At 55.6% G+C, this 114,642-nt stretch carries 106 protein-coding genes and 1 tRNA gene (2 of these 107 running past the window's edge); 58 read left to right on the top strand and 49 right to left on the bottom strand.

Annotation, left to right across the window (positions count from 1 at the left end):
• A protein-coding gene (locus ACIQW9_RS09140) for a histone H1-like DNA-binding protein (protein ID WP_402335705.1) crosses the window boundary here: on the top strand, positions 1-620 show its 3' portion. The gene continues 61 nt to the left of window position 1, outside the view; 620 of the gene's 681 nt are visible here — the last part of the coding sequence; its start codon lies off the left edge, out of view; its stop codon occupies positions 618-620.
• Between the two features lie 92 nt (positions 621-712).
• Entirely contained in the window at positions 713-1,255 is a 543-nt protein-coding gene (locus tag ACIQW9_RS09135) for a YggT family protein (protein WP_402335703.1), read from the top strand.
• Positions 1,256-1,307: 52 nt separating this feature from the next.
• On the opposite strand, the gene ACIQW9_RS09130 is transcribed toward ACIQW9_RS09135, so the two are convergent.
• The 8 genes from ACIQW9_RS09130 to ACIQW9_RS09095 all read right to left on the bottom strand — a co-directional run bounded on the left by ACIQW9_RS09130 (position 1,308) and on the right by ACIQW9_RS09095 (position 8,370).
• Positions 1,308-2,240 (bottom strand): carbohydrate kinase family protein, encoded by a 933-nt coding sequence (locus ACIQW9_RS09130; RefSeq protein ID WP_402335700.1) that lies wholly within the window; start codon positions 2,238-2,240, stop codon positions 1,308-1,310.
• 137 nt (positions 2,241-2,377) lie between these two features.
• The gene (locus ACIQW9_RS09125; RefSeq protein ID WP_402335697.1) at positions 2,378-3,604 is read right to left on the bottom strand and encodes a DUF3426 domain-containing protein; all 1,227 of its coding nucleotides are present in this window, start codon (positions 3,602-3,604) and stop codon (positions 2,378-2,380) included.
• A 9-nt stretch (positions 3,605-3,613) separates the two neighbouring features.
• Positions 3,614-4,543: a 50S ribosomal protein L11 methyltransferase gene (prmA, locus tag ACIQW9_RS09120; protein ID WP_402335693.1), complete on the bottom strand. Its 930-nt coding sequence runs from the start codon at positions 4,541-4,543 to the stop codon at positions 3,614-3,616.
• Positions 4,544-4,710: 167 nt separating this feature from the next.
• Positions 4,711-6,081 (bottom strand): acetyl-CoA carboxylase biotin carboxylase subunit, encoded by a 1,371-nt coding sequence (accC, locus tag ACIQW9_RS09115; RefSeq protein WP_402335690.1) that lies wholly within the window; start codon positions 6,079-6,081, stop codon positions 4,711-4,713.
• Between the two features lie 88 nt (positions 6,082-6,169).
• Positions 6,170-6,631, bottom strand: a complete 462-nt coding sequence (gene accB, locus ACIQW9_RS09110) for an acetyl-CoA carboxylase biotin carboxyl carrier protein (protein WP_402335687.1) — start codon at positions 6,629-6,631, stop codon at positions 6,170-6,172.
• Between the two features lie 79 nt (positions 6,632-6,710).
• Positions 6,711-7,148 carry a type II 3-dehydroquinate dehydratase gene (gene aroQ, locus ACIQW9_RS09105; RefSeq protein WP_402335684.1) on the bottom strand — a complete coding sequence of 146 codons (438 nt, stop codon included), beginning with the start codon at positions 7,146-7,148 and terminating at the stop codon, positions 6,711-6,713.
• 83 nt (positions 7,149-7,231) lie between these two features.
• Positions 7,232-7,753, bottom strand: a complete 522-nt coding sequence (locus ACIQW9_RS09100) for a TlpA disulfide reductase family protein (protein ID WP_402335682.1) — start codon at positions 7,751-7,753, stop codon at positions 7,232-7,234.
• Complete coding sequence (locus ACIQW9_RS09095) at positions 7,750-8,370, bottom strand: hypothetical protein (RefSeq protein ID WP_402335679.1); 621 nt, start codon at positions 8,368-8,370, stop codon at positions 7,750-7,752. Before ACIQW9_RS09095 ends, ACIQW9_RS09100 begins: the two co-directional genes overlap by 4 nt.
• Before the next feature lie 74 nt (positions 8,371-8,444).
• Here ACIQW9_RS09095 and mpl point away from each other — a divergent pair, with 74 nt between their 5' ends.
• The 8 genes from mpl (at position 8,445) to corA (ending at position 16,979) form a co-directional block, all read left to right on the top strand.
• Positions 8,445-9,824, top strand: coding sequence for a UDP-N-acetylmuramate:L-alanyl-gamma-D-glutamyl-meso-diaminopimelate ligase (mpl, locus tag ACIQW9_RS09090; protein ID WP_402335676.1), 1,380 nt, complete (start codon positions 8,445-8,447; stop codon positions 9,822-9,824).
• A complete protein-coding gene (locus tag ACIQW9_RS09085; protein ID WP_402335673.1) occupies positions 9,821-10,405 on the top strand; it encodes a YqiA/YcfP family alpha/beta fold hydrolase in 585 nt (194 codons plus the stop codon). Before mpl ends, ACIQW9_RS09085 begins: the two co-directional genes overlap by 4 nt.
• A complete protein-coding gene (locus ACIQW9_RS09080; protein WP_402335671.1) occupies positions 10,402-10,983 on the top strand; it encodes a chorismate--pyruvate lyase family protein in 582 nt (193 codons plus the stop codon). Before ACIQW9_RS09085 ends, ACIQW9_RS09080 begins: the two co-directional genes overlap by 4 nt.
• Before the next feature lie 99 nt (positions 10,984-11,082).
• A complete protein-coding gene (locus ACIQW9_RS09075; protein ID WP_402335668.1) occupies positions 11,083-13,158 on the top strand; it encodes a ribonuclease catalytic domain-containing protein in 2,076 nt (691 codons plus the stop codon).
• An 80-nt stretch (positions 13,159-13,238) separates the two neighbouring features.
• The gene (locus ACIQW9_RS09070) at positions 13,239-14,129 is read left to right on the top strand and encodes a TonB C-terminal domain-containing protein (protein ID WP_402335666.1); all 891 of its coding nucleotides are present in this window, start codon (positions 13,239-13,241) and stop codon (positions 14,127-14,129) included.
• A gap of 9 nt (positions 14,130-14,138) precedes the next feature.
• Entirely contained in the window at positions 14,139-14,951 is an 813-nt protein-coding gene (gene aroE / locus ACIQW9_RS09065) for a shikimate dehydrogenase (RefSeq protein ID WP_402337963.1), read from the top strand.
• Positions 14,952-14,988: 37 nt separating this feature from the next.
• Positions 14,989-15,687 (top strand): monofunctional biosynthetic peptidoglycan transglycosylase, encoded by a 699-nt coding sequence (mtgA, locus tag ACIQW9_RS09060; protein ID WP_402335663.1) that lies wholly within the window; start codon positions 14,989-14,991, stop codon positions 15,685-15,687.
• Between the two features lie 323 nt (positions 15,688-16,010).
• Complete coding sequence (gene corA / locus ACIQW9_RS09055) at positions 16,011-16,979, top strand: magnesium/cobalt transporter CorA (RefSeq protein WP_402335661.1); 969 nt, start codon at positions 16,011-16,013, stop codon at positions 16,977-16,979.
• Positions 16,980-17,025: 46 nt separating this feature from the next.
• Here the strand turns inward: corA and hemL are convergent, their stop codons facing one another.
• Both hemL and ACIQW9_RS09045 read right to left on the bottom strand, forming a co-directional pair.
• On the bottom strand, positions 17,026-18,312 hold the full coding sequence (gene hemL / locus ACIQW9_RS09050) for a glutamate-1-semialdehyde 2,1-aminomutase (RefSeq protein ID WP_402335658.1): 1,287 nt from the start codon (positions 18,310-18,312) through the stop codon (positions 17,026-17,028).
• Between the two features lie 27 nt (positions 18,313-18,339).
• The gene (locus tag ACIQW9_RS09045; protein WP_402335655.1) at positions 18,340-19,185 is read right to left on the bottom strand and encodes a hydroxymethylpyrimidine/phosphomethylpyrimidine kinase; all 846 of its coding nucleotides are present in this window, start codon (positions 19,183-19,185) and stop codon (positions 18,340-18,342) included.
• 95 nt (positions 19,186-19,280) lie between these two features.
• Here ACIQW9_RS09045 and ACIQW9_RS09040 point away from each other — a divergent pair, with 95 nt between their 5' ends.
• From ACIQW9_RS09040 to ACIQW9_RS09015, 6 genes are all read left to right on the top strand, one after another.
• Positions 19,281-19,433 (top strand): rubredoxin, encoded by a 153-nt coding sequence (locus ACIQW9_RS09040; protein WP_402337960.1) that lies wholly within the window; start codon positions 19,281-19,283, stop codon positions 19,431-19,433.
• Positions 19,434-19,579: 146 nt separating this feature from the next.
• The gene (locus tag ACIQW9_RS09035) at positions 19,580-19,981 is read left to right on the top strand and encodes a PleD family two-component system response regulator (RefSeq protein ID WP_402335653.1); all 402 of its coding nucleotides are present in this window, start codon (positions 19,580-19,582) and stop codon (positions 19,979-19,981) included.
• A gap of 21 nt (positions 19,982-20,002) precedes the next feature.
• Entirely contained in the window at positions 20,003-20,368 is a 366-nt protein-coding gene (locus ACIQW9_RS09030) for a response regulator transcription factor (protein WP_011872120.1), read from the top strand.
• Between the two features lie 9 nt (positions 20,369-20,377).
• Positions 20,378-20,950 carry a chemotaxis protein CheW gene (locus ACIQW9_RS09025; protein WP_402335649.1) on the top strand — a complete coding sequence of 191 codons (573 nt, stop codon included), beginning with the start codon at positions 20,378-20,380 and terminating at the stop codon, positions 20,948-20,950.
• Positions 20,951-21,001: 51 nt separating this feature from the next.
• Complete coding sequence (locus ACIQW9_RS09020; RefSeq protein ID WP_402335646.1) at positions 21,002-23,275, top strand: methyl-accepting chemotaxis protein; 2,274 nt, start codon at positions 21,002-21,004, stop codon at positions 23,273-23,275.
• A gap of 143 nt (positions 23,276-23,418) precedes the next feature.
• Complete coding sequence (locus tag ACIQW9_RS09015) at positions 23,419-29,331, top strand: Hpt domain-containing protein (RefSeq protein ID WP_402335645.1); 5,913 nt, start codon at positions 23,419-23,421, stop codon at positions 29,329-29,331.
• Positions 29,332-29,392: 61 nt separating this feature from the next.
• Here ACIQW9_RS09015 and ACIQW9_RS09010 read toward each other — a convergent pair whose 3' ends face one another.
• Positions 29,393-30,874: a cryptochrome/photolyase family protein gene (locus ACIQW9_RS09010; protein ID WP_402335642.1), complete on the bottom strand. Its 1,482-nt coding sequence runs from the start codon at positions 30,872-30,874 to the stop codon at positions 29,393-29,395.
• Positions 30,875-30,980: 106 nt separating this feature from the next.
• Between ACIQW9_RS09010 and ACIQW9_RS09005 the strand changes: the two genes are divergently transcribed.
• From ACIQW9_RS09005 to ACIQW9_RS08980, 6 genes are read left to right on the top strand one after another with little or no spacing between them, the layout of a single operon-like run.
• Complete coding sequence (locus ACIQW9_RS09005; protein WP_402335639.1) at positions 30,981-31,658, top strand: YqgE/AlgH family protein; 678 nt, start codon at positions 30,981-30,983, stop codon at positions 31,656-31,658.
• Between the two features lie 21 nt (positions 31,659-31,679).
• On the top strand, positions 31,680-32,075 hold the full coding sequence (gene ruvX, locus ACIQW9_RS09000) for a Holliday junction resolvase RuvX (RefSeq protein ID WP_011872114.1): 396 nt from the start codon (positions 31,680-31,682) through the stop codon (positions 32,073-32,075).
• Positions 32,050-32,568: a bifunctional pyr operon transcriptional regulator/uracil phosphoribosyltransferase PyrR gene (gene pyrR / locus ACIQW9_RS08995; RefSeq protein ID WP_402335636.1), complete on the top strand. Its 519-nt coding sequence runs from the start codon at positions 32,050-32,052 to the stop codon at positions 32,566-32,568. Before ruvX ends, pyrR begins: the two co-directional genes overlap by 26 nt.
• A complete protein-coding gene (locus ACIQW9_RS08990; RefSeq protein WP_402335634.1) occupies positions 32,561-33,520 on the top strand; it encodes an aspartate carbamoyltransferase catalytic subunit in 960 nt (319 codons plus the stop codon). The genes pyrR and ACIQW9_RS08990 overlap by 8 nt, the downstream gene beginning before the upstream one ends.
• Positions 33,521-33,523: 3 nt before the next feature.
• On the top strand, positions 33,524-34,822 hold the full coding sequence (locus tag ACIQW9_RS08985) for a dihydroorotase (protein ID WP_402335632.1): 1,299 nt from the start codon (positions 33,524-33,526) through the stop codon (positions 34,820-34,822).
• A 51-nt stretch (positions 34,823-34,873) separates the two neighbouring features.
• Positions 34,874-35,620, top strand: a complete 747-nt coding sequence (locus ACIQW9_RS08980; RefSeq protein WP_402335630.1) for a lysophospholipid acyltransferase family protein — start codon at positions 34,874-34,876, stop codon at positions 35,618-35,620.
• On the opposite strand, the gene ACIQW9_RS08975 is transcribed toward ACIQW9_RS08980, so the two are convergent.
• The 3 genes from ACIQW9_RS08975 to ACIQW9_RS08965 form a co-directional block, all read right to left on the bottom strand.
• Positions 35,617-36,444: a symmetrical bis(5'-nucleosyl)-tetraphosphatase gene (locus ACIQW9_RS08975; protein ID WP_402335627.1), complete on the bottom strand. Its 828-nt coding sequence runs from the start codon at positions 36,442-36,444 to the stop codon at positions 35,617-35,619. The genes ACIQW9_RS08980 and ACIQW9_RS08975 overlap by 4 nt on opposite strands.
• Positions 36,445-36,605: 161 nt before the next feature.
• Entirely contained in the window at positions 36,606-39,605 is a 3,000-nt protein-coding gene (locus ACIQW9_RS08970) for an FAD-binding and (Fe-S)-binding domain-containing protein (RefSeq protein WP_402337958.1), read from the bottom strand.
• Positions 39,606-39,676: 71 nt separating this feature from the next.
• Positions 39,677-40,894, bottom strand: coding sequence for a pyridoxal-phosphate-dependent aminotransferase family protein (locus ACIQW9_RS08965; protein WP_402335625.1), 1,218 nt, complete (start codon positions 40,892-40,894; stop codon positions 39,677-39,679).
• Between the two features lie 279 nt (positions 40,895-41,173).
• On the opposite strand from ACIQW9_RS08965, the gene ACIQW9_RS08960 reads away from it, so the two are divergent.
• Positions 41,174-41,935 carry a GntR family transcriptional regulator gene (locus tag ACIQW9_RS08960; protein WP_402335622.1) on the top strand — a complete coding sequence of 254 codons (762 nt, stop codon included), beginning with the start codon at positions 41,174-41,176 and terminating at the stop codon, positions 41,933-41,935.
• Positions 41,936-42,007: 72 nt separating this feature from the next.
• On the opposite strand, the gene ACIQW9_RS08955 is transcribed toward ACIQW9_RS08960, so the two are convergent.
• The 3 genes from ACIQW9_RS08955 to ACIQW9_RS08945 all read right to left on the bottom strand — a co-directional run bounded on the left by ACIQW9_RS08955 (position 42,008) and on the right by ACIQW9_RS08945 (position 45,138).
• On the bottom strand, positions 42,008-43,528 hold the full coding sequence (locus ACIQW9_RS08955; protein ID WP_402335619.1) for a tripartite tricarboxylate transporter permease: 1,521 nt from the start codon (positions 43,526-43,528) through the stop codon (positions 42,008-42,010).
• Positions 43,529-43,536: 8 nt separating this feature from the next.
• Complete coding sequence (locus ACIQW9_RS08950) at positions 43,537-44,055, bottom strand: tripartite tricarboxylate transporter TctB family protein (RefSeq protein WP_402335617.1); 519 nt, start codon at positions 44,053-44,055, stop codon at positions 43,537-43,539.
• A gap of 81 nt (positions 44,056-44,136) precedes the next feature.
• Entirely contained in the window at positions 44,137-45,138 is a 1,002-nt protein-coding gene (locus ACIQW9_RS08945) for a Bug family tripartite tricarboxylate transporter substrate binding protein (protein ID WP_402335614.1), read from the bottom strand.
• 332 nt (positions 45,139-45,470) lie between these two features.
• On the opposite strand from ACIQW9_RS08945, the gene ACIQW9_RS08940 reads away from it, so the two are divergent.
• The 7 genes from ACIQW9_RS08940 (at position 45,471) to ACIQW9_RS08910 (ending at position 52,562) form a co-directional block, all read left to right on the top strand.
• Complete coding sequence (locus ACIQW9_RS08940) at positions 45,471-46,613, top strand: DSD1 family PLP-dependent enzyme (RefSeq protein WP_402335611.1); 1,143 nt, start codon at positions 45,471-45,473, stop codon at positions 46,611-46,613.
• An 81-nt stretch (positions 46,614-46,694) separates the two neighbouring features.
• The gene (locus ACIQW9_RS08935; protein ID WP_402335608.1) at positions 46,695-47,489 is read left to right on the top strand and encodes an enoyl-CoA hydratase/isomerase family protein; all 795 of its coding nucleotides are present in this window, start codon (positions 46,695-46,697) and stop codon (positions 47,487-47,489) included.
• Between the two features lie 57 nt (positions 47,490-47,546).
• A complete protein-coding gene (locus ACIQW9_RS08930) occupies positions 47,547-48,743 on the top strand; it encodes a CaiB/BaiF CoA transferase family protein (RefSeq protein ID WP_402335606.1) in 1,197 nt (398 codons plus the stop codon).
• Between the two features lie 214 nt (positions 48,744-48,957).
• The gene (locus ACIQW9_RS08925) at positions 48,958-50,334 is read left to right on the top strand and encodes a phosphomannomutase/phosphoglucomutase (protein WP_402335603.1); all 1,377 of its coding nucleotides are present in this window, start codon (positions 48,958-48,960) and stop codon (positions 50,332-50,334) included.
• 191 nt (positions 50,335-50,525) lie between these two features.
• A complete protein-coding gene (gene waaA, locus ACIQW9_RS08920; protein WP_402337955.1) occupies positions 50,526-51,794 on the top strand; it encodes a lipid IV(A) 3-deoxy-D-manno-octulosonic acid transferase in 1,269 nt (422 codons plus the stop codon).
• Between the two features lie 36 nt (positions 51,795-51,830).
• A complete protein-coding gene (locus tag ACIQW9_RS08915; RefSeq protein WP_402335601.1) occupies positions 51,831-52,025 on the top strand; it encodes a hypothetical protein in 195 nt (64 codons plus the stop codon).
• Positions 52,026-52,043: 18 nt separating this feature from the next.
• Positions 52,044-52,562: a GNAT family N-acetyltransferase gene (locus tag ACIQW9_RS08910; protein ID WP_402335598.1), complete on the top strand. Its 519-nt coding sequence runs from the start codon at positions 52,044-52,046 to the stop codon at positions 52,560-52,562.
• 10 nt (positions 52,563-52,572) lie between these two features.
• On the opposite strand, the gene ACIQW9_RS08905 is transcribed toward ACIQW9_RS08910, so the two are convergent.
• From ACIQW9_RS08905 to ACIQW9_RS08885, 5 genes are all read right to left on the bottom strand, one after another.
• Positions 52,573-52,881, bottom strand: a complete 309-nt coding sequence (locus ACIQW9_RS08905) for a hypothetical protein (protein WP_402335595.1) — start codon at positions 52,879-52,881, stop codon at positions 52,573-52,575.
• 129 nt (positions 52,882-53,010) lie between these two features.
• Complete coding sequence (locus ACIQW9_RS08900) at positions 53,011-53,616, bottom strand: DUF3617 domain-containing protein (RefSeq protein ID WP_402335592.1); 606 nt, start codon at positions 53,614-53,616, stop codon at positions 53,011-53,013.
• Between the two features lie 71 nt (positions 53,617-53,687).
• The gene (locus ACIQW9_RS08895; protein ID WP_402335590.1) at positions 53,688-55,112 is read right to left on the bottom strand and encodes an efflux transporter outer membrane subunit; all 1,425 of its coding nucleotides are present in this window, start codon (positions 55,110-55,112) and stop codon (positions 53,688-53,690) included.
• On the bottom strand, positions 55,109-58,258 hold the full coding sequence (locus ACIQW9_RS08890) for an efflux RND transporter permease subunit (protein WP_402335587.1): 3,150 nt from the start codon (positions 58,256-58,258) through the stop codon (positions 55,109-55,111). Before ACIQW9_RS08890 ends, ACIQW9_RS08895 begins: the two co-directional genes overlap by 4 nt.
• Before the next feature lie 12 nt (positions 58,259-58,270).
• Complete coding sequence (locus ACIQW9_RS08885; RefSeq protein ID WP_402335584.1) at positions 58,271-59,494, bottom strand: efflux RND transporter periplasmic adaptor subunit; 1,224 nt, start codon at positions 59,492-59,494, stop codon at positions 58,271-58,273.
• Between the two features lie 243 nt (positions 59,495-59,737).
• On the opposite strand from ACIQW9_RS08885, the gene ACIQW9_RS08880 reads away from it, so the two are divergent.
• Positions 59,738-60,376: a TetR family transcriptional regulator gene (locus tag ACIQW9_RS08880; RefSeq protein WP_402335581.1), complete on the top strand. Its 639-nt coding sequence runs from the start codon at positions 59,738-59,740 to the stop codon at positions 60,374-60,376.
• Between the two features lie 21 nt (positions 60,377-60,397).
• Here ACIQW9_RS08880 and ACIQW9_RS08875 read toward each other — a convergent pair whose 3' ends face one another.
• From ACIQW9_RS08875 to ACIQW9_RS08865, 3 genes are read right to left on the bottom strand one after another with little or no spacing between them, the layout of a single operon-like run.
• Complete coding sequence (locus ACIQW9_RS08875) at positions 60,398-61,702, bottom strand: TolC family outer membrane protein (RefSeq protein WP_402335578.1); 1,305 nt, start codon at positions 61,700-61,702, stop codon at positions 60,398-60,400.
• A 51-nt stretch (positions 61,703-61,753) separates the two neighbouring features.
• Positions 61,754-62,077 (bottom strand): rhodanese-like domain-containing protein, encoded by a 324-nt coding sequence (locus ACIQW9_RS08870; protein ID WP_402335576.1) that lies wholly within the window; start codon positions 62,075-62,077, stop codon positions 61,754-61,756.
• An 8-nt stretch (positions 62,078-62,085) separates the two neighbouring features.
• Positions 62,086-62,742, bottom strand: a complete 657-nt coding sequence (locus ACIQW9_RS08865; protein WP_402335573.1) for a protein-L-isoaspartate O-methyltransferase — start codon at positions 62,740-62,742, stop codon at positions 62,086-62,088.
• 294 nt (positions 62,743-63,036) lie between these two features.
• Between ACIQW9_RS08865 and ACIQW9_RS08860 the strand changes: the two genes are divergently transcribed.
• From ACIQW9_RS08860 to recQ, 3 genes are all read left to right on the top strand, one after another.
• Complete coding sequence (locus ACIQW9_RS08860; protein WP_402335570.1) at positions 63,037-63,300, top strand: YkgJ family cysteine cluster protein; 264 nt, start codon at positions 63,037-63,039, stop codon at positions 63,298-63,300.
• Between the two features lie 246 nt (positions 63,301-63,546).
• Positions 63,547-64,380, top strand: coding sequence for an undecaprenyl-diphosphate phosphatase (locus ACIQW9_RS08855; protein WP_402335568.1), 834 nt, complete (start codon positions 63,547-63,549; stop codon positions 64,378-64,380).
• Between the two features lie 9 nt (positions 64,381-64,389).
• Entirely contained in the window at positions 64,390-66,216 is a 1,827-nt protein-coding gene (recQ, locus tag ACIQW9_RS08850) for a DNA helicase RecQ (protein ID WP_402335565.1), read from the top strand.
• Between the two features lie 97 nt (positions 66,217-66,313).
• On the opposite strand, the gene ACIQW9_RS08845 is transcribed toward recQ, so the two are convergent.
• Positions 66,314-67,663 carry an MFS transporter gene (locus ACIQW9_RS08845; protein WP_402335562.1) on the bottom strand — a complete coding sequence of 450 codons (1,350 nt, stop codon included), beginning with the start codon at positions 67,661-67,663 and terminating at the stop codon, positions 66,314-66,316.
• A gap of 152 nt (positions 67,664-67,815) precedes the next feature.
• On the opposite strand from ACIQW9_RS08845, the gene cyoA reads away from it, so the two are divergent.
• From cyoA to ACIQW9_RS08810, 7 genes are read left to right on the top strand one after another with little or no spacing between them, the layout of a single operon-like run.
• Entirely contained in the window at positions 67,816-68,883 is a 1,068-nt protein-coding gene (gene cyoA / locus ACIQW9_RS08840) for a ubiquinol oxidase subunit II (protein ID WP_402335559.1), read from the top strand.
• A 3-nt stretch (positions 68,884-68,886) separates the two neighbouring features.
• A complete protein-coding gene (cyoB, locus tag ACIQW9_RS08835) occupies positions 68,887-70,890 on the top strand; it encodes a cytochrome o ubiquinol oxidase subunit I (protein WP_402335556.1) in 2,004 nt (667 codons plus the stop codon).
• Positions 70,883-71,527 carry a cytochrome o ubiquinol oxidase subunit III gene (gene cyoC / locus ACIQW9_RS08830; protein WP_402335553.1) on the top strand — a complete coding sequence of 215 codons (645 nt, stop codon included), beginning with the start codon at positions 70,883-70,885 and terminating at the stop codon, positions 71,525-71,527. The genes cyoB and cyoC overlap by 8 nt, the downstream gene beginning before the upstream one ends.
• Positions 71,524-71,934: a cytochrome o ubiquinol oxidase subunit IV gene (gene cyoD / locus ACIQW9_RS08825; RefSeq protein ID WP_402335550.1), complete on the top strand. Its 411-nt coding sequence runs from the start codon at positions 71,524-71,526 to the stop codon at positions 71,932-71,934. Before cyoC ends, cyoD begins: the two co-directional genes overlap by 4 nt.
• An 8-nt stretch (positions 71,935-71,942) precedes the next feature.
• A complete protein-coding gene (locus ACIQW9_RS08820; protein WP_402335547.1) occupies positions 71,943-72,740 on the top strand; it encodes an SURF1 family protein in 798 nt (265 codons plus the stop codon).
• Between the two features lie 22 nt (positions 72,741-72,762).
• Positions 72,763-74,112: an ATP-binding protein gene (locus ACIQW9_RS08815; RefSeq protein WP_402335544.1), complete on the top strand. Its 1,350-nt coding sequence runs from the start codon at positions 72,763-72,765 to the stop codon at positions 74,110-74,112.
• The gene (locus ACIQW9_RS08810) at positions 74,102-74,638 is read left to right on the top strand and encodes a response regulator transcription factor (protein WP_402335541.1); all 537 of its coding nucleotides are present in this window, start codon (positions 74,102-74,104) and stop codon (positions 74,636-74,638) included. Before ACIQW9_RS08815 ends, ACIQW9_RS08810 begins: the two co-directional genes overlap by 11 nt.
• A gap of 65 nt (positions 74,639-74,703) precedes the next feature.
• On the opposite strand, the gene trmB is transcribed toward ACIQW9_RS08810, so the two are convergent.
• The 4 genes from trmB to ACIQW9_RS08790 form a co-directional block, all read right to left on the bottom strand.
• Complete coding sequence (gene trmB / locus ACIQW9_RS08805) at positions 74,704-75,423, bottom strand: tRNA (guanosine(46)-N7)-methyltransferase TrmB (protein ID WP_402335538.1); 720 nt, start codon at positions 75,421-75,423, stop codon at positions 74,704-74,706.
• A gap of 130 nt (positions 75,424-75,553) precedes the next feature.
• Positions 75,554-75,627, bottom strand: a tRNA-Gly gene (locus ACIQW9_RS08800).
• 83 nt (positions 75,628-75,710) lie between these two features.
• Positions 75,711-76,775 carry a hypothetical protein gene (locus ACIQW9_RS08795; RefSeq protein ID WP_402335536.1) on the bottom strand — a complete coding sequence of 355 codons (1,065 nt, stop codon included), beginning with the start codon at positions 76,773-76,775 and terminating at the stop codon, positions 75,711-75,713.
• A gap of 121 nt (positions 76,776-76,896) precedes the next feature.
• Positions 76,897-77,532 carry an SRPBCC family protein gene (locus ACIQW9_RS08790; protein WP_402335534.1) on the bottom strand — a complete coding sequence of 212 codons (636 nt, stop codon included), beginning with the start codon at positions 77,530-77,532 and terminating at the stop codon, positions 76,897-76,899.
• Positions 77,533-77,686: 154 nt separating this feature from the next.
• On the opposite strand from ACIQW9_RS08790, the gene ACIQW9_RS08785 reads away from it, so the two are divergent.
• A complete protein-coding gene (locus tag ACIQW9_RS08785) occupies positions 77,687-78,397 on the top strand; it encodes a YceI family protein (protein WP_402335531.1) in 711 nt (236 codons plus the stop codon).
• A gap of 8 nt (positions 78,398-78,405) precedes the next feature.
• Here the strand turns inward: ACIQW9_RS08785 and ACIQW9_RS08780 are convergent, their stop codons facing one another.
• The gene (locus tag ACIQW9_RS08780; protein WP_402335528.1) at positions 78,406-79,338 is read right to left on the bottom strand and encodes a diguanylate cyclase; all 933 of its coding nucleotides are present in this window, start codon (positions 79,336-79,338) and stop codon (positions 78,406-78,408) included.
• Between the two features lie 170 nt (positions 79,339-79,508).
• The gene (locus tag ACIQW9_RS08775) at positions 79,509-79,826 is read right to left on the bottom strand and encodes a hypothetical protein (RefSeq protein ID WP_011872069.1); all 318 of its coding nucleotides are present in this window, start codon (positions 79,824-79,826) and stop codon (positions 79,509-79,511) included.
• A gap of 211 nt (positions 79,827-80,037) precedes the next feature.
• Between ACIQW9_RS08775 and ACIQW9_RS08770 the strand changes: the two genes are divergently transcribed.
• The 11 genes from ACIQW9_RS08770 (at position 80,038) to ggt (ACIQW9_RS08720) (ending at position 92,417) form a co-directional block, all read left to right on the top strand.
• A complete protein-coding gene (locus tag ACIQW9_RS08770) occupies positions 80,038-80,727 on the top strand; it encodes a response regulator (protein ID WP_402335525.1) in 690 nt (229 codons plus the stop codon).
• Positions 80,702-82,111, top strand: coding sequence for a sensor histidine kinase (locus ACIQW9_RS08765; protein WP_402335522.1), 1,410 nt, complete (start codon positions 80,702-80,704; stop codon positions 82,109-82,111). The genes ACIQW9_RS08770 and ACIQW9_RS08765 overlap by 26 nt, the downstream gene beginning before the upstream one ends.
• Positions 82,112-82,233: 122 nt before the next feature.
• The gene (locus tag ACIQW9_RS08760) at positions 82,234-82,926 is read left to right on the top strand and encodes a TerC family protein (protein WP_402335519.1); all 693 of its coding nucleotides are present in this window, start codon (positions 82,234-82,236) and stop codon (positions 82,924-82,926) included.
• A 57-nt stretch (positions 82,927-82,983) separates the two neighbouring features.
• Positions 82,984-83,412, top strand: coding sequence for a universal stress protein (locus ACIQW9_RS08755; protein WP_011872065.1), 429 nt, complete (start codon positions 82,984-82,986; stop codon positions 83,410-83,412).
• Positions 83,413-83,687: 275 nt separating this feature from the next.
• The gene (locus tag ACIQW9_RS08750; RefSeq protein WP_402335517.1) at positions 83,688-85,094 is read left to right on the top strand and encodes a patatin-like phospholipase family protein; all 1,407 of its coding nucleotides are present in this window, start codon (positions 83,688-83,690) and stop codon (positions 85,092-85,094) included.
• 58 nt (positions 85,095-85,152) lie between these two features.
• Positions 85,153-86,214 carry a PAS domain-containing protein gene (locus tag ACIQW9_RS08745; RefSeq protein ID WP_402335514.1) on the top strand — a complete coding sequence of 354 codons (1,062 nt, stop codon included), beginning with the start codon at positions 85,153-85,155 and terminating at the stop codon, positions 86,212-86,214.
• Position 86,215: 1 nt separating this feature from the next.
• A complete protein-coding gene (locus tag ACIQW9_RS08740) occupies positions 86,216-86,866 on the top strand; it encodes a response regulator (RefSeq protein WP_402335512.1) in 651 nt (216 codons plus the stop codon).
• 115 nt (positions 86,867-86,981) lie between these two features.
• Positions 86,982-88,574: a gamma-glutamyltransferase gene (ggt, locus tag ACIQW9_RS08735; RefSeq protein WP_402335509.1), complete on the top strand. Its 1,593-nt coding sequence runs from the start codon at positions 86,982-86,984 to the stop codon at positions 88,572-88,574.
• A 30-nt stretch (positions 88,575-88,604) separates the two neighbouring features.
• Positions 88,605-89,915, top strand: a complete 1,311-nt coding sequence (locus ACIQW9_RS08730; RefSeq protein WP_402335506.1) for an amidohydrolase family protein — start codon at positions 88,605-88,607, stop codon at positions 89,913-89,915.
• A gap of 32 nt (positions 89,916-89,947) precedes the next feature.
• On the top strand, positions 89,948-90,505 hold the full coding sequence (locus ACIQW9_RS08725) for a DUF1097 domain-containing protein (RefSeq protein WP_402335503.1): 558 nt from the start codon (positions 89,948-89,950) through the stop codon (positions 90,503-90,505).
• Positions 90,506-90,719: 214 nt separating this feature from the next.
• Positions 90,720-92,417, top strand: coding sequence for a gamma-glutamyltransferase (gene ggt, locus ACIQW9_RS08720; protein ID WP_402335501.1), 1,698 nt, complete (start codon positions 90,720-90,722; stop codon positions 92,415-92,417).
• A gap of 88 nt (positions 92,418-92,505) precedes the next feature.
• On the opposite strand, the gene ACIQW9_RS08715 is transcribed toward ggt (ACIQW9_RS08720), so the two are convergent.
• From ACIQW9_RS08715 to ACIQW9_RS08645, 15 genes are all read right to left on the bottom strand, one after another.
• Positions 92,506-92,724, bottom strand: coding sequence for a hypothetical protein (locus ACIQW9_RS08715; RefSeq protein ID WP_402335498.1), 219 nt, complete (start codon positions 92,722-92,724; stop codon positions 92,506-92,508).
• A gap of 437 nt (positions 92,725-93,161) precedes the next feature.
• Positions 93,162-94,430 carry a multidrug effflux MFS transporter gene (locus ACIQW9_RS08710; protein ID WP_402335495.1) on the bottom strand — a complete coding sequence of 423 codons (1,269 nt, stop codon included), beginning with the start codon at positions 94,428-94,430 and terminating at the stop codon, positions 93,162-93,164.
• Between the two features lie 93 nt (positions 94,431-94,523).
• Entirely contained in the window at positions 94,524-96,002 is a 1,479-nt protein-coding gene (locus tag ACIQW9_RS08705; protein ID WP_402335493.1) for an NAD-dependent succinate-semialdehyde dehydrogenase, read from the bottom strand.
• Positions 96,003-96,288: 286 nt separating this feature from the next.
• Entirely contained in the window at positions 96,289-97,518 is a 1,230-nt protein-coding gene (locus ACIQW9_RS08700; RefSeq protein ID WP_402335490.1) for a class I SAM-dependent RNA methyltransferase, read from the bottom strand.
• A gap of 109 nt (positions 97,519-97,627) precedes the next feature.
• A complete protein-coding gene (locus ACIQW9_RS08695; protein ID WP_402335487.1) occupies positions 97,628-98,230 on the bottom strand; it encodes a 2-hydroxychromene-2-carboxylate isomerase in 603 nt (200 codons plus the stop codon).
• A gap of 14 nt (positions 98,231-98,244) precedes the next feature.
• Positions 98,245-98,664 (bottom strand): CopD family protein, encoded by a 420-nt coding sequence (locus tag ACIQW9_RS08690; protein WP_402335484.1) that lies wholly within the window; start codon positions 98,662-98,664, stop codon positions 98,245-98,247.
• A 236-nt stretch (positions 98,665-98,900) separates the two neighbouring features.
• Positions 98,901-100,166, bottom strand: coding sequence for a glutamate-5-semialdehyde dehydrogenase (locus ACIQW9_RS08685; RefSeq protein ID WP_402335481.1), 1,266 nt, complete (start codon positions 100,164-100,166; stop codon positions 98,901-98,903).
• A gap of 112 nt (positions 100,167-100,278) precedes the next feature.
• On the bottom strand, positions 100,279-101,295 hold the full coding sequence (gene holA / locus ACIQW9_RS08680; protein ID WP_402335478.1) for a DNA polymerase III subunit delta: 1,017 nt from the start codon (positions 101,293-101,295) through the stop codon (positions 100,279-100,281).
• A complete protein-coding gene (lptE, locus tag ACIQW9_RS08675; RefSeq protein ID WP_402335475.1) occupies positions 101,295-101,819 on the bottom strand; it encodes an LPS assembly lipoprotein LptE in 525 nt (174 codons plus the stop codon). Before lptE ends, holA begins: the two co-directional genes overlap by 1 nt.
• A 58-nt stretch (positions 101,820-101,877) precedes the next feature.
• Positions 101,878-104,523 carry a leucine--tRNA ligase gene (leuS, locus tag ACIQW9_RS08670; protein WP_402335472.1) on the bottom strand — a complete coding sequence of 882 codons (2,646 nt, stop codon included), beginning with the start codon at positions 104,521-104,523 and terminating at the stop codon, positions 101,878-101,880.
• Between the two features lie 115 nt (positions 104,524-104,638).
• Positions 104,639-104,965: a barstar family protein gene (locus ACIQW9_RS08665; protein ID WP_402335469.1), complete on the bottom strand. Its 327-nt coding sequence runs from the start codon at positions 104,963-104,965 to the stop codon at positions 104,639-104,641.
• A 5-nt stretch (positions 104,966-104,970) separates the two neighbouring features.
• Positions 104,971-105,396 (bottom strand): ExbD/TolR family protein, encoded by a 426-nt coding sequence (locus ACIQW9_RS08660; RefSeq protein WP_402335467.1) that lies wholly within the window; start codon positions 105,394-105,396, stop codon positions 104,971-104,973.
• Between the two features lie 10 nt (positions 105,397-105,406).
• On the bottom strand, positions 105,407-106,099 hold the full coding sequence (locus ACIQW9_RS08655; RefSeq protein WP_402335465.1) for a MotA/TolQ/ExbB proton channel family protein: 693 nt from the start codon (positions 106,097-106,099) through the stop codon (positions 105,407-105,409).
• A 51-nt stretch (positions 106,100-106,150) separates the two neighbouring features.
• Complete coding sequence (dapB, locus tag ACIQW9_RS08650; RefSeq protein WP_402335462.1) at positions 106,151-106,957, bottom strand: 4-hydroxy-tetrahydrodipicolinate reductase; 807 nt, start codon at positions 106,955-106,957, stop codon at positions 106,151-106,153.
• A 63-nt stretch (positions 106,958-107,020) separates the two neighbouring features.
• Positions 107,021-107,578 (bottom strand): outer membrane protein assembly factor BamE, encoded by a 558-nt coding sequence (locus ACIQW9_RS08645; RefSeq protein WP_402335459.1) that lies wholly within the window; start codon positions 107,576-107,578, stop codon positions 107,021-107,023.
• 181 nt (positions 107,579-107,759) lie between these two features.
• Here ACIQW9_RS08645 and fur point away from each other — a divergent pair, with 181 nt between their 5' ends.
• Positions 107,760-108,182, top strand: coding sequence for a ferric iron uptake transcriptional regulator (gene fur / locus ACIQW9_RS08640; RefSeq protein WP_011872035.1), 423 nt, complete (start codon positions 107,760-107,762; stop codon positions 108,180-108,182).
• 86 nt (positions 108,183-108,268) lie between these two features.
• On the opposite strand, the gene hrcA is transcribed toward fur, so the two are convergent.
• Together hrcA and ACIQW9_RS08630 are read right to left on the bottom strand one after the other, a co-directional pair.
• Positions 108,269-109,297 (bottom strand): heat-inducible transcriptional repressor HrcA, encoded by a 1,029-nt coding sequence (gene hrcA, locus ACIQW9_RS08635; RefSeq protein WP_402335456.1) that lies wholly within the window; start codon positions 109,295-109,297, stop codon positions 108,269-108,271.
• Between the two features lie 124 nt (positions 109,298-109,421).
• Positions 109,422-110,126: an HAD family hydrolase gene (locus ACIQW9_RS08630; RefSeq protein WP_402335453.1), complete on the bottom strand. Its 705-nt coding sequence runs from the start codon at positions 110,124-110,126 to the stop codon at positions 109,422-109,424.
• Positions 110,127-110,214: 88 nt separating this feature from the next.
• On the opposite strand from ACIQW9_RS08630, the gene ACIQW9_RS08625 reads away from it, so the two are divergent.
• The 4 genes from ACIQW9_RS08625 to grpE form a co-directional block, all read left to right on the top strand.
• On the top strand, positions 110,215-111,153 hold the full coding sequence (locus ACIQW9_RS08625; protein WP_402335450.1) for an NAD kinase: 939 nt from the start codon (positions 110,215-110,217) through the stop codon (positions 111,151-111,153).
• Between the two features lie 118 nt (positions 111,154-111,271).
• Positions 111,272-112,921: a DNA repair protein RecN gene (gene recN / locus ACIQW9_RS08620; RefSeq protein WP_402337952.1), complete on the top strand. Its 1,650-nt coding sequence runs from the start codon at positions 111,272-111,274 to the stop codon at positions 112,919-112,921.
• A gap of 92 nt (positions 112,922-113,013) precedes the next feature.
• Positions 113,014-114,120, top strand: coding sequence for a ferrochelatase (gene hemH, locus ACIQW9_RS08615; RefSeq protein WP_402335447.1), 1,107 nt, complete (start codon positions 113,014-113,016; stop codon positions 114,118-114,120).
• Positions 114,121-114,577: 457 nt separating this feature from the next.
• Positions 114,578-114,642, top strand: the beginning of a protein-coding gene (gene grpE, locus ACIQW9_RS08610) for a nucleotide exchange factor GrpE (protein ID WP_402335444.1). Its footprint extends 472 nt past the window's final position; only the first 65 of its 537 coding nucleotides appear in the window; its start codon is at positions 114,578-114,580; the stop codon falls past the right edge of the window.

Below are 114,642 nucleotides of genomic sequence, written 5' to 3'. Positions count from 1 at the left end.
AAAAACCTGTAGCAAAAAAAGCTGCAGCTAAAAAACCAGTAGCGAAAAAAGCCGTAGCTAAAAAGCCAGTGGCTAAAAAAGCTGTAGCGAAAAAAGTAGTTGCCAAGAAAAAACCGGTAGCGAAAAAAGCCGTAGCTAAAAAGCCAGTGGCTAAAAAAGCTGTAGCGAAAAAAGTAGTTGCCAAGAAAAAGCCGGCAGCGAAAAAAGCCGTAGCTAAAAAGCCAGTGGCTAAAAAAGCTGTAGCGAAAAAAGTAGTTGCCAAGAAAAAACCGGCAGCGAAAAAAGCAGCAGCTAAAAAGCCAGTAGCTAAAAAAGCTGTAGCGAAAAAAGTAGTTGCCAAGAAAAAACCGGCAGCGAAAAAAGCAGCAGCTAAAAAGCCGGTAGCGAAAAAAGCCGCGCCTAAAAAGGTAGCAGCGAAGCCGGTAGCTAAAAAAGCCGCACCTAAAAAGGTAGCAGCCAAACCTGTCGCTAAAAAAGCAGCGCCGAAAAAAGCAGCACCGAAAAAAGCGGCCGCGCCTAAAAAGCCAGCCGCCAAACCGGCAGCAGTAGCTGCACCTGCGGTAAAAACGGTGTTGAATCCGGCAGCGGCATGGCCGTTTCCAACCGGCACCCGTCCGTAAATTCAGGTTCGCCTGGATGCGCCTGATTAAATTCAGGCACAATCCGCTGTGTGGCTTTATGTCGCACAGCGGATTTTTTTTAAGGAGTTTTCGTGCTGGACAGTATATTTACACTGATTATCGATACCGTTGCCATCGTGCTGGCAGGTGCCTTGCTACTTAGATTCTGGATGCAGGCGGTACGTGTTCGCCCGCCGATGGAGATTGCGCAGTTCACCTATCAGCTGACTGACTGGCTGGTGCGGCCGTTGCGGCGTGTACTGCCCGGTGCCGGCGGTTACGATTGGGCCAGCCTGATAGGGGCATTTCTGGTGGCGTTGATTGCCACTGCGTTTACAGTCTGGTTGCGCGGCGTCTTTTCGCCGCAGGCAGTATTGCTGCTGGCGCTACTGCGTGTTTGTCAGTGGGCGCTGTATGGTTTGATCGGTTTGATCTTGATTGAAGTTATTTTCAGCTGGGTCAATCCACGTGCGCCGCTGGCACCGTTTGTCCGTGCCCTGAACGATCCGCTGATGCGGCCTTTGCGTCGCATCGTACCTTTGCTGGGAACCATCGATTTATCGCCGTTGGTCGCGCTGATATTGCTGCAGATTGCGATTCAACTGGTGACCACTGCGGTAGGATCGTTGCTGTAATTTTTGTCACTGCTGACGGCTGGATGTGCCATCAGCAGTTTCACAGCGGCTCTTACAGTCGATAACCGAAGGCCTGATGGAAGCGCTCATCGATTTCGGCACGTGAGAGCACGTGGTTTTGCGGGCCCTGATGGGTAATCTTGATGGAGCCCATCAAACTGGCCAGGCGGCCGGTGGTCGGCCAATCAAGATTATTGGTCAAACCGAACAGCATGCCGGCACGGAAGGCATCGCCGCAGCCGGTTGGATCGACAACCTTATCCACCTTGACGCACGGAATTGCCAGACGCTCGTTATTGGTAAAAATTTCTGCGCCTTGTTCTCCGCGTGTGACGACCAGTGCGGACACGCGTTCTGCGATTTGCGCCAGCGACAGGCCGGTGCGCTCGGTCAATAATTCTGCCTCGTAATCATTCACCGCTACATAGGTCGCCAGTTCGATGAACTGCTTCAGTTCGTCGCCGTTAAACATCGGCAAACCCTGGCCCGGATCGAAGATGAACGGGACGTTCAAATCAGCGCATTGCTGCGCATGCTGCAACATGCCGTCGCGACCGTCCGGTGCGATGATGGCAACGGCGACAGGGCCGGCGTCTGCAACGGTGTTTTCATGCGCAAATGTCATTGCGCCCGGATGAAAGGCGGTGATCTGATTGCTGTCCGTATCGGTGGTGATGAATGCCTGTGCGGTATACGATGTTTCTATCGTCTTGATGCATTGTTGCGAAATCTGCAGTTTTTGCAGACGATCGCGATAATCTGCGCCATCCTGACCTATGGTTGCCATGATGAGCGGATCGCCGCCCAGCAGTTTCAGGTTGTAGGCGATATTGCCGGCGCAGCCGCCGAATTCGCGGCGCATCTCGGGGACGAAAAAGCAGACATTGATTTTATGCAGTTGGTCGGCCAGCAGCGCTTCAGAAAAGCGGCTTTGGAAAGACATGATCGTATCGAAGGCCAGCGAACCGCAGATTAATGATTTCATGGGTAAGAGAGGTAAATATAAATAATGGAAGCGGGAAATTGGTCGCAATCATACACCGTGCATGCCTTGAATGGCGCGGCAGGGTGATTCAGGGAAATCAATTCAATCAGACTGCTGCATTTGATGTGACGCCATGTTCAAGGATAAAACAGATAGACGCGATAACCGGAAGCCTTGATTTGCGTCAGTTCAAAAGACAGCTTGACGGTATGTTCGCTACTGGCTGCAAATCCGGCGCGCACTTCGGCTGCGCTCAGATAGTCAGCTGGCGCGAATACGCGACGCAACAAAGGTTTTTCGTTGGCATCGTTCAGCGTCAGTTCGATGTGCGGCCAGGTTTGCAGGCTATCGCTGTAGTTGCGTAGCAGCGTAGTGAGCACAAAGGTATCCTTGCTTTCGGCCAGGGTTTGCAACTCGCTGGATTCAATAGACACGGCGGCAATCTGCGCCGGCAGGTCGATGCGGCAGGAAAATACATCGCATAGCTGCGTCAGCAAGGGTTTGGTTTGCGGGAACTGGCCGGCAATCTGGTTGCGGAATAAATACGTGCCTTGTGCCAGTGCGGCAAGAAACAAAATGAGGCAGCCTATGCCGAGTAGCGCACGTAACTTGCCCCCCATTTTTTGCTTGCGGCGCGCGTGCTTGAGGAAGGCTGGCTCTTCTTCGTCTTCGATGTCCGCTTCATCCGGGGGCGGAGTGCTGCGGGTTTTTCCCTTGACGGATTTTTTGCTGTTGCGCCAGGGCTTGCGTTGCAAGTCCTCGATCGCCTCGTCCAGCTCGTCTGGAGCATTCGGATCGAACGACTGTGCGCTCTTTTCGGCGCGACTGAATTCCTGGGTGTCGCTGGCATCCTGCTCGACGTTGGCACCATGCGACGGGAAGTCGCGCGTGAAATCCAGCAGCGTCATGCGTTGCAGTGGGTCGTCCGCTCTGTGTATTGCTGCAGGTACAGTTGCTTCAATGTCGGATTCGATCGCGATGCCGGACTCAGGTTCGGATTCGGATTCAGTTTCGAATGCCGTCGGGATATCAAAATCAATTTTGTCGGATGCGAGATGCGCATCCGGCGTGGTGTTCGCCTCAACAACATCAGTCTCTGCTTCAGCCATGTCGTCAGATGCTGCGGGCAGGGGAGTTTCCATTGCCACGGCAGCCGGCGCGATGAATGCGGCTGGCGCTGCAGCAAAGGCTGCTGCCGGTTCAACAACTGCCGGTTCTGCATCGGTAGGAGGCAGAAGATGCTCGATGCCGTTGAAAATTTCCTTGCAGTGACCGCAACGTACCAGTCCTGCGCGCAATTTCAATTGATCGTGCACGACGCGAAACGTCGTCTGGCAGTGGGGACATTGCGTCGCGAGTGCCATGGCGTTTGCTTACTGCCCGTCTGGGACGGTGACGGGTGAGCGGCCGGCCAGTGCGACCCAGCCTTCCTGCTCTGCCCACACGGTCAAGGCGATGAACGGCGCATAGGCAGCGGCAACTTCATCAACCTGCGTGGCCAGTACGCCGGACAAGACCAGCTGGCCGCCCGGATTGACGCGACCTGCCAGCATGGGTGCCATCAGCTTCAAGGGATTGGCAAGGATGTTGGCGACCACTACGTCAAAGGTATGCGCATGTCCGGATGTTGCGAATTCATCCGGCAGGTAATAGGCAACATCGCAATGATTGCGTTCGGTATTGAATACTGCAGACTGAATGGCTTGCGGATCGATATCGATACCGATAACAGTATCAGCGTCGAGTTTTTTCGCAACCATGGCAAGAATGCCGGATCCGCAACCGTAATCGAGTACGCTCAAGCCGATCGGTGCGTGGGTTTCCAGCCACTCCATGCACAAGCGCGTGGTGGGATGGCTGCCGGTGCCGAAGGCCAGGCCGGGATCCAATTCCAGTACGAGTGCTGCTGGATCGGGTGCATCGTGCCAGCTCGGCACGACCCAGATATTCTTGCCGATATGTATCGGTTCGAATTGTGATTGCGTCAAACGCACCCAATCTTGATCGCCGACATTGCGTAAAGTGAAAGCGAGATCTGCAGCAGCGAGGCCTATGCTTTCTGCTGCTTCTGCAACGATTGCGGCTTGATCTGCTTCAACTGGAGTAAGCGCGACGACACGACTGCGTTCCCATGCGGCTTCGGTTGGCTCCATGCCAGGCTCGCCGAAGAGTGGTTGCTCGGCATCGGTGCCGAAGTCAGCATCTTCTACCGAGACCGATAAGGCACCGGCGTCGAACAGGGCATCGGATAGTGCCTCCGCATGCGTACGTGCGACTTCGATCACAATTTCGGTCCAGCTCATGCATACCCCAATTAATTTACTGTGCAGCCCATTATATGGGCTTAACGTGCCGGAAATGGCGGGTGAATAATGATTTCGCCGCAACAGCAGAGGTTTTCTATTGTTGCGGCGATGGTGCTGCGCGCCTTCAGGAAAATCAGGACAGGGCTGGCCTGTCTGACGTCATCCTAGGCTTTTGGTTCTTTTGGCAGATCAGGCTTGTTTGCCAGCTTTTGCTCGAGATAATGGATGTTGGTGCCGCCTTCGATGAAGCGGGCATCCACCATCAGTTCGCGATGCAACGGAATGTTGGTCAAAATACCTTCGACGACCATTTCCGACAATGCGATCTGCATGCGCTTGATGGCTTGTTCGCGCGTGGCGCCGTATGAAATCACCTTGCCGACCATCGAATCGTAATGCGGCGGAACGTAGTAACCGGCATATGCATGCGAATCGACGCGTATGCCAGGACCGCCAGGCGCATGCCAGGAAACGATCTTACCTGGCGATGGCGTGAACTTGAACGGGTCTTCGGCATTGATGCGGCATTCGATTGCATGACCGTTCAGAACGATGTCGCGCTGGCGATAACGCAGTTTTTCACCGGCGGCGATGCGGATCTGTTCTTGCACAATGTCGATGCCGGTAATCATTTCTGTTACCGGATGCTCGACCTGCACGCGGGTATTCATTTCGATGAAATAGAATTCGCCGTTTTCATACAGGAACTCGAAGGTGCCGGCGCCGCGATAACCCATCTTGCGACAGGCTTCGGCACAACGATCGCCTATGCGTTCTATGGTTTTGCGCGGGATGCCGGGCGCAGGCGCTTCTTCCAGTACTTTCTGGTGGCGGCGCTGCATCGAGCAATCGCGCTCGCCCAGCCAGATGGCATTTTTGTGCTCATCGGCCAGGATCTGGATTTCCACGTGACGCGGATTTTCCAGATACTTCTCCATATAGACTTCCGGATTGCCGAAGGCTGAACCTGCTTCGGTTTTGGTCATCGTCACGGCATTCAGCAACGCCGCTTCGGTATGCACCACGCGCATGCCGCGTCCGCCGCCGCCGCCAGCTGCCTTGATGATGACCGGGTAGCCGACCTTGCGTGCAGTTTGAATGATTTCCTTCGGGTCGTCCGGCAGGGCGCCATCCGAGCCGGGTACGCACGGTACGCCAGCCTTGATCATCGTCTGCTTGGCTGTCACCTTGTCGCCCATCATGCGGATGGATTCAGAACGCGGACCGATGAAGACAAAACCGGATTGTTCTACGCGCTCTGCAAAATCGGCGTTTTCAGAGAGGAAGCCGTAACCGGGATGAATGGCTTCGGCATCGGTTACTTCCGCCGCGCTGATGATGGCCGGCATGTTCAGATAGCTCAGCGTGGAAGGCGCAGGGCCGATACATACGGACTCGTCGGCCAGCTTGACGTATTTGGCGTCGCGGTCCGCTTCGGAGTGAACGACCACGGTTTTAATGCCCATTTCTCGGCAGGCACGCTGGATACGAAGTGCGATTTCGCCGCGATTGGCAATGAGAATTTTTTCAAACATAGTGGAAACGGGACTCGTCGTTATAGGATGGAATCAAATCAGCGGCTCGAAGGGGAGCGGCATGTCGCCGAACTCCCGCCTTCAGCTATTAGCCGATGATGAATAACGGCTGACCGAACTCGACTGGCTGACCATTTTCGACCAGGATTTCCTTGATAACGCCGGTGGCGTCCGCATCGATTTCATTCAACAGCTTCATTGCTTCAATAATGCAAAGGGTGTCGCCTTCTTTTACTGTCGAACCGACTTCGACGAATGTCGGCGAGCCTGGTGCGGAGGAGCGGTAAAAAGTGCCGACCATAGGCGACTTGACGACATGGCCTTTGATCTCGGCGACGACAGGAGCTGCCGCTGCGACAGGTGCGGCAACGGGTGCTGCTGCCGGGGCGTACTGCTGGCCACCTTGCGGCTGCATCATGACGACCTGATTTTGCGGTACCGGCGACGATTTGACGATGCGAACTTTGCTTTCACCTTCGGTGACTTCCAGTTCTGCTATGTCCGATTCGGCGACCAGATCGATAAGGGTCTTGAGCTTGCGTAAATCCATGTGCAATTCCTTGGAGAATTTAGTTTTTATGATTAAAGATGTCGGCAATTATAAGGCATTTGCCGACAAATGGTGGAAATTAGAGCTTTTTAAGCGCAAATGAGATGGCGGCTGTATAGCCGTCTGTACCTAATCCGCAGATCACGCCGACAGCGATGCCGGACAGATAGGAGTGATGGCGGAAGGCCTCGCGCTGATGAATATTGGAGACGTGCACTTCAACAAATGGCAATGCAACCGATGCCAAGGCATCCCGTAATGATACGCTGCTATGCGTCAGTCCGCCCGGATTGATGATGATCGCATCGATGCCTTCCTTGCCGGCGGCTTGAATGCGGTCTATCAGAACACCTTCATGGTTGCTCTGAAATGCAGTCAGCTTGGCGCCGGCCTGGCTAGCCTGTTCGGTAGCAGCGCGTTCGACGTCGGCCAGCGTAGCCGAGCCATAGACCTCAGGCTCGCGCGAACCCAGCAGATTCAGGTTCGGGCCATTCAATAAAAGGATGTTTTTTGCCATGGAGATGCAACTCCGTTTGACGATGATGGCCGCATTTTGCCGCTAAATGGCGTTGATTGGCAAGGAAAAATCTCGTCTTTACTCTAAAGAGAATGGATGTCTGCCCGTAGCTGCTCCATCTTCAGACGCCCAAGATATGTTTTTTTGACATCGCCGTTGGGGCCGATAATGACGGTGAAAGGCAGGCCGCCCGCCTGATTGCCGAACTGTCTGGATAACTCGGTGCCGGTCATTCCGGCAATATAAAGCGGGTAGGAAATTTTATATTTGGCGGCAAATTCACGAATATTGCTCGGGTTATCGATGCCGAGGCCCAGTATCTGTATGCCTTGTGGCGCCAGCTCGGTTTGCAGGGCGGTCAGTTCCGGCATTTCTTCCACACACGGCGCGCACCATGTCGCCCAAAAATTCACTATCAGTGTTTTGCCCTGCCATTGGGACAGCGCATGCATCTTGCCATCGGCATCTTCCAGTTGTTGGGCAAAGAAGGTCGCCACTGCTGGCGATTCAGGCGCAGCCGGTGTGTGATGTCGGTTCCCAAAGTAAATGCCTATACCGGCAAATACCAGGGCAAAGACACCAAATACAAATACATTGCGTTTCATTTCTGCTCATTTCCTTCTGTAACAAGAGCCCGTACGGACTCGATATCGGCGCGTTCCTGCCGGCCGGAGGGTGATTTTTTGACGGCGCCGCGCAAATCGTCGGTTTCATACAGTGCCAGGTGCACGCCTTCCTGCTGCCACATGAAACTCAGCGTTTCTACCGTTTCGTTGTGGCCCTTGAAGTGGGGAGATTCCGATACTTCAAAATCGATGCGCTTGTTCATCAGGTAAATTTCAACCTCTTTCGGGCTGTCAGCGAACAATTGCAGATGAATATCCGAATGCGCGCCGGCAGTGCCGTTCAAGACTGCGCCCGTCAGATGCGGCTGGAACGGCGCCAGTTCGGCCATCAGGCGCACAGCCAGAGTGCGTAAATGGAGTAGGCGGGCCGGTTGCGTGTCGCCGAAAAACAGTTCGTTATATAGACGCACCTCATCTTCAAGCAGTGCATTGTCGGGCAAGACATCGCCGCGAACCTTGTTGTTGCCAAGTATTTGTTTGGCGGCCTTGCGCTTGGCGGTGCCGTAGTCAACGCCGTCTTCGGCAATCATGCGGGCTGCTGCTGCGGCGATTTCGGCGCGCAGCAATTCGGTATCGGATAGGGAGCGGGTAGACATGGCGCGAATGATACTCCCGCCGACACAAGCCCGTCGTCAGGTAAAATCTCGTTATTCCAATCCGAAATTGTACAATGCATATTCATATACTTGGCGTTTGCGGCACCTTCATGGGTGGTTTGGCGGTGCTGGCAAAGGCTGCCGGCCATACGGTTACCGGTTGTGATGCCAACGTCTACCCGCCCATGAGCACGCAGCTCGAAGCGCAGGGCATCAAACTCATCGAAGGTTTTGGCACTGAGCAGCTGGGCCTGGAGCCGGACTTGTACGTCATCGGCAACGTCGTCTCGCGCGGCAATCCATTGATGGAGGAAATCCTCAATCGCGGTCTGCCTTATACTTCCGGCCCGCAATGGATAGGTGAACATATATTGCAAGGCAAGTGGGTGCTTGCTGTCGCTGGTACGCATGGCAAAACGACGACTTCCTCCATGCTGGCCTGGATACTGGAAGACGCCGGTTACGATCCCGGCTTCCTGATCGGCGGCGTACCGATGAATTTCGGCATTTCAGCGCGCCTGTCCGGCACCGGCAAGGAATCATCCTTTTTTGTGATCGAAGCCGATGAGTACGACACAGCCTTTTTCGACAAGCGCAGCAAATTTGTTCATTACCGTGCGAAAACCGCGATTCTGAATAATCTGGAATACGACCACGCCGATATCTTCCCGGATCTGGCAGCCATCGAAACACAGTTCCATCATCTGGTGCGCACCGTGCCCGGCCTTGGCCGCGTGATTGCCAACGCACGTGAAGAATCCCTGCAGCGTGTGATCGAGCGCGGTTGTTGGAGCGAAACCGAATGGTTCGGCAGCAAGGGACGAGACGGTTGGGCCATGACGACGCACGACGACGACACTTTCGATGTTTTCTTCAATGGCGAACTGCAAGGCACCGTGCAGTGGGCGCTGAACGGCGAACATAACCGCATGAATGCGCTGGCGGCGATTGCCGCCGCGCGCCACGTTGGTGTGTTGCCGGCGCAGGCGATTGCCTCGCTGGGGCAGTTTGAAAACGTCAAGCGCCGCATGGAATTGCGCGGCGTGGTCAACGATATCGCGGTATACGATGATTTCGCCCATCATCCGACTGCGATTGCGACCACGGTGGCGGGTTTGCGTAAAAAAGTTGGCGCCGCACGCATTCTGGCGGTGCTGGAGCCGCGCTCGAATACGATGAAACTCGGCACGATGAAACAAGCATTGCCTGGCAGCCTGCTCGATGCCGATCTGGTGTTCGGTTATGGCGCCAGCGGTAACGGCAAGGATGCGCTTGGCTGGGATCTGGCGGAAGCGCTGGCGCCGCTGGGCGACAAAGGCAGCGCTTTCAACGATTTGAATGCACTGGTAGCGGCGATTGCAAAAAACGCGCAACCGGGCGATCAGATTCTGGTCATGAGTAATGGCGGCTTTGGCGGCGTGCATCAAAAAATTCTGGATGTGCTGGCGCAATGATTTTGTATCTGCACGGTTTTCGTTCATCGCCGTTATCGAGCAAAACCAGTTTGCTGGCGGCACGCATGCAGGCGCTTGGGCGCGGCGATGAATATATTTGCCCGCAATTGCCGGCCTCGCCGCGTGCCGCGGTGGAACTTGCGCTGGAAATAGCCAGTAACATCGCACCAGCTGAGCTGACCTTGATCGGTTCCTCGCTGGGTGGCTATTACGCTACCTGGCTTGCAGAGAGATTGGGATGTCGTGCCGTTTTGCTCAATCCTGCCGTGCATGCGGCACGCGATCTGGCAACGCAGGTCGGTGTCAAAACGCAATACCACTCGAACGAACCATTTGAGTTCAAGGCTGAGTATATTGAAGAATTGAAGGCGCTGGAGGTGCAGCAAACGACGCATCCGGAGCGCTATTTCTTGATTGCCGCAACGGGCGATGAGCTGCTCGACTGGCGTGAAATGGTGGCGCAATTCCCGCACGCACGGCAACGCGTGATTGAGGGTAGTGATCACGGTTTATCCGATTTTGCACAGTACGCGGATGAGGTGCTGGCTTTTTGCGGCGTAGCTGCAGGAGCGGCGCAGTGAGGCATCAAGCGAGAAGCCGTGCGGTGTCGCAAGCGCAATGGTTTTCGCATGTGAATGGCGTCAGTCCGTCGCAGATTATGCGGCACTGGCTGACCGATACGATGTCGCTGACGAAGAAGCTGATCGCCCGTTGCGAATGTTTTCGCGTACAACGTCTGGCACAACGGCGGGCGCTGGCACTGCCGGATGAAGTGGCGGCAGTTGCGTTGCCGCGCCGCGTCAAGATACAGGAGCGCGAGGTGCTGTTGCGTTGCGATGAAAAAGCGATGGTCTATGCGCATACGATCGTGCCGCTTTCCGCTACCGCATCCGACTGGCCGTTTTTCGGACGCCTCGGCGAACGCTCACTGGGAACGACCTTGTTTGGCGATCCGCGGGTGTGGCGCGGCGAACTGGAATATGCACGTCTGCATGCGCAGCATCCGCTGGCGATGCGTGCAGCGGCAGCACTGGATATCCGCCTGCACGGGCCCTTGCTGGCGCGTCGCTGTTTATATAAGCGAGGCAATGGCCTGTTGCTGGTCACTGAAGTTTTTCTGCCGGAGATAGTCCGCCTCTGGCCAAACCCAAACGCATAAGGGTGCACTGAATAAATGAGTTATTGATTCCTGCGGTACGTGCAGAATCGATAATCAAGTGCACCTGTTCGACGAACTATTAAACAAGAAAAGTATTGAATGAATCTATTTTTTGACGAATCCGGTGACTTCAAGGCCGGCGTATCGATGTCGCAGCAAGGCGAGGCATTTCAGGTTGAAATGCCTTCTGGCAAGCGGACCAAAGTACGCGCCAAGGATGTGCTGCTGCAATTTGCGACGCCATCTCCAACCGAATTCATGGCGGATGCACATGCCATAGCAGAAGAAATCGATCTCGATTTTCTGTGGGAAGTGGCGGGGCAGGAAGAGTTCGGTTTCGCCGAATTGGGCACAGAATATTTTGGCCATGCACCCAAGCCGCATGAGGCTGCGGGTTTGATCCTGCGTTTGCATGCGGCGCCGATTTATTTCTACAAGAAAGGCAAGGGCCGCTACAAGGCCGCGCCGGAAGCATCGTTGAAAGCGGCGCTGGCTGGCGTGGAAAAGAAACGTCAACAGGCCTTGATTCAGGCGCAATACGTTGCAGAGTTGAAGGCCCATCGCCTGCCGGAAGCAATGCGTCCGCTGGTGCGGCAACTGCTGTTCAAGCCGGACAAGAATTCCATCGAGTACAAGGCGCTGGATGCCGCGTGCAGCGAATTGCAGATTGCGCCGCAGCGTCTGATGCTGGCCGTCGGAGGCATAGCCTCGGCTAAGGAACTGCATTTCTCCAAGTTCCTGTTTGAGTCTTTCCCTAAAGGCCTGGCATTTCCCGACATCACGATTCCCGTGCTGCCCGATTTGCCGCTGGCCGATGTACAGGCATTTTCCATCGATGATGTGACAACCACGGAAATCGACGATGCGATGTCGGTCACACGGCTGCCGGATGGCAATGTGTGCATCGGCATTCATATCGCGGCTCCGGGTTTGGGCATCAAGCGCGACGATGCGCTGGATGCGATTGCGCGTCAGCGTTTGTCGACCGTCTATATGCCGGGCGACAAGATCACGATGCTGCCGGACGAACTGGTCGATGCCTTCACGCTGGCTGAAGGCAAGGTTTGTCCCGCGCTGTCGCTGTATGTGACGCTGGACCCGGCTGACTGGTCGATGATTGTCAGCGAAACGCGTGCCGAACGCGTGCCGATTGCCGCCAATTTGCGCCATAACGATCTCGACGCCTATGTGACGGAAGAAAATCTTGCTGCAGATGTCGGCGATTATCCCTACAAGGACGATATTTCCCTGCTGTGGAAATGGGCGCAGGTGCTGGAGCAGGGCCGCATGGCCAAACGCGAAAGTTTCGGTTTGCGGCCGGAGCAGAATAATCGCGTCGATTTCAACTTCTACGTTGAAAACGATGTGGTCTCGATTCAGCGGCGCAAACGTGGCGCACCGCTAGACAAGATCGTGGCGGAGCTGGCGATCCTGACCAACAGCAGTTGGGGCAAACTGCTGCACGAACATGGCGTGCCCGGCATTTATCGCGCACAAGGCGGCGGTTCGGGCAACGGCTGGGCGGCGAAGATGCAGGTGCGCATGCAGACGCACGCCGCGCCGCATCAGGGCCTGGGTGTCGATCAGTATGCATGGAGCACTTCGCCTTTGCGCCGCTATACCGATCTGGTCAATCAATGGCAGATTCTCGCGTGCGTCGATAATGGAGTGACCGCACAACTGGTGGCGCCGTTCAAGCAACGCGATGCGGATCTGTTCGCAATCGTTTCCGCATTCGATGCCGCGTACAGTGCCTATGCTGCGTTCCAGGCCGACATGGAACGCTATTGGTGCCTGCGCTGGCTGAGTCAGGAGAAAGGTGCAGATGAAACCATCAAGGTCGAAGCGACCGTATTGAAGGAAGAAATACTGCGCCTGACCGATATTCCGCTGGTCATCAAATTACCCGGTATGCCGCAGGTCGCACGCGGTTCGCAAGTCCGGCTCGATCTGTTGCGTTGGGATGAAGTCGATTTGACGATAGAAGCGCGTCTGCTCGACATTACGCAAGATGCGAGCGAGATGCCGCAAGTCGAGCTTGATGAGGACATGAGCGAAGATCTGCTGGAAGGCGATGCCGAACCGGTGCCGGATGAGCAGGCCGCAGCTGAGGCACTGCAAAAGCCGCTGGAAGAATCGCTGGAAAAACCAGCATCCACTGCAGCGCCGGAATAAGCGATGGCAACTTGCTTAAATTCGGCTGGCGTTTGCCGTAGAATTCATCCCTTCTATTGTTAGCGACAGCCATTTCACGCGTGAAATCCTTACTCCAGAATCGGCCTCTTACCATCGCCGTCGCCGTGTCCGTGCTGGCGCATGCTGCGTTGCTGGCTGTGCACTTCACGGCACCGGAAGCGTTCAAGTTCCAGCCGACCGATCCCGGGCTGGAAGTGATACTGGTCAACGCCAAGCACGACAAGGCGCCGCTGAAAGCCGATGCGCTGGCGCAAGCCAATCTCGATGGTGGCGGTAATGCGGATGCCGGGCGTGCCAAATCGCCGTTGCCGGATTTGCGTAAAAGCGAAGATGGCGATAGCGCCAAGGCGGCCAGACGCAAGGTAGAAGAACTGGAGCGGCATCAGCAGAAGCTGTTGTCGCAGTTAGCCAGGAAAACCCCGTTCCGTGCGCCACAGGTGACGGATGTAGAGCCGGTGAAAGACCTGCCGCCACAACGCAATGCAACCGATATGCTGGATAGCGCCAAAGCCTTGCTGCGTCGCGAAGCGGAAATTGCGCGCAGTGTAGAGGACTACAACAAGCGGCCGAAAAAAACACAGGTAACGCCGAGTACCCGCGAGGTTGGTTATGCTGCGTATTACAAAGCCTTTCAGGATCGGATAGAAAAATACGGCACGCTGAACTTCCCGCAGAAAGACGGCAAGAAGTTATATGGCGATCTGATTCTCTTCATTCCGATTTTTCAGGATGGCACGATCTACATGAAGGATGGCGGGCCGCGGGTTGAGCGTTCTTCCGGCAATCCGGCGCTGGATCAGGCGGCATTGAATATCGTCCGGCGTTCCGTCCCCTTCGGTAAATTTCCCGAACATATGCGTTCCAGCGGCAAGGACGATGTATGGGAAATCATTACGCGCTTCAGCTTCACGCGCGACGACGCGCTGCAAACAGAGACACGAGGACAATGAGTGAGCACCATGACTGACCGCTATGCCGTGATCGGCAATCCGATCGCACACAGCAAATCGCCGGATATTCATGCGCGATTCGCCGCACAGACGCAGCAGGATATGCGTTACGAACATCTGCTGGCACCGTTGGACGGCTTTCTGGCAACAGTGCAGGATTTCGTGCGCAATGGCGGCAAGGGTTTGAATGTAACGGTGCCCTTCAAGCTGGAAGCGTATGCGCTGGCGACGGCGCTGACCGAACGCGCGCGTGCTGCCGGCGCAGTCAATACCTTGAAGTTCGATGGCGCTGAAATGCTGGGCGACAATACCGATGGCTTTGGTCTGGTCAGCGATATTGTGCACAATGCCAAGGTTGCGATCGCCAATAAATCGGTACTCCTGCTGGGCGCCGGTGGCGCGGCGCGCGGCGTACTCCTGCCTTTGCTGCACGAACAGCCGGCCAGACTGGTATTGGCCAATCGCACACACAGCAAAGCGCTGGATCTGGCGCATCGATTTGCTGCGCAGCCGCGTCTGAAAGTCAGCGCATTTGCAGATCTGGACGATTCCTTTGATATCGTGATCAACGCAACGGCGGCCAGCCTGGCATCGGAAGTGCCGCCGATTTCACCGCGCGTTTTTGCTGCGCATACGCTGGCTTACGACATGATGTATGGCGCACAGCCGACAGCCTTCATGCGCTTTGCGGCGCAACACGGTGCGACTGTGCGCGACGGACTTGGCATGCTGGTGGAGCAGGCGGCGGAATCGTTTTATCTATGGCGCGACGTACGCCCCGAGACCGCTGCGGTATTTGCAGAGTTGCGTGCGCAGCTCTAGATCTTGCGCGATCCGCGCTTCCACTTGAATCGATAAAATGAAAACTCTGCGCAAGCTGTTGTTCTGGCTGATACTGCTGCCGATTTTGCTGGTTTTGCTGATGCAGCTTTATTTCTTTTTGCAGATAGGCTGGTGGGTCAATCACAATCCCGAGTCGACCAGCTTCATGCGGCAGCAATTATCGGTCTTGCAGGACAAGAATCCGCAAGCGCAGCTCAAGCATAAATGGGTTCCGTACAAGCGCATTTCCAATAATCTGAAACGTGCGATCATCGCCTCGGAAGACTCCAATTTTTCCGGCCATGAAGGCATAGACTGGGGCGCGCTGGAAAAAGCCCATGAAAAAAATATCAAAAAAGGCAAGGTGGTGGCGGGCGGTTCGACCATCACGCAGCAACTGGCAAAGAATCTGTTTCTGTCCGGCGATCGCAGCTATATCCGCAAAGGGCAGGAAGTGGTGATTACTTATATGCTCGAATACTGGATGGACAAAGAGCGTATTTTTGAAATTTATTTAAATGTAGTCGAGTGGGGCGTCGGCGTTTTTGGCGCCGAAGCGGCCGCCCAGCATTATTACGGCACGTCGGCGGCTCAACTGAGTGCGCCACAGGCGGCGCGGCTGGCGGTCATGTTGCCCAATCCGCGTTTCTACGACACGCATCGCGGCACCGCTTATCTGGGACGTCGAACGGGATTGATTCTGCGTCGTATGGGTTCGGCTGAATTGCCGCGATAACAAAAGAATATGTCAACCGGAGTGGCTTGCCTGCCGTTGGACTTGTCAGTACACTTGCGCTGTTTTCGTTTCCGGAGACCCGTCTTGGGTAGTCCTTATTTATGTTGTCAGCCGTTTTTGACGGTCAATCTGCGAGATAGCGCTTAACGCTTACGCTCCCTAGCGCCTCTCGCCGATTCGGTGGGTGGTCGCGTCCTGGCCTGTGTAGTTTGTTGCATGGCCGCGTTCCCTCAAAATTTATAACCCTGTAGAGTTTGCCCTGCAGGATGAGTTGTGTGTTTCATCAGTAATGGCTGGTGTCTCTGGCGCGACCGGGAGAGCTAATGATTAATGTATTTGTATTGCAAAATGGCCGCCTGAATCAGGTCAACATCGACAGGCGCGAGGATCTGGAAAATTCCATGCCGGTATGGGTGGACCTGACCGATCCCAGCGACGAAGAGCGCGACTGGGTCAGGAGTATTTATGGCGTGACCTTGCCGGGCGAAGATAATTTCAAGGATATCGAAGCATCGGCCCGTTATTACGAAGCGGAAAACGGCGATTTGCATCTGCGTACCGATTTCCTGCTGGAGGAAGATGATGGTCCGTCGCGGGTCATTACCGTCGCTTTCATTCTGGCCAGGGATATGTTGTTCTCGCTGCATTCGGATGATTTGCCTATCTTCCGTCTGGTACGCATGCGCGCGCGCTCGCGTCCCGGCTCGATTGCCGATTACAAGGATGTCCTGCTTGATCTGTATGCGACCGATGCCGAATATTCGGCAGATGCGCTGGAAGGCGTGTATGAAAGCCTGGATGAAGTGAGCCGGGCGGTGCTGCAGGAAGAGCTGACCGATAAGGATGCTGCCAGTGCATTGAATGCGATTGCGCATGAAGAGGATTTGAACGGTCGTATTCGGCGCAACATGATGGATACGCGTCGCGCCGTCAGTTTTCTGATGCGTGGGCGCTTGCTGAATGCCGAGCAGTTTGAAGAGGCGCGGCAGATCATGCGCGATATCGAATCGCTGGACGGACACACCGCCTTCCTGTTCGACAAGATCAACTTCCTGATGGATGCAACGGTCGGTTTCATCAACATCAACCAGAATAAAATCATCAAGATTTTTTCCGTCGCATCGGTCGCATTTTTGCCGCCGACCCTGATCGCCAGTATTTACGGGATGAACTTCAAGGTCATGCCGGAGCTGGATTGGACCTTCGGCTATCCGCTGGCCGGCGTGCTGATGCTCGCTTCTGCCATTGCACCGTTCTGGTATTTCCGTCGTCGGGGCTGGCTCAAGACATAAAATGAATTATCCACGCGCATAATCGCAGAATGCGCGTGGATAATTTTTATTGACTCAACTGTGCAAATGCCTGACGCGCAGCCTGAATGCTGGCCTCGATAATTGCATCGTCGTGCTGTGCGGACACGAAGCCGGCTTCAAACGCCGATGGCGCAAGATAAACTCCCGCATCCAGCATGGCATGGAAGAAGGTGTTGAAATGCGCGACATCGCATTTCATCATCTCCGAATACGACTGCGGTTTTTCAGCGGCGAAGTACATGCCGAACATGCCGCCGACCGAATTGGCGCTGAAGGCGATATTCGCTGTGCGCGCCGCGGCACTCAAGCCCGCGACCAGTTTGCTGGTTTGTGTTGCCAGCGACTCATAGAATCCCGGTACCTGGATCAACTTCAGCGTTGCCAGGCCGGCTGCGACGGTGACCGGATTGCCCGACAATGTTCCCGCCTGATACACGCCGCCGAGTGGCGCCAGATGCTGCATCAAATCTGTGCGTCCGCCGAATGCCGCCACCGGCAAGCCGCCGCCGATGACTTTTCCCAGCACCGTCAGATCGGGCTTGATATCGTACATCGATTGCGCGCCGCCGAGCGCGACGCGGAAGCCGGACATTACTTCATCGAATATCAGCACGGCACCGTATTGCGTACAGACGCGGCGCATGGCTTGCAGGAATTCCGGCGTGGCAGGCAGTAGATTCATGTTGCCGGCAACCGGCTCGACGATCACGCAGGCAATCTGGTCGCCGATTTCCTTGAACGTATCTTCGAGTTGCTGCGGATTGTTATAGTCCAGCACCAGCGTGTGCTTGGCAAAATCTTCCGGTACGCCGGCGGAAGTCGGGTTGCCGAAGGTCAGCAAGCCGCTGCCGGCTTTTACCAGCAGCGAATCGGCATGGCCGTGATAACAGCCTTCAAACTTGATGATCTTGTCGCGGCCGGTTGCGCCGCGTGCCAGGCGCAGGGCGCTCATTGCCGCTTCGGTGCCGCTGGAAACCAGACGCACCTGTTCGATCGATGGCACCAGCTGGCAGATCAATTCCGCCATCCGGATTTCACCTTCGGTCGGCGCGCCGAAACTTAGGCCGCGTGTCGCCGCATCTTGTACCGCCTTGACGACGTCCGGGTGCGCGTGACCGACAATGGCCGGCCCCCACGAACCGATGTAATCGATGTAGCGCCTGTCGTCGGCATCCCAGAAGTAAGGACCTTCAGCGCGGGTAATGAAGCGCGGCGTACCGCCGACGGAACGGAAGGCGCGGACTGGCGAATTGACGCCGCCCGGCGTACTTTTTTGGGCGCGGGCGAAAAGAATTTCGTTATTGGATGACATGCGAGAACCGTGAAATGAAAAAAGAAGTTACTGAAGTGGCGGCGTGAGATCGATTTCTTCGTCAGATTCACGCGCCCAGAAATAGCGGTCGGGCACCAGCTTGCCCATGCCCAGACGCTGTGCATTGGCGATAGAGGCAACGGTGAATTCCTGTGCTTCGAATGTGGCTTCCGGAATGTCCAGGCCATTTGCCAGTAATGCCGCAATGGTTGCGGCCAGTGTGGCGCCGGCACCGCTGTATGAGCCGGAAATGCGTTGCCAGTTGTCGCGACGGATGATGCCGCCTTCATCGAACAGCGTGTTGGCAACGTCAGTCAAATCGGATGGCGTGCCGGTGACGAATACATATTCGCAGCCCATTTCGATCAAACGCATAGCATCGACTGCCATCATGTCTTCTTCTGACGGTTCGCGCCAGGTTTCAGCCATGCGTGCCAGTTCGACATTGGAGAGAATTAAAACGGTGGTTTGCGGGACCAGCAACTCGCGTATCGCCATCAGCATGTCTTCGCCTTCCGCTCCCTGATCGGGCAGCGAGGACAGGAAGGGATCGAAAATCAGCGGGATGTCCGGATAGTCGGAAACGATTTCTGCAATGGCGGAAACGTTTTCCACGCTGCCGACAGCGCCGACCTTGAAGGCGGCTACCGGCATGTCTTCCAGTACCACGCGCGCCTGATCGGATACCCAGTCGGCATCAATGATCTGCATGTCTTCGACTCGTGCGGTATCGCCGATGAATAGCGCGGTGACGACGGACAGGCCGTGGCAACCCATGGCGGCAAAAGAGGCCAGATCGGCCTGAATGCCGACGGCACCCACCGGATCAGTCGGGCCAAAGGTCAATATAAGCGGAGAAGTTTGGTTTTGCACGGCGGGTATATTAAGATAGCTGATTATGCATTTTACTTGAAGGGCTGTCTGCCGTGAGCATTAACGAAAATTCGAATGAACCGTTTCAAACCTGGATGTGCCTGATTTGCGGCTGGATTTACAACGAAGTCACCGGTTTGCCGGAAGAAGGCATTGCTGCAGGAACCCGCTGGGCCGATGTGCCGATGAACTGGACTTGCCCGGAATGCGGTGCACGCAAGGAAGATTTCGAGATGGTGGCGATCTAGTCGCTATTTTCGTCCGGTGTTGCGACTTTGGTATTTTTGTTGAAAAACCACGGGCATTGATTTGCACGGGGAGACTTGGCTTAAAGAATCTTGCTTTTTGTTACTGATGCACCTTATATTGTGGACACAGTTTAACGAGATGACTCATGACAATATCACTGGATAGCACAGACATGAAAATCATGGTGATCGACGATAGCAGCACTATTCGTCGGTCGGCCGAGATCTTTCTTGGTCAGGCAGGTTACAAGGTCGTGCTGGCGGATGACGGCTTTGATGCGCTCGCAAAAATGAACGATCACAAGCCGGCGCTTATCTTCTGCGATATCTTGATGCCTCGCCTCGATGGTTATCAAACCTGCGCGTTGATCAAGAAGAGTGCCAAATTTCATTCCACGCCAGTGATTATGTTGTCGTCCAAGGATGGCTTGTTTGATCGGGCGCGCGGCGCAATGGTCGGCTCAGATGCCTACCTCACCAAGCCATTCACTAAAGACAGTCTGCTCAAAACCGTACGCGAGTACACGGCAGAAGCAGTCGCAAAATAAATTTTGATTTAAAGGTTTCAGATGGCCATTCAAAAAATTCTTATCGTTGATGACTCTCCGACCGAACGTTATTTCCTGACCGATATTCTGGTGAAAAAAGGTTTCTCCGTTTCCACTGCCGAAAATGGCGAAGAAGCGTTGCTGAAGATCAAGGCAGACAAGCCGCAATTGATCCTGATGGATATCGTGATGCCGGGCCAGAACGGTTTTCAGATCACGCGCGCAATCACGCGCGATCCGGAAACGCAAGACGTGCCTATCATTATCTGCACCAGCAAAGGTCAGGAAACCGACCGCATCTGGGGCTTGCGTCAAGGCGCGCGCGACTACATCGTCAAACCGGTTGATCCGGCCGAGCTGCTGTCGAAAATTGCTGCCCTCGGGTAATCACCTCCTATGAGCCAGTCTACGTCGGATCTGCAAACGGGGAAGATATTCGCCAAAGCGGATGTCGGCACCCGCCGTACGCGCTTGCGCGAATTTCAGGCGCAATTGGTGGAGCGCATGCAAACTGCGCGCAGCGGCGAAGATACGCGCGTCAATCAACTCGGCGTGATGATAGGCGGTAATCGCTGGTTGCTGGATCTGCAGACAGCGGGCGAAATTGTTTCGGTCGGCACGATTACTGCCGTGCCGTTGACGCAGCCCTGGTTTCTTGGCTTGGCAAATATTCGCGGAAATTTGATCAGCGTGATTGATTTTGCCAGCTTTCAGGGGCAGGCACCGACAACGATAGACAAGGATTGCCGCATCGTGGCGTTTTCGCCGGCGCTTTCATTCAATAGCGGCTTGCTGGTGTCGCGTGTGCTGGGTTTGCATAACGTCGCTGAAATGGAACAGCAGACTGACGGCGAACAGTCCGCACCCTGGGTCAGCAAGCGTTATATAGATCGCGAGTCGCAAGTCTGGTGCGAACTGGATCTTTCTTTAGTAATACAAAACCCTCAATTTTTGCATGTTGGTCTATGAGTTCGGGAACGATAACTCGAACGCAGTATAAACAGAGTCAGGAGAACCAGTATGGCGTTTAAATTACCGCTTTCCAAGAACAAGAAAGAGGCGGCCGCACAGGGAGCGGATACCTACGGCGATATAGCGGCCGATACGACAACTCCTGTGGATGCCAAGGCGCTACGTGCGGCGCGCGCCAACATCAATCCCAACGCGACATACATCGGCGACGTTCTGCAAAAAAGCGGCGATATTCGTCTGCCCTTGATCGGCAAGCTGCCGCTGCAGAAACAGGTTCGTATTCTGCTGATCGCGCTCGGTTCCTCGCTGGTTCTGGGTGCTGTATTCGTGTGGCTGAACGCAGAGTATTCCGCACTGACATCGACGCAGACGCAGATCGCCGGCGACGCGCTGATGCACTCGCAACGGGTCGGCAAGGCAACGCCGAATGCGATTCAGGGTAACAAGGAAGCATTCAAGCAATTGGCTGACAGCCGCAAGGAATTCAATAACGACCTGGCGATTTTGTCCAAAGGTGGCGTCTATCAGGGCCGCGACATCAGCGCGCCTGATGCAAAAATGGAAGTCGCCTTGCAGGAAGTGCAAAAACTATGGGCCGGCTCCGACAAGGCAGCTGCCACGATTCTGAAACTGGAAGGCCCGCTGACAGGTTTCGGCAAGACGCTGGAAGTGTTGAACGGTATTTCTCCTAACTTGCTGGAATTGACCGAGCAGATTTCCACGCTCAAATCGCAAAGTGGCGCCACACCGCGTGAAATTGCCGCGGCCGGTCAACTGGTGATGTTGACGCAGCGTCTGGCGCGTAGCGCGAATGAGTTTCTGAGTTCCGAGGGTGTGAACCCGGAAACTGCCTTCTTGCTGGGCAAGGATACCAACACTTTCCGCGATATTACCGATGGCTTTCTGAATGGCAGCGAAGTTCTGCGCCTGACGAAAACAACTGAGCCGGATACGCGTGAAAAACTGGTCGAATTGCAGGCTGCATTTGCCGATTATCAAAAATCGATCGCGCAGATTCTGGGTAATCTGCAAAACTTTATCGCGGCGAAACAGGCGCAGGAATTGATCTTCAAGGAAAACGAAGCCTTGAAGCAGCGTTTGACCGACCTGCAGCAAAGCTATCGCACGCAGCAGGATTCCTTTACCTTGCCGTTCTGGCTGATGCTGGCCAGCGTATTTGTCGCTTTGCTGTCAGCCGCCGGTATTGCCTTGGTGCTGCTGCAGGATAGCCGCAACAGAACGAATGAAGCGGATGCACGCCGTGAAGAAGCTGAGGGTCAACGTCTGGAAGCGCGGAAGCAGGAAGAGGAAGCGAAACAGGCAAACGATCAGAATCAGGCCGCTATTTTGCGCTTGATGAATGAATTGCAGGAAGTAGCCGATGGCGATTTGACGGTACAGGCGACGGTGACCGAGGATATTACCGGCGCGATTGCCGATTCGGTCAACTACACGGTGGAAGAGTTGCGCGGTCTGGTCGGACGGGTGACGAACACGGCAGAGCTGGTTACATCGGCATCCAACACGGCGCAGAATATTTCAACCGAATTGCTGGAAGCGTCGCACAAGCAGTCACGCGACATTCAGGAAACCGGCCAGGCGGTACTGGAAATGGCGGTGCAGATTACCGACGTTTCAAAATCCGCCAGTGAATCGGCAGAAGTTGCGCGTCAGTCGGTGACGGCGGCAGAACAAGGTTCGCGTGCGGTGGAAAATGCGATCAAGGGCATGAACGAGATCCGCGAACAAATTCAGGAAACTTCCAAGCGTATTAAACGCCTCGGTGAATCCTCGCAGGAAATTGGCGAGATCACCGAACTGATTTCCGATATTACCGAACAGACCAACGTGCTGGCGCTGAACGCGGCAATTCAGGCCGCATCGGCCGGTGAGGCAGGGCGCGGTTTCTCGGTGGTGGCGGAAGAGGTGCAACGTCTGGCGGAACGTTCCGGCGAAGCGACCAAGCAGATCGGTGCGCTGGTGCGTACCATTCAAACCGATACCCACGATGCGGTTGCCGCCATGGAAAAATCGACGCAGGGTGTGGTCGAGGGAGCGAAACTTTCCGATGCTGCCGGTGCGGCACTGTCCGATATTCGACGCGTGTCGAATCGTCTGGCAGAGCTGATTCAGGATATTTCATCCGCGACCGAGCAGCAGGCGACATCGGCCAATGGCGTGGCGCAGAATATTCAAGGCATTCTGACTGTTACCGAGCAGACGCAAGAGGGTACGCAGCAAACTGCGCATTCGATTCGCGAATTGTCGAAGCTGGCCGAAGAGCTGAAAAATTCGGTTTCACGGTTCCGTGTAACGGCTTGATCCATTTGTCTTGATGCGTGTCTCGATCTCGATGCGTGTTGTTCGCGCGGCTGATTTGCAGGCATGCATTGATTTGAGGCCCAACAGCAATTGCGGTGATTGATCCGAGTGGCGATTGATCACCCCGCACCCGCGAGGCAGTCATGAATACCCCCAACTCCTCCTTGCCGCAAGGTGACAAGGATAATTTCGATACCGGCCCGCTGTCCTGGGTCATCGCTGAAATCGGCGAAGCACTGACGCGTTCCAAAGTCGCATTAGGCGAAGCCTTGACGCAAGATCCGGAAACGCAATCCACCACTTTGCGTCACGCCAAAACCTATCTGCATCAGGCACATGGCGCCTTGCAAATAGTCGATGTCGATGGGGTTGCCATCATTACCGAAACGGTCGAGGATTTATTTGATCGTTTTGACTCAGGCCAGCTGACCCTGACCGATGACAGCGTGCATGTGATTGCACATGCCTATCAGGCGCTGCTGGAATATCTGGAAGAATTGCTGGCTGGTTTGCCGCATCAACCGGTGCGCTTGTTCCCTTATTACCGCTCCCTGCTGCAAGTACGTGGTGCTGAACGCATACATCCAGCCGATCTGTTTTTCCCCAATCTGGCAATCCGTCCGCAATTGCCATCGGCGTCGATTGCATTGACGCCTGACGATTACGTCGCTTTGCGCAAACGTTTTGAACGCGCCTTGCTGATGTTCCTGAAGGAGGCGAATGGCGACGCTGCTCAGGCCAGCGCGAAAACCATGCGCGATATCGTCTTGCACGTCGAGCAGGCGCAAAGCACGCAGCAGGCGCGCAGTTTCTGGTGGGTCATGCATGGGTTTGCCGATGCGGTTTCTGCCGGTCAGGTGTCGAACGAACTGTATGTCAAACAACTGTTCGCGCGCATCAATCTGCAGATTCGTCGTTTAAGCGAAGGCTCGTCGAGTATTGCTGAAAGACTGTTGCGCGATGCGCTGTTTTTCATTGCGCGGGTTGAACAACCTTCGGCTGCCGCTCAGCAAATCCGTAGCGCCTATCAACTCGATGGCGTCGTGCCTAACGATTATGAGAAAAAACGTTATGGCCAGATCGATGCGCAGGCATTGGCAACAGCCAAGGAACGACTGACGCAAGCGAAGAATTTGTGGAATCGGATAGCCGGCGGTGATGCCAGCGTGGCGCAATCGTTTGAGCAGGAAATGAGCGGCTTGGCTGAAGCCGGCAATCACTTGAATGCACCGGCGCTGGCGAAGCTGTTACGTGAGTTGAGCGGCATTGCGCGTCATGCTGCGCATTCGCGGCCCGGCGACAGCCTGAGCCTGGAAATCGCCACCAGTCTGCTGTTTGTGGAAAATGCGCTGCAGCAGATCAGTCATCTGGCAGATGATTTTGCCGAGCGCGCCGATGCCGTGACGACACGTCTGCTGTCTGCCGTATCGGGTGAAACGATGACGCATACGGCGCAATGGCTGGATGACATGTCGCGCGAAGCGCAAGAACGTCAAACCATGACGGCACTGGCAGGCGAAATGCAATCCAGTTTGCGTCAGGTTGAGAAAATGCTGGATGAATATTTCCGCGAACCTGAACAGCGCGCCGGTCTGGACGGCATTGACAGCGTACTGTATCAAATCAGCGGCGCTCTGTCGGTGCTCGATTATGACGATGCAGTACGCGCCGTGCAGCATACGCAGGAAGCGGTACGTCGTTTTATCGCGGCAGAAGAAATACCTGACCTGGAAAAATTCCAGCAGGTTGCGCAGAACGTCGGCGCTTTGAGTTTCTTTATTGAAACGCTGCAACTCCATCCGGATGGAGTGAAAAATCGTTTCTCGTTTGACGATGAGCATGGCATTTTCCGCGCCAGGCTGACAGAAAAAAATAATGCGTCGAATGCGGTGCTGGACGTCGTAGTCGTTCCGGTATCGGAATTGACAAGCGCAATGCCGATTGTGCCGGATGCCGAAATTCCGGATTTGCCTACGGTAGAGAACGAGCTGGCCTTGCATCAGAAACAGTCGGAAGAGCTGGCGCACTCACTGGCGGCCGAGCCGGATAATTCCTTGCTGCAGGAGCAACTGAAGGAGTCGCTGGAGCAGGTGCGTCTCGATGCCACACTGGTGGACAACCCGGAAGCCAACGACAGGGCGCGCGCGGTAATTGACATGCTCGAGCACCCGGATTTTGTTGCGTCACCGGATGCGATGGAAGATATTGCACTGGCGACGGCACCGGCAAAAGTTGCATCGCATGTAAAAGAGATTGCGCCTCTGGTGGCGCCTGCAAGCGATGAGGCGATAGATGCCGAGCTGCTGGAAATTTTTCTGTCCGAAGCGGTGGAGGTACTGGATTGCGTCAAGCAGACGATTCCCGATTCGCGCAATGCGCCGCACAATCAGGAGTTTCTCACTACCTTGCGGCGTTCGTTTCACACACTGAAAGGCAGTGGCCGCATGGTTGGCCTGATGGCCCTTGGTGAAGCGGCCTGGAGCGTTGAGCAGGTATTGAATGTACGCCTGTCGGAAACACGTGGTGGCGATTCCGAGCTGTATGCACTGCTGGAAAATGCGGTGCAGGTACTGGATGCATGGGTCAACGATTTGCAAACGCAGGGTCGTTCCGATCGCAGCGGCCATGCGCTGATCAATGCCGCTGACGGGGTAAGGAACGGTACGGGCTTCTATTACGATGCATCGGATGAATTGCTGTCAGCGCCATCTTTTGACGAGGGTGCAGCAACGTTTGAAAATACGGCAGTTGAAGAGACGGTAGCTGACAGCGAGGGGGATCATGCGGCGGACTTCAGTAGCCAGGAGCCCCTGCAGGCGACGGAGCCTGAAGAGCTGCAGTTGAGCGATGAAGAGTTGGCGCAATTCCATCAATTCAATGCAAGTGTCGAGGACGCGTCCGCATTGGCCGCGGCAGAACCGATTTTGTCGGTCGGCGAGCTCGATCATTTGCAGATAGACGACATGCCGCTCGATGCCGCGCAGTTGCCGATTGCGGAGGTGTTGGATTTTCCCGGTCAGCCGCCTGCCATGGCGAGGTCGAATGACAACGTTAAATACATAGGCGATCTGGAAATCAGTCTGCCGCTGCACAATATTTATCTGGCCGAAACCGACGAGCTGGTACGCCTGTTGTCGCAGGATTTTGCCGAGTGGCGCCATGAGCCGGATCGTCACGTCAATATCCAAGCCGTACATGCTGCGCATTCATTGGCCGGCAGTTCCGCCACAGTCGGTTTCAAGCCTTTGCAGCAGATTGCGTATGCGCTTGAAGCGGTGTTGCAGTATCTGGCCAGAAAACCGGTCAAATTGCTGATCTCGGAATACGACACGCTGGAACATGGCGTGGAGCGGATACGTTTCATGCTGCAAATGTTCGCGCTGGGTGAAATGCCGGATGCGGAACCGGAACAGGTGGAGATACTGGAGCGCATGCCGGGAGATTTTGAATTCCGTGCCGCCCGGCCAGTACAAGTTGTAGCCGAGGCCCCTGCAGAAACAGAAGTGTCTGAACTCGCCGCCGATGTAGTGTCGGTCGCTGACAATGTTGTCGATATTTCAGCGGCGTTTGAGGCGGAGCCGGTTCATCTCACCATGGAGACGGAAGCCGCGCCGTTTGAAGAACCTGTTTATCCCAAAGATCATGACGAGCTGACCGATCCTGCGCTGACGATCAAGGATGAGATCGATACCGATCTGCTGCCGGTCTTCATCGAAGAAGGCAGTGACATGTTGCCGCAGATGGGACAGGCCTTGCGTGCATGGCAGCAGAATCTGGGTGATGTGGCATTGCCGCAATCCATCCTGCGAATTTTGCATACGGTCAAAGGCAGTGCGCGCATGGCGGGGGCGATGTTGCTCGGCCAGCATATGCACGAGATGGAAACGCGGATCGAAAACATCACGCATGCAGGCTATCCTTCTGCCGCTGCGCTGGAAGATTTGCTGGCGCGCCATGATCATGGGCTGCAGTTGTTTGAACAATTGCAAAACCCGGATGCGATCAGGCAACAAGCCCCTGATGCTGCCGGCACTGATGAAGAAAATACCGCAGCTGCTCCTGCTGCGGAAGAGTTGCCGCTCATTCAGAGCCTGATGCCGGTGACGGGCCATCGCACAGCCCCGATCGCAACAGAGACCACTGCCGCATCGCGGACGCTGGCGACAGCGGCACCGGTTCCTCTGGTGCGCGTGCGGGCCGATATTCTCGATCGTCTGGTCAATCAAGCGGGTGAGGTATCGATCTCGCGCTCCAAGCTGGAAACGGAAGTCGGCACCCTGCGTGCATCGATGGGCGAGTTGTCGGAAAACGTTATACGTTTGCGCGAACAATTGCGTGAAATCGAAATGCAGGCGGAATCGCAGATCACTTCGCACATGGGCGTATCGTCCGATCGCGAATTCGATCCGCTGGAATTCGATCGCTTCACGCGACTGCAGGAATTGACGCGGATGATGGCGGAAAGCGTCAACGACGTTGGCTCGGTCCAGCAAAACTTGAGTCGTACTATCGATAGTGCCAGCACCGATCTGACAAATCAGGCGCGTCTGACGCGTGATTTGCAACAGGATCTGATGCGGGTGCGCATGGTGCAATTTGCCAGTATCTCTGAACGTCTGTATCGCGTGACGCGGCAGACGGCCAAGGAAATGGACAAGCGCGTCAATCTGGATATTCGCGGCAGCGCGGTAGAGGTCGATCGCAGCGTGCTGGAGAAAATGGCCGGTCCGTTTGAACATCTGCTGCGCAATGCCATCGTGCACGGTATCGAGTCACGTGAAAAACGTCGCGTCGCCGGCAAGAGCGAAACAGGTGAATTGCGCATTGAAATTCGGCAAGAGGGTAATGAAGTCGTCATTCATTTTTCCGATGACGGCCAGGGCCTGAACCTCAACAGCATACGCAGCAAGGCGCTGCAAAACGGTTTGGTGAAAGCGGAGGATGCATTGTCCGATGCTGAAGTCACCGATCTGATTTTCCATCCGGGTTTTTCGACGGCGGAAGAAATTACCGAACTGGCAGGGCGCGGTATCGGCATGGATGTGGTGCGCTCGGAAGCGGCATCGCTGGGCGGCCGCGTCGCGATCGCCTCGGAGCCGGGCAAGGGTGCGTATTTCACTATCCACTTGCCCTTGACGCTGGCGGTCACGCAAGTGGTGATTCTTTCGACTGGCGGCAAAACCTATGCGATTCCATCAGTGCTGGTGGAGCAGGTTCAGCAACTGAAAAACGGTCCGCTGGCGACTGCCTACAACGAAGGCGCGGTGATGTGGCAGTCGCAACGTGTGCCTATGCATTACCTGTCGGCATTGCTGGGCGATACCGATGCCGCACCTGTCACGCAGCAATATTCACCTCTAATGATTTTGAAGAGCGGTAACGACAGGGTTGCCTTGCACGTCGATGAAATTCTCGGCAATCGGGAAGTCGTGGTCAAGAATATCGGGCCGCAATTGTCGCGCATGATAGGCATTGCCGGTGCCACGGTGCTCGGTTCGGGTGAAATCGTATTGATCCTGAATCCGGTGCCGCTGGCGCAGCGCGTCGCAAATGAAAATATTCGTGCGCCGCGTTTGACGCCTTCCGATGCGCCTGGCGATATGGGTGCGGTAGCCGAAATGGCGACGTTCGAGCCGGTGGCGCGTCGCGTCGAGCCGGTGCAGGGTTTGCGCACTCAGCATATCGTGATGGTGGTTGACGATTCGTTGACGGTGCGTCGCGTGACGCAGCGCCTGCTGACGCGTGAAGGTTATCAGGTAGTGCTGGCCAAGGATGGCGTAGATGCATTGCAACACCTGCAATCGGTTACGCCCGACGTGATGCTGGTCGATATCGAAATGCCACGTATGGACGGTTTTGATCTGACGCGCAATATTCGCAACGATGAACGTACCCGTGATATTCCTATCATCATGATTACTTCACGTACCGCCAGCAAGCACCGTAATTACGCGATGGAGCTGGGCGTGAATGAATATCTTGGAAAACCCTATCAGGAAGAGGCGTTGGTCAAGTTGATCGCAGGCTTCATCAAGAGGGAAATGCCGGTGAGTTGATCGCTGCGCATACGTAAAAAATCCCGCACATGTGCGGGATTTTTTATTCTGCATATTAATTTTATTCAATATGGGTGGCGACTTTTTTGAGCACTGCGTAACGCTGCAAGGTGCGTGCACGCGCTTCGTCATGCTGCACCAGCGGGCCGGGGTAATTATGGTCGATTTCGACTCCAGCCATTTTTAACTCCAGTGCCGGCGCACGCCATGGCGCATGAATATGCCGATCAGATAATTTGGCTAGTTGGGGCAGATAGCGTCGTATGAATTTTCCTTGCGGATCAAATTTTTCCGACTGTGTGATGGGATTGAAGATGCGGAAGTAGGGCTGCGCATCGCAACCGGAAGATGATGCCCATTGCCAGCCGCCGTTATTGGCAGCAAGATCGAAGTCGTTCAATCTCTCCGCGAAGTAGTGTTCGCCCCAGCGCCAGTCTATGCCCAGGTCCTTGATCAGAAAGGATGCCGTCACCATGCGCAAGCGGTTGTGCATGTAACCGGTCTGGTTCAATTGCGCCATCGCGGCATCGACCAGCGGATATCCGGTTTGCCCATCGCACCAGGCCTGAAACAGGCGCCGCGCATGATCGCCGCTCTCCCATGTGATCGCATCGTAATCCGCTTTGAATGCATGGCCGACTACGCGTGGATGCTGAAACAGGATCACGAAGTAAAAATCGCGCCACACCAGTTCCGACAGCCAGACTGCTGCACCACTGCCACCTGTGCCTGTACGCATCGCATCAAGTGCGCGCCGTACAAGGGCGCGAATGGAAACCGTACCGAAGCGCAGGTGCACGGATAAATAGGACGGTCCCTTGAGCGCCGGAAAATCGCGTGTCTGATCGTAGCGCTGCATGCGCGCGACAAAATCATCGAGCAAGTCCTGCGCGCCTTGCATGCCGGTCGGGATATTCAATGCAGACAGATTGGTTTTTTCAAAACCGAGTTGTGCCAGCGTCGGAATGTCATTGTCGCTGTCGGCTATGGAGGCAAAGCGGTCGCCGTATGCTTCGATTTCATAAGCCTGCAGACAGGCCGCATCCGATTCCGCATGCAATTTTTTCAGCCAGGCATTTTTGTACGGAGTAAAAACTGAAAAAGGTTTTTCAGTCTGCGTCAGTACCTCATTTTTTTCAAAAATGACTTGATCCTTGTACGTATGCAGTGAGCGGCCAGCGGCCTGAAGCGCAGCAGCCACTTTTGCATCGCGTGCCATCGCCTGCGGTTCGTAATCGTGGTTGGCAAATACCGCATCTACGTCCAGTTCGATGGCCAGTTCGGGTATGGCTGTTTCGGCCCATGCATGCCGTACCATCAGACCGCCGCCTAGCGCCCGCAAGGCCTGCGCTAGTTCCATCAAACTGGCGTGTATGAATTCGACGCGACGGTCGGCCCTGGGCAATGCATCCAGAATGGCGCGGTCGAAGATGAAGACGCAGTAAACCTGCCGGCTCTGCGTGAGCGCATGGTGGAGTGCGGCATGGTCAACGCTACGTAAATCGCGGCGAAACCAAACCAGTGTCTTTTCAAATCGGAGCATGGAGAACAAATACCCAGCAAAATGGCGAGAGGAAAGAATGCAGGAAAAAACCATGCTATGCACGGTTTGGAGCAGAAAATTCGTCCAAAACTGCTAAAATAAGGCCATGTCGAAGCAACGTAAGTCCAGCAAATCCCCTAGCGAGCCCGGTTCACCCTGGGAATCCCTCGATTTTTCTGCAACTCCTGAAGAATCTTCCAATATAGCCTCACGCAATGAGCTGAATCTGGCCGATCATTTCCTGATTGCGATGCCTTCCATGCTGGACCCGGTTTTCGGTGGCACGGTCGTGTATCTGTGTGAACATAATGCGAATGGCGCCCTGGGTGTGATTATCAACAAACCGACCGATATGACGGTGAGCGTTTTGCTCAGTCGTATCGATCTGAAGCTGGAAATCGCACCGGATAGACTGCCACTGGAAAAAACACCGGTGATGTACGGCGGCCCGGTGCAAGCTGATCGCGGTTTTGTGCTGCATGCGCCGCGGGGGAATTTCTCGTCGACGATGCCGGTTGCCGGCGACATTGCACTGACGACATCAAAAGACATACTCGAAGCGGTTGCTATGGGCGCCGGGCCGCAGCGCATGCTGGTCAGCCTCGGTTGTTCCGGCTGGGGCGCGGGTCAGCTGGAAGATGAAATTGTGCGCAACGGCTGGCTGACGGTGCGTGCCGATCCGGACATCATGTTCGATCTGCCGCTGGAACAGCGCTTCGTTGCCGCGCTCAAATTGCTCGGCATCGATCCGATGATGCTGAGCGGCGAGGCCGGCCATGCGTGACGACGATGGGGCTGCATCCTAGTGGAAACCGTACTGGGTTTCGATTTCGGCTTGAAGCGTATCGGCGTGGCAGTTGGCAATACCTTATTGAAGCAGGCGCAACCGCTGACGATCATCAGCGCGGCGACCAACGACGCAAAATTTGCGGCGATCGCCGAGCTGGTCACGCAGTGGCAACCCGCCTTGTGCATCGTCGGCCTGCCGCGCCACCCGGATGGCGCAGAGCATGAAATGACAGTGCGCTGCCGCCGCTTCGCGAATCAATTGCATGGACGTTTTGACGTGGCAACGGTGCTGGTGGATGAGCGTTATTCATCCGCAGTGATTTCTCATCAACGCGGCGATCTGATCGACGATCAGGCAGCTGCAATCATCTTGCAACAATACTTCGATGACCATACCGAATCCAAATCCTGAACTCGACGCCGAAGCCTTGTATCAACAGCTGGCGCAACAAGTAAAAACCGGCTTGGCAAAAGCCGAGAACGTCGCCATCGTCGGCATTTATTCCGGCGGCGCGTGGCTGGCAGAACGCCTGGCAGCGGAGCTGCAACTGACTGAACGTCTGGGCTTTATCGACGTCTCTTTTTATCGCGATGACTTTGCGGAAAAAGGTTTGCGTCCCGACATCAAACCTACGCAGATTCCATTCGATGTCGATGGCGCCACCATACTGCTGGTGGATGACGTGCTCTACACCGGCCGCACCACGCGCGCGGCGATCAATGAACTGTTTGACTACGGCCGCCCGGCGCGCATCATGCTGGCGGCATTGGCTGATCGTGGCGGTCGCGAGTTGCCGATTGCCGCTGATTTTGTGGCGCAGACTATTTCCATTCCAGACCAGCAATCGCTGGTACTTCAACGGGCCGACGACGGCCGCTTTTCCCTGACGGTGGATCATGCTTAATCCGCAATTGAATAAAAACGGTGAGTTGCAACATTTGCTCACGATAGAAGGACTGCCAAAGTCCAACATCATTCACATCCTCGATACGGCATCGTCGTTTGTCAGTATCGGCGATCGCGAAGTGAAAAAAGTGCCGCTGATGCGCGGCAAGAGCGTATTCAATCTGTTCTTTGAAAATTCAACGCGCACGCGTACTACATTTGAAATCGCGTCGAAGCGCCTGTCGGCCGACGTGATCAACCTGAATATTTCCGCATCGAGCTCCAGCAAAGGCGAATCGCTGCTCGATACGATAGACAATCTGGCCGCAATGCACGCCGATATGTTTGTCGTGCGTCATGCGGAATCGGGTGCTCCCTATCTGATCGCAAAACATCTGAGCGATACCGGGCAATCGCATGTGCACGTCGTCAATGCCGGCGATGGCCGTCATGCACACCCGACCCAGGGTTTGCTGGATATGTACACGATCCGTCACTACAAGAAGGATTTCAGCAATCTGACGGTTGCCATCGTCGGTGACATCTTGCACAGCCGCGTGGCGCGCTCCGATATCCATGCGCTGACGACTTTGGGTGTGCCGGAAGTGCGCGCCATCGGTCCGCGCACCTTGCTGCCGAGCGGGCTCGAGCAAATGGGTGTGCGTGTTTTCACTGACATCGACAAGGGTTTGAAAGATGTCGACGTCATCATCATGCTGCGCTTGCAGAACGAGCGCATGAGCGGCGCCTTGCTGCCGTCGGCACAGGAATTCTTCAAGAGCTACGGTTTGACCACAGAGCGTCTGGCGCTGGCCAAGCCGGATGCGATCGTCATGCATCCAGGCCCGATGAATCGTGGCGTCGAAATCGAATCGGCAGTGGCGGACGGCAAGCAGGCAGTGATACTGCCGCAAGTGACATTCGGCATTGCGGTGCGGATGGCAGTGATGAGTATTTTGGCGGGAAATTAAAAGATGAAAATCCACATCAAGAACGGCCATCTGATCGATCCGGCCAACGGCGTCGATGCAAAACAGGATGTCTTTATCGCAGCAGGAAAAATTGTCGGCATAGGACAAGCGCCGGAAGGGTTTGTCGCCGCCAAGGTGATTGACGCCAGCGGTCTGGTGGTCGCGCCCGGTTTTGTCGATCTGAGTGCGCGCTTGCGCGAACCCGGTTACGAGCACAAGGCCACACTGGAATCCGAGATGCAGGCGGCGATACAGGGTGGCGTTACCAGCTTGATCTGTCCGCCGGATACCGATCCGGTGCTGGACGAGCCGGGCTTGGTCGAGATGCTCAAGCACAGAGCCAAATCCTTGAATCAGGCGCATGTCTATCCGCTCGGCGCCTTGACGATGGGCTTGAAGGGCGCAGCGCTGACCGAGATGGCGGAGCTCACCGATGCCGGCTGTATCGGTTTTGCGCAAGCCGATCAGCCGATACTCGATACCACCGTGCTGTTGCGCGCGATGCAGTACGCGAAAACGTTTGACTACACAGTCTGGTTGCGTCCGCAAGATCCACATCTGGGTCGCAAGGGCGTGGCGCACAGCGGACCGGTTGCCTCGCGTCTGGGTTTGTCCGGCGTGCCGGTCATGGCCGAGACAATCGCTTTGCATACGATACTGGAACTGGTCCGCGTCACCGGCACGCGCGTGCATCTGTGTCGCATGTCCAGTGCAGCAGGACTGGAGTTGGTACGGGCGGCGAAGCAGGAAGGTTTGCCGATCAGCTGCGACGTGGGCGCACACCATATTCACCTGACTGAAAACGATATCGGCTTCTTTGATTCCAACGCGCGCCTGACGCCGCCTTTGCGCAGTCAGCGCGATCGCGATGCGATACACCGCGCTCTGCTGGACGGCACCATCGATGCCATCTGTTCCGACCATACGCCGGTCGATGATGATGAAAAACTGCTGCCTTTCGGCGAGGCATCGCCAGGCGCTACCGGGCTGGAATTGCTGCTGTCGCTGGCCTTGAAGTGGGCCGAAAATTGCGCCGATCAAGACAAGCAATCGAGCAGGCAATCGTTGGTGCAGGCGATCGCCAAGATCACCGCCGATGCTGCTCGCGTAGTCGGTCTGCCGTCAGGGCAGTTGGCGCTTGGCAGCGTGGCCGATATCTGCCTGTTCGATCCGGCAGCGCGTTGGACGGTGGCTGCCAAAGCACTGGCCAGCCAGGGTAAACATACGCCTTTCCTCGGCTATGAATTGAGTGGGCAGGTGAAGACGACGATCGTGGCGGGCCATATCGCGTATCAACGCTAGGTTCTCGTTGATGATGCAGATGTATCTATTCCTTTGCTCGCAGGAGCGTGCATGATCGTTGTGCCGTTTGTGCGCGTGATGCTGCATTTGTTGCGTGGCCTGGCTACTGCGGCGTTCATTTTCCCCTGGGTCGCGGCGGCAAGCCACGATAGACTCAGTCAAAAATGGGCGGCAGGCTTGTTGTCCATCCTGCGCATCAAGGTGGATTTGCTGCCCGGCGCAGCGCCGGTACATCCTGCGCTGATCGTGGCCAATCATGTTTCGTGGCTGGATATATTCGTCATCAATTCGCAGCAGCCATGCCGCTTTGTTGCAAAGGCGGATATACGCAACTGGCCGGTGCTGGGCTGGTTGTGCGCGCAAGGCGGCACGATCTTTATTGCACGCGGCAAGCAGCGCGAAGTAAGACGGGTGTATGCAGGCCTGGTGCACAGCATAGAAGCCGGCGAGCGCATTGCATTTTTCCCCGAAGGTACGACGGTCGCGCAAGGCGGGCTGTTGCCTTTTCATCCGAATCTGTTTGAAGCCGCGATTGAAGCGCATGTGCCGGTGCAGCCGTACGCCATACGCTATGTGGATGAGCACGGCAATCTGCATGCAGCGGCAGATTTTATTGGCGACATGAGCTTTGTCGATAGCATGCTGCTGATCATGAAGACGCGCAAAATGACGGCGCAACTGATCGTGCTGCCGACGATAGATACAGCCGGTACGCACAGACGCGAGCTGGCGCAGGCAGCGCGTGCGGCCATTGCAGATACGCTCGGCTATGTCGAACGTGCGGAGCAGGCGGCCTAGTTTTTTTTGCCCGGCCGCTGATGCTGCGGACAAGCCACCTGTATGGTCGTTCTATCCTGCAGATTGACAGCGGTCAGCTTGCCGCCCCATACACAGCCGGTATCCAGGCCCAAGAGATTGGGTCGCATCAGCAAGCCTAGTGTAGACCAGTGACCGAATACAACGGTGCTATCGGCGGTTTTGCGATCCGGACAATCGAACCATGACAGCAAGCCGTCCGGCGCATTTTCTGCGGCTTCGGTGGTTTTGAAATCCATGCTGCCATCCGGCCGACAAAAGCGCAGGCGCGTCAATGCATTGACGATGCAGCGTAAACGATCCGCGCCTTGCAGATCATCGTCCCAGCGTGCTGGCTCATTGCCGTACATCTGCTGCAAAAACGCTACCCAGTTTTCACTTTGCAATACAGCTTCCACTTCACGTGACAATGCCAGCGTTTGTTGCGTACTCCATTGCGGCAACACGCCGGCATGCACGCACAAATGCCCATCCTGTTCCAATGCCAGCGGTTGATGGCGCAGCCAGGTCAGCAATTCTTCACGATCGTGTGCCGCGAGTATGTCATCGAGAGTGTCTGCATGGTGCGGTTTGCGCAAGCCGCAGGCGACTGCCAGCAAATTCAAATCGTGATTGCCGAGCACGATGCGGGCACGCTGTCTCAAGCCATATATATGGCGCAGTGTCGCCAGAGATTTCGGGCCACGATTGACGATGTCGCCGACGAAGACCAGTTGCGCCTGCGGCGTGATTGCATCGATTTTATCCAGCAGCGCCAGCAGTTGCGTGTGGCAGCCCTGCAGGTCGCCAATTGCGTAAGTAGTCATGAATGGACAGAAATGAGAGTGTGATGCACATAGTAGCCTGAATGGAATCAGACATTGCGCGCATGTACCGCTTCAGATCGGCAGGTGATTGCATTGCGGCATATTCGCATTATAAATAAGGCCGCACGATTCGGTACTCATTGCGTACCGATCAGGTTTTTTCAATCGTCCTGCAGTGCCGCCGCCAGAACACGTGCAACGTGCAACGCGCTTTCATGCGTACCGTCGGCAATCTGATGCCTGCAACTGGTGCCGTCCGCAACGAAGATGGTGCCGCTTTCAGCTTGGCGAATGACAGGGAAAAGAGACAGTTCGCCCATGGCTTGCGAGGCTGCATAATGCTCGGCTTCATAACCGAAGCTGCCCGCCATGCCGCAGCAGGAAGATTCGATGACGGCGACGTCGAGTTGCGGAATCCACTTCAGCACGGTTTGTACCGGATGCAAGGCATCGAAAGCTTTCTGGTGGCAATGGCCGTGGACCATCGCCTTCTGCGAGGCCAGCGGTTTGAGGTCCAGTGCAAGCCGGCCAGCCGCATGTTCATGCACGAGGAATTCTTCAAACAGATAAGCCATATCGGCAAGTTTTCTGGCTTCTTCGCCGTATCCGTAATTAAGAAATTCATCCCGCAGCGACAGCAGGCAGGACGGCTCAAGGCCGACGATGGCAATGCCACGTTCGACAAACGGTTTCAATGCATCGAGTGTGCGGCGCGCTTCCTGTTTTGCCTGTTCGACCAGGCCGGCCGACAGATAAGTACGGCCACAGCAAAGCGGACGTTCGCCAGCCTGTACATTGAAATGCACGGTATAGCCTGCCGCTTCCAGTACGGCTTGCGCGGCGGCCGCGTTCTCCGGCTCCATGTAGTTGTTGAAGGTATCGACGAACAGCAGCACTTCCTTGCCGGTCGCTGTGTGGTGGATGTTCTTGCGACGGGACAGGAAGGACCGCTTGAAGCGCGGGAAGGCACGTTGCTGCGCCAGGCCCAGGCGGTTTTTCAGCCAATTCGATAGCACCGGAATATCGTTGCCCATTGCCAGCAAGCCGCCGATTTTGCTGGCGAGCGGAGCATAGCGCGGCATGAAGGCGATCATTTTTTCGCGCAAGGTGCTGCCGTGTTTATTTACCCATGCAGCCCGTGCCTCGATTTTCATTTTTGCCATGTCGACGCCGGTTGGGCAATCGCGTTTGCAACCCTTGCAGGAGACGCACAGATCCAGCGTGTCTTTCACATCCTGACTGGCCAGACCTTCTTCACCCAACTGGCCGGACAGGGCCAGACGCAGTGTATTGGCACGGCCGCGCGTCAGATGCTTTTCATCCTTGGTGATGCGATAGCTCGGGCACATGGTGCCCGCATCGAATTTGCGACAGTGGCCATTGTTGTTGCACATTTCAACTGCCTTGGCCAAACCGCCGGTACGGTCGTTGCCGGTGCCGGGCGCGGTTTCCAAACCGCTGGCCGGATCGCGCGTGACGTCCCAGGCCGACCAGTCCATCTGCGTCTTGACAGGCAGTTCCTGATAGCCGGGCGCAAAACGGAAATTGCTTTTGTCGTCCATCTTCGGTGGCCGCACGATCTTGTCCGGATTGAAGCGATTGTCCGGATCGAACAGGTTCTTGATCTCGCTGAATGCATGGTTGATGTGCGGGCCGTACTGCCACGCCACCCATTCGCCGCGACACAGGCCGTCGCCATGTTCGCCTGAATAGGCGCCCTTGTATTCGCGCACCAGCGCCGATGCTTCTTCAGCGATCTTGCGCATGCTGGCAGCGCCATCGCGACGCATGTCGAGGATAGGCCGTACATGCAGCGTACCGACGCTGGCATGGGCATACCAGGTGCCTTCGGTATGGTATTTGTGGAACACTTCAGTCAGGCGATCGGTGTATTCGGCCAGATGCACCAGCGGCACTGCGCAGTCTTCGATAAAGGAAACGGGTTTGCCGTCGCCTTTCATGCTCATCATGATATTGAGGCCGGCCTTGCGTACGTCCCACAGGGACTTTTGTTCATTGGCATCGACCATGTTGACGACAGAGCCCGGCAGGCTGAGATCGCTCATCAGGTCTGCCAACGCAGCGAGTTTTTCAAGCAGGCCTGCCTTGTCGTCGCCGGCGAATTCCACCAGCAGGATGGCCTGCGGGCTGCCAACCAGCGCTTTTTCTATCACCGGGCGGAATGCCGGATTATTCAGCGAAAGATCGATCATCGTGCGATCGACCAGTTCAACCGCAGTGGGATTCAGCTTGACGATGTGCTGGGCGGCATCCATGCCCTTGTAAAAAGTCGGGAAGTTGATCACGCCCAGCACTTTGTGTTTCGGCAAAGGCACGAGCTTCAGCACCAGCTGGCGGCTGAAGGCCAGCGTACCTTCGGAGCCGACCAGGATATGCGCCAGATTGGCGCTGCCGTCATCGGTGTAATTGCGCGGGTTTTGACAATCGAACAGATCGATGTTGTAACCGCCTACACGACGCAATACTTTCGGAACGCGTTCGATGATTTCCTGCTGCTCGCGCGTTGCGATGCGCTGCAGGCGTTCGACTATGTTCTGCAGGCGCGCAGTTTGGGCCATGTTGGCCAGTGTTTCAAACCGTCCTTGCGTGCCATCGGCGAGCACGGCATCGATCGCCAGCACATTGTGCACCATGTTGCCGTATTCGATGGAGCGCGAGCCGCAGGAATTGTTGCCGGCCATACCGCCTATCGTGCATTGTGCGGCAGTGGATACATCAACCGGAAACCACACACCGTGCGGTTTGAGCCATGCGTTGAGATGATCGAGCACCATGCCCGGTTCTACGGTAACGGTGCGGTTTTCCGGATCGAAATCGACGATGTTGTTGAGCCATTTGCTGCTATCGATGACCAGCGCTTCACCAACCGTCTGGCCGCATTGGCTGGTGCCGCCGCCGCGTGCCAGGATGGGTGCATTTTCCGACCGTGCGATATCGAGGCATAGCAACAGATCGGCCTGATCGCGCGGCACCACGACCCCGATCGGCATGATCTGGTAGATCGATGCATCGGTTGCGTAGCGGCCGCGGTCGGCATTGCCGAACAATACATCGCCGCGTAACTCCTTGCGCAAACGTTTTGCCAGTGGACTGCTGCCAGGTGTATTCGATGGAACAAGGTGAATCGGCTTGACAGGCATTTTCAATACATCCTTTTCTGGAACGGACAGCAAGTCCAAGCTACGCGGCGTGCGCTTGTACACGTCTCACATCAGGCGGCAATTTTCAATGGCGGTATGGCGTGTGCTTCCAGGTATTCCATCGCTGCAACCACGCCGCTGCCGGCCAATTTGACGCCAGCCAGTTTCAAGCCCATTTCAACACCGGTCAGCGACGCCATCAGGGACAAATCGGATGCTTCGCCCAGGTGGCCGATACGGAACATCTTGCCTTTTGCCTTGCCCAGGCCTGCGCCCAGCGACATGTTGAAGCGTTCGTAAATGATGCGACGTACCACATCGGCATCCACACCTTCAGGCATGACTACGCCGGTCAATACTGGCGAATAAACTGCCGGGTCGGCACATTGAACTTCCAGACCCCAGGCTTTGACTGCTGCGCGGCATGCTGCGCCCAGACGCTGGTGACGTTCAAATACATTTTCCAGGCCTTCGGACAGGATCATGTCCAGCGATTCGTGCAGTGCATACAGCAGGTTGGTATTTGGGGTGTAAGGCCAGTAACCGGTTTTGTTCATCTCGATGATTTCATGCCAGCCCCAGAATGCGCGTGGCAGCTTGGCAGTCTTGCTGGCTTCGAGTGCTTTCTTCGATACTGCATTGAAGCTGATGCCTGGTGGCAGCATCAAGCCTTTTTGCGAACCGGAAACGGTAACGTCCACGCCCCATTCGTCGTGACGATAATCGGCCGATGCCAGACCGGAGATCGTGTCGACCAGCAGCAGCGCAGGGTGGCCTGCGGCATCAATCGCCTTGCGTACTGCTGCGATGTTGGAGGTGACACCAGTCGAGGTTTCGTTATGGACGACGCAGACTGCCTTGATGTCGTGCTTGGTGTCGGCGCGCAGACGCGCTTCTATCATGTCTGCCTGTACGCCATGACGCCAGCCTTCGTAGCCCGGCAAGCCGATGAATTCCGGTTTGATGCCCAGCGCTTCCGCCATTTTTTTCCACAAGGTTGCAAAGTGGCCGGTTTCGAACATCAAGACGTGGTCGCCAGGGCTCAGGGTATTGGCCAGTGCTGCTTCCCATGCGCCGGTACCGGACGCAGGGTAAATAACCACTGGCTGGGTGGTTTTGAAAATCTTTTGTATGCCGGACAGGACTTTCAATCCCATTGCGCCGAATTCAGGGCCGCGATGATCGATCGTCGGATAGCTCATTGCGCGCAAGAGACGATCCGGTACTGGGCTAGGGCCTGGAATGTTCAAAAAGTGACGGCCTGCTGGGTGAAAGTCGAGCTTCAACATTTAATTCTCCTGAAGAAAACTTCGCATTATTGAATATTGCATACAAAATACTTTATCAGAGTGATTTTGATTAGTAAAGCCATTTGCATCAATTCAGGCTTGCTTTTGCTGTTTTTTGCCGCATCTTGTAGTAGTTGGGAATACTGGCACACCGTTGCAGGCTCGATCTTTGAATCTTGCGGGAGCGCTTAATGAAGGCTGGCGATCATGTTGTATGACGCACTGCGTCACAGCGTTTGCAATTAGATTAAAATAGGAAAAAATCAAATCGGAATTAGAATGCAAAATACATTGGGTAGTGGTGAAAATAGCAATGGCGGTCCACTCTTGCCAAGAGTGGAACGGCAGCGTTTGCACGATGCCGTGGTTGAGCATTTGCAAAATCTGATCATCGAAGGCGTGTTGGCGCCGGGCATGAAACTGAATGAGCGCGAAGTATGTGAGCGTCTGGGCATTTCGCGTACGCCGTTGCGCGAAGCGATGAAGGTGCTTGCTTCGGAAGGCTTGATCGACATTGCGCCGAATCGTGGCGCGTTCGTATCGAAGATGAACGACAACGAAATCTGGGAAGCGTTTGAAATGATGAGCGGCCTGGAAGCCTTGTCCGGCGAGCTGGCAGCGGAGCGTATTTCGCCGGCTGAAATTGCCGACATCAAGGTCTTGCACGAAGCGATGCTGGTCTGCCGGGCGCAGAACGATTTGCCCGGTTATTACAGTCGCAACCAGACGATACACAACAAGATTAACGAGGCAGCACGCAATTCCATGTTGCGGCAGATTTATCTGTCGATCAACCGGCGTTTGCTGGCTTTGCGTTTCAAGTCGAACTTCCAGGAAGCGAAGTGGGATCGTGCGATTCATGAACATGATGAAATGATCAAGGCGCTGGAGTCGCGCGACGGCAAGCGGCTGGCAGCAATTCTCCGTCAGCATTTGCTCGACAAGCGCGATTCCGTGATGGCGGATTTGCGTGAAACCGCTGAGCACGCGGCAAACGGTGGTGTCACAAGCGGCGGCATCATGGCGACAGCCAAAAAATAATCATCGGACACAAGAAAAAAGCCTGGCGCATTGAGCGCCAGGCTTTTTTGTTTCTGACTCCTGACGATATTTTTAGCCGTCTACAGCGACCGCCGTGCCGACAGGCTGGCGAAAACGTTTCCATGCGCTGCTGACCAATGGCCAGAGCAATAAGATGAGTGCCAGCGTCATGATCGTGCCGACCAGACCGCTACTCCAGAATACGGCCAATCCGCCCTTGGACCCCACCATCGTTTGGCGGAACGCATCTTCAGCGCGATCTCCCAGCACCAGCGCCAGCACCATAGGCGCCAATGGGTAGTCCAGCTTCTTGAAGATATAGCCGACGATACCGAAGACCACCATCAGCCAGATATCGAACTGCGCGTTATGCACGGTAAAGGCGCCGATTGCACACACCACCATGATGGCCGGCGCAATAATCGAAAACGGAATCCGCAGAATGGCAGCAAACAGCGGCACCGTGCTCAGCACCACCAGCAAGCCGACGATGTTACCCAGATACATACTGGCAATCAGACTCCAGACGAACTCCTTCTGTTCAACGAACAGCATCGGCCCCGGTTGCAGTCCCCAGATCATCAAACCGCCGAGCAGCACGGCAGCGGTGGCCGAACCTGGAATCCCCAGCGCGAGCATAGGCAGCAATGCGCAAGTGCCTGCTGCATGCGCTGCAGTTTCCGGTGCCAGTACACCGTCGATCGCACCTTTGCCAAACGCATCAGGATTGCGCGACATTTTTTTTGCCATGCCGTATCCCATGAACGAAGCCGCAGTGGCACCACCTGGCGTAATGCCAAGCCAGGAGCCGATGATGGATGAGCGCAGCAGCGTCATCCAATAACGCGGCAACATCGCCCAGGTCTTGAACACAACCTTGATATCGATGTCTGCCTTCTTGCCCTTGAATGCCAGGCCTTCCTCCATCGTGATCAGGATTTCGCCGACGCCAAACAAGCCGATCACCGCTACCAGGAAGTCGAATCCGCGCAACAGTTCAGGGAAGTCGAAGGTCATCCGCAGTTGCCCTGATACCGTGTCCATACCGACTGCCGCCAGCAGGAAGCCGATGCACATGGCAATGATGATCTTGGCTTTAGGTTCCTTGCCCATGCCGATGAAGCTGCAAAACGTCAGGAAATACACCGCGAAAAATTCCGGTGGGCCGAAACGCAGCGCGAACTTGGCAACCAGTGGTGCGAGGAAGGTAATAATCAGGACGCCGAACAGTGCACCGAAGCAGGAGCCGGTAAAGGCTGTGGTCAGTGCCTGTCCGGCCTTGCCCTGCTGCGCCAGCGGATAGCCGTCGAAGGTGGTCGCCACCGACCATGCCTCTCCCGGAATATTGAACAGGATCGAAGTAATTGCGCCACCAAACAGGGCACCCCAGTAAATACAAGACAGCAGGATGATGGCCGATGTGGGGTTCATCGAGAAAGTCAGTGGCAAAAGAATGGCAACGCCGTTCGGTCCGCCTAGGCCGGGTAGTACGCCCACCACGATCCCCAACAGAATACCGATGAGCATCAAGCCAATATTTTGCCAGCCGAGAACGTGGCCGAAGCCTTGCATTAATGAATTGAGCTCTTCCATGTTTTTCCTTAGAAGCCTAACCAGTTTTCCAGAGGGCCTTTTGGCAAGGGCACCTTGAACTGAATTTCAAATATGAAAAAGAACGTCAGCATCACGCAGCTCGATATGGCGATGCATTTCCACCAGACGAATTTGCCGAGAAAATACATGAAGGTCGCGATGAAAATCGTCGACGCGACATAGATGCCGAGATACTTGATGGCAAAAACGAATACCAGCAGCGGCAGCAGAATGACTGCCACCATGCGCGCCTGCTCGACTTCCAGAAAAGGAGTTTGATCGTTGTTGCGGATGGCATGTATCAGTACGACTACGCTGGCAATCATCACAATGATGGCCAGGCGCATGGGGAAATAGCCGGCTTCCGGGCCGTATCTTCCCCATCCCGCACCTAGCTGGTAATTACTCCAGCTGACAATGAGCGACCCCAGTATCAGTGCAATGGAAACGATGACTTCGGCGGTACGGAAGGAGATAAGTGTGCGTGAATGTTCTGTTGTTGCGGCGGGTGATTCGGGAGTATTCATGTTCGCTAATCCGGAAAGTGATTCAATGACCGTGCATGCAATGCAGCCATGTAGGCCATCGAATCAAGGTGATGAAGCGAATTATTTCGCGATGAGGAAACCTGCATCCTTCATGATTTCACGGTGTAGCTGTTCGTCTTTTGCCAGGAATGTGGTCAAGGTAGTGCCGCTCATGAAATCGGCTTGCAACGCGTTTTTCTCGAGGTAGGCTTTCCATTCAGGTGTCTCTGTTACCTTTTTCAGCAGGTCGACGTAAAACTGCGCTTGTTCCGGTTTGACGCCGCCCGGCATCATGAAGATGCGGATCATTTCATAATTGACGTCGAGTCCTTTTTCCTTGCAGGTAGGAATGTCTGACCAGGCTTGCGTTGCCGTTACCTTGGCGGTATATGCAATGCGCTTGGTAGAAAATACGCACAGCGCCTGATGCTGGCCGGCACGCCATTGCGAGACGGATTCGGATGGATTATTCGTGTTGGAATCGATGTGCTTGCCGGAGAGCTGAGTAGCTGCTTCACCACCACCTTTGTAAGGGATGTACAGAAACTTGGTACCGGTTTTCTTTTCGATCATCATGGTGATCATGTGATCTTCACGTTTGGAGCTGGTGCCGCCCATCTTGAATGTGTCCGGTTTTTGCTTGACGGCAGCCAGATAGTCACTCGGGGTTTTGTAGCCGGCTTCGGTGTTGGTCCAGAGCACGAATGCATCTTGGGCAATCACGGCAATCGGTGTCAGGTCACGCCAGTTGAAGGGGAGATTGGTCGCCAGCGGTGTGGTGTAAATCGATGACGATGAAACGATGATCTTGTTAGGGTCACCCGGCGAGGCTTTCATATCCAGCAAACCTTCCGCGCCGCTTGCGCCCGCCTTGTTGGTCACGATGATCGGCTGCTTCATCAGATTGTGCTTGGTAATGATGCCCTGGATCGAGCGCGCCATTTGATCGGATGCACCGCCTGCGCTGAATGGCACGACCAGTTCCACCGGTTTGCTGGGCTCCCAGGCTGCCGCGCTCAAGGCAACGCACATCGAGGTGAGGAAGAGTCCGGTTTTCATCGGCTGAATAAGATTTTTTTTCATGCTGCTGTCTCCTTTGTGTGGGCGGAATAGCCCTTTTTTGTCCGTCTCCTGCATCAGCTGCGCACTTCGTGGCACGCATTCTGAGTTTGCTTCCTGCTAAAAAACGGGCGGTTGCTGGCTGCAATTTTGTCGTTTTAAAGCAAGGTGTTCCGATAAAGAATTTAACTACCGCTATTCCAAATAATACATTTAGAATATTGAATACAATATACATTTTAAAAAAAATGTCAATTATTCGGGCTTATAAAACGATCCGGCATCTTGAATAATCAGCCTGACCTTTAGTGTCAGTAGCTGCCGGGCGAACTTTTATCTCATTCTGTGGAGTAGCCATGCACGATTTGGCAAAACTGAAAGCCCCTTCCATCGCCCGGGTCGGCGATCCGCTTGCATTAGTTAGTACGCCGGCACTTTTGCTTGATCTCGATGCTTTTGAATTCAATCTCTGCAATATGGCCGCCCTGGCCAAGCGGAATGGGCTGGCGCTGCGACCGCACGCCAAGGCGCACAAATCCAGCACCATCTCCAGAGCGCAAATTGCGATGGGGGCAGCCGGCATTTGCTGCCAGAAGTTGAGCGAGGCCTATCCTTTTGTACGGGCCGGCATTGACAATATTCATATCAGTAATGAATTCGTCGGTGCCGATAAGGTGGCAATGGCAGTGGAACTCGCCGGTCTCATCAAATTGAGCATTTGCGTTGACCATGTGGCGCAGGTCGATGCGATAGGCAAGGCGGCCAGCGCAGCTGGCGTCATCATCATCGTGATGCCGGAAGTGGATGTCGGTCATGGACGCTGTGGCGTCGACAGCAATGAGGCCCTGGCGGCACTGGTCGATCGCATTGCTGCCTATCCCGGCTTGCAGTTTGGCGGCCTGCAAGCCTATAACGGTGGCATCCAGCATCTGGCGACATGGGAACAGCGTCGCCTGGAAGCGGCGCGTTCGGCTGATCGGACGGCGCAATATATCCAGTTTCTGGAGGCGCGCGGAGTGCGCAGTCCGGTCGTGTCGGGTGCCGGAACCGGTACCGTCGAGTTCGATGTGGCCAGCGGCGTCTATACGGAAATGCAGCCCGGTTCCTATATTTTCCTGGATGGCCATTACGGTTCGAATGAGTGGGCTGGCGAGTATATGCCGCAGCATGGGCTTTTCATCCTTTCCACGATCATGAGTACGGCCAAGCCGCACAAAGCCGTATGCGATGTGGGCCTTAAGGGCGTAGCGGTCGATTCCGGACTGCCGAGAGTGCGCGCGGGCGACTACGAAGACAAGCTGCGTTATGTCACGGCCAATGACGAACATGGCATCCTGCAGGTGGCTGCGGACGATATGCGCGATCACCTGGGCAATCGCGTCATGCTTATTCCGGGTCATTGCGATCCGACCTGCAATCTGCATGACCAGTTCGTCTGTTTCAGGGGCGATGTGGTGGAAGCCATCTGGGATATCGATGCGCGCGGTTTGAGTCATTAAACAAACGCGCGATGCGTTACGGCGGCGAAGAATAGGCAAGGCAGGTATTCAACAAGCAATGCACAAACAGGAGAACAGACTATGAGCGAAGCGGAAAAAACAGGCGAAGGACGGGTGCATCTTGCCATCAAGGATGGGGTTGCCGCCATTCTGTTCGACCGCCCGCAAGCGCGCAATGCGATGACGTGGGCGATGTACACCGAACTGGGTGAGATATGCGAACGTATCCGCGCGGATAGCTCAATACGGGTAACCACCTTCCGTGGCGCCGGTGGCGAAGCATTCGTCGCCGGTACTGACATCGAACAGTTCCGCAACTTCAGCTCGGGCGAAGACGGCATTGCCTATGAACGTATCGTGGATGAGCGCATAGGACAGATCGAGGCCTTGCCGATGCCGACGCTGGCGATCGTGGATGGCTGGGCGATCGGCGGTGGACTGGCGATTGCAGCAGCGTGCGATTTTCGTATCGCCACGCCTGCTTCGCGTTTCGGCATCCCAATTGCACGCACGCTGGGAAACTGCCTGTCGATGGCCAATATCGCACGCGTGGTAGCCGCATTCGGCGTTGGCCGCGCCAAGCGAATTTTGCTGCTGGCGGAAGTGCTGGAGGCAGATGAATTGCTTGCTGCGGGTTTTGTCACCGAGGTGGTGGAAGCAGCAGCGCTTGATGCTGCAGCAGACGCATTATGCAAAAAGCTCGCGAGTAATGCGCCGATCACGATGCGGGTATCGAAGGAAGCGATACGTCGTCTGACGCAGGCCGGTTTGCCGGATGGCGAGGATTTGATTCGTGCATGTTACGGCAGCCGCGATTTCAAGATCGGTGTGCATGCTTTTCTGGAAAAGCAGCGCCCGCTCTGGAGCGGCAGCTGAACCTTGCGAATCATGAACACGTAATACGGACTACCTACCCTATAAAAGGAAATGAACATGGCTGGACCATTGAACGGCATGCGCGTCATCGAGCTGGCCCACATCATGTCGGGCCCTATCTGCGGCATGATGCTGGCCGATATGGGCGCCGATGTGATCAAGGTCGAGAAGACGCCGGACGGCGACGACTCCAGACGTTTTTCACCTGTGCTGCCGTGCGGTGAATCCGCTTCCTTCATGATCGTCAACCGCAACAAGCGCGGCATCGGACTGAATCTGAAAATGGAAGGAGGGCGCGAAGTCTTGCGTCGCCTGCTGGCAGATGCCGATGTCGTGATCGAAAATTATCGTGCCGGCACGATGGAAAAATTCGGCCTCGGTTACGAGGCGCTAAAGTTATTGAATCCCGGCCTGATTTACTGCTCCATTTCCGGCTTCGGACGCACCGGCCCCTATGCAGACAAGGGCGGCTTCGATCTGATTGCGCAAGGGATGAGCGGCATGATGAGCATGACCGGCGAAGAAGGCAGGGCGCCCATCAAGGCAGGGTCGCCAGTGGCCGATATCAACGCCGGCATTCTTGCCGCATTAGGCATTGCGGCAGCTTATGCAAACAAGCTGCGCACCGGCCTCGGGCAGGTAGTCGATACTTCCTTGTTTGAAGCCGGATTGCAGCAGATGTACTGGCCGGCAGCGAATTATTTTGCCGATGGCACCATCCTGCCCAAAATGGGTTCCGCTAATTCAACCAGCGCGCCGTATCAGGTATTTGCATCCAGCGATGGCTGGATCAATATTGGCGCGGCGAATCAAAACAATTACGAGCGTTTGCTGGAAGTATTGCAGATGCCGGCGCTGGCAGATGATCCGCGCTTTCGCACCAATGCCGACCGCATGGCCAATCGCGAGGCGCTGGTGCAATTATTGAACGAACGCCTGGTGACGCGCACGACGGCGCAATGGATGGAGAAATTCGATGTGGTGGGTTTGCCGGCCGGCCCGGTATTAAACGTGGCGGAAGCGATGGCGCACGAACAGGCAATTGCCCGCGACATGATAGTGGAAACGCAGCATCCGGTTGCCGGCTCCGTCAAGGGGCTGGGTTTGCCTATCCGCTTCTCCGATGATGCCGGCACCTCGCAGCGGCCTGCGCCCTTGCTGGGTGAACATACGTTCAAGGTTTTGCTGGAGCTTGGCTATGGCGAAGAAGAAATCCTGGCGCTGCAGCAGCAACAGGCTGTTTTGCTGCGTTAGCGCTGCCGGCATTTTCCGCTCGCGCCGCGCGGGCCAGGAAATTCAATTCCCACATTGAATTTCCTTCAGAGAACAAAAACACCGATAATCTCCTGCTGTGTTTTTAATTAATTGAAACTAGATGATGCGTTGCAGGTCGAACCGGGGCGCCGCTTTTTTGCCGCACGGGAAGCATCACTGCTGCCACATCAATTTTCTATATGGATAGTTCAATATGCTGACTCTCTCGCAAAGTATTTTCAAGGCTTACGATATTCGTGGTGTCATCGGTTCTACGCTGGATGCCGATGTGGCGCGCGCGATTGGCCGTGCGTTTGGCAGCGCGGTACGAGCCAAGGGCGAGCAGGTCGTGGTGATCGGCCGCGATGGCCGCTTGTCCGGTCCTGAGCTGGCGGCAGCGCTGGCCGAAGGTTTGCAGGCAGCAGGTCTGGATGTGGTTGATCTTGGTGTGGTCGCCACGCCCATGCTGTACCTCGGCACACATGTGCTGGATGCGCAATCCGGCATCATGGTGACCGGCAGCCATAATCCGCCCGACTACAACGGTTTCAAGATGGTGCTGGCAGGCGAAGCGATTTACGGCGATGCGATACAGGCCTTGTATCAGGCCATCGTCAACAAGGAGTTCAGTGTAGGCGCCGGCAGTTACCGCACTTACGATATCGCAGACGCCTATCAGCAGCGCATTGTGGACGACGTCAAACTGGCGCGTCCGATGAAGATTGCGATCGATTGCGGCAACGGTGTAGCGGGCGCTTTTGCCGGTGACCTGTACCGCGCACTCGGTTGCGAAGTCATCGAATTGTTTTGCGAGGTGGATGGCACTTTCCCGAATCATCATCCCGATCCGGCGCATCCGGAAAATCTGCAGGACCTGATACGCTGCCTGCAGCAGACGGATGCTGAAATTGGCCTGGCTTTCGATGGCGACGGCGATCGCCTCGGTGTGGTGACCAAGGATGGACAAATCATTTATCCGGATCGGCAATTGATGCTGTTCGCACAGGATGTATTGACGCGTCATCCGGGCGAACAAATCCTGTACGACGTCAAATGCACGCGCCATCTGGCACCGTGGATTACCGAACGTGGCGGCAAGCCGCTGATGTGGAAAACCGGCCATTCGCTGGTCAAGGCAAAAATGCGCGAAACCGGCGCACCGCTGGGCGGCGAGATGAGCGGCCATATTTTCTTCAAGGATAGATGGTACGGTTTCGACGACGGCATGTATGCCGGTGCGCGCATGCTGGAATTGCTGAGTCGTGAAAAAGATCCGTCGGCTACCTTGAATGCCTTGCCGCAATCGGTCAGCACGCCGGAACTGCAATTGCAGTTGAAGGAGGGAGAGAGTTTTCCACTGATCGCCAAACTGCAGAGCGAGGCGCAATTTCCCGGTTCCGATCACATCATCACGATAGACGGCTTGCGGGTAGAGTATCCGGACGGCTTCGGTCTGGCGCGTTCCTCGAATACCACGCCGGTGATTGTGATGCGCTTCGAGGCGGAGTCGCAGCAGGGCTTGCAGCGTATTCAGGCAGAATTCAAACGTGTCATTACGGCGGCAAAGCCGGATGCCGTCATGCCTTACTGATGCAACACGTATTCAGCGTAATCGGCACCATGCCGGTTGCGTAATTGCCCGGCAGGTGAATATCTGCCGGACAATCGCATTTCAGATAAGCAGTCGTCGTGCCGAAACGGCATAATACGGCTGATGCAATTCCACTTCCGATTTTCCTTGTTGATTCCTCTGATGTTGCCCGTACCGGGCGACCTGTTTCGATGCGCCTGATTTATTCCCTTGCCTGGTGGTTTGCATTGCCCTTGGTATTGCTGCGCCTATACGTGCGTGGCCGGAAGGAACCCGGCTACCGCCAGCACATTGCGGAACGCTTGGGTTTTTATCGGACGGATGCGAATGTTCGTTCTTCGCCTGTATTGTGGGTACACGCAGTTTCGGTCGGCGAAACGCGCGCAGCACAACCGCTGATTGATGCCTTGCTGGCCGCTTACCCGACACATACTCTGCTGCTCACGCATATGACGCCGACCGGTCGTGCGACCGGCAAGGCCTTGTTCGCTGCGCAAGCACGCGTGGTGCAGAGTTATCTGCCATATGACACCGGCTGGATGGTGAGGCGCTTTCTGCGTCATTTCAAACCGAAGTTGTGCGTGCTGATGGAAACCGAGGTGTGGCCGAATGTGATGGCGCAATGTGCGCAGCAGGGCGTGCCGGTGGCGCTGGTGAATGCGCGCTTGTCCGGGCGTTCGCTGGCAAAAGCCTTGCGCTTCCCGACCCTGTTTGTTGAAGCGGCCAAAGCGATGTCCTGCGTGGCGGCGCAGACTGAAAGCGATGCCGCTCGCATACGACAACTCGGTGCACCGGCCGTACACGTTACAGGCAGCATCAAGTTTGATGTGACGCCGCCGCCGGACATGCTGCAACGTGGTGCGATGTTGCGCCAGCAGCTTGGTTCGCGTCCCATTCTTGTTTGTGCCAATACACGCGATGGTGAAGAAGCGTTGATTCTGGATGCCTGGCTGCAGCAAAACAGACCGGATGTTTTATTGATGCTGGTGCCGCGTCATCCACAACGATTCAACGAGGTGGCGCACATGGTCAGCGCACGGTCTTTGCATCTGGCGCGACGTTCCACGAGCGGCGATGTGGAGATCGGTGCGGACGTCCGCGTTTTTCTGGGCGATACCATGGGCGAGATGTTTGCCTACTATGCCGCCTGCGATGTGGCGTTTGTCGGCGGCAGCCTGCTGCCGCTTGGTGGTCATAATCTGATCGAAGCCAGCGCAGTCGGCAAGCCGGTATTGATAGGGCCACACACGTTCAATTTTGCCGATGCCGCCGACAATGCCATCGCTGCCGGCGGCGCCTTGCGGGTGGCGGATGCCGCGGATCTGTGCGTGCAAGCCATGCGCCTGCTGGACGATGCCGCCACGCGCATCGCGATGGGTGAACGGGCGCGGCATTTTGCACAACAGCATGGCGGCGCTACCGTGCGCACCATGGCATTGCTGACGCCGCTGATCAAATGAGCGGTGCATTACAATCAATTTCATTGCGGAGCCTGTATGAATGCAGAACATGGCGTGGCATTGCCTGTGCCTGAAGAACAGCTTGAATCGAATGTCCTGGCCGGAACGCAATACAAACGCGTGCTGAAGACGACAGAAGAGCAGGCGCAAGAGACCGCGCTGCCGGTGGATTTTCGCCGCGTGCAGCATGGGCACGGGCCTTGTTCCTGTTGCGGACCGTACAGCGAATAAACGGCATTGCATCCAGTCATGTGCAGTCAGAACAGACACTTCAACTGGCGTCGCATGTCGGCGCCGGATATGGCGGCAGTTGCCCTTATCGCGGCGCAGGTGCATCCGGATTATCCGGAAGACGAGTGGGTTTTTGCCGAGCGTCTGGCGCTTTATCCGGATGGTTGCCTATTGCTTGAGGCGGGGAAGCAGGCTGCGGGTTATGTCATCAGTCATCCATGGTGGGAATGCCAGCCGCCAGCCTTGAATTCGCTATTGCGGGCGCTGCCGGCCACACCTTCCACCTATTACATTCACGATGTTGCGCTGCTGCCTGTCGCGCGCGGCCTTGGTGCTGCGTCGCAGCTGGTCGATATATTGATGCAGCTGGCGCAGACTGCCGATCTGGCCACGATGTCGCTGGTCGCCGTCAATGACTCGCAGGCCTTTTGGGCACGCCACGGATTCGCCTCGATTGAGGATCCGGCATTGCAGGAAAAATTACACAGTTACGATACGGCAGCGCGCTTCCTGACCAAGGAAGTCGCGCGCCGCTGATCTGTTTTGCTTAGTAGCGATGAGGATTGTTCGGGCGGCGATCGTAACGATTCGGTACGCCATCGCCGTCGCGATCATGGCGATAGTGATTGCGGTAATGTTTATGATGGTGCTTGTAGTAATGCCGATCGACATACACAGGCTGCGGCTGTACATAGATCGGGCGCGGCTGTACGTAGACAGGTTGCGGTTGCATATATACGGGACCAGGAACGCCGATATTTACACCCACATCGACCCGTGCCATCGCCGGCGTAGCGGCAAACATCAGCGTTGCAAGCGCCAGGACACTGGCTGAAATGGTAAGCGTTTTCTTCATGGTTCATCTCCTTGATTGATGGCTCCATTAAATACCAGAGGCGCATCCATAACCAGAGCTGAAATGGTAAGGTTTGTTACGACTTGTATCAGACCTGCGCACATCACCATGTTTTGTACGGCTTTTGACTTAGCGAGGATTTGCTTCCGCGCAGCTGGCGGCCAGCCACAGACCACTGGTGTCGGCGTGTTCATCGACGGCCACGCCACGCACGGTGCCCCTGAATTCGGTTTGTCCGGTAAAGCTTTCGGGGGTGTTCAGGGTCGCGACGGTTTTTCCCTGACCGCTGACCTGCTTGCCGGAGCAGGCAAGGTCGGCACTGTAGCGGTTTTCAATGCGTGTTGCATTTCTGGCCTCGCAGCCCGATTGAGTATGGTAAAGATACGGAGGAATGTTTTGCTCCGACATTTCTTTCGTCACGCAAACTTTGGAATTGGCCGTGCCATTTTTTATCTTGGGCATCTCAAAACCGTATTGCCGTGCCAGATTGCTCAAATTCTGCATTTGATCGGGTGGAATCTGTTCCGCCAATGCCAGCAGCGGAGAGCTGGTGCTGATTTCCCACAGGCCCGGCCGCATTTTATTTTCGGTGGCCTGTGCAGATGACGCCAGAAGGGCCAATAGGGATAGGAATAAAAATTTCTTGTGCATGAATTTTTCCACAGTCTTGAATCTCATGGGGTCTGAGTGCAAATGGGGCTGGAGGTTCCTGCGCAGGAGGCAGATTCTGGCCATCGCATAAAATCGAGTTGAAAGAAAAAGGGGAAGCCGCTTGCGCGACCTCCCTTTTTTACCGGCAGCGACTGTTATTTGGTCGTTGCCGCAACGGTATTGCTTTCTGTCAGACCACCGCCGAGAGAGCGGTATAGGTCGATGGCATTCGTCAGGCGCAGCAAACGTGCCTGCACCAGATCCTGCTCTGCCGAAAACAGTTCACGCTGCGCATCGAGTACATCCAGCGAGCTTGCAATGCCGTTCTGGAAGCGTTGATCTGCCAGTTTCAAGCGCTCTGCCTGCGCTTCCTGTACACGACGCTGCGCATCGATTTGTTCTTCGAGCAGATCGCGTGCAACCAGTGCATCCGACACTTCGCGGAAGGCGCTTTGTATGCTTTTCTCGTAATTGGCGATGGCAATGTTCTTGCGCACTTCGCTCAAGGTGAGATTAGCGCTGTTGCGGCCGGCATCAAAGATCGGCAATACCAGTTGCGGCGCAAATGTCCACGCACGCGTGCCACTGTCAAACAGATTGGACAGGGTGCTGCTCGCAGTCCCGACACCTGCCGTCAATGAAATGCGCGGAAAAAAGGCGGCGCGCGCCGCACCGATATTGGCATTGGCTGCCAGCAGCGATTGTTCAGCACTGCGAATGTCGGGACGTTGCGTCAGCAGATCGGATGGCAAACCAGCCGGGATGTCGGTCACGATGTTTTGTGCAGACAGCGGCTGTGCTTCCGGGAAACCGGTCAATGGCTGGCCAACCAGCAGCGTCAAGGCATTCAAGGCTTGTGCGCGCTGGCGTGCCAGCGTTACTTGCGCGACGCGAGCGGATTGCAGCAGGGCTTCGTTTTGACGCAGATCCAGTGCCGAGCTTGCACCGACTTCAAAGCGTTGCTTGGCCAGATCATAAGCAGTGCTCCGGCTTTTCAGCGTGCTTTGCGCCAGCGATTGCTGTTCAGCGAAGGCGCGCTCAGCCAGATAGGCTTTGGCAACTTCCGCTACCAGACTGATATGTGCTGCGCGCTGTGCTTCTTCGGTGGCCAGATAGCTGGCCAGAGCCGCATCGTTCAGACTGCGTACGCGGCCGAAGAAATCCAGCTCGAACGACGCCAGGCTCAGGCCGACCTGATAGGCGCTGCTGACTGAATCAACACCGATGGGCGAAATAGAGGCGGGCGTGCGTGCACGTGATCCGGTGAAGGTGCCATTCAGGTTCGGCAACAAATCGGCCGATTGAATGTTGTACTGCGCACGCGCTTCCTCTATGCGCAAGACAGCAACACGCAAATCGCGATTGTTGACGAGCGCAGCGCCGATCAATGCTTGCAGGCGCTGATCAGGGAAAAAGTTGCGCCAGCCGGTTTCATAGGCACGCTGCTGCTTGTCGGCAGCGGCAGATGCCGCCGGATAATCAGCCGCAACAGGCGCGTCGGGGCGCGTATATTTCGGCGCCATCGAGCAGGCGCTCAGCACGCTTGCTGCCAGTACAGTCAAGGTAAGTTGCTTGATCATAATTCTTCATCCTCATTGCGTTGCTTGTGTCCCGCGTACATGCGGCGCTGGCGGTCGCTACCCTTGAAGAAGGTGCGCACTACCACGAAAAATACAGGTACCAGGAACACTGCCAGTACGGTTGCCGTGATCATGCCGCCCATCACGCCGGTACCGATGGCGCGTTGACTGGCCGAGCCGGCGCCGGAGGCAAGCACCAGCGGCAGCACGCCGAGGATGAACGCCAGCGAGGTCATGATGATAGGACGGAAGCGCAGGTGGACTGCTTCCAGCGTTGCCTCTATCAATCCCTTGCCTTGTGCCTGCAAGTCCTTCGCAAACTCGATGATCAGAATCGCGTTCTTTGCAGATAGCCCCACCACCGCGATCATCCCGACCTTGAAGTACACGTCATTCGGCATGCCGCGCAAGGTGACGCCGAGCAGGGCGCCCAGAATCCCGAGCGGCACCACCAGCATTACCGAGAACGGAATCGAAGTGCTTTCATACAGTGCTGCCAGCACCAGGAATACGGCGATCAGCGATAGCGCGTACAGGGCGGGCGCCTGATTACCCGAAGTTTGTTCCTCCAGCGATTGGCCGGTCCATTCATAACCTATGCCAGCCGGCAGTTTCTGCACCAATGCTTCCATTTCCTTCATCGCATCGCCGGTACTGAAACCGGGTTTGACGCCGCCGGAAATCTTCATTGCCGGATAGCCGTTATAGCGTATCAACTGCACCGGGCCGGTAATCCATTTCGAGGTAATGAAGGATGAGAACGGCACCATGGCGCCAGTCGTACTGCGTGCATAAAGCTTGGTCAGGTCGTCCGGTTGCAGACGGCGCGGCGCATCGGCTTGCACGATCACGCGTTGCTGACGTCCCTGATTCGGGAAGTCGTTGACGTAGGAAGAGCCGAGCGAGGTCGACAACACGCTGTTGATGGTGGCAAACGGAACGCCGAGTGCATTCGCCTTGTCGCGATCGATGTCGAGTTGCAACTGCGGTGCATCTTCCAGTCCTTCGGGACGTACACCTGCCAGTATCTCGCTTTTCCCTGCCATGCCGAGCAACTGATTGCGCGCAGCGACCAGTGCATCATGACCGAGGCCGGCGCGATCCTGCAAACGGAAGGTGAAGCCCACGGCATTGCCCAGTTCGCGGATCGGTGGCGGATTCAGCGGAAACACGATGGCATCCTTGATCTGCGAGAACGCACCGAAGGCGCGACCTGCAATCGCATCGGCCGTATCTTCCTTGCCGCGTTTGCTCCAGTCTATGAACGGTGTAAAGACCAGCCCGGCATTTTGTCCATTACCGGAGAAGCTGTAGCCGGAGATCGAGATCACGTGCTCGACGGCAGGCTGCTTCATGTAATATTCTTCGATTTGCTTCAGCACTTCCAGCGTGCGCCCGCTGCTGGCGCCTGCCGGCAATTGAACGTTGGTGATGATGTAACCCTGATCTTCGCTCGGCAGAAAGGATGCAGGCAAGCGCGCATACAGCAAACCGACGCAAGCGACGATGAGACCATACAGAATCATGTAGCGCGTGGTTTTGGTCAGCATCTTGCCGATGAAACCCTGGTAGCGTAGGGACGTCTTGTTAAAGACGCGGTTGAACCAGCCGAAGAAACCGCCTTTTTCGTGGTGATGACCTTTTTCCACCGGTTTCAGGATGGTTGCGCAGAGTGCGGGTGTCAACGTGAACGCCATGAGTGCCGAGAACACCATCGAAGCGACCATGGACAGCGAGAACTGACGGTAAATTGCACCGACTGCACCGCCGAAGAATGCCATCGGGAGAAATACTGCGATCAGCACCAGGGTGATACCGATGATGGCACCGGTAATCTGCCCCATCGCCTTGCGGGTTGCATCGCGCGGCGACAGACCTTCTTCGCTCATGATGCGTTCGACGTTTTCCACCACCACAATCGCATCGTCGACGAGAATACCGATCGCCAGCACCATGCCGAACATGGTCAGCACGTTGATCGAAAAGCCGAACACCAGCAGGGTGGCGAACGTTCCCAGCAGCGCAACCGGCACGACGATGGTCGGAATCAGGGTGTAGCGGATGTTCTGCAGGAACAGGTACATCACGAGGAACACCAGAATAATCGCTTCAATCAGGGTCTTGACGACTTCCTCAATCGAGATCTTGACGAACTTGGATGTGTCGTACGGGATCGTGTAATGCACACCAGCCGGAAAGTACTTCGCCAGCTCTTCCATTTTCTTGTGCACGGCGGTAGCAGTGCCCAGCGCATTCGCTGTCGGCGACAATTGCACGCCGATGAAGGAAGTCGGGTTGCCGTCGAGGCGGCCGGAGGTCTGGTAGGACTGGCCACCCACTTCGATGCGTGCGACATCGCGCAGGCGCACCGATGAACCATCCTTGTTGGCGCGCAGGATGATCTTGCCGAACTCTTCCGGACTGGTCAGTTGACCGTTGACGACCACCGTTGCACTGATCTGCTGCGAGCTTGGGCTAGGCAAGTCGCCCAGCGTACCGCCGGCTACCAGCGCATTCTGTGTATTGATTGCCGCCGTGACTTCGGCCGGTGTCAGGTTGAGACCGACCAGTTTGTTTGGGTCGATCCAGATCCGCATTGCACGTTCGGTACCGAACAACTGTGCCTGGCCGACACCTGGTACGCGTTTGACTTCGTTCAACACGTTGCGCGACAGATAATCGCCCAGTGCGACCGGATCGAGTCTGCCGTCGGTTGACGACAAGCCGATAAACATCAGGAAGTTGCTGCGCGCCTTGGCGACTTGTACACCTTGTTGCGTGACAGCTGCCGGCAAACGCGCTTCTACCCGTTTCAGGCGGTTGGAAACGTCGACTGCTGCCAGATCCGGATTGGTCTCCGGTGAAAAGGTGACGGTGATCTGAACCTGACCGTTGGCTTGACTTTGCGATTCGACGTATTGCAAACCGTCGGCGCCGTTCATTTCCTGTTCGATCAGACTGGTGACACTATCGTCCAGCGTTTGTGCGGTTGCGCCCGGATACGTCGCGGTGATCACGATGGTCGGCGGCGCGATATTCGGATATTGCGAGATCGGAAGACTGGTAATTGCCAGGGCTCCGGCCAGCATGATGAAGATGGCCAGCACCCAGGCAAAAACCGGGCGGTCAATGAAAAATTTACCCATTACGATGCTCCCTTACTTCGACTTGGCTTGTTCTGCGGTCTTGGCTGCAGGGGCGGATGTGGCTGGATTGGCTGCGGGAGCAGTCGCATCGGCTGGTGCAGCTTTTTTCCATTGCACCGGCTTGACCGTTGCACCTGGCTTGATTTTTTGCAGACCCTCAACGATGACTTGATCGCCGTCTTTCAAGCCATCGCTGATGACCCATGAGTCGCCGCTGGCCGCGCCGGTTATGACGGGACGGGAAACAACCTTGTTCTCTGCGCTGACCACCATGACGGCAGCGCCATCCGGTGTGCGGCTGATTGCTTGTTGCGGTACGGTGATGGCGTTTTCATTGATGGCTTGTTCAACGCGCGCACGGACGTACATGCCAGGCAATAATTGACGATCCGGATTCGGGAACTCTGCACGCAAGGTGATTGCGCCCGAGCTTGCATCCACGGTCAGATCGGAAAACAGCAATTTCCCCGACTGTGCATATTCCTGGCCATCTTCGGTGATCAGCGTCACCTTGACTTGTCCCTTGCCAGCGCTTTTCAGCTTGCCATCTGCCAGTGCACGCTGCAGTTGCAGGATCTCGGTGCTGGACTGTGTCATGTTGACGTAGATCGGATCGATCTGTTGTACAGTCGCCAGCGGTGTCGCTTCGTTCTGTCCGACCAATGCGCCTTCCGTTACTTGCGCACGGCCGATGCGGCCGGAGATGGGCGAAGTCACGGTGGCGTACCCGAGCGACAGCTTCGCGGTAGCGCGCGCTGCCTTGGCGGCGGCCAGATCTGCCGCAGCGGTTTTCTGCGCGGCGGTCACATCGTCAAATTCCTGTTTGCTGATGGCATTGGTTTCGACCAGCGGTTTGTAGCGATTGGCTTTCAATTCAGCCTGCAGCAGCGTTGCTTCCGCTCTGGCGACAGCTGCGTCGGCGCTGTTATAAGCGGCCTCGAATTGTGCCGGATCGATCAGGAAGAGCGTGGCGCCAGCCTTGATGTCGCTGCCTTCGCGGAAGGTGCGTTTCAACACGACGCCGGGAACGCGGGCGCGAATTTCAGCAATGCGGGTCGATTCCAGGCGCCCCGGCAATTCGTTCGTGATTCCCAGTGCTGATGACTTGATGGTGACTACTGATACTTCGGTTGGCGGCGGTGCGGCTGCCGGGGCGTCGGATTTACCGCAACCGGCGACTGCGAATAATATGAAGAGGCTAGCGCCAAGGCTGGTCAGACGGGGAAGTGAACTCATAAGCATCTCGCACGGTTGGTAGTTTATGCCGCCAGACATCGGCAGACTGAAGATCGGTATGACGCAACATATAAAAACAACATCAGTTTTCAGCGATGATCCACTAAAACTGTTTTTGCTGCTTTGCGGTAAGTGGGATATTATTATACATACATGCTTGTATGTATGTATGGGTGAAAAGCAATTTTTATTGCAATATTTGATCATATAAAAAGAAAATATGTCAGGGAGTTCAGGAATTTTATGGCGCGATGTACGAAGGAAGAAGCACTGGAAACCCGCAGTCGCATCATCGATGCGGCGGAGGAGGTGTTTCACGCGCGCGGTCTGGCTCAATCCTCATTGAGCGATGTTGCACTGGCAGCAGATGTGACGCGCGGTGCCATTTACTGGCACTTCAAGAACAAGGGCGATTTGTTTGATGCGATGTGCGAACGCGTGCGTTTGCCACTGGAGGCGCTGGCGGCCACGCCGTTTGAACAGTATGCGCATGATCCTTTGGCGCATCTGCGCAATACCTGGGTCGCGTTCATGAAAAACGTTGTCAACGATACGCGCTCACGCAAAGTGCTGGACATTATTTTTCTGAGGTCGGAACTTGTCGATCGTGATGATCCGATCTGGGTGCGCCAGCAACATTGCTATGAAAAAGGTTTGGATAATATGGAGCGCATCCTGAAGGAAGCGGTCGCACTCGATCAGCTGCCGAAAGATCTGGATACGCGCTTGGCGGCGATCAGCCTGCACAGCCATGTGATCGGTCTTTTGATGAACTGGCTGTTTTCACCCGGCAGTTTTGCATTGGCGGAAGTTGCGCCAGCCGTGATTGACGGTTGCCTGGAAAGTCTTGCTTGCGCTACGTCCCTGCGTTTGAAAACCTAGTGCGGCGTATCTGCAGCCTCTTTACGGTTGTGTCAGCAAGGTATTGATTTGCACCAAATCCTGTTCCTGCAAGGTGCCGGCCGCCGATTTCAGGCGCAGGCTGTTCATCAGCGTGTCGTAACGCGCTTTCGCCAGATCGCGTTGCGTTACATATAACTGTTGCTGTGCATTCAGCACATCGATGTTGATGCGTACGCCGACCTGATATCCCAGACGATTTGATTCCAGCGCTGACAGGCTGGATATTTCAGCAGCTTCCAGGGCCTTGACCTGCGCCAATCCGCTGTTGACTCCAAGATAGGCTTGCCGTGCATTTTGTGCTGCGGCACGGCGCGCCGTTTCCAGATCGGAGCGTGCCTTGTCTTCCAGCGCGATGGATTGTCGTACGCGGCTGGTCACTGCAAAACCGCTGAACAGGGGAATCGACCATTGCACGCCAACTGAATTGGTCGGGCCGGTGCCGCTGTTCAAGCCTTGTACGGTAGTGTTGCGCTGGTTCGAGTCGCTGCGGCTGGCGACCAGATCGACAGTCGGATAATGGCCGGCGCGATTGCGCGTAATGTCGCGTTTGGCGATTTCCAGCGCCAGCTGCTTGCTGGCCACATCGAAATTCTGTTGTTCCGCACTGCTCACCCACGGTTCCATCTGCGCCGGTTGCGGCTTTTGCAGTGCTACGCCGGTGCGCAGTGGCGTCAATTCTGCGGCTGGCTTGCCGATAATCTGCTGCAAGACTGCGCGTTTGATATCCAGATCGCTTTGCGCGGCAAATTCCTGCGCAGTGGCCAGATCGTAGCGGGCCTGCGCTTCATGCGTGTCGGTGATGGTAGCAGTGCCGACTTCAAAATTGCGTTTGGCCGATGCCAGCTGTTCGCTGATGGCGGTTTTCTGCGCCTGCAAGGATGCCAGCATATCTTGCGCCGCCAGGACATCGAAGTATGCTTGCGCCACGCGCAGGATCAAGTCCTGCTGCACGATGGCGAATGCGGCTTCGCTTGCAGCGACCGATAGTTTGCTTTGTTCATACGTTTGCCAGGCCGCAACATCCAGCAAGGGTTGCGACAGCGACAGCGTATATCCGTGCGATCTGGTGTTGGCCGTATCATCGCGGCTGACACGTTGATACGATCCGCTCAAACCAATCAAAGGCAGAAGATTGGCGCGCCCTTGCACCGAAGCTTCCTGGCCGGCGCTCAGATTGGCGCGCGCACTGGCATAGACGGAATCCCTGACCAATGCATCCTGATAAACCTGCAGCAGATCGGCTGCATGGACTTGTAGCGAGAAAACTGCACCGGCGATCAGCGTGACGAGCGTGGCATTGCGCATTGCATTTCCGGTGAGGTAGTCGAGCGCCTGAATAATAAAATGGTGCTACGTTTAATAGGTTGGCATTGCTGGATCGACTTGCTGCGCCCATGCATGGACGCCGCCGGTCAGATTCGTCACGTGTGTATAGCCCTGGCTTTCCAGAAAATGCGCCACCCGCATGCTGCGCGCACCGTGATGGCAGATGCAGACGATAGCCGCATCCATGTCCAGCTGCGCCAGCTGATCCGGGATCGTGTTCATGGGGATGGAAATCGCACCCTCTATCTTGCAGGTCTGGTATTCCCACGGTTCGCGTACATCCAGCAGGACGCGCGCCTTGCCGGAGCCGTCAGCGAGCAATGCTGCCAGTTCCGGCGCGGTGATGTGCTGCATCGCGATTCCTAGAACTTGAACTGCGATGGAACGACTGCATTGCGCAGTGGCTTCACTACTGTTTCAAACAGATTGACGGTGTTGTAGCTGATGTCCGATACGCGCGTGATGAGTTGCGCGGTCATGGCAGGCGCATCGCCGACAATCGCGAACAGGCGGCCACCGACCTTGATTTGCGCCAGCAAGGCTTCCGGTACTACCGGCAGCGAACCCGAGACCACGATTACATCATAAGTCGTGTTGGCGGCGGTATAGCCTTGTGCGCCGTCGGCTTCGACCACATCGACATTGCTGACGCCGCAATCGGCCAGATTTTGTTGCGCCAGCGCTTTCAGTTCCGGATCGATTTCCAGCGTGGTGACGTGACGTGCCTTGTAGGCCAGCAGCGCAGCCAGATAACCTGAGCCGGCACCGATTTCCAGCACGTTTTCATGTTTCTTGAGCGCCAGTTCCTGCATGATGCGTGCTTCCAGCTTGGGCGTCATCATATGTTCGCCGTGCGGCAGCGGGATTTCGCTGTCGGCAAATGCCAGCGCACGATACGCCAGCGGCACGAATGCCTCACGCTTGACGATCACCAGCAATTCGAGGACGTCCTGATCCAGCACATCCCAAGGGCGAATTTGCTGTTCTATCATCAGGAAACGGGCTTTTTCAATGTTCATTTTGTCGGCTCTAGGTAACTAAATAAGAAAACGGGCATTTTAGCAAATGATCGCGTGTGCGCTACGCAACACCGCCCGTCTCAACGAATCGAGTCGGCTAAGCGTTCCAGGGAAGGGTGCTGTTACGACAAGGCGGTGTGTTGCGGCAGGCAAGGGAATCAACTTGCCAAGGCTTCCGTAATGTAAGCGTCCGCCCGCGTAGCGTCAAGCCTCGTGCCGACACGATCACTGTAAAATCGCGTCTTCTACACACTTGCGGCACCGACTTGATGGTTTTTTTGAACGAATTGCCGAATGACTAACTTGAACTGCCGCCCCGATTGCGGCGCCTGTTGCACCGCGCCGTCGATTTCGTCGGCCATCCCCGGTATGCCGAACGGCAAACCGGCCGGGGTGCGCTGCGTGCAGCTGGCCGACGATTATCGCTGCCGGATTTTCGGCCAGCCGGAACGGCCTCTGGTGTGCAGCAGCTTGCGGCCGCAACAGGAAATGTGCGGTGCGACGCGTGAAGAAGCGATGATTTATCTGACGACGCTGGAACGATTGACGGCGGCGTAAGTCGGAACAAAGCGGTTGGGCATACGGCAGGCTTCCGTTGCGGCAATACTGGTTGCGTCGAGCAAAATCGGCACAGCCGCATGCGCTCTCGTGGTAACCTTTGACCCCGCTGCGAACGCTGGCTGAGGCATGCGCCGCATGACTGTCGCATGGATAGATCGAACACGTTGTAGCCCGTACGGCGTCATAACCGGCGGGTTTTTTATTACCAACTTCATTTCCTTACTTTTTACATCGTACATTTCCATGGATACAATTCTCGCGCTCAAAGTCATCATCATGGGCATCGTCGAAGGCTTGACGGAATTTCTGCCCATTTCATCGACTGGACACTTGATACTTGCCGGCAGCCTGCTGGAATTCACCGGCCCCAAGGTCAAGGTGTTTGAAATCGCGATCCAGACCGGCGCCATGCTGGCCGTGGTGTGGGAATACCGCGTGAAGATTGCCGCCGTGCTGGGTGGTTTGTTTACCGAACGCCGTGCACAGAAATTCGCCGTGAATATTGTCGTGGCATTTTTGCCGGCAGCACTGCTGGGGCTGGTATTTGCCGGCGCGATCAAGGAAAAACTGTTTGCCCCGGTTCCGGTGGCGATTGCCTTCATCGTCGGCGGTTTTGTCATCCTGTGGGTCGAGCACCGGAATAAAAACCGCGTGCATGCCGAGCGCGTGCAATCGATCGATGACATGACGCTGCTCGATGCCTTCAAGGTCGGCTGCGCGCAAGCCTTCGCGCTGATTCCCGGCACCAGCCGTTCCGGCGCCAGCATTATCGGCGGCATGATGTTCGGTCTGTCGCGCAAGGCGGCCACTGAATTTTCCTTCTTCCTGGCGATTCCGACACTGATGGGGGCGACCGTTTATTCGGTCTATAAAGACAGAGCCTTGCTGTCGATGGCCGATATTCCCCTGTTCGGCCTCGGCGGACTGGCAGCATTCGTTTCCGCCTTCCTGTGCGTACGTTGGTTGCTGCGTTACATCAGCACGCATGATTTCACCTTCTTTGCGTATTACCGCATCGGCTTCGGTTTGTTCATCTTGCTCAGTGCGCATTACGGCTGGGTTGTGTGGGCAGAATAAGCCGCGACGATGAATAACAGGCAGGATGATCTGGGCGCGCAGGCGCTGCACGTACTGGAGTCGGTATTCGGTTACTCGTCGTTTCGCGGCGAGCAGGCCGAGATTGTCGATCTCGTTACACGCGGCGGCGATGCGCTGGTGCTGATGCCGACCGGCGGCGGCAAGTCGCTGTGCTATCAGATACCTTCCCTTCTGCGCGATGGCGTCGGCGTCGTGATTTCGCCGCTGATCGCCCTGATGCAGGATCAGGTTGATGCGCTGGCTGAGGTCGGCGTACGCGCGGCATTCCTGAATTCCACCCAGACCTTTGAAGAGTCGTCGCGTATCGAACGCCGCTTGCGCAGCGGCGATCTCGATCTGGTGTATGTCGCGCCCGAACGCCTGATGACACCGCGTTGCCTCGACATGCTGGAAGCGTCGAAGATTGCGCTGTTCGCAATTGATGAAGCGCATTGCGTATCGCAATGGGGGCATGATTTCCGTCCCGAATATATACGGCTGTCGATTCTGCACGAGCGATTTCCGAACGTCCCGCGCATCGCGCTGACGGCGACCGCCGATCATCAGACGCGTGAAGAAATTGCCCACAGGCTGCAGCTCGACAATGCGCGCATGTTCGTGTCGTCTTTCGACCGGCCGAACATACGCTATCAAATTGTAGAGAAGGCCAACGGCCGCAAGCAGGTGCTGGATTTCATCGAGAGCGAACATGCGGGCGATGCCGGCATCGTATATTGCCTGTCGCGCAAGAAAGTGGAAGAAACGGCAGAATTTTTGCGTGAAAACGGCATCAGTGCCTTGCCGTATCACGCCGGCATGGACTTCGCCACACGCAGCAAAAACCAGGCGCGCTTTCTGCGCGAAGAAAGCATCGTGATGGTTGCCACCATCGCCTTCGGCATGGGCATAGACAAGCCGGATGTGCGTTTCGTTGCACATCTGGATTTGCCGAAAAGCATAGAAGGCTATTACCAGGAAACCGGTCGCGCCGGCCGCGACGGCGCTGCAGCGAATGCCTGGATGGCTTACGGTTTGCAGGACGTGGTGCAGCAGCGCCGCATGATAGACGAATCGGAAGCCGACGAAACCTTCAAGCGCGTGCAGGGCGTCAAGCTCGACGCCATGCTGGGCTTGTGCGAAACCCTGTATTGCCGGCGCCAGCGCCTGCTGACTTACTTCGGCCAGTCGTCGGCACCGTGCGGAAATTGCGATACCTGCTTGAATCCGCCGCGTTCTTTCGATGCGACCGTTGCGGTACAAAAGCTGCTGTCAACGATATACCGTGTCGATCAGCGCTTCGGTGCGATGCATGTGCTGGACGTCTTGCGCGGAGTGGATTCGGACAAGGTGAAGCAATGGCAGCACGACCAGGTTTCCACTTTCGGCATAGGCTCCGACCGCAGCGAGGCGGAATGGCGGGCTATTTTGCGCCAGTCGATTGCGCTCGGTCTGGTGGCGGTTGATCATGAAGCGTACAGCGCCTTGAAGCTGACCGATGCTGCACGTCCGGTATTGAAGGGCGGCGAGAAGGTGCAGTTGCGCGAATATCAGAAACCCGTCAAATCCCGGCGTACAAGCAGCAAACCCAAGGGTTTTATCGAAACCGATCTGTCGACAGAAGAGCAGGCGATCTTCGAAAAATTGCGCTGGTGGCGCATGGAAACGGCACGCACGCACAATGTGCCGGCCTATGTCATCTTCAACGATGCGACCATGCGTGAAATTGCCAAGACACAGCCGGCTACTTTGGCCGATCTGCGCGGCGTCAGCGGCGTCGGTGAAAAGAAACTGGAAAGCTACGGCGCGGATATCGTGGCCTTGATTGCAGCGATGTAGTTCAGCCGCCGTGTTTTTCTGAATGGAGAAACATGCCGGCGCATAAAAAAGAGACGCACATGTGCGTCTCTTTTTATTGTTGCAGTTTTGCAGAGCCTCAGTCGCGAATTTCCAATGCACGATTAAGACTAAGTGCTGCCAGCGATCCGACGGCGCCGGACAGCAGGTACAGGCTGACATAGCCCAATCCGAAATGTGCGGACAGGCCCAGCGCGACCAGCGGTGCGAAGCCGGCGCCGACCAGCCAGGCCAGATCGGATGTCAGAGCGGCACCGGTATAGCGATACTTGGCAGGGAAATTCGCGCTCACCGCACCAGCGGCCTGGCCGTAAGACAAGCCGAGCAGAATGAAGCCGACGATGATGAAGAGGTTTTCACCGAAGATGCCGCCATTCATCAGCATCGGCACGAAGGCGCTGAAAATACCTATCAGTACGGCCAGTACGGCCAGCGTGGTGCGGCGACCGACGCGATCGGCAATCAGGCCGGAGGCGATGATGCTGCACATCGCCAGACCGGCGCCTATCATCTGGATTTCGAGGAACTGGCTGACCGAACGGTCCGAGTACAGCACGATCCACGACAAGGGGAATACCGTCACCAGATGGAACAGGGCGTAGCTGGCGAGTGCGGCGAGTGCACCGATGATCAGGTTGCGGCCTTGCGAACGTGTTATCTCGACCACATTGGCCGGTTCCAGTTCGCGTTCATCCAGCAGGCGCGAATATTCCGGGGTCGATACCAGACGCAGGCGGGCGAACAGGGCCACCACGTTGATCGCGAAGGCAACGAAGAATGGATAACGCCAGCCCCATTCGAAGAAATCCTGCGGCGACAGCGTATACAACATATAGGCAAACAGGCCGGCGGCGAGGATAAAGCCTATCGGTGCGCCCAGTTGGCCCAGCATCGCATACCAGCCGCGCTTGTTCTGCGGTGCGTTCAGCGCCAGCAGCGACGGCAGGCCGTCCCACGATCCGCCGATCGCCACACCCTGGCCGCAGCGCAGCAGCGCCAGCAGGACGATGGCGGTGGTGCCGAGTTGCGCATGGGATGGCAGAAAGGCAATGCCGGCGGTCGAACCGCCGAGCAGGAACAGCGCCAGCGTCAGTTTCGCTTCGCGGCTGAAGCGGCGCTGGATTTCCATGAAGATCACGGTGCCCAGCGGCCTGGCGATGAAGGCGAATGAAAAAATGGTGAATGCGTACAGCGTGCCTTCGAGTTTTGAGGCAAAAGGGAAGAACACGGTGGGAAAGACCAGCACCGAAGCGATGGCGTAGACAAAGAAGTCGAAGTATTCGGAAGCGCGGCCGATGACGACGCCGATGGCGATTTCACCTGGATCGATATGTCCGTCGCGGGCGTTGATATTGCGCGGGCCGTTACCGATTGAGTGCGGCGATTCCTCTGCAGGCGCCGTTTGATCATAATGTGTTGAGATAGACATGATTAGCGGCACTCCTATCGGTTAAATATTTCATTATTTGAAGCAGTACACGTTTGTTTATTGGTATTTCTTGCGCTAGGACAAAACGTCCTATCTGCATATGTGCACATTACCAGTAAACTAACAGGTTGTTCATCTTACCTATTCCACGCATGAATTCCTTGATTTCTCGTCGCGGGTTACTCCTTCGCAGTTTGCTTCTGTTGCCGCTGCTTCTTCTGGGCGGATGCGATTGGGTGTTGCTCAACCCTTCCGGTGACATCGCCGCGCAGCAGGGACAGCTCATTATAGTTTCAGTGCTGCTGATGCTGCTCGTCATCGTGCCGGTGATCATCCTTACGCTTATCTTTGCATGGCGTTACCGGAAAAACAATACCTCTGCCAAATATGAGCCCGATTGGGATCATTCCACCAAGCTGGAACTGATCATCTGGGGCGGTCCGCTGCTGATCATCATTGTGCTCGGTTTGATCACATGGGTCAGTACACACAAGCTGGACCCGTACCGCCCGCTGGATAGGCTGGATGCAAATCGTCCCATCTCTGCTGCTGCCGAGCCGCTGACGATCGAAGTCGTCGCGCTGGACTGGAAGTGGTTGTTTATCTATCCAGAGCAGGGCATCGCCACCGTGAATGAACTGGCGACGCCTATCGATGTGCCGGTACGCTTCAAGCTCACCTCATCGACGGTCATGAACTCCTTCTACATTCCCGAGCTGGCCGGCCAGATCTACACGATGGCCGGCATGGAGACGCAATTGAACGCGGTCATCAACAAGCCGGTTGAGTCGGAAGGTTTCTCTGCCAACTACAGCGGCGCCGGTTTCTCGCACATGCGTTTCAAATATCACGGCATGGATGTTGATGATTTCAATCGCTGGGTGAAGAAAGTCAAGACAGAGGGCGGCAAGCTGGATCGCACCGCCTACCTGGAACTGGAAAAACCGAGCGAGCGCGAACCTGTGACTTATTACAAAACAGTCTCTTCCGATTTGTATGGCGCGATCCTGAATCGTTGCGTCGAAGCAGGCAGCGTCTGTATGGATCAGATGATGCGGGACGATGCGCATCGCGCCAAGACCGCACCGCGCAAAGGCGCGAAAGTAGAAGCAGTAACCGACGCGAAGCAAGAATCGCATAACGAGGCGGCAGACCATACTGCTGCGCACAGCGAAACCGCCAAGGTTGCGGCCAAGCATTCTCATTCCCATAAAGACTAAACGATGCAAGACCATACTGATCTGACGAAGCTTATCTTCGGCCGGCTGAGCTGGGACGCTATCCCGTTCCACGAGCCAATTCTTTTGATAACTTTTGCGATGGTGCTTCTGGGCGGCGTTGCGATGGTTGGTGCTCTGACGTATTACCGCGTCTGGGGCACCTTGTGGCGCGACTGGATTACCAGTATCGATCACAAGAAAATCGGGATCATGTACATGATTCTCGGACTGGTGATGTTGCTGCGCGGCTTCGCCGATGCATTGATGATGCGCGCTCAGCAGGCGATGGCCTTCGGCGACAACGCCGGCTTCCTGCCACCGCATCACTACGATCAAATCTTCACCGCGCACGGCGTGATCATGATTTTCTTCGTGGCGATGCCGCTGGTGACCGGTCTGATGAACTACGTGGTGCCGTTGCAAATCGGTGCGCGCGACGTGGCGTTTCCATTTCTGAATAACTTCAGTTTCTGGATGACGAGTTTCGGCGCCGGGCTGGTCATGGTGTCACTGTTTGTCGGCGAATTTGCCAAAACCGGCTGGCTGGCATATCCGCCGCTGTCGGGCATCCTGGCGAGCCCGGATGTGGGGGTTGATTACTACATTTGGGCGCTGCAAGTTGCCGGGGTTGGGACCACGCTGTCCGGTATCAACCTGATCGCGACCATCGTCAAGATGCGCGCGCCTGGCATGGACATGATGAAGATGCCGGTGTTCACCTGGACGGCCTTGTGCACCAACGTACTGATCGTTGCATCCTTCCCGGTGCTGACTGCTGTGCTGGCAATGCTGTCTCTGGACCGCATGGTAGACACCCATTTTTTCACCAATGATGGCGGCGGCAATGCCATGATGTACGTGAACCTGATCTGGATCTGGGGTCACCCTGAAGTGTATATTCTGATTCTGCCATTGTTCGGCGTGTTCTCGGAAGTGGTGTCGACGTTCTCGGCCAAGCGCATCTTCGGTTATACCTCGATGGTGTACGCGACTGTCGTTATTACGATCCTGTCCTATATGGTGTGGTTGCATCACTTCTTCACGATGGGCTCGGGGGCGAGTGTCAACTCGTTCTTCGGTATCACGACGATGATCATTTCGATTCCGACCGGCGCCAAGGTATTCAACTGGTTGTTCACGATGTACAAGGGCCGCATCACGTTCGAGCTGCCGATGATGTGGACTATCGGTTTCATGATTACCTTCGTGCTTGGTGGCATGACAGGTGTGATGCTGGCGGTGCCGCCAGCCGACTTTGTCCTGCATAACAGCCTGTTCCTGATCGCTCACTTCCATAACGTGATTATTGGTGGCGTCGTGTTCGGTGTGTTCGCCGCGATCAACTACTGGTTCCCGAAAGCATTCGGCTACAAGCTCGACGTGTTCTGGGGTAAATGCTCGTTCTGGTTCTGGCTCGTCGGTTTCTGGATGGCTTTCATGCCGCTGTACATACTGGGCATGATGGGCGTAACACGCCGCATGAGCCACTTCACTGATCCATCGTTGCAAATCTGGTTCCAGATTGCAGCCGTCGGTGCGGTGCTGATTGCGCTGGGCATAGCCTCGATGCTGATCCAGTTCTATGTCAGCTTCAAGCGTCGTCATGAATTGCGCGATGTGACGGGTGATCCATGGAATGGTCGTACGCTGGAGTGGTCGACTTCGTCGCCACCGCCGGACTACAATTTCGCGTTCACGCCGAAAGTGTATGACACCGATAGCTGGAGCGACATGAAGAAAAACGGTTACCAGCGTCCGCTGCAAGGCTTTACCGAGATTCACATGCCGAAAAATACCGGCGCAGGCTTTATCATCTCGGCCTTGAGTGGAGTGTTAGGCTTTTGCTTGATCTGGCAAATGTGGCTGCTGGCTGGTATCAGCTTTGCAGCAGTGATAGCCGCGATCATCATCCACACCTTTAACTACAAACGCGATTACTACATTCCTGCGGACGAAGTTGCCCGCACCGAAAATGCTCGCACCAAACTGTTGGAAAGCCATGTCTGAGATCACTGCCACTTCTGCCGATATCAGCGCGATGAGTAACGCTGACGCAAGCACGCGTTATTACGTCAAGGAACATCATCCGGAATCCAGCACTTCGCTTGGTTTCTGGATTTACCTGATGAGCGATTGTCTGATTTTCGCCTGCCTGTTTGCGACCTATGCCGTGCTGGGTCGCAGCTATGCCGGCGGTCCGACCGGTGCCGAATTGTTCGACTTGCCGCTGGTGGCGATGAACACCGCTTTCCTGCTGGTGTCGTCGATTACCTATGGCGTCGCCATGCTGGAAGCGTATCGCAATCGCGTACGCAGCACCCTGATCTGGCTCGCCATTACCGGTTTGCTCGGTGCCGGATTCCTGGCGCTGGAATTGTATGAATTCAACCATCTGATCCATGAAGGTGCAGGCCCGCAAACTAGCGCCTTCCTGACGTCTTTCTTTGCATTGGTCGGTACCCACGGTTTGCACGTTACCTTCGGTATCATCTGGCTGATCGTATTGATGTTCCAGGTCGGCAAATTCGGCTTGAATGTTGAAAACAAGCGTCGCCTGATGTGTCTGTCCATGTTCTGGCATTTCCTGGACGTGATCTGGATCGGCGTCTTCACCTTTGTCTATCTGATGGGAGTACTGCCATGAGCGATCATCACGCAACAACAGCGCACGGCGCAGATCATGATCATCACGATGAGCATGCTCACGGCAGCCTGAAAAGCTATGCGATCGGTTTTGTACTGTCGGTCATCCTGACGGCAATTCCGTTCTGGCTGGTCATGAACAATGTGCTGACGAGTTCCGGCACCACCGGTATTGTCATTCTCGGTTTTGCCGCCGTGCAGATTGTCGTGCACATGATTTATTTCCTGCACATGAATACCAAGTCTGAAGGTGGCTGGTCGATGCTGGCGCTGATCTTTACCGTGGTGATTGTGGGGATTGTGCTGGCCGGTTCGCTCTGGGTCATGTATCACATGAATAACAACATGATGCCGGGCATGCACGAGCACGGGCATGACATGCATCGTGCCGTGCAGCAGTCAAAATAAGTCATGCCATGACAGATGTCACGGAGCAGGGCAGCAGCATCGGTTCGCACTCCGAACCGGTCGCTGGTCCCCCTCGCTCCGGCTCCCGACTGATCTGGCTGCTTGTCATCGCCAGTCTGCTGTTCACTCTTTTTGCCGCACTGGGCACCTGGCAACTCTACCGTCTGCAATGGAAGCTGGCGCTGATTGAACGTGTCGAGCAGCGCGTGCATGCCGCTCCTGTTGATGCACCACAGCGCGAGCGCTGGTCACAAGTCACCGCGACAAGCGACGAATACCGTCATGTACGTGTGAGCGGTGTTTTTTTGCATGAGCATGCGGTCAAGGTTATGGCCGTGACCGAGCTTGGTAGCGGTTTCTGGTTGTTGACCCCGCTGCAAACTGCCGACGGCAGCATCGTGCTGGTCAATCGCGGCTTCATTCCTTCTCTTTCCTACGTTGAACCCAAGCCTCCTGCGACCGAAACTGTGGTCAGCGGGTTGTTACGCATCAGCGAACCGGGCGGTGGCTTTTTACGCGAGAACGATGCCGCCGGTGGGCGCTGGTATTCGCGTGATGTGACAGCGATCGCAGCGGCACAGCGCCTTTCCAATGTAGCGCCTTATTTTATCGATCAGGATGCGCGCCCGCAGAGCAGGGAAGCATCGCCGGCAGATCATGCCGCCGTGCCGCCGGTAGGCGGATTGACGGTGATTTCGTTCAACAACAATCATTTAGTCTATGCTCTCACCTGGTACGTACTCGCCTTGATGGTGCTGGCGGCGTGCTGGTGGGTGCTGCGTGACGAACGTCGCCGCCCGAACTGACAGTCTGGAGCGGGAAAGAAACATGCTGGGAAAAAACGGAATGGCCGTGTCGGGTGTGGCCATGAACAAGCTGCCGCCATCGGCTGCGCGCGCCGAGCATTCGGCAGGACGCAAGAACATGCTGCTGCTGATCCAGTTGCGCTGGATCGCGGTCATTGGCCAGATCACGACGATCGCCATTGTTACCCTGGGATTCGGCATCCAGCTGCAATTGCCTTACATGCTGGAAGTGCTGGCCTGTCTGATTGCCTTCAATATCGCCAGCCATCTGCGCTGGCATGAACGCAGCACGGTCAGCAACAAGGAATTGTTTTTTGCCTTGCTGGTGGATGTGGCCAGCCTCACCCTGCAACTGTACTTCAGCGGCGGCGTCACCAATCCGTTTGCCTTCGTCTACCTGCTGCAGGTGATCCTGAGCGCGGTATTGCTGGAGGCATGGTCAACCTGGATTATCGTGGCCCTTACCAGCGCCTGTCTGGCCGGTTTGGCGGCGCATGCGAATCCGCTGATTCTGCCGCACGATCACAGCCTGCGATTTTTCAGTCTTTATGTGCAAGGCATCCTGATCTGCTTCGTGCTGAACGCCGTGTTGCTGACCGTATTCATCACACGTATCAGACGCAATTTTCACGCCGGCGATGTGGAACTGGCGGCTTTGCGGCAGCGTGCTGCAGAAGAAGAACATATTGTGCGCATGGGCCTGCTGGCGTCCGGGGCGGCGCATGAACTTGGCACGCCGCTGGCAACGGTGTCTGTCATTCTGGGCGACTGGCGGCGCATGCCTGTCGTCGCTGCAAACGCCGACCTGCAGCAGGACATTGCCGAAATGGAAGCGCAACTGCAGCGCTGCAAGAGCATCGTCAGCGGCATCCTGTTGTCTGCGGGCGAAGCGCGCGGCGAGTCATCGGCGCAAACCACGATTGTTACCTTTCTCGACGACCTCGCTGCTGCCTGGCGCGCCAGCCGGCCGATCGCCATCTTTCTCTACGAAAATCGCATCGAACATGATCTCGCCGTGGTGTTCGACTCCACCCTGAAGCAGACGATTTTCAATTTGCTCGACAATGCGCTGGAAGCGTCGCCGCAATGGCTGCGTCTGACGGCGAGCGGCAACGAAGATACACTGATCATAGAAGTAAGCGACGCCGGCCCGGGTTTTCTGCCGGAAATTCTGGCAAATTTGGGCACGCCGTATCAGTCGACCAAGAATCGTGTCGGTGGCGGCCTTGGCTTGTTTCTGGTGATGAATGTTGCACGCACACTGGGTGGTACGGTTACTGCGCGCAACCGCGAGGAAGGCGGCGCGGTCGTGCAGCTTTCGCTGCCGCTGGCTGCGATCATGTTTGAAGAAGAGGAACGGGATGTCGGTTGAACGTACGCTGCTGATTATTGAAGACGACGGCGCGTTTGCCCGTACGCTCGGACGTTCATTCGAGCGCAGGGATTACCGCGTGCTGCTGGCTTCCAGCCAGGATGAAGCAGCTGCCTTGTTGCAGCAGGAGAAACCGGCTTATGCTGTCGTCGACCTTAAACTGAACGGCCACACGTCGGGACTGGCCTGTGTGCAAATGCTGCACAAGCATGATCCCGCCATGCAGATCGTGGTGCTGACCGGCTTTGCCAGTCTTAATACGGCGGTGGAAGCCATCAAGCTCGGTGCCTGCCAGTATCTGGCCAAACCGTCCAACACCGATGATATTGAAGCTGCTTTCAGTCATGTGGCCGGCAACGTCGATGTGGAGCTGGGCAATCGTTCGACGTCGATCAAGACGCTGGAGTGGGAGCGTATCCACGCAGTGCTGGCGGAAAGCGATTTCAATATTTCCGAAGCAGCGCGTCGTCTCGGCATGCATCGCCGTACGCTGGCGCGCAAGCTGGAGAAGCAGCGCGTCAAATAAGCAGGATGATGCCGGGACCGGTAAAAAATGCGTTGCAGTTCAAACAAGCGGCACAGCGATGCCGCTTATTTTTTTTCGAATACTAGATCCCACACGCCGTGCCCGAGCTTGATGCCGCGATTTTCGAATTTCGTGACCGGGCGGTAATCAGGGCGCGGCGCATATGCATCCGCAGTGTTGCGCAAGCTTGGTTCGGCACTCAACACTTCCAGCATCTGTTCCGCATATTCCTGCCAGTCGGTTGCGCAATGCAGATAGCCGCCGGTCTTGATACGTGACGAAAGCAGTTGCACCAGCGGCGGCTGGATCAGGCGGCGCTTGTTGTGACGTGCCTTGTGCCAGGGGTCGGGGAAGAACACGTGCACGCCGGCCAGCGATGCCGGTGCAATCATATTGGTCAATACTTCAAATGCGTCATGCTGGATGATGCGCAGATTCGTCAACTCCCGTTCACCGATCTGCTTCAACAGGCTGCCTACGCCCGGCGTATGCACTTCCACACCGATGAAATTTTTCTCCGGCATGCTGGCGGCAATTTTTGCCGTGGTTTCGCCCATGCCGAAGCCGATTTCAAAAATGGTCGGTGCCGTGCGACTGAAGGCCTGATCGATATCCAGCGGCGCCTTGGCATAGGGGATGAAGAATTGCGGCCCCAGTTCCTCGATGGCGCGCGCTTGCGCGGTTGACAGGCGTCCCGCACGCGTGACGAAGCTGCGTATGCGGTGTTCGGTCGGATCGTAAAAAAGCGGCTTGTTTTGTCCGTCGTCGGATTTGGTATCGGTCATGCGAAGTGTTTGGTTAGTACTGCAGATTGAGAGCGGATTAAGTGCAAATTAGGCAAAAATGTCGCTGTTAAAAAAGTGTGAATCGAAGCGCGAATCGAAGCGCCTATCGGCCAGATGTCTGGAGTCTGGCTGGAGCGGGTAGAGGGGATCGAACCCTCGTCTAAAGCTTGGGAAGCTTTCGTTCTACCATTGAACTACACCCGCAGAAGCCGTCATTTTACGCGGGTTTGCACGAGATTAGCGAACTGCGGGCTATCCGCGTTATGGGTTGAACTACAGATCGCGTTTCAGACCTGCCAGGCGCCGTTGCTATATACAAGATCATCATCGAGATAGACGGCTTGCGTGACTGCAAAGACATCGACGTGGTATCTGGCGGTCGCCCGCTTGATGATGGCTTTGTTATAGACGCCGTGTTTGGCGCCCAGCGACAGATGGATGCCGCACATGCGCTCATAGGTGCCGATATCGCTGACGGTACGTTGCTGCGTAAAGGCACGGTTCATGCCGAAGCCGAGCTCGCGCAACCACACTTCGCCTTCATCGGCACGGATATTGGCGAGCACCTGGTCGAACTCAGGCGTCGAATCGATTACATCGGTGACGCGGCCTTTGGTGATGACCAGGGTGATGGGTTTTTCTGGCTGATTGACTTGAAATGCGGTGTCGCCAAAAACAAAAATACGTACGCGCCCATTCACCGCCTCCAGATCCTGTGCTTCGGTAAACACTTCGCCGATCGGAAACTGGCCGCCCACATTGTTCATCTCGCTGTAATCGCCGATATTCAGTTTTGCGGATTCAAACGGAGAGTCAAACACCAGGCGTTCGCCGCCGCTGTCGACAACGCCAAAGCTGGCACGGTCGATACGTGCCTTCAATGCTCGGCCAACGCCGCGATAGTAGGCCGAGTCATAGGCCAGGGATTCAATGTAATACAGTGCTTGTGATCCTGTCATGCGCGATAAATGCGGATGCTCTATTACCTTGAGCGAACGCTTGAAAAGTTCTATCCGTATCCGAAAAGCTTCAAGGCGAAAATTTGTCGATTGAATCAGCACCACCAGATCATTTGCAGCCAGCTCGGCAAAGGCGGCGAGTACGGCATCTGCAGATATCGTATCGAAATCGATGAAGGTCGCCGTCGGCAGACAACGTTTATACGCTTCAGTCAGTGCAAGTGCGAGTTCGCAGCGGGTATCGAATACGATGATTGCCGCGTGCGGCGCCTTGTATTCGATGGCCAGTGCAAGAACGTCGCGAAGATGGTTTTCTGCTGCAACTATGGCGTCTTCATTGATTGAGTCGAGAATGAGTGCTGCGGGTATTTCTTGCGGTATGAGGGAAGTCATCAAGTTCTGGTATTGAGAAGTAGCATCTGCCACGGTACAAGACGAAGTCTTCACGATCGGACAGTGCGCTACTGAACCAGCATTTTAAACGATGATGGAGATGGAACCGCCCGTATGGAAATCAGCGAGGCATCGTTTCTTGTTCCAGGGGCGAAATGGGAGTGGCCAATGCAGCACGTCGTTCGATCTCGTCCACCATGCCCAGAAACTGTTCCGAAATATTCTTGCGCATCAGATCGGTAGCAAGAAAACCCGGTACAGCCACACCTGGCTCTATCGTCCCCGTCCAGCGCAAGGCGTAGAGATCATCCGCTATCTTTTCGATTTCATAGTGACCTTCCAGCCGTTTGAGATTGCCTTTCAGCAGACGAACCTGAATGGCGGAAGAAGGATGTTCAGTCACCTCCACCGTAACGTCTATCGGAAAATGAAAGAACCATAGACGTGCGTAACCTGATTGTTCGATAACAGCGACCTTGCCTTGCCGTTCGATCAGCCGGCTTTTTTTCATGCCGGGGATAAATTGCGCCAAGTGGTCATAATCAGTCAGGGTATTCCATATCAGAGCGAGCGGTGCCTTGACCGTGGTGCGTACGCTGACTTGTACGGCAGTACCGTATTGCGTGGCTTCAACTGAAAATTGGTTTCTTGCATTGGTTTCGTTTGCCGCATGCGCATAGTTTGCTGTGCCCATATGCGCCAGCACAAGGATGGATAACATCCAGGCTGCGACAAGATGCGATTTACCATCCGTCATATATTCGTCTTTGGCTAAAGGAAGGCGGAAAGGTAAAAAATGCATGCGGTTATATTACGCCAAGGTATAAAGGATGGCGGGCGCAAGTTGTAGCAGTGCGCATCGATGTTGAAGAGAGCGTTGTTGCGTAGAAAAAGTGTTGAATGGAAAGAAAATGAAACGAAGCAAATTTCAACAGACTTATACAGCTGGCTTGCTCGCTTTATGCGTAACTTTGCTTGTCTCATGCGCACCGGAGACGCGCTTGCAGCAGCCTGAAAAAGGCACCGAGCCTGTTGCTGCCTTTACTGAAAGTGATTACCTGCAGGCGGAAGCACAGGGCAAAAAAATATTCCGCGTCAATGCGCAGCAATCCCTGCTGGTGCTTGAGGTGCGCCGTGCCGGTGCATTTGCGCGATTCGGCCACGATCACGTGGTGGCCAGTCATGATGTAACTGGCTTCGTGTCGCCAGTGGATGGCAGAGCCGACTTGTCTGTCCCGCTAGAAAAACTCGTGATTGATGAAGCTGCTTTACGCGTTGAGGCTGGATTGTCGACGCAACCCACTCAGGAGGATATAGAGGGTACGCGGCGTAATATGCTCAACAAGGTTCTGGACGTGGCGCAGTTTCCACTTGCGTTGATTCATATTGAGCGCAAGAGTGCAGAGAGTGCGCTGGCTGTAACGATTAAATTACATGGCATTAGCCGCTCGTTTGAGGTTCCGGTCGAGATGCAGGCAACAGCTGAGGGTTTGCTTGTCAGCGGAAAAATGCACTTTAAGCAATCCGATTTCGGCATCGTGCCGTTTTCGATCTTGAATGGCGCGATCCAGGTGCAGGACAGGCTGGACTTGCGCTTTCGTATTGTCGCCGGCAAGTTTTAGAAACTATCTTAGTCGCTGTTGGCTATGCAATTTCTGCCGCGCTGCTTGGCTTGATACAAACGCTTGTCGACTTCTTCGATGAATCTGATGGGATCATCTTTATCAGTCGGGATGATGGTGCCAACGCCGAGGCTGACAGTAATCATCGGAATCACCTCTGATTTTTCATGCGGAATTTTTTCCTTGCAGATCAATGTGCGGCATCGCTCGGCAATATTGATCGCATTCAGCTCATCGGTTTCCGGCAACACCAGTATGAATTCTTCACCGCCAAAACGGGCAAAAAAATCACGTGATCGTCGGGTTGCTGAACTCAAAATATTCGCTACACGTTTCAGGCAATCGTCGCCCTGAATATGGCCGTAGTGGTCGTTGTATTGTTTGAAGTAATCGATATCCAGCATGATGACGGAAAGCGGCTGATGATTGAGTTTGGCATTGGCCCATTCGGCGGCCATGATGGAATCGAACATGCGCCGGTTGGCTACGCCAGTCAATCCATCCTTGAAGGATAGTGTCTCCAGCTCTTTTTGCAGATCGATGAGTTTGGCTTCGGTTTTCTTGCGCTCGCTGATATCGAACATGAAGCCGATCAGCGCTTCGACCTCGCCATCGGCATTGCGCATGACGTGCACCACATCACGTATCCATACATAGTTGCCGTCCTTGGTGAGGGCGCGATAATCTGCTTCATGATCGGTGCCGTCTTTGGATTGGGCCACGCAAAAATTAACGACCCATGCACGGTCTTCCGGATGCATTCTGTCCGCCCAATCCTGCGCGCTCACCCAGCTCGATGAGGACCAGCCGAGCAGTGCTTCTATCTGCGGGCCGATGTAAGCGAAGGTCATGCTTTTCCAGTCGATCTTCCAGGGAATCGCCTTGGTGGATTCGAGCAGGGTTTTGTAGACGGCGTGGTCTATGCGTGCAGTATCAGTCATGGCGGTGCTTTTGCGCTGTGGTCGGAAACCGTGAGCAAGATGTTTGCCCGGTGCTTGATGGCAACTTTAGCATGTGCTGATCCGGGCTGGCACATAAAAAAACGCCCGTGCACCATCAAGGCGGTACGGGCGTTATGGCAGCCGGTGAACGGCCTGCCGTTAAAAGAAGATTATTTGGCCGTCGATGCTTTCACATCAGCGTGTGCTTCGGCTTTCTTTTCAGTGGTATTGGCGTGAGCCTTGGCTTTTTTATGGTCAGCTTTGGCATGTGCTTTTGCTTTGGAAGCATCTGCTTTTGCATCGGTCTTGGCTGCTGCAGCATCTGCTTTGGCATCAACTTTGGCTTCCGATTTTTCAGCTTTTGAGACGGACTTCTCTGCCTTGACTTCCGCTTTTACGGTAGCAGGTGTGCTGGCTGGAGCAGGTGCTTGTGCAAAGGCGACGGAGGCAAACAGACCGGCAACCAGGGTAGCGATTAATTTGTTCATTGTTGTGCTCTCTCTCAAGTATTAAAGTGCGGATTGATCTTCATCCGTACATTCCTTAACGTCAGTTGTGAACTGTGGTTGACGATAAATGCAGTTGTTACACTTTGTTTCATCTGCGCCAATTTTCTTGAAACGCACTTTGTAATGTTTGTAAGGAAACTAATGGCAAACGATGGCATGCTTGCGTAATAAAGAAGGGGCGACTATTTCCATGCGCATTTTGATTGTTGAAGATGATGCAGTACTCGCAGCAGCCTTGACGCGTGCACTGACGCAGGCCGGCTATGCGGTCGATTATGCCGATAACGGTGAAGATGCCAATCGCGCCTTGAGCAATGATGCTTATGCGCTGGTGTTGCTGGATATTGCGCTGCCGAAGATGGATGGTCTTGCCGTGCTGCGACGTTTGCGCGAGCGCAAATCGCGCGTGCCGGTATTGATACTGACCGCGCGCGATACGCTGGACGATCGCGTGGCAGGGCTCGATCTGGGCGCCGACGATTACATGACCAAGCCGTTCGATCTGCCGGAGTTCGAGGCGCGTGTTCGTGCACTGATAAGGCGCGGACAGTTCGATGCCGGCAAGAGCCTGACGCATGGCGGATTGCGCTTCGATCTGGAAGCGCATCGCTTATTCCATAACGACGTGCCGGTGGAATTGTCGGTGCGCGAACTGGCAGTGTTTGAAGTATTGCTGTCGCGCCAGGGCCAGGTCGTGACCAAGGAACAGATGGTAGACAGGCTATTCGGCTGGGGCGACGATGGTGGCAGCAATGCAATCGAAGTATACGTACATCGTATGCGAAAAAAACTCGAACCCTACAACATCACGATCCGTACTGTGCGCGGCATGGGCTATCTGCTTGAAAAATCCGGTGAAAAAGAACGCTCGGAAATCTGAACGCAATCCGACTTTGCGCAGCAGATTGCTGCGTCTTGTGCTGGTTCCGCTTTCTCTGATCCTGCTGATCGATATTGTCGGCAGCTACTTTGTCGTGCGTCACGTTGCCAACGATGTGTATGACGTCGAATTGAATGAAATTGCACGCGAAATGCTGCTGCATGTCACGCACAACAAGGGCGAGATGGGATTCGATCTGGCACCGGAAGCCGAGCGTACGCTGCTGCTCGACAAGGAAGATCAGGTGTATTACGCGATACGCACGATGGACGGTAATCTGATCGCCGGCGATCCGACGCTGCCGGTGCAGACGGTTATCAAGAGCGGCAAGGACACGGCCTATTACGATGGCGTATTGCAGGGACAGTCGGTACGTGTCGCGCTGTTGCGCGGTCAGCCCTTGCTGCATCCGGCCACCGAGCTAGTCATGATTCAGGTGGCCGAAACGCAGGTCAAACGCGATCGTCACGAACGCGCCTTGTTGATCCAGCTGATCCTGCCGCAGGTGTTGCTGATCCTGATTGCCGGCATCCTGATCTGGCGCGGTGTGGCGCACGGTCTGGCGCCCTTGCGCAAATTGCAGCAGGAAGTCGGCATGCGCTCGCATCTGGATCTCAGTCCGATTGCCGCCGACAATGTGCCGGGAGAAGTGGAGCCGCTAGTCGGTGCAGTGAACGATCTGATGACGCGTGTCGATGCAGTGCTGGGCTTTCAGGGGCGCTTCATCGCCGATACTGCGCATCAATTGCGTACGCCGGTTGCGGGCCTGAAGGCGCATATCGAGCTGGCCCTGCGCGAGAACGATCTGACGCAGGTCAAACGTGCCCTGGGCCATCTGTATACGAGTGCCGAACGCTTGTCGCGACTGGTGTCGCAACTGCTTTCTCTGGCGCGCAACGAGCCGAATAATGTGGCAGTCAATTTTGCACCCTTCGATCTCAACCAGCTGGCGCTGCGTGCTGCGCAGGAATGGGTGCCGCTGGCTTACAAGAAACAGATCGATCTGGGATTCGATACGGCGGGACAGCCGGTGCTGTTGAATGGCGAAGCGGCGCGCGTCACCGAGATGATCAACAATCTGGTCGACAACGCCATTCGTTATACACCGCCCGGCGGTCGCGTCACTGTGCATGTACGGCAGGACGAGCATGCACATCTGATCGTCAGCGATGACGGTGCGCGCATTCCGGTGGAAGAACGCACGCGCATCTTCGAGCGTTTCCATCGTTTGCTGGGATCGCATGAAGAAGGCAGCGGCCTCGGGCTTGCCATCGTGCATGAGATCGCTACCCTGCACAATGCAAGCATCACGCTGGAAGACGATGTGGATGGCGTGGGCAATACGTTTACCGTTTCTTTCCCGGTGTCGCATGCGCCAGGCTGACGACGACCTGTAAGTATTTTGTAATACTGGTGAAAGCGAAATGTAATGTTCGCGAAAGTACAGCGTAAGCGCCGGTCTTTACTATGGAATGGTTTTCACCATAATCATAGAAGGAGACAGAAATGCTTGCGATATTAAGCGATTCAACCATGTGGGTGGCGCTGTTCCAGATCGTCATCATCAACATTCTTCTGAGCGGCGACAACGCCGTCATCATTGCACTGGCATGCCGCTCATTGCCGCCGAAAGAACAAAGAAACGCCTTCCTGATCGGCACCGTTGCCATCGTCATTCTGATGACCGCGTTGACGGCCTTTGCTTCCTACCTGATGACCATTCCATACGTGGAAGTGGCCGGTGCCATCCTGTTGCTCTGGATCGGTATCAAACTGCTGCTGCCTGAAGAAGAGAATGAAAATGTCAGCGCCAGCGACAACTTCTGGGGCGCGGTAAAAACCATCGTCATCGCCGACATCGTGATGAGTCTGGACAATGTGCTCGGCATGGCAGGCGCCGCCAACGGCCATATGGGCCTGCTGTTTGTCGGCATGGTCATTACCATTCCGCTGATCCTGTTCGGCAGCGCAATGCTGATGCGCTTGATGGAACGTTTTCCCATCATCGTTACGCTGGGTGCAGGTCTGCTTGGTTACGTGGCTGGCGAAATGGCCGTGGAAGATCCTGCACTCAAGGGTCTGATCGCCAACGCGCATTATCTGGAAATTGCCTTGCCTATTCTGGGGATATTGATTGTGGTCGGCATGGGGAAGCTGCTGAGTGCCAGACACACGCTTGCTGTGCCTACCGAAGGTTGATGCAGTGCAGACAAGCGATAGACCATTTCAGATAGCGTTACATCAAGGAGATAAATCATGAGCAAGCTTCTGGTACCAATCAATGACAGCAACGATATCGAATGCGCACTCAAACACGTCATAGAACGCCATCGTACCCAGCCCGGCACGCTGTTTCTATTGAATGTGCAAACCCCGATTTCAAAATTCATCACGCGCTTTGTGAGCCGCAAGCAGGTTGAAGAGTTCCATCAGGAAAACGGCATGCAGATATTGCAGCCGATGATAGATGGCCTGGACGCTGCCGGTGTACCGCATCAGGAGCGTGTTGTGGTTGGCCACAAGGCGGAAAGCATTGTGCAGTTTGCCCGTGAACATCATTGCGACCAGATCGTGGTACCCAAGCATAAAAGCGTTTTTGAAAATCTCGGCCTAGGCTCGGTTGGCAGCCAATTGCGACAGTTGATAGGCGCGGAAGGCATCTGCGATATCAGCGAGGTGTATTAGCGCAATATTCATCCTGTGTGTATCAGACTCAGTCCTCAAGCTGGGTCTCTTGAGCCTGGCGTAAGCCGGGCTTTTTTTATGGCAATTCACGATTGTCTGCGGCTGCATGACGATAATCGGGCAAGAAGCTGACGAAAACGACGGCGACAAAAATAATCCGGCTCGCCATATCGTCACTTTCATGCGCCACCGCATCCCTGCCGGCATCGATATAATGCTGACAATTCTGCGTTCTCCCTGAAGGGAATACGCATCTCGCCAGCCTATTCATCAAAATGATTTCAAATAAATATAAAAAACTGGGGTGGAACATCCTGTTGCTCGGCGCTGCCTTGCTGTCAAGCGCTTGCAGTAGTCTGGTGCAATACCATGTCAATGCGCAACTGCCGCAGTACAAAGAGGACAGCGGCTACAGTGTCAGATCGGTGAATCTGGCGCCCGACGCCAGCAAGGTGTTTGTGGTGATCATGTTCTCCGGTGGCGGTGCGCGCTCGGCAGCGCTTGGTTATGGCGTGCTGGAAGAGCTGGCGCGCAACAAGTTTGTCGCCGATGGCAAAACCCGACGCCTGTTCGATGAAGTCGACCTGGTGTATGGCGTATCGGGCGGTTCGATACTGGGGGCGTATTACGGCTTGCATGGCGAGGGTGTGCTGACGGATTTCAACAAGCGTTTTCTCGAGCTTGATTTTCAGGACAAGATCATTAGCCGTGTGATTTCGTTTTCCAATCAGTGGCGTCTGACTTCGCCGCGTTTCGGTCGCTCCGATTTGCTGGAGGAACAGCTGGATGAAGTGTTGTTTGACCATGCGACATTCGACGATCTGGTGCACAAGCGCCAAGGCCCATTTGTGATTGTCAGCGCCACCGATATGGCCTCGGGCGGGCGCTTCGATTTCATTCAGGAGTCCTTCAATTTTCTCTGTTCGGATTTAAGCAAATTCCCGATTGCACGCGCGGTGGCGGCGTCGAGTGCAGTACCGCTGGTTTTTTCGCCGGTGACGCTGTGGAATTACGCTGGCAGCTGCGACTATCAGGTGCCGCCGACGATACGGGAGGCAGTTGCCAGCAATCAGCGTGGCAGGGCTGCAGCCGCATCGCGTGCGCGTAGTCAGGAGCTGCTCAGTTACCTTGATCGCGAGAAACGCCCCTACGTTCATTTACTGGACGGCGGCTTGTCTGACAATCTCAGCATACGCGGCATTCTCGATCTGGAAGCGTTGATCGGCAGCCAGGCGGTGCAACGCGATTTCCGTCTGGCAGAAATGGAAAAGCTGGTCGTGATTGTCGTCAATGCACAAAACGATCCGGATAATCTGATCAATCAGAGTGCGGATGTGCCAGGCTTCATGGATGTGGTGCGTGCGATCGGCGATATTCCGATTGCGCGCTATACGCAGGAATCGGAACGTGCGATGCAGTCCACCATCGATCGCTGGCGCGAGTCTGCGCAAGCCAAGGCAGAACAAAATGGAAGCGTGCCGCCATCGGTGTATTACATTAATATCGGCCTGAAGAATCTGGCGGATGAAAGCAAGCGGGCAGAGCTTCTTAATGTACCGACTTCCTTGTATTTGCCGAAGAAAACCGTCCGGGAATTACGCTCTGCGGCCACTTCTTTGATGCATGAATCGCCGGACTTTCTGAAGTTGCTGGAAGACATCAAGGCAAAGCGTAGCAATTAATACCTGCAGCAATTAGATTTCCTGTCGCGGTAGCGCGCTTCCACAGCGGAGACGATGTATGAGCAAGGATGACGAATTGCAAAAGGCGATCCTGAACAATATTCCGGATCAGGCCTGGCTGAAGGACAAGGATTCGCGCTACATCCTTGTCAACGATGCTTTTTGTATTGCGTGCCGTTTGCCGGAAAGCGAGATTCTGCACAAGACACCGGCTGAAGTGTGGCCGCCGGAGTGGGGCAATGAATACATCGAAACCGATCGACGCGTGATGCAACAAGGCGAGCGTTTGCGCTATGAAGAACAACGTTACGCCGAAGACGGTACGCTGCACTGGTATGACACGATCAAGACGCCGATACGCAACGAGCAGGGTGAAGTGATAGGCACCACCGGTATTTCGCGCGAGATTACCGACAAGAAAAAAGCCGAGCAGGAATTGCTGGCCTCGCGCAGCCAGTTGCGTGAACTCTCGGCCTATTTGCAATCGGTGCGCGAAGAAGAGCGCACCCGCATCTCGCGCGAGCTGCACGATGAGCTGGGGCAATCGCTGACGGCGATACGCATCGGTCTAGGCGTGATTGAAAAACGTCATGCGCTGCAGGATGAAGAATGGCGCAGAGATGTGGAGTCGCTGAAGAAAATTGCCGACTCAACCGTAGAATCGGTGCAGCGCATTGCAGCCGATTTACGGCCGTTCATTCTGGATGAGCTGGGTTTGCTGGCGGCCATCGAATGGCTGCTGGAATCATTCTCCGAACGCAGTGCAGTGGCATATGAGTTGAAACTGCCGAGTCCGCCGCTGGATTTCAGTCGTGAAGTCAACACCGCAATCTTTCGCATACTGCAAGAGTCACTGACGAATGTCAGCCGGCATAGCCAGGCCACGTTTGTCATGGTCGAGCTGCAGCAACAGAGCGATAGCGTGAATCTGAAAATCACCGATAATGGAAAAGGCATGGATGCTTCCACCCGTGCGCGCCGCAAAAGCCTGGGCTTGCTCGGCATGCGCGAGCGCGCATTCATGCTGGGTGGCAATCTGACGATACACAGTACGCCGGATGCCGGCACCACGATAGAGGTGCGCATCCCGCGCAGCAGCGCGACCACGACAGGAGAATGAATTGATTCAAGTATTGATCGCCGATGATCACGCCATGATACGGGATGGCTTGAAGCAGATTATTTCTTTCGCATCGAATATGGCGGTGGTAGGCGAAGCCGCCGATGGCGAAGAAGTGCTGCAGAAAATTCGTGCGCTGAAAGTGGATGTGCTGGTTTTGGATATGTCGATGCCGGGCAAGAGCGGGATCGCCCTGATACAGCAAATCAATGCATTGAAGCCGGAGTTGCCTATCCTGATCCTGAGCATGCATCAGGAAAGCCAGTATGCGGTGCAGGCGATGCGCGCAGGCGCGTCCGGCTATATCACCAAGAACGCGGCTTCCAGCCAGCTGATAGACGGCATACGCAAGGTGGCCGAGGGCGGTACTTTTGTGTCGCCGGCGATTTCCGACAAGCTGATCAAGCAATTGCAAAAGCCGGAGCAGGAATTGCTGCATACCAAGCTGACGGCGCGCGAATTTCAGATATTCAATATGCTGGTGGAAGGACATTCGGTCAACGACATCGCGAATATCCTTACCCTGAGCAATAAAACCATCAGCACGCACAAGGCCGCCATCCTGCAAAAAATGGAAGCGGCGACCACGGCCAATCTGGTGTACTACGCGGTCAAGCACGGTTTGATCAATGAAGGTTACGACCAGGCCTGAGTTCAGGTAATTTTCACCTAGGGAAATCCCTAGATGCGAATCAGGCGAATCTGATTTGCAGTGCGTTAAATCCGGCCTATGCTCATTTCTCAAGAACCTGATTTCTGGAGAAATGATGAGAACAACCCGTCCCGTAAGTTATGCCGAAAACGGCATGGTCGCCACGGCCCATTACCTGGCGACCGGCGCGGCACTGGATGTGTTGAAGGAAGGCGGCACCGCCGTTGACGCTGCGATCTGCGCGGCAGCCACGATGAGTGTCGTATTGCCGCACATGATAGGCATAGGCGGCGATGCATTCTGGATGATCCACGATGCAAAATCGAATACGCTGAGCTCATTAAACGGTAGCGGCACCTGCGGCCAAAACATTTCTCTCGACGATTACAAGGGGTTGGATGCGATCCCGCATCGCGGCCCGCGTGCTGCAATCACTGTGCCGGGTGCAGTGGATAGCTGGGGCCTCGCCCATGCACGTTTTGGTACGATGCCTTTATCCCGCTTGCTGGCACCGGCAATTCGTTATGCTCGCGAAGGCGTGGCGGTCACGCAAGATGTCAGCCGCTGGATTAGCGATGATGCTGACGTGTTCCGTCAGGATCCTGGCTCGGCTGGAATCTTCCTGAAAAACGGTGCAGCCTATCAACCGGGTGAACGCCTGCAGCAGCCTGCATTGGGCGATACGCTGGAAGGCATTGCGAAAAACGGCACACGCCATTTTTACGAACACACCGCACACTCCATCGTCAATTATCTGAAGAGTCAGGGCGGTTTGCTGACGCTGGACGATTTCCACCAATATCGCGCCAAGTGGGTGCAACCGATCTCGACGACTTATCGCGGATTTCAAGCCTTCCAGGTGCCGCCACCATCGCAAGGGATAGCCGGCTTGATGATTTTGAATTTCCTCAATGGTATCGATCTGTCCGGTCTGGATGAAAATTCGCCCGAGTATTACAACGCGATGATTCAGGCGATCAAATGGGCCTTCAACAAACGCGATCAGTATCTGACCGATCCTGAGTTTTCCGATATTCCTGTCGAGCAATTGCTCGATCCTGCACTGGCGAATGCCGAACGTGCCGAGTGGCTGGCCGATACCAAACGTACACACGAAAATCGTCCTGGCGGCAGCGACACCACCTTCATCAGCATAGCTGACAAATACGGCAATGCAGTCGGTCTGGTGCAAAGCCTGTACTTCGATTTTGGCGCATGTGTGACCGATCCTGTCTCCGGTGTGTTGATGCAAAACCGCGGCAGCTTCTTCTCGTTGCAGCCGGATCATCCGAATGTATTGAAGGCCGGCAAGCAAAGCGCATCGACGCTGATGTCCGGCATGCTGTTCAAGGATGGCAAGCCTTATATGGTCTATGGCACGCAAGGTGGCGAAGTACAACCGCAGACGCAGACTTCGGTTGCAACTCGCGTAGTCGATTTCGGTCTGAATGTACAGGAAGCCATCGATGCGCCACGTGTGTTGTACGGCCGCTCGTGGGGCGATACCTCGAACAAGTTGTTGCTGGAATCGGCTGCGCCGGAGGCAACGTTTGATGCCTTGCGTGAGCAGGGACATCCGGTGGAAGCGGCGCAGTGGCCGTTCCCGCGTATGGGTACTGCACAGGCGATTCGCTTGCCGGGGCCGTGGTCGCCATTTTTTGAAGGCGGTGCAGATCCGCGTGGCGAAGGAATTGCATTAGGTTTTTAGTTGTTTCATCCAGAGGAGATGGTTATGGAGATGGACCTTTTAATACACAATGTTCGCGTGTGGGATGACAAACCACTGATGGACATTGGTATCAAGAATGGGAAAATTGTCGCAATAGAAGAAGGCATTACAGCCTCGGCGACAGATGCAATCGATGCAGAAGGCCGTGCCGTTATTCCAGGCCTGGTCGAACCGCATTTGCATCTGGAGAAAGCATTCCTGCACCGGCGTCTGCCGCCGGTACTTGGCACGCTGGAAGAAGCGATACGCGTCACCGGCATCCTGAAGAGCAAACAGGAGCGCAATGACGTGCTGGATCGTTCACGCCAGGTGCTCGATATGGCAGTCAAGAACGGTACGGTTGCATTGCGCGCACATCCTGACGTTGATTTGATTCAGGGGCTGATCGGTGTGGAAACAGCGCTCGAGCTGCGCGATGAATACAAGGATCTGATGGATATTCAGATCGTTGCATTCCCGCAGGAAGGCATCATCAAATCCCCCGGCACCACCGACTTGATGGAAAAGTCGATGAGCATGGGTGCCGATGTGGTCGGCGGCTGTCCATACAACGAGCTGTCATGGGACGATACCAAAAGCCATATCGACATCGTGTTCGAGATGGCGCAAAAGTATGATGCACCTATCGATCTGCATGCGGATTTTTCCGATGATGCAAGTGATCAGCGTTTTGCTTCGGCGGCTTATGTTGCGCAAAAAACTATCGATACCGGTTATCAGGGCAGAGTCTCGCTCGGCCATGTCACCAGTCTCGGTTCGCTCGATCCGGATGAATTGAAGCCGGTAATCGAATTGCTGCGCAAGGCCGATATCAGCATCGTGACCCTGCCGGCTACGGATCTGTATCTGGGCGGTCGCAACGATGTGAAAAATCGCCGTCGCGGTTTGACGCCGGTGCGCGCTCTGCATGAAGCGGGCGTCAACGTCGCCTACTCATCCAACAATATACGCAATGCCTTCACGCCATTCGGCAAAGCGGACATGCTGGTCATCGGCAATATGCTGGCACACGCGATTTCCTTTGGCACGCCGGTACATCAGGCGGCGGTTCTGGATATGGGCACTATCAATGCCGCACGTTCCATCGGCATCGGTGAAAACTATGGCCTTGCGGTCGGCAAGCAAGCCGATCTGGTGATACTGGATACCTATCAGGTAGCCGATGCCTTGCTTGATATTCCTGCGCGTTCATGGGTGATCAAACGCGGAAAAATAACCGTGGTCACTCAGCATAAAAGCACGATACATCGTCACGGCTGTTGTGGCGCACACGATCATGGCGCCAAGGACCATGTCTGCGAACCCGTCGCAGCCAAATAACAAATATTCACTCAATAAATCAGGAGACAAGCATGAAAAAGCCACCACACGCAGTTGTAGCATCCTTACTCGCAGTCACCACCGTCCTTATGGCGCAATTGCCCTGGCACTTGCCAGTCTGGGCGATCTTTATCAGCTGGGCAGGTACCTTTGCGATGGGCGGCCCAAGCACTGCCAATATGAAGCGTATCTGGGCGACGCTTCCGGTTGGTTCGATCACCGGTTTTCTGGTTGTTACCGGTTTTGGCATCGCCTCGAAGAATCTTTCCGGCACCAATCTGCTCATCGCAGAATGTGTAATTTTGTTCTGTTTAAATTCAGCAATGATATTGATGGCACGCTTCCCCGTCATTAGCTTCGTGCCTGGCATGTTCTTTGGCTTTGCGTCCTACTTCGCGACGATATTCGGCGGCTTCGGCCCTGTACCGAAAGATCCACTGTCGGCACTCGGTGTCGTACTCGTGATGAGTTTCCTTGGCCCTATCTATGCCTGGATCACAGCCAACTTCTCGCATCGTCATGTACCGCTGGAAAATACCTTCCCGAAATCAAACGCTACAGCGAATAATCACGTACAGCAAAAAGTCTGATTCGTCCTTGAAAGCACTGCCAGGTCTCAAAACTTGGCAGTGCTTTTTTTTGTGCAGAATAAAAGCGGAAGACTTGCTGTTGAGTGTTATCGCGCATTCGGATACATTCGTTTCGTTGCGCACGTGATTTAACAAGATAGACAAGCGCGTAGCGACTAGCCGAGGATGTGATGGTCGGTACGCATCTTGTCGCCATAATTTATACGGAGACAAAATGAAAAACAGGCTTTTCCCCGGTATGACGAGAAGGGATTTTTTATCTGCCTCAGGTGCAATGGCATTGGGTTCGATGGCGCCGCTATCGATGGCGCTGGAAGCCAGGCCGAAGAGTGTGCTGGCTACCTCGACCAAAGGCATGGTGACCAGTCCGCATGAGCTGGCTACCAATGCCGGGCTGGATGTATTGAAGTCAGGCGGCAATGCGATCGAAGCAGCGATTGCCATCGCAGCATGTTTGAACGTGACCTATCCGCATTTCTCCGGTTTCGGCGGCGATGCCTTCATGATCATCAGCGATCGCAACGGCAAGGTCAGAACCTTGTCCGGCATCGGCCAGGCGCCGGCGATCCTGCCGCAATACAGCGGCAGTACCATTCCGGTGCGCGGGCCGGCTTCCATGCTGACCACGGCAGCCAACGTCGATACGCTCGGCAAGGCCTTCGACATCAGCAGTAGGGAACTGGCAGGCAGCAAGAGCTGGGCAGAATTGCTGAAACCGGCGATCGGCTTTGCGCGTGACGGTTTTCCGGTATCGCCGTCGGAACGTTTCTGGATGGATTTCCGCGAAAAGGAAATGAATGCGCTGCCGGGCGTTGCGCAATCCTTCATGATCAATGGCAAGGCTCCTGAAATCGGCCAGTTATTCAAGCAGCCGCAGTTGGCCGATACGCTGGAGATGCTGGCGGTGCGCGGCTATCGCGATTTTTACGAAGGCAAGCTGGCGGAACGCATTGCGAAAGGCCTGAAAAGCGCAGGCTCGCCATTGACGGCGTCCGATCTGGCAAAAACACAGGCGCGCATAGAACCGCCTTTGCGCGTCAATTACCGCGATGGCGTATTGCTGGCGAACCAGCCGCCGACACAAGGTATTACCACGCTGGAAATCATGGGCATCCTCGATCGTTTCGATCTGAAGAAAATTCCGGAGGGCAGTGCAGACTATTATCACGTCGTCGTGGAAGCGGTGAAGCGCGCTTTCATCGACCGCAATCAATACGTGGCCGATCCCGAATTTGTCAACGTCCCTTCGGCCAAGCTGCTGTCGAAAGCACATCTGGACCAGCTCGCCGGCAAGATTCAAATGCAACAGGCGCTGCCGTGGCCGCATGTCTTCAAGAACGGCGATACCGTGTATATCGGTGCGACCGATGCGCAAGGCAATTCGGTATCCATGCTGCAGACGGTTTATTTCGACTGGGGCAGCGGCATGATGGCGGGCGACACTGGCATTCTGTGGCATAACCGCGGTGCATCCTTCAGCCTGAAGGCGGACAGCCTGAATGTGCTGCAAGCGGGGAAACGTCCTTTCCATACACTCAATCCTGGCATGTATCTGAAGAATGACAAGCCGCACATCCTGTATGGAACGCAAGGTGCAGATGGACAGCCGCAAACGCTGGCGACTATTCTGACCAGGATGATCGATTACGGCATGGATCCGTTGACGGCCTTGTCGAAACCGCGCTTCCTGCTCGGAAAAACGTTTTCGGATACGCGGGATTCACTGAAGCTGGAAAAAGATGCGGGTGAAAAAGTATTTGCGGAACTGGCGCGACGCGGTCATGAGATGAGCGTGATTCCTGCGCAAAGTCCATTGTCCGGGCATCCGGGTGCGATTGTGATCGATCAGAAGAGTGGCACCTTCTCTGGCGCACATGATCCGCGCAGCGATGGTCGTGCCTTGGGTGTCTAGCTGATGTAAAAAACTGCCGGCTCAGTATCCGGTCTGAGCCGGCAATTAAAAAAGACAGGCTCTATGCCTGTCTTTTCATTACTGCGAATTACTTAACTGCTGGGGCTGCGGCAGCAGCAGGTGCTTTTGCTTTCTTTTTGCTGGTTTTGTGTTTTTTTGCATGCGTTTTTGTTTTTGCTTTGTGTGCTGTTGCGTGTGCAGCGGCCGGAGCAGCAGCTGGCGCTGGTGCAGCAGCAGGTGCCGGAGCTTGCGCGAACGCGAAGGAGGCAAACAGACCAGCAACCAGGGCAGCGATTAATTTGTTCATGTGAGTGCTCTCTCTAAAGTTTGATGAAATAGTGCGAACTGTTTGTCAGTTCGTACGTACATAACGTCAGAAAAACATTGCGGTTGACGCATACATGAAAATATTTTGCATAGATTTTTAGCCCTGAAATGCCTATGGTGGCGTGAAGATTTCGTTAAGATGGATGGCCTTTTTATTTTGAAAAGCACCTTGGCTTTTTCTCATCGCTTCTACGGCATTTGCAGCATCTGTTTCACTTGAGTGTCACCGCAGGCTTGTCCTGATTTATACAAAATAAAAATCATCGCGCACGCATCAACGGTGAGCAGCATTTCCCAGCATTGCTACGTCCTCTTGTAAAAAATCGCCAGGCTATTCTGGCCGCTTGCGGCTCGCTACCCTGGTAACGGCCGGCGTGTGCGCAACAGTGGCTGTGACCATGTTGGCGTTGCGCTGAATCATTCCACCGTTTCCCATGCATTTGCCTTCTTGCGCATATCCAGCATGCGCCGGTAACTGCGCCCGCCCAGCCACAGGCTCAAGGCAATGGCGGCGCAAACCAGTTGTCCTGCTGCCAGCGATACCGGCGAATGCGACAAGACAGGAGCGATGACGCCGGCAACCAGTGCACCCAGCATCATCAATACGAAGGACTGGCAGGACGCGACGATGCCGCGAATATTCGGGAACAGATCCAGCACCATCAGCGTGACGCCGGGCGCCACCATGGACATGCCGAAGGTATAGAAAAACAGCGGGGCGACCGACCACGGCAGCATGGGTGGATAGAGAGCGTGATAGATCACATTGAACACGCTGGCGCCGACCAGTAAGGCAAAGCCGATCAAGACCTGACGCCCGAGCGGGATGTTGCCGGCCAACCGGTTGGCGCTCAATGCGCCGCAAAAAATCCCCGCCACTGTCGGTACGAACTGCCAGCCGAACTGATCCGGCCCCAGGCCAAGATGCTCGACCAGAAAAACCGGCGCCGCCGCAACATACAGAAACATGCCGGCAAAATTGAAGGCCACTGCGCCAGCCTTCAAATGAAACAGCGGTGAGCGAAACACGCGTTTATAGCTTTGATATAGAAATTGCGGATTGAAGGGATGGCGTTTTTCTGGCGGCAATGATTCCGGCAAGCGTTTGTAGCAATACAAAAGCAGCAGCACTGCATAGGCAAACAATGCCAGAAAGATCGCGCGCCAATCCATGCGTTTGACGATCCAGCCGCCGAGCATAGGCGCAATCGCCGGTGCAATCGAAAAAATCATGGTGACCAGCGACAGCAGTTTTTCCGCTGCGGCTCCTGCATACAGATCGCGGATGATGGCGCGGCCGATCACCACGCCGGCGCCGGCCGAGATGCCTTGCAGCATGCGGAAGGCCCACAGATATTCTATGCTGTGCGCAGCAGCGCAGCCCAGCGTTGCCACTGCAAAGACGGCCAGTGAAACCAGAATGATATTGCGACGGCCGAAGGCATCCGACAAGGCCCCGTGCCACAGGATCATCACGGCAAAGGAAAGCAGGTAAGCCGTCAGCGTTTGCTGGACTTCAAGCGCACTGGCGCCGAGGGAGGCCTGTATGTTGGGGAAGGCCGGCAGATAGGTATCGATCGAAAACGGACCCAGCATGGACAGGGCAGCCAGCATGATGGCGAGTGCGCTGCTGGTGATCGCAACTGTGGCGGCTGGGCGGATTGATGGCTTAGGTGCGTCTGGCATCGGTTTTACTTTTTTCTTCGTGAGCAAATCGCATGACCGATGTGTGGTGAGTGAATCAAAATCAGCCTGTATGCAGGTGTGATCTGGCGATGCTTATATGCCGCCCATGCACAGATATTTTATTTCCAGATATTCGTCGATGCCGTACTTCGATCCTTCGCGACCGAGGCCGGATTGCTTGACGCCGCCGAAGGGTGCCACTTCATTCGAGATCAAGCCGGTATTGATACCAACCATGCCGTATTCCAGTTTTTCGGCGACGCGCCAGACACGGCTGATATCGCGTGAATAGAAATAACTGGCGAGTCCGAAGTCAGTATTGTTGGCCGCGGCAATTGCTTCGTCCTCTGTTTTGAACTTGACGACGGCTGCGACCGGGCCGAAGGTTTCTTCATGCATGATGCTCATGTCGTCGGTGATATTCGACAATACGGTGGGCTCATAAAAGTGTCCGCCCAGCGCATGTTTTTTTCCGCCGGTCACCACGCTTGCCCCTTTTTTGACAGCGTCGCTGACATGTTGTTCGACTTTTCGAATTGCCTGATCGTCTATCAGCGGACCTTGCAACACGCCTTGCTCGAAACCGTTGCCAACCTTAATCCTGGCCGCGCCTGCGGCGAGCTTTTGCACAAAGGCATCGTAAATAGATTCGTGCACATAAAAGCGGTTGGTGCACACGCAGGTTTGGCCGGCATTGCGATATTTGGATTGCAATGCACCTGTGACTGCTGCATCCAGATCGGCATCATCGAATACGATGAACGGGGCATGGCCACCGAGCTCCAGGCCGATTTTTTTGACAGTAGGTGCGCATTGCTCCATCAATATGCGTCCGACCGGTGTTGAGCCGGTAAAGGACACGTGACGCACGATCGGGCTGGCACACAGGGTCTTGCCGACGACAATCGAATTTTCTGCATCTGCCGTGATCACATTGATGACGCCGGCCGGCAAACCGGCACGATGCGCCAGTTCCGCGATGGCGAGCGCTGACAAAGGGGTTTGTTCAGCCGGCTTGATCACAATTGTGCAACCGGCAGCAACGGCTGGCGCGACTTTGCGCGTGATCATCGCAATCGGAAAATTCCACGGTGTAATCGCTGCACAAACACCTATCGGTTGCTTGATCGTGAGCGTGCGTTTATCGCTCCAGGTCGACGCCATCACATCGCCGCTGACGCGCTTGGCTTCTTCGGAAAACCATTCGATAAAACTGGCGCCGTAAATCACTTCGCCTCTGGACTCAATCAGCGGTTTGCCCTGTTCGGCCGTCATCAGGATCGCCAGGTCATCTGCGTTGGCGATGATCAGGTCGAACCACTGGCGCATGATGATGGCGCGTTCCTTGCCGGTTTTTGCCGCCCATGCAGGAAACGCAGATTGTGCCGCCCGGATGGCCGTTTCAGTTTCTTCTGCGCCCATGTTGGGCGCGCTGCCGATGATGCTGCCATCTGCGGGATTATTGATATCGAAGTTCGTCGCGGCTCCTGTCCATGTCCCATCGACGTAGGCCAGATTGCGCAGCAGGGAAGGATCTTTCATCTGGAAGGGATTACTGGCAGCACGCAACATGAAGTTCTCCTGTATCGCAAAGTGAAAAGGATAGCTGAATCATCGCAATTGCGCCGGGAAGGACTTGAATGAAGCGCTGGCTGTGCACAAGGGCGGCTGGAATTTTATGGCATGGGCATGGGTGGCCGCGTTTTGCTGCGCACCGTACACTATCGACAAATCTGTGGATGATGTGCTCGTGGGAAGTGCTCACTGGCCGTACTACGTATCCTGCGCGAGCGCTCCTGACCGCATGGCGTCAGGAGACTTCACTCTCTATTTTTCAGTCACTGCTGAATAAATGGATTTATTCAGCAACATCGGTTTTGGGTTTGGCCTGCTCGCGACGATTGAAACCGGCCACCATATCGAAGCGGAACAAGCGGCATTCCAGTGCGCCGTTGAAGAAAGGCGTTTTGCGCGCTTCTTTCAAACGCAATAATTTCGGCAAGCCGAGATCAGCGGTAAAGAGAAATACTTTCCAGCCGGCGAAGCGTTGCTTGAGCGTGGTGCCGAAGGCGCTGAAAAATTCCTTTGCCATATCGTCATCGGCAATCGTGCTGTCGCCGCGTACGCCTATCCGTTCGCCATACGGTGGATTGGTCAGCAGGATGCCCGGGGTTTCGCTCGGCGCCTTTACTTCCTGCGCTTCGATCTGCTTCAGCGGCACCTCAAAGGTGATGCCGGCCTTGTTCAGATTGCTGCGCGTCATGGCCACCATGTCGCCGGAAATATCGCTGCCGAAAATCGTCGGTTCGGCCGGGATGGGATTTGCCTTGACGCTGTTCTTGATCGCCGACCATTCTTCCTTGCTGAAGCCGGCGAATTTTTCGAACGCGAAATTGCGACGCAAGCCGGGTGGAATGCCAGCCAGCATTTGCGCTGCTTCCGCCAGGATGGTGCCGGAGCCGCACATAGGATCGAACAGCGTCATGCCGGGCTTCCAGCCGGCAGTGCGCAACAGGCCGGCTGCCAGATTTTCACGCAAAGGCGCATCGCCGGTATCAAGACGCCAGCCGCGTTTGAACAGGGCTTCGCCGGAAGTATCGAGATAGAGCGTGAAGGTGCGTGCATCGAGAAAGCCGACTACGCGCATGTCCGGCATCTTGGTGTCGACCGATGGACGTTCGTTGTAGATATCGCGGAAACGGTCGCAGATCGCATCCTTGATTTTCAAGGTGGTGAATTCCAGGCTGCGCAACGGTGATTTAATCGCGGTGACGTCGATACGTATCGTGTGATGCACGGCGAACCAGTCTTCCCACGGTTGTGCCAGTGTCAAATCGTAAATATCGTTTTCTGTTGTGTAGCTGGCGTGTGCCATGCGCATCAACACGCGTGAGGCGATACGCGAATGCAAGTTGATGCGATAGGCGTCCTGCAGCGTGCCGGAACAATGCACACCGCCCGGAACCTGCAAATGCACCTTGAGCGTGTTGCCGCTGCCGGGTGCTGCTGCGATCTCGTTGAGTTCTTCGGCGAGGGCGATTTCCAGGCCGCGCGGGCAGGGGCAAAAATAGGAATGTGGTGCTGACATGAGGGGGACCTTTTATCCGTTATGAAAATAGACGCGCGACCGTATCGTGACGATACGCCGTGCGAACTGTTGCTGCTGATTGTGTCTGTGTTGCGGGTGTTTGTACTGCTTATTTCTGAAAAGCGCGTTCGACGAAATCAAGCCTGTCCTGGCCCCAGTATGCTTCGCCGTCCACCACATACCATGGCGCGCCAAATACGCTGGCTGCCATCGCATCGTTGGTGAACTGCTCGTATTCGTTTTGCACGGCGGCAGTTTCCGACGATTTGAACAGAGCCGCGCCATCGTGTCCGGCTGCATTCACCAGTGCAATTAGAATGTCTGCATCCATGATGTTTTTGTCTTCCGCCCACAAGGCGCGCATCACGGCGCTCGTCAAATCGAGTGCGGCATCGGTGCCGTGTGCGAACTTGGCGGCGATGATGAGCTTGGCCGATGGTTCGCCCGACACCGGGAAAAATTTCGGCTGCGGATTCAGGGGCAGGTTCAGGTGTTCGCTCCAGCGCTTCAGTTCAAGCAGGCGATAGGCCTGACGCTGCGGAGGACGCTTTGCCAGCGGCAAACCGCCGGAGACACTGAATAATTTCGGCAGGTCGACAGGCTTCATCTCGATGTGCACATCGTATTGCCTGGCAAGCGCGATCAGGCGCTCGTGCCCAAGATAAGACCAAGGCGATTGCGGTGCAAAATAGTATTCACAGACCTTGGTCATGACATATCCTCAAATCAGAATGGTTTGACGACAACAAGAATGACGATTGCCAGCAGTAGTACGACCGGTACTTCATTGAACCAGCGGTACCATGTGTGACTACGCTTGTTGGCACCGCGTTCAAATTTTTTCAGCAGCGAGCCGCAGGCATGGTGATAGCCGATCAGTACGACGACCAGCGCCAGTTTCGCGTGCAGCCAGCCATTGCCGGGTCCCTGGCCGAAACCGTAAGACAGCAGGGCAAGGCCGAATACCACGGCCGGCAAGGCCAGGATCGTCGTGAAACGGTACAGCTTGCGCGCCATCAGCAACAGCCGTGTGGTGCTGGTCGTATCGGTTTCCATCGCCAGATTGACGAAGATGCGCGGCAGATAGAACAGGCCGGCGAACCACGCTATGACAAACACGATGTGCAGCGCTTTAACCCAAAGCATGTTGTTTTCCAGGTGAAGATTTCAGTTTGTTATTCAGTTGCGTACTTCGCCGTGGTGCAGCAGGGAATTCGTGGGGCATTGCTCCACGCCTGCGTAACGGTACCGCTTGCAAGGCGGTACTCCATTGCATGCATTATTCACGTACTTCGCCATGGTGCAGCAGGGAATTCACGGGGCATTGCCCCGTGCCTGCGTAACGGTGTTGCCTTGCAAGGCAACACTCCGTCTGCATGGCACTATTCACGCACTTCTCCATGCCCGAATACGACATATTTCAGCGAGGTCAAACCATCCAGGCCAACCGGGCCGCGCGCGTGCAGCTTGTCATTCGAGATGCCGATCTCCGCTCCCAAACCATATTCAAAACCGTCGGCAAAACGCGTCGATGCATTGATCATCACCGAAGCTGAATCGACTTCGCGCAGGAAGCGCATCGCCCGTGTGTAATCCTCGGTGACGATGGAGTCGGTGTGCTTCGATGAATAGGTATTGATATGGTCGATGGCTTCATCCATGCCGGCAACGATCTTGACGGACAGGATAGCGTCCAGATATTCGGTGCTCCAGTCTTCCGCGCTGGCTGTGGCCAGATGCGCATAGCCTTGCAGTATGGCGCACGCTTCGTCGTCGCCGCGCAATTCCACATCCCTGGTCGCATACAGCTTGGCCAGTGCCGGCAGGATGCTCGGTGCAATCGCCCGCGCCACCAGCAGAGTTTCCATTGTGTTGCAGGTGCCGTAGCGATGGCATTTGGCATTGAATGCAATATCCAGCGCCTTGGCAGGATCGGCCTTGTCGTCGATATACACATGGCAGATACCGTCCAGATGCTTGATCATCGGCACCTTGGATTCCTTCATCAGGCGTTCGATCAAGCCTTTGCCGCCGCGCGGCACGATCACATCGACGTATTCCGGCATCGTGATCAGCTCGCCGACGGCGGCGCGATCGGTGGTTTCGACTATCTGTACGGCATCGGCTGGCAAACCGGCGCCGGCGAGACCTTCACTGACCAGTTTTGCGAGTGCCTGATTGCAGTGGATCGCTTCCGAGCCGCCGCGCAAAATGGTGGCGTTGCCGCTCTTGATGCACAAGCCTGCCGCGTCTACCGTCACGTTCGGCCGTGCTTCGTAAATGATGCCGATCACGCCCAGCGGCACGCGCATCTGGCCGACCTGGATACCAGTCGGACGGTATTTCATGTTGGATATTTCACCGATAGGATCGGGCAGGGCGACGATCTGCTCCAGGCCTTCGGCCATGGTGGCGATCGCCTTGTCGGACAGCGTCAGGCGATCCAGCATGGCCGGCGCCAGACCGCCGGCACGTGCAGCTTCCAGATCTTTCTGGTTGGCGGTGCGCAATGCGTCCGCATCGCGCCGGATGGCCGCGGCGATCAGCAATAAAGCCTGATTCTTGGCCGCCGTATCGGCCTTAGCCATCCCGCGCGATGCCTTGCGGGCGCGCTGGCCGACTTCTTTCATGTATTGCTTGATGTCCATTTTGCTCAGGAATGGTTGGTACTTCGATTGATCAATGGATAAAAACTGAAACTGTGAAACGAATTCTATATGGCGGCATGCTGTGCGATCGCAAGTACTCTTGCCTGTCCTGCTAGCCGCGTGCGATCTTCAATCCCAGTTGCAGCATGGCATCCCAGGCATCGCCGGAAAACTTCTTGGCGCGCAAACCTTTCACCATCTTATCGATTTGTGCGGCTTCCTGCAGTGCGCTTTCCAGCGTCGCCAGTTTCAAACGACGCAAGGCCGGTTCGATCAGCCGTTCGCGCGGGCCCCAGATGCGATGTTCTTTCGTCAACTGGCTCAAAGGGCGGCCTTGCGCCATGCCGGATTTCAATTTCAGCAGGGTGCGGATTTCTTCGGCCACCGCCCATAACACCAACGGCAGCGCTTCGCCTTCGCCTTGCAAGCCTTCCAGCATGCGTACCAGACGGACGGTGTCGCCGCTCAGCATCGCTTCATTCAGCTTGAAGACGTCGTAGCGCGCCACATTCAGGACCGCATCATGTACCTGCTCGAAACTCAGCGGACCTGCCGGATACAGCAGTGCAAGTTTCTGGATTTCCTGATGCGCGGCGAGCAGATTGCCCTCGACCCGTTCGGCAATGAAATCCAGGCATGCACGATCGGCGTTTTGTCCTTGCGCTGCCAGCCGCACGCCCAGCCATGCCGGCAGTTGCGCGCGTTCAACCAGCGGAATATCGATGAATACGCTGGCCTGCTGCAGGCTGGCCACCCAGGCTGCTTTTTGCGTCGCCCAATCCAGTTTCGGCAAAGTGATCAGCGTGACGTTATCCGGGCTGAGCGAGGCTGCATAATCCTGCAAGGCCTTGCCGCCGTCCTTGCCCGGTTTGCCCGTCGGGATGCGCAGCTCTATCAGTTTCTTGTCGCCGAACAGCGATTGCGACTGATTGGCGGCCAGCAGTTCGCCCCATTTGAAACTGCGGTCGACCACCAGCACTTCACGCTCGGAAAAACCTTGTGCGCGCGCTGTCTGGCGTATCTTGTCGGCCGCTTCCAGAGCCAGCAGATGTTCATCGCTCGTGATGACATACAAGCCGGCCAGCGGCTTGGTCAAATGCGTGGCGAGAGCATCAATGCGCAGTTGCATTATTTCGCAGTTGCTTGGTCCGCCGGCTTGATGGCCGCGATCCGGCGCAGGATCTGCTGCACCAGATCGGATTGCATGTCGCGATACAGCATGGCTTCCTCGGCTTCTTTTGCCAGTACCTGATTTTCGTTATAGCTGATGTCGCGCTTCAGTGAAATCTGTGTCGGCGGCAGCAGTTCGACATTCTTGTTGTCGCGCACGCGTATGGTCACGCGGTAGTACAGCACGTATTCACGCACACGGCCCTGGCTGTTCAGGGACAGGATGACTTTTTCGCGGAGTTCATTCGTGAGGTCGAGAATGGCTTCCGCCTCTTCCGGGCTTTGCTTGATTTCCAGTTCGCCGCTGCCGCGTATATAACGGCGCAGTTCGCTACCCAGCGTCGATGTTTCCGGTACGGCGATATACATCGATTTGAAGGGCAGGTCGTTGCCGAGTATAGTCCCGCGCAGCTTGAAGCCGCATGCGGACAGCATGACGGTGGAAGTCAGCGCAATGCAGAGAAGACGGCGATTTTTTTGCATGGATAATCCTGCCTCTATGAATACTTCAACTCGATACTGTGGACTTTAACGCCATCGATCATGCAACGATGTTGACCAGTTTTCCCGGCACCACGATGATTTTCTTCGGTGTGCCTTCGATGAATTTCTGCACCGCTTCGTTTGCCAGCGCCGTCGCCTCTATCGTGGCCTTGTCGGCATCCTTGGCGACGACGATACTGCCGCGCAGTTTGCCATTCACCTGAATCATCATTTCGATTTCAGCCTGTTCCAGTGCGCTGGCATCGACTTGCGGCCATGCTGCATCGAGTATATCGCCATGGACTTTGGCAAAGCCGAGTTCCTGCCACAGTGCGTGCGTGATATGCGGTGCAACCGGGTTCAGGATGCGCAGGAAAATCGACAGCCCTTCGGCGATCACCGCGTTGGATGCAGCGCTATCGTCCAGCTTTGCGCCCTCCAGCGTGTTCAGCATTTTCATGCCGGCGGAGACTACGGTGTTGTACTGGATGCGTTTGTAATCGTTGTCGGCCTGTTGCAGGATTTTGTGTACTTCACGGCGCAATGTTTTTTGCGCATCAGACAATTTGCTGAAATCGCCTGTCGTTGCTGCAGCAATGCGTGCAGACTGATTGTATGAATACGTCCATACACGGCGCAGGAAGCGGTTCGCACCTTCGACACCGGCGCCCGACCATTCCAGCGTCTGTTCCGGTGGCGACGCGAACATCGTAAACAGGCGTGCGGTATCGGCGCCGTACTGATCGATCTGTGCTTGCGGATCGATGCCGTTGTTCTTCGACTTCGACATTTTTTCCGTGCCGCCGATTTCCACTGCTTGACGATCGCTGTTCAGGATGGCCGAAACCGGGCGACCCTTGTCATCGAGTTCGAGTTGCACATCGGCCGGATTGAACCAGGTTTTCTTGCCGCTGGCGTCTTCGCGATAGTAGGTTTCGTTCAGCACCATGCCTTGCGTGAGCAGGTTGGTGAAGGGTTCGTCGAATTTCACCAGGCCGAAATCGCGCATGACCTTGGTCCAGAAGCGTGCGTACAGCAGATGCAGAACAGCGTGTTCGATGCCGCCGATGTACTGATCCATCGGCATCCAGTAATCGTTGCGGCTGTCGACCATGGCGTCGTTGCTGTTCGGCGAGCAATAGCGCATGTAATACCACGACGAATCGACGAAGGTATCCATCGTGTCGGTTTCGCGACGCGCTGGTTTGCCGCATTTCGGGCAGTCGCATTTGAGGAAGGCTTCGTGCTTGTTCAGCGGGTTACCGCTGCCGTCCGGCACGCAATCTTCCGGCAATACGACCGGCAAATCTTTTTCAGGCACCGGCACCGCGCCGCAATCGGCACAGTTGATCATCGGGATCGGTGTGCCCCAGTAACGCTGACGCGAAATACCCCAGTCGCGCAGGCGATAGGTGATTTTCTTTTCGCCCAGACCGAGTTCTTCCAGATCGGCGGCGATCGCATCGACTGCCTGCTGATAATTCAAACCGTCGTATTTGCCGGAGTTGATGCAGCGACCGTTTTCCTTGTCTGCGTACCAGTCGTGCCAGGTCACTTCGGAAAAGGTTTTGCCTTCTACATCGATCACCTGATGGATAGGCAGCACGTATTTTTTTGCAAATGCAAAGTCGCGTTCGTCGTGCGCCGGCACGCCCATCACGGCGCCATCGCCATAAGTGATCAGCACGTAATTGCCGACCCACACTTCTACCAATTGGCCGGTCAGCGGATGCTTGACGAACAGGCCGGTCGGCATGCCTTTCTTTTCCATCGTTGCCATGTCGGCTTCGATGACGCTGCCGAGTTTGCATTCGGCGATGAACTCGGCCAGTTCAGGATTGCTTTTTGCGGCGAAAGTTGCCAGTGGATGTTCCGCTGCGACGGCGCAAAAGGTCACGCCCTTGATGGTATCGGCGCGGGTGGTGAAAACCCACAGCTTGCCGTCGTTGAGCAGTTTCCCGTCGTCCTTGATGTCGTGCGTGAATGCAAAACGTACGCCGGTTGATTTGCCTATCCAGTTGGCTTGCATGGTGCGTACGCGTTCCGGCCAGCCGGGCAATTTATGTTCAACGTGATCGAGCAATTCTTCTGCGTAATCGGTGATACGGGCGTAGTACATCGGGATTTCGCGCTTTTCGATCAGCGCGCCGGAGCGCCAGCCGCGACCGTCGATGACTTGCTCATTGGCGAGCACGGTCTGATCGATAGGATCCCAGTTCACGCTACCGGTTTTCTTGTAGATGATGCCTTTTTCCAGCATCTTCAGGAACATCCACTGGTTCCATTTGTAATATTCAGGCTTGCACGCCGTCATTTCGCGCGACCAGTCGATCGCCAGGCCCATCGACGCCATCTGCGTCTTCATATGCTCGATATTGGCGTAAGTCCATTGCGCCGGCGGTACATTGTTCGCCATCGCAGCGTTTTCCGCCGGCATGCCAAACGCGTCCCAGCCCATGGGCATGAGCACGTTGTAGCCGTTCATGCGCAGATAGCGGTACATCACGTCATTGATCGTGTAATTGCGCACATGGCCCATGTGCAGTTTGCCGGATGGGTAGGGCAGCATCGAGCAGGCGTAGAATTTCTTCTTGTCCTTGCCGTTCTTATCCTTGGCGTGTTCGACCGCCTTGTAAGCGTTGCTTGCCTGCCAATGGTCGTGCGCCGATTTTTCTACGTCGGCGGGGCTGTATTTATCTTGCATGACGGATGGAGCCAAAAGTGAGGGTGAATGTAGATACGAACCCGTGATTATACTGGTTCGCTCACCCGGATGGCGCGTCGGTGGCGGGGTAATGTCGACAGGAATCCTGCCGGAGTCAGGCTAACTTCAGTTCCAGCGCGGGATTTTCGCCGTAATCGGCATAGCGTTCGTTGATTCCTTCGATGCAGAAGGCGATATCTTCGAGAATATGCGGTGCGTTTTTGCGCAGGATGTCGGCGTGATCGACGACGATCAGCAATTTTTCATGCGGCTTCAGGCGGAACCGTGTCATACCGTCTTCGTCGCGCAGATAGCTGAGACAATCGACCCAGGCATCCATATTGCAGCCGTAGAAATCGGGGAAGCCGAATGCCGTTATGCATGCAGCATGGAAGTCATTCCAGTCGGCGATGGTTTCGCCATTCAAGTGTACGACGGGCATGATATCTACTTGTGTGCGGGCGGCACGTCGGTGACGAAGCCCAGTTTGGTCAAGCCATTGCCTTGCGCTGCCGCCATCACCTGCGCAATGACTTCATAGCGGGTACCCTTGTCGGCGCGCAGTTGCAATTGCGGTTGTGGCTGCTGTTTGGCGGCAATGGAAAATCTGCTCGTCAGTTCGTCCTGGGTGACGGCATCGTTGTTCCAGAAAATCGCACCTTCGCCATTGATGGAGAGCGAAATGGTGGTCGGCTCGGTCGGCGCCGGCGCCGATTGCGCACTCGGCAAATCGAGCTTGATTGCATGGGTAAACAACGGTGCGGTGATGATGAAGATCACCAGCAGCACCAGCATCACGTCCACCATGGGTGTGACGTTGATATCCGCCATCGGTGCAGGCTGTTTGTTGTCGCTGAATCCGCCGAATGCCATTTTTGCTCTCTTATTTTCCGACGCGCGTACCGGTCGTCAGGTAGGCGTGCAAATCGTGCGCAAATGCATCCAGTTCGGCCAGCGTGATGCGATTGACGCGCGTGAATGCGTTATAGGCCAGCACGGCCGGAATCGCCACTGCCAGACCGAGCGCCGTCATGATCAGGGCTTCGCCGACCGGGCCGGCAACCTTGTCGATTTGCACGGTGCCGGATGCGGAAACCGCCACCAGCGCATGGTAAATCCCCCACACGGTGCCGAACAGGCCGATGAAGGGTGCGGTGGAACCTACCGAGGCCAGCAGCGTCAGGCCGTTTTCGAGGCGGGACGAGACGCGATTGATTTCCTGACGCAGGGTGCGCGTAATCAATTCGCCTGGATCGGTATTGGCGTTGAGTGAATTGGCGTGCGGCTTGATGTTGGCGGCCTCGGCGCTTTGCGCGGCCAGCGGCGTATAGACGTTTTCGCTATCGGCCAGTCGGATGGCGGCGATGGCGTCAGGCAGCGTTGGCGCCTGCCAGAAATTTTCCAGCGCTGCGGCGCTGCGGCGGATGCGCCATGCGCTCCAGCCTTTGGACAGGATGTAATACCAGCTGAGTATCGACATGATCAACAGCGCATAAGCGACCGCGTGCGACACCGCATCGCCCTGCGCCCAGTAATGCGACAAACCCAATCCTTGCTCTGCGACTGTGGAGTTCATGTTTTCGATCTGGATAAGTCAGGTTGCGATTGATCGGTTGCCAGCCTGCGTCTAGCGCAAACCGAGCACATCCTGCATGTCGTACAAGCCGGTTTTCTTGTCGGCCAGGAAACGTGCCGCACGCAGGCTGCCGTGCGCATACGACACGCGGCTCGACGATTTGTGCGAAATTTCGATGCGTTCACCGTCGCCGGCAAACAATACCGTGTGGTCGCCGATGATGTCGCCGCCACGCACGGTGGCAAAGCCGATAGATGACGGATCGCGTGCACCGGTCACGCCTTCGCGCGCCCACACGGCAACATCGTTCAGTTCCTTACCCAGCGCACCGGCAATCACTTCGCCCATCTTGATCGCGGTGCCGGACGGTGCGTCGACCTTGTTGCGATGATGCGCTTCGATGATTTCGATGTCGTAGCCTTCGGAAAAATTCTTGGCGGCCATCTCCAGTAACTTCATCGTGACGTTGACGCCGACACTCATATTCGGTGCAAACATGATGGCGGTTTTTTCTGCAGCGGCGGCGATTGCTGCCTTGCCTGCTGCATCGAAGCCGGTGGTGCCTATGATCATCTTGATACCGTGCGCAGCGCAGTACTCAAGATGCTTCAGCGTTCCTTCCGGACGTGTAAAGTCGATCAGAAAGTCGGCATTTGCCAGGCCTTTGGCCAGATCGGATTCGATCAGTACGCCGGACGGTTTGCCCAGAAATGCGGCCGCGTCGATGCCGATCGCCGGCGATGCGGCGATATCCAGTGCGCCGGATAGCGTTGCATCGGCAGCATTCAGAATGGCCTCGATCAACATGTGACCCATGCGGCCGGATGCACCGGCGACTGCGATTTTCATTTGATTCATGCTTGAAAGACTCGGTAAAAAATGTTCTGTGAAAAATTCGCCTGGTAGCGAGTGCGGGAAACCTTACTTGCCGGCTTCCTTGGCCTTGTCGGAAATACGATCCAGATAATCTTTTTCAGTCGGCAAATCGCCGCCTTCAAAATGCGATACCAGCTTGTCCTTGAAGAAAACGGTCACGCGGCTGGTCGTGATCTCGCCGTTGCCCTTTTGCAGGCGGAAGGCATAATCCCAGCGGTCGGCGTGGAACAGGTCGTTCAGCAGGGGTGTGCCGAGCAGGAAAATCACCTGATCCTGCGTCATGCCTTCCTTCAACTGAGCGACCATTTCCTGCGAGACAAAATTGCCTTGCTGGATGTCCGGGCGGTAAGGACGGAAAATACCGAGGAAGCGATTGGTGCGTTTGGTTTGCACGCCGGTTGCGCCGCTCGTGGCGACCGGAGCGGCGACTGGCGTTTCAGTAGCAGCCGGCTCAGCGACTGCAGTGGAAGGCGTTGCGGCTGGCGGTGCCTCTGCTGCCACCGAGGCGGCGGAGATTGCTTGTTCTGCCTGAGTCGGGGCGGGCGTTGCTGCGATTGGTTTGGCCGGTTTAGCCTTCGCTGCGACTGGAGCCGCGTCGTCCATCAAGGGATTTTTCGATGCACAACCCGTGACGAGCGTTGCCAGTATTAAACAAAATGAACCAGTGACAGCTGAGGCACGATAAAAACGGGATGGCAACTTTTGCATAGGGAATCTCAAGGGATTGAGCAATTTTACGAAAACGCTATATGATAAGGCAGATATCCTTTAACTGAGCAAGAACATGACCAACAATCCATGCGAACTAAAAGCCAGCGGCCTGAAAGCCACGCTGCCGCGGCTGAAAATCCTTGATATTTTTCAGACTGCCGAAGTGCGCCATTTGAGTGCTGAAGATGTCTACAAGATGCTATTGGCGGACAATCTCGACGTCGGTCTGGCCACCGTATATCGCGTGCTGACCCAGTTTGAACAAGCCGGCTTGCTGCATCGCAATCACTTTGAAACCGGCAAGGCCGTTTTTGAACTCAACGAAGGCTCGCATCATGACCATCTGGTGTGCCTGACTTGCGGCAAGGTAGAAGAATTTTTCGATGCTGAAATCGAAAAGCGTCAGGAAAAAATTGCGCAGGAACGCGGATTTGAAATATCCGATCACGCTCTGGCGCTTTATGGTCATTGCAAGGATTGCCGGAAAATCAAATAAGAGCAGCGTGCATCGCATGGTAAAAAGCACGCCTCCGGCAAGGGACGCGTGCTTTTTTATATCCCGATCATGGCAAGGATGCTGCTTTAACCATGCGTATGGCTGAGTGCGTTCGACAGCAGCTTGGCGGTAATGTCGACAATCGGAATGACCCGCTCGTATGCCATGCGCGTGGGGCCGATCACGCCCAGCGTGCCGACCACCTTGCCGTTGACGGTGTACGGCGCCGTCACTATGCTCATCTGATCCATGGGCACCAGATTCGATTCGCCGCCGATGAAGATCTGTACGCCAGTCGCCTTGTTGGAGACGTCCAGCAATTGCATCAGACTGGTTTTCTGTTCAAACAGGTCGAACAGTTTGCGCAGCGAGACCATGTTCGAGGACAGATCGCTGACGCTGAGCAGATTGCGCTCGCCGGAAATCACCAAGTCGTCGCTATTGTCGTTCATCGCATCGCTGCCTGCTTCCACCGCAGCTTGCATCAGGCGCGTCATGTCGTCGCGCAAAGCCTTCAATTCGCCTTGCAAACGTATTCTTACATCGTCGAAACTCAGGCCGCCGTAATTCTGGTTGATGTAGTTCGCAGCCTGCACCAATTGCGCCGGCGAGTAATCGACATCGGTCAGCAAGAGCCGGTTCTGCACGTCGCCGCCCGGGCCGACGATGACCAGCAGTATGCGTTTTTCCGACAGCCGCAAGAAGTCGATTTGCTGGAACACCGATTCGCGCCGCGGCGTAATCACGATGCCGGCAAATTCGGATAGCGAGGACAGAATGCCTGCCGCATTGGCAATGATTTTGTGCTGGGAGCCGGTTTGCAGCGTGGCTTGCAGCTTGGATTCCAGCGCGCTTTCGTCTATCGCTTGTACGGTCAGCAGCGTATCGACAAATACGCGATAGCCGCGCGGCGTCGGCACGCGGCCGGCGGAAGTGTGCGGGCTGGCGACGAAGCCCATTTCTTCCAGGTCGGCCATGATGTTGCGTATCGTCGCCGGCGACAGATCTAGGCCGGAAATCTTGGAAAGCTCGCGCGAACCGACCGGCTGGCCGTCCGCTATATAGCGTTCGACCAGAGCTTTCAGCAGTGTTTGTGCGCGGTTATCGAGTTGCATGGTATGCGTATTGTAATGAGTGGCGGCGTCAGGCGGCAAGCTTGCAGCCTACACGATGTGAACCGTTTGCCGGCATTTACATGCGGGCGGCTGATATTCCTTGTCGCACATGGTCATGCTGCCATTATGCGCGTTTCAGCCATGCATCGAGTTCATGCAGTGTGGTAACGCTGGCGGCCGGCACGATATGTTCCGGCAGGGTGCGCTGAAAACGATTCATCCACACCGCTTGCAGACCGGCGTTTTGCGCACCCTGAATATCCAGCAGCGGATCGTCGCCGACATAGACCGCTTCGTGCGGGGCAATCGAGAGCGCGTCGCAGGCGGCGAGAAAAATCTCCGGATGTGGCTTGGCGCTGCCAAATTGATGGGCGGCGATCGAGTATTGAAAATGCCGGGAGATGCCGATGGCCGACAGATCGGCAAAACCGTTGGAAACCGAGCCCACCATAAAGCGCTCGTTCAGGCGCGCCAGTCCCGGCACCACATCGTCGAACGGAGTCACTGCATTGCGTGCCTCGGAAAATACGGCCATCGCCTGATCGACCAGTTCATGGTTTTCACTGCTCAGGCGGCAAGCGTGCGTCAGGGCGGCATGGCGCAGGGCCCATACATTGAATTGATATTGCGGATCGGTAGGCAACAATTCCATGCGTAGCTCGCGCAATTCCGCATTGCTGAAACGCCGGGTTACGCCGGGAATGTGCAGTGCCAGCCAGTCGTACAGCACAGCCTCGGCCTTGAGCAGCGTCGGCGCCAGTGGCCACAGCGTGTCGTCCAGATCGAAGAGGACGGCTTTGATGGGGGAAGGATAGGCAGGGGTGGGCATAAAGGAAATATAAGGCGGACAAAATTATTCGCGCGGATGCTGCATCGCATAGTGCAAGAGAAAGAGGAATTATGGTCTAATCTGCAGCATGTTGCCGACCTCACACTCCTACACCGCCTCGTCTTTTCAAACCATCGCGATTTTTGCCAAGCAAAAACCCAGCGAGACTGTGCATTCAGTGGACGATATTACCCAGTCATTGACGCAGATAGCCGAAGCGCTGGCCAAGACGGGGCGCCGCGTGGTGTTCGGTTCGCAAACTGCCGAGCGCTTTAGTCTCGGCAGCTATGAAGCGCTGGATCTGGCGCAGATCGGCGAACTGGCCGATGTAGCGATCATCGTCGGCGGCGACGGCACCATGCTCGGCATTGCACGTCAGTTGGCACCACACAAGATACCGTTGATCGGCATCAATCAGGGGCGGCTCGGTTTCATGACCGATATCTCGCTGGAAGACATGATGCCGGTGCTGCAGGATATGCTCAACGGCAAGGTCTCTTCCGAAAAGCGCAGCCTGCTGCAGGGCACGCTGACGCGTAACGGCGCTGTCATGCATCACACGCTGGCTTTCAACGATGTCGTATTGTCGCGCGGCTCGGGTTCAGGCATGGTCGAATTGTGTGTGCACGTCGACGGCCACTTCATGTACAACCAGCGTTCGGACGGCTTGATCGTTGCTACGCCTACCGGTTCTACGGCGTACTCTCTCTCTGCTGGCGGTCCTTTGCTGCATCCCAGCCTGTCGGGCATCGTGCTGGTGCCGATTGCGCCGCATGCCTTGTCGAATCGCCCTATCGTGGTGCCGGATGCAAGTGAAATCGTGATCGAAGTGGTAGGCGGGCGCGATAGCAACGTCAACTTCGATATGCAATCGGTGGCGCGTCTGCTGCACGGCGATCGCATTATCGTCAAAAGATCCGACCATGCGGTTACCTTTCTGCATCCCGAGGGCTGGAGTTATTACGATACGTTGCGCGAAAAACTGCACTGGAACGAATATCCATCGGTGCAGGGCCGGTTAAAATAAGGCTGCCGATTGAGTATGCCGGGGCGTATGCGCCGATTTAATTGAATACTCTGATGTGCCGCTCGCTGCTGTGCCGGGCCATGCAGCACAGCCGAACCAACGGGAAGATTCCAACCACATGCTGCGCACGCTTTCCATTCGCGATTTCGTGATCGTCGATGCCATCGAACTTGAATTTTCATCCGGCTTCTCGGTATTTACCGGCGAAACGGGTGCTGGCAAATCGATTTTGATCGATGCACTGGCACTGGCGCTGGGTGGGCGTGGCGATGCCAGCGTGGTGCGCGAAGGTGCGGCCAAGGCAGATATCACGGCCGAATTTTCCGCCAGCACAGAACTTGATGCCTGGCTGGCAGAAAATGAATTCACCAACGAAGAAGGCGGCGCCTTGCTGCGTCGCGTGATCGACAATGCCGGTCGCTCGAAAGCCTTCATCAACGGCATTGCTGCCACCGCCACCCAACTGCGCGAACTGGGTGAAAAACTGGTCGATATTCATGGCCAGCATGCGCATCAGTCGCTATTGAAGCAGGACATGCAGCGCGTGCTACTGGATAACCAGGCGGGCTTGCAGGAAGAAGTCAAAGCCGTAGCCGGCGCCTATAAAACCTGGCGCGCCCTGGCGCGACAACGCGAAGAATTCGAAACAAATGCCAAGAACGTCTTGCTGGAACGCGAGCGCCTGGAATGGCAGGTCGGCGAACTGGAAAAACTCTCGGTCAAACCGGGCGAATGGGCTGACATCACCAATGAACACAGCCGCCTGTCGCACGCCGCCAGTTTGATTGAAGGTGCGCAGGATGCGCTGACGCTGATTTCCGACGCCGAGACGGCACCCATGCTGTCGCAACTGTCCTCGCTCAATATCCGTATCGGCAAGCTGGTCGATCTGGATGCCGGTTTGCAGCCGGTGCTGGATGCGCTGGAACCAGCGCGGATTCAATTGCAGGAAGCGGTGTACGCGCTTAACGATTATCTGAGCCGGGTCGAACTCGATCCGGCGCGTTTGCGTGAAGTAGAAACGCGTCTGGAAAACATCCATTCCGCTTCACGCAAATTTCGTGTGGCGGCGGACGATTTGCCGCAGGAACTGGAAACGCTGTCCGCGCAATTGAAGCAGCTGGCCGATGCCAGCGATCTGGATGCCTTGCGCGTGCAGGAAGAAAAACTGCAGGCCGCCTACATGGCAGCGACGCAAAAATTATCGAAGGCGCGCAGCAAGGCTGCCAAGGCGCTGGGCGATGCCGTCACGGTCGCCATGCAGGAACTCAGCATGACCGGCGGCAAATTCGCCATCGCCTTGCAGCCGTGCGAGCCGGCGTCCTATGGTGTGGAACAAATCGAATTCATGGTCGCCGCGCATGCCGGCACCACGCCGCGGCCGCTGGCCAAGGTGGCATCGGGCGGCGAACTGGCGCGCATTGCACTGGCGATTTCCGTGATCACATCCAGCGCCACGGCAACGCCTACGCTGATTTTCGATGAAGTCGATAGCGGCATCGGCGGCGGGGTGGCGGAAGTAGTCGGCCGACTGCTGCGCCGCCTGGGACAGGACAGACAGGTTTTATGCGTCACGCATTTGCCGCAAGTGGCGAGCCAGGCCAATCAGCATTTTCAGGTCAGCAAGCAAAGCAACAATGGCAAAACCGCCTCGTCCATCGCAGCGCTGGACGATCATGCGCGGGTGGAAGAAATTGCCCGCATGCTGGGCGGGCTGGAAATCACCGCAACCACGCGCACGCACGCACGCGAATTGCTCGCAAGCTGAGCAAGCCGGGCTGAGCAAAGACTCGGCCGGTCGCTCAACTTTTCGCTATCCCATCGATTACTCATATTCAGAATATTCATATTTAAAGCGCCATGTCATTTCATACCGAACCACCGTACACCCATGGCAGCCTGCCGAAAACCGCTGTCTTGCTGGTCAATCTCGGTACACCCGATGCGCCGACGACTTCTGCGGTACGTGCTTACCTGAATGAATTCCTGTCCGATCCACGCGTGGTTGAAATTCCGCGTGTGATCTGGTGGTTCATACTCAAATTGATCATCCTGCCGTTTCGCTCCGGAAAGTCGGCCAAAAAATATGCGGCTATCTGGAGCAATGAGGGTTCGCCCTTGCGCGTGCATACGGAAAAACAGGCCAAATTGCTGACCGGTTATCTGGGCGCGCGTGGCCATGAAGTCCGGGTCGAATATGCGATGCGTTACGGCAGCCCGTCGGTGCCGGAAGTCTTGCGCAAGTTGAAGGCTGACGGTTGCGACCGCATCCTGGTGTTGCCGGCCTATCCGCAATATTCGGGTACGACTACGGCCTCGATTTTCGATGCGGTATTCAAGCACTATGCACAGGAACGCAATGTGCCCGAACTGCGTTTCGTCAAGCATTATCACGATCATGAGTCTTATATTCGCGCCTTGCAAAAGTCAGTGCTTGCTCACTGGGATATGGCTGGGCGTCCGGATAAATTAGTGATGAGTTTTCACGGTGTGCCGAAGCGCAGCTTGCTGTTGGGCGACCCGTATCATTGTGAATGTCACAAGACTGCGCGGCTGCTGGCCAAGGAGCTGGATTTGACCGAGGATCAATACGTGGTGACTTTCCAGTCGCGTTTCGGCAAGGCGGAATGGTTGCAGCCGTACACGGCGCCGACCTTGCAGAAGCTGGCAAAAAGTGGCGTTAAACGGGTGGATGTGCTGTGCCCCGGCTTTACCAGCGATTGTCTGGAAACGCTGGAAGAAATCGGCATTGAAGTGCGTCGTGATTTTCTGCAGGCGGGCGGCCAGGATTTCAACTATATCGCGTGCTTGAATGAAAACGATGCATGGATCAAGGCGCTGGCGCAAATCGCAGAGTTGCACATGATAGGCTGGCCGACCATCCTGTCGCCGGCCTTGCATGAAGAGCGCAATGAAGAGGCGCGTATTTCGCTGGCGGAGGCGCAACGTCTGGGAGCGCAGCAATAAGGAAGGGTGGGCGACTCTGGCCGGGCACAGAATTCGCAGATAGTAGAGCTTATGTAAAGCTCTACCTGGCAAATTTCTTGTTGCAGGAATGGCGAAAAATATTACCTGTGCCTCTTACAGTTCTGTATAGCAGATGAGGGCAACGGCAAGCGTGGCATAGGTAATGAGAGCGATGTAGATAAGGGGCAGGTTCACGATGAGCTCCTGTAGACAACGCCGACGGAATCAGACCGCTGTTTATCTACAGCGTAGTCCAAGCGGCGTAAAATGCCATCCCATGGAACATTGATTTTTGTAACAACGGCCTCGCAATGGGCGTGCAACGGCGATATCATGCGCGTTTCGCGTATTCATCAAATTCCACCGTAATACCCCTTGAAATAATGTGGGATAACCCCATGTGGAGTGTCGCATTGGCATTTTTTGTCATAACCCATTGATTGTTGGAGATTTTTTCATGCAAGACCAGGACAAATACGCAGAGCAGGCGGCAGCGATGGAAGATCCGGCGTCGGTTGACGC

The organism is Herminiimonas sp. NPDC097707, assembly GCF_044761395.1.
GTDB lineage: Bacteria > Pseudomonadota > Gammaproteobacteria > Burkholderiales > Burkholderiaceae_D > Oxalicibacterium.
This window is presented reverse-complemented; position numbering and strand designations above follow the sequence as displayed.

Bases quoted from the DNA above. Each gene is read 5' to 3' on its own strand.
- ACIQW9_RS09130 (WP_402335700.1), bottom strand. From the start codon at position 2,240: ATGAAATCATTAATCTGCGGTTCGCTGGCCTTCGATACGATCATGTCT.
- ACIQW9_RS09125 (WP_402335697.1), bottom strand. From the start codon at position 3,604: ATGGCACTCGCGACGCAATGTCCCCACTGCCAGACGACGTTTCGCGTC.
- prmA (WP_402335693.1), bottom strand. From the start codon at position 4,543: ATGAGCTGGACCGAAATTGTGATCGAAGTCGCACGTACGCATGCGGAG.
- accC (WP_402335690.1), bottom strand. From the start codon at position 6,081: ATGTTTGAAAAAATTCTCATTGCCAATCGCGGCGAAATCGCACTTCGT.
- accB (WP_402335687.1), bottom strand. From the start codon at position 6,631: ATGGATTTACGCAAGCTCAAGACCCTTATCGATCTGGTCGCCGAATCG.
- aroQ (WP_402335684.1), bottom strand. From the start codon at position 7,148: ATGGCAAAAAACATCCTTTTATTGAATGGCCCGAACCTGAATCTGCTG.
- ACIQW9_RS09100 (WP_402335682.1), bottom strand. From the start codon at position 7,753: ATGAAACGCAATGTATTTGTATTTGGTGTCTTTGCCCTGGTATTTGCC.
- ACIQW9_RS09095 (WP_402335679.1), bottom strand. From the start codon at position 8,370: ATGTCTACCCGCTCCCTATCCGATACCGAATTGCTGCGCGCCGAAATC.
- mpl (WP_402335676.1), top strand. From the start codon at position 8,445: ATGCATATTCATATACTTGGCGTTTGCGGCACCTTCATGGGTGGTTTG.
- ACIQW9_RS09085 (WP_402335673.1), top strand. From the start codon at position 9,821: ATGATTTTGTATCTGCACGGTTTTCGTTCATCGCCGTTATCGAGCAAA.
- ACIQW9_RS09075 (WP_402335668.1), top strand. From the start codon at position 11,083: ATGAATCTATTTTTTGACGAATCCGGTGACTTCAAGGCCGGCGTATCG.
- aroE (WP_402337963.1), top strand. From the start codon at position 14,139: ATGACTGACCGCTATGCCGTGATCGGCAATCCGATCGCACACAGCAAA.
- mtgA (WP_402335663.1), top strand. From the start codon at position 14,989: ATGAAAACTCTGCGCAAGCTGTTGTTCTGGCTGATACTGCTGCCGATT.
- corA (WP_402335661.1), top strand. From the start codon at position 16,011: ATGATTAATGTATTTGTATTGCAAAATGGCCGCCTGAATCAGGTCAAC.
- hemL (WP_402335658.1), bottom strand. From the start codon at position 18,312: ATGTCATCCAATAACGAAATTCTTTTCGCCCGCGCCCAAAAAAGTACG.
- ACIQW9_RS09040 (WP_402337960.1), top strand. From the start codon at position 19,281: ATGTGCCTGATTTGCGGCTGGATTTACAACGAAGTCACCGGTTTGCCG.
- ACIQW9_RS09035 (WP_402335653.1), top strand. From the start codon at position 19,580: ATGACAATATCACTGGATAGCACAGACATGAAAATCATGGTGATCGAC.
- ACIQW9_RS09030 (WP_011872120.1), top strand. From the start codon at position 20,003: ATGGCCATTCAAAAAATTCTTATCGTTGATGACTCTCCGACCGAACGT.
- ACIQW9_RS09025 (WP_402335649.1), top strand. From the start codon at position 20,378: ATGAGCCAGTCTACGTCGGATCTGCAAACGGGGAAGATATTCGCCAAA.
- ACIQW9_RS09020 (WP_402335646.1), top strand. From the start codon at position 21,002: ATGGCGTTTAAATTACCGCTTTCCAAGAACAAGAAAGAGGCGGCCGCA.
- ACIQW9_RS09015 (WP_402335645.1), top strand. From the start codon at position 23,419: ATGAATACCCCCAACTCCTCCTTGCCGCAAGGTGACAAGGATAATTTC.
- ACIQW9_RS09010 (WP_402335642.1), bottom strand. From the start codon at position 30,874: ATGCTCCGATTTGAAAAGACACTGGTTTGGTTTCGCCGCGATTTACGT.
- ACIQW9_RS09005 (WP_402335639.1), top strand. From the start codon at position 30,981: ATGTCGAAGCAACGTAAGTCCAGCAAATCCCCTAGCGAGCCCGGTTCA.
- pyrR (WP_402335636.1), top strand. From the start codon at position 32,050: ATGACCATACCGAATCCAAATCCTGAACTCGACGCCGAAGCCTTGTAT.
- ACIQW9_RS08990 (WP_402335634.1), top strand. From the start codon at position 32,561: ATGCTTAATCCGCAATTGAATAAAAACGGTGAGTTGCAACATTTGCTC.
- ACIQW9_RS08985 (WP_402335632.1), top strand. From the start codon at position 33,524: ATGAAAATCCACATCAAGAACGGCCATCTGATCGATCCGGCCAACGGC.
- ACIQW9_RS08980 (WP_402335630.1), top strand. From the start codon at position 34,874: ATGATCGTTGTGCCGTTTGTGCGCGTGATGCTGCATTTGTTGCGTGGC.
- ACIQW9_RS08975 (WP_402335627.1), bottom strand. From the start codon at position 36,444: ATGACTACTTACGCAATTGGCGACCTGCAGGGCTGCCACACGCAACTG.
- ACIQW9_RS08970 (WP_402337958.1), bottom strand. From the start codon at position 39,605: ATGCCTGTCAAGCCGATTCACCTTGTTCCATCGAATACACCTGGCAGC.
- ACIQW9_RS08965 (WP_402335625.1), bottom strand. From the start codon at position 40,894: ATGTTGAAGCTCGACTTTCACCCAGCAGGCCGTCACTTTTTGAACATT.
- ACIQW9_RS08960 (WP_402335622.1), top strand. From the start codon at position 41,174: ATGCAAAATACATTGGGTAGTGGTGAAAATAGCAATGGCGGTCCACTC.
- ACIQW9_RS08955 (WP_402335619.1), bottom strand. From the start codon at position 43,528: ATGGAAGAGCTCAATTCATTAATGCAAGGCTTCGGCCACGTTCTCGGC.
- ACIQW9_RS08950 (WP_402335617.1), bottom strand. From the start codon at position 44,055: ATGAATACTCCCGAATCACCCGCCGCAACAACAGAACATTCACGCACA.
- ACIQW9_RS08945 (WP_402335614.1), bottom strand. From the start codon at position 45,138: ATGAAAAAAAATCTTATTCAGCCGATGAAAACCGGACTCTTCCTCACC.
- ACIQW9_RS08940 (WP_402335611.1), top strand. From the start codon at position 45,471: ATGCACGATTTGGCAAAACTGAAAGCCCCTTCCATCGCCCGGGTCGGC.
- ACIQW9_RS08935 (WP_402335608.1), top strand. From the start codon at position 46,695: ATGAGCGAAGCGGAAAAAACAGGCGAAGGACGGGTGCATCTTGCCATC.
- ACIQW9_RS08930 (WP_402335606.1), top strand. From the start codon at position 47,547: ATGGCTGGACCATTGAACGGCATGCGCGTCATCGAGCTGGCCCACATC.
- ACIQW9_RS08925 (WP_402335603.1), top strand. From the start codon at position 48,958: ATGCTGACTCTCTCGCAAAGTATTTTCAAGGCTTACGATATTCGTGGT.
- waaA (WP_402337955.1), top strand. From the start codon at position 50,526: ATGCGCCTGATTTATTCCCTTGCCTGGTGGTTTGCATTGCCCTTGGTA.
- ACIQW9_RS08915 (WP_402335601.1), top strand. From the start codon at position 51,831: ATGAATGCAGAACATGGCGTGGCATTGCCTGTGCCTGAAGAACAGCTT.
- ACIQW9_RS08910 (WP_402335598.1), top strand. From the start codon at position 52,044: ATGTGCAGTCAGAACAGACACTTCAACTGGCGTCGCATGTCGGCGCCG.
- ACIQW9_RS08905 (WP_402335595.1), bottom strand. From the start codon at position 52,881: ATGAAGAAAACGCTTACCATTTCAGCCAGTGTCCTGGCGCTTGCAACG.
- ACIQW9_RS08900 (WP_402335592.1), bottom strand. From the start codon at position 53,616: ATGGCCAGAATCTGCCTCCTGCGCAGGAACCTCCAGCCCCATTTGCAC.
- ACIQW9_RS08895 (WP_402335590.1), bottom strand. From the start codon at position 55,112: ATGATCAAGCAACTTACCTTGACTGTACTGGCAGCAAGCGTGCTGAGC.
- ACIQW9_RS08890 (WP_402335587.1), bottom strand. From the start codon at position 58,258: ATGGGTAAATTTTTCATTGACCGCCCGGTTTTTGCCTGGGTGCTGGCC.
- ACIQW9_RS08885 (WP_402335584.1), bottom strand. From the start codon at position 59,494: ATGAGTTCACTTCCCCGTCTGACCAGCCTTGGCGCTAGCCTCTTCATA.
- ACIQW9_RS08880 (WP_402335581.1), top strand. From the start codon at position 59,738: ATGGCGCGATGTACGAAGGAAGAAGCACTGGAAACCCGCAGTCGCATC.
- ACIQW9_RS08875 (WP_402335578.1), bottom strand. From the start codon at position 61,702: ATGCGCAATGCCACGCTCGTCACGCTGATCGCCGGTGCAGTTTTCTCG.
- ACIQW9_RS08870 (WP_402335576.1), bottom strand. From the start codon at position 62,077: ATGCAGCACATCACCGCGCCGGAACTGGCAGCATTGCTCGCTGACGGC.
- ACIQW9_RS08865 (WP_402335573.1), bottom strand. From the start codon at position 62,742: ATGAACATTGAAAAAGCCCGTTTCCTGATGATAGAACAGCAAATTCGC.
- ACIQW9_RS08860 (WP_402335570.1), top strand. From the start codon at position 63,037: ATGACTAACTTGAACTGCCGCCCCGATTGCGGCGCCTGTTGCACCGCG.
- ACIQW9_RS08855 (WP_402335568.1), top strand. From the start codon at position 63,547: ATGGATACAATTCTCGCGCTCAAAGTCATCATCATGGGCATCGTCGAA.
- recQ (WP_402335565.1), top strand. From the start codon at position 64,390: ATGAATAACAGGCAGGATGATCTGGGCGCGCAGGCGCTGCACGTACTG.
- ACIQW9_RS08845 (WP_402335562.1), bottom strand. From the start codon at position 67,663: ATGTCTATCTCAACACATTATGATCAAACGGCGCCTGCAGAGGAATCG.
- cyoA (WP_402335559.1), top strand. From the start codon at position 67,816: ATGAATTCCTTGATTTCTCGTCGCGGGTTACTCCTTCGCAGTTTGCTT.
- cyoB (WP_402335556.1), top strand. From the start codon at position 68,887: ATGCAAGACCATACTGATCTGACGAAGCTTATCTTCGGCCGGCTGAGC.
- cyoC (WP_402335553.1), top strand. From the start codon at position 70,883: ATGTCTGAGATCACTGCCACTTCTGCCGATATCAGCGCGATGAGTAAC.
- cyoD (WP_402335550.1), top strand. From the start codon at position 71,524: ATGAGCGATCATCACGCAACAACAGCGCACGGCGCAGATCATGATCAT.
- ACIQW9_RS08820 (WP_402335547.1), top strand. From the start codon at position 71,943: ATGACAGATGTCACGGAGCAGGGCAGCAGCATCGGTTCGCACTCCGAA.
- ACIQW9_RS08815 (WP_402335544.1), top strand. From the start codon at position 72,763: ATGCTGGGAAAAAACGGAATGGCCGTGTCGGGTGTGGCCATGAACAAG.
- ACIQW9_RS08810 (WP_402335541.1), top strand. From the start codon at position 74,102: ATGTCGGTTGAACGTACGCTGCTGATTATTGAAGACGACGGCGCGTTT.
- trmB (WP_402335538.1), bottom strand. From the start codon at position 75,423: ATGACCGATACCAAATCCGACGACGGACAAAACAAGCCGCTTTTTTAC.
- ACIQW9_RS08795 (WP_402335536.1), bottom strand. From the start codon at position 76,775: ATGACTTCCCTCATACCGCAAGAAATACCCGCAGCACTCATTCTCGAC.
- ACIQW9_RS08790 (WP_402335534.1), bottom strand. From the start codon at position 77,532: ATGACGGATGGTAAATCGCATCTTGTCGCAGCCTGGATGTTATCCATC.
- ACIQW9_RS08785 (WP_402335531.1), top strand. From the start codon at position 77,687: ATGAAACGAAGCAAATTTCAACAGACTTATACAGCTGGCTTGCTCGCT.
- ACIQW9_RS08780 (WP_402335528.1), bottom strand. From the start codon at position 79,338: ATGACTGATACTGCACGCATAGACCACGCCGTCTACAAAACCCTGCTC.
- ACIQW9_RS08775 (WP_011872069.1), bottom strand. From the start codon at position 79,826: ATGAACAAATTAATCGCTACCCTGGTTGCCGGTCTGTTTGCCTCCGTC.
- ACIQW9_RS08770 (WP_402335525.1), top strand. From the start codon at position 80,038: ATGCGCATTTTGATTGTTGAAGATGATGCAGTACTCGCAGCAGCCTTG.
- ACIQW9_RS08760 (WP_402335519.1), top strand. From the start codon at position 82,234: ATGCTTGCGATATTAAGCGATTCAACCATGTGGGTGGCGCTGTTCCAG.
- ACIQW9_RS08755 (WP_011872065.1), top strand. From the start codon at position 82,984: ATGAGCAAGCTTCTGGTACCAATCAATGACAGCAACGATATCGAATGC.
- ACIQW9_RS08750 (WP_402335517.1), top strand. From the start codon at position 83,688: ATGATTTCAAATAAATATAAAAAACTGGGGTGGAACATCCTGTTGCTC.
- ACIQW9_RS08745 (WP_402335514.1), top strand. From the start codon at position 85,153: ATGAGCAAGGATGACGAATTGCAAAAGGCGATCCTGAACAATATTCCG.
- ggt (WP_402335509.1), top strand. From the start codon at position 86,982: ATGAGAACAACCCGTCCCGTAAGTTATGCCGAAAACGGCATGGTCGCC.
- ACIQW9_RS08730 (WP_402335506.1), top strand. From the start codon at position 88,605: ATGGACCTTTTAATACACAATGTTCGCGTGTGGGATGACAAACCACTG.
- ACIQW9_RS08725 (WP_402335503.1), top strand. From the start codon at position 89,948: ATGAAAAAGCCACCACACGCAGTTGTAGCATCCTTACTCGCAGTCACC.
- ggt (WP_402335501.1), top strand. From the start codon at position 90,720: ATGAAAAACAGGCTTTTCCCCGGTATGACGAGAAGGGATTTTTTATCT.
- ACIQW9_RS08715 (WP_402335498.1), bottom strand. From the start codon at position 92,724: ATGAACAAATTAATCGCTGCCCTGGTTGCTGGTCTGTTTGCCTCCTTC.
- ACIQW9_RS08710 (WP_402335495.1), bottom strand. From the start codon at position 94,430: ATGCCAGACGCACCTAAGCCATCAATCCGCCCAGCCGCCACAGTTGCG.
- ACIQW9_RS08705 (WP_402335493.1), bottom strand. From the start codon at position 96,002: ATGTTGCGTGCTGCCAGTAATCCCTTCCAGATGAAAGATCCTTCCCTG.
- ACIQW9_RS08700 (WP_402335490.1), bottom strand. From the start codon at position 97,518: ATGTCAGCACCACATTCCTATTTTTGCCCCTGCCCGCGCGGCCTGGAA.
- ACIQW9_RS08695 (WP_402335487.1), bottom strand. From the start codon at position 98,230: ATGACCAAGGTCTGTGAATACTATTTTGCACCGCAATCGCCTTGGTCT.
- ACIQW9_RS08690 (WP_402335484.1), bottom strand. From the start codon at position 98,664: ATGCTTTGGGTTAAAGCGCTGCACATCGTGTTTGTCATAGCGTGGTTC.
- ACIQW9_RS08685 (WP_402335481.1), bottom strand. From the start codon at position 100,166: ATGGACATCAAGCAATACATGAAAGAAGTCGGCCAGCGCGCCCGCAAG.
- holA (WP_402335478.1), bottom strand. From the start codon at position 101,295: ATGCAACTGCGCATTGATGCTCTCGCCACGCATTTGACCAAGCCGCTG.
- lptE (WP_402335475.1), bottom strand. From the start codon at position 101,819: ATGCAAAAAAATCGCCGTCTTCTCTGCATTGCGCTGACTTCCACCGTC.
- leuS (WP_402335472.1), bottom strand. From the start codon at position 104,523: ATGCAAGATAAATACAGCCCCGCCGACGTAGAAAAATCGGCGCACGAC.
- ACIQW9_RS08665 (WP_402335469.1), bottom strand. From the start codon at position 104,965: ATGCCCGTCGTACACTTGAATGGCGAAACCATCGCCGACTGGAATGAC.
- ACIQW9_RS08660 (WP_402335467.1), bottom strand. From the start codon at position 105,396: ATGGCATTCGGCGGATTCAGCGACAACAAACAGCCTGCACCGATGGCG.
- ACIQW9_RS08655 (WP_402335465.1), bottom strand. From the start codon at position 106,099: ATGAACTCCACAGTCGCAGAGCAAGGATTGGGTTTGTCGCATTACTGG.
- dapB (WP_402335462.1), bottom strand. From the start codon at position 106,957: ATGAATCAAATGAAAATCGCAGTCGCCGGTGCATCCGGCCGCATGGGT.
- ACIQW9_RS08645 (WP_402335459.1), bottom strand. From the start codon at position 107,578: ATGGACGACGCGGCTCCAGTCGCAGCGAAGGCTAAACCGGCCAAACCA.
- fur (WP_011872035.1), top strand. From the start codon at position 107,760: ATGACCAACAATCCATGCGAACTAAAAGCCAGCGGCCTGAAAGCCACG.
- hrcA (WP_402335456.1), bottom strand. From the start codon at position 109,297: ATGCAACTCGATAACCGCGCACAAACACTGCTGAAAGCTCTGGTCGAA.
- ACIQW9_RS08630 (WP_402335453.1), bottom strand. From the start codon at position 110,126: ATGCCCACCCCTGCCTATCCTTCCCCCATCAAAGCCGTCCTCTTCGAT.
- ACIQW9_RS08625 (WP_402335450.1), top strand. From the start codon at position 110,215: ATGTTGCCGACCTCACACTCCTACACCGCCTCGTCTTTTCAAACCATC.
- recN (WP_402337952.1), top strand. From the start codon at position 111,272: ATGCTGCGCACGCTTTCCATTCGCGATTTCGTGATCGTCGATGCCATC.
- hemH (WP_402335447.1), top strand. From the start codon at position 113,014: ATGTCATTTCATACCGAACCACCGTACACCCATGGCAGCCTGCCGAAA.